Here is a 114,785-nt window from a genome sequence, read left to right on the forward strand (position 1 = left end):
GATCGATCCGGCGGCCGAAGATCGCGGCGAACGCGCCCGCAAGCTGTTTGCGGGTCCGATCGCCTTTCTGAAATCGGCGCCCGCACTCCAGCATCTGCCTGCGCCGAGCGTCCCGGAGATTGCCTTTGCCGGCCGCTCGAACGTCGGCAAATCGTCGCTGCTCAACGCGCTGACCAATCGCAACGGGCTTGCACGCACCTCGGTCACGCCCGGGCGCACGCAGGAACTCAACTATTTCGACGTCGGCAATCCGCTGGTGTTCCGCCTTGTCGACATGCCGGGCTACGGTTTTGCGAAGGCGCCCAAGGACGTCGTCAAGAAGTGGCGTTTTCTGGTCAACGACTATCTGCGTGGGCGCCAGGTGCTCAAGCGGACGCTGGTGCTGATCGACAGCCGGCACGGCTTCAAGGATGTCGACCGCGAGGTGCTCGAAATGCTCGACACCGCTGCGGTCAGCTACCGTGTCGTGCTGACCAAGGCCGACAAGATCAAGGCGAGCGAACTCGCCGCGGTCCACGCCGCCACCGAGGCCGAGGCCCGCAAACATCCCGCCGCGCACCCCGAGGTGATCGTGACGAGCAGCGAAAAGGGCATGGGCATCGCCGAGCTGCGCACCGCGGTGCTGGAGGCGGTGGAGAGTTGACGAAATGTTTCCCCTCCCGCAAGCGGGAGGGGAATATGGAGACCGCATGAAACTCTTCATCGGGAACAAGGCCTATTCGAGTTGGAGCCTGCGCGGCTGGCTCGCCGCCCGGCACAGCGGTCTGCCGTTCGAGGAAGTCACCGTTCCGCTCTATGACGAGGACTGGAATCGCCGCCGCGAGGGCGATGAATTCGCGCCGTCGGGCGGCAAGGTGCCGATCCTGTGGGACGGTAATGATATCGTCGTCTGGGACAGTCTGGCGATCATCGACTATCTCAACGAAAAAACGGACGGCGCCCGCGGCTATTGGCCCGCCGACATGGCGGCGCGCGCAATGGCGCGGTCGATGGCGGCCGAAATGCATGCCAGCTTCTCGGCGCTGCGCCGCCACCACAGCATGAACATCCGCCGCATCTACCCCGCCGCGGAGCTGTTGCCCGAGGTGCAGGCCGACGTCGTCCGCATCCTCCAGATCTGGGCCGAGGCGCGCGCGCGGTTCGGGGGTGAGGGCGATTATCTGTTCGGCGACTGGTCGGCCGCCGACATGATGTTCGCGCCGGTCGTGACGCGCTTCATCACCTATTCGATCCCTTTGCCGCGCTTTGCCCTGCCTTATTGCCAGGCGGTCGTCAGCCATCCGCATATGCAGGAATGGATCGGCGGCGCGCAGGCCGAAGACTGGGTCATCGAACAGTTCGAAGGCGCGCAGCAGGACTGACGCACCGACACAGCAGCGCGCTCAGAAACTCTGCTCGTCGTAGATTTTCGACAGGTCGTGATGCCAGGCACCCTCGTACCGGTCGAGCAGGTCGTGGGCGGGCGATTTGCCGCTCTTGGCGATACGCCGCAGCGGTTCGAGGAAGCCGACCTCGTTATCGCCCATCGAATTGACCTCGCCCCGCGCCGCCAGGCCTGCCGCTGCGATGTCGAGGACGCGGTGCGCGAGTTCGCCGAGCGTCCCGCCGCCGGGTGCCGGCGCGTCGAGGCCCTCGCTGGGCACCGCATCGCGCAGCGCCTGCTGTTCTTCGATGCTCCAGCCCTTGACCAGATCCCATGCGGCATCGAGCGCCTGGCTGTCGTAGAGCAGCCCGACCCAGAGTGCAGGCAAGGCGCAGATTCGGTTCCACGGGCCGCCGTCGGCGCCGCGCATTTCGAGGAAACTCTTCAAACGCACTTCGGGGAAGGCGGTCGAGAGATGGTCGTTCCAGTCGGAAAGCCGCGGCAGTTCGCCCGGCAGGACCGACAGCTCACCCTTCATGAAATCGCGGAAGCTGAGACCCGCGGCGTCGATATATTGGCCGTCGCGGAAGACGAAATACATCGGCACGTCGAGCATGTAATCGACATAGCGCTCATAGCCGAAGCCATCCTCGAACACGAAGGGCAGCATACCGGTGCGCGCCGGATCGGTGTCGGTCCAGATATGGCTTCGGTACGACATGAAGCCGTTGGGGCGGCCCTCGGTAAAGGGCGAGGAAGCAAAGAGTGCGGTCGCGAGCGGCTGAAGCGCCAGGCTCACCCGGAACTTCTGCACCATGTCGGCCTCGCTCGCATAGTCGAGGTTGGTCTGGATGGTGCAGGTGCGCAGCATCATGTCGAGCCCCATGCTGCCGACGCGCGGCATATGGTTCAGCATGATCTTGTAGCGGCCCTTGGGCATGATGGGCAGTTCGGCGCGCGTCTTGTCGGGCCACATGCCAACGCCGAGGAACCCGAGCCCGAGCTCGGCGCCGACTTCCTTGACCTGCTTCAAGTGCCGGCCGGTCTCGGCGCAGGTCTGGTGCAGATTTTCGAGCGGCGCGCCCGACAGTTCAAGCTGGCCCGCGGGTTCCAGGCTGACGGTGCCGTCGCTGCCCGCGAGTGCGATGACATGGCCGCCCTCGATCACCGGCTCCCAGCCGAAACGCGTGAGCGCCATCAGAAGGTCGCGGATGCCGCCCGGTTCGTCGTAGCTTGGCGCCCGGTGATCGCTGGTACGATAGACGAATTTCTCGTGCTCGGTGCCGATCCGCCACCGCTCCTTGGGCTTTTCGCCCTTGATCATGGGGGCCGCGAGCTGGTCGCGGCTTTCGATGATGGGATCGTTTTGATCTGAAACCTGCCGCGTGCTCATGGCAGCGCATGTAAGCGGCCTCGCGGCATCTTGGAAGGGGTCAGTTGACGGTTACGTCGAAGACCGTTGCAAAGGCGCTGCCGGGGCCAAGTGCCGCGGTCGAGGCCGACACCGTTGTCCCCGCGATCGCGGCGCCGAACGGGTCGCTTTCGTCTGCCCCCGTGGCATTGTCGTCTTCCACGGTCGTCGCTCCCGCGCAGCTCGTGCCGCTGCGCAGCGAACCGGGAACGAAGCTGGTCGTCGCGGGCAGCGGGTCAGCGACGTAGATCGCCGTCGCAGTCGCGCTGCCGCCGTTGGTCACCAGCAGGCAATAGCGCATGGTGGCGCCGGGAATCGCCTTGGGATTGGTCGTGCCGTTGACCGGGTCGCTGACGATGCTGCTCGTCTTCGCGATCAGCAGATTGGCGATCGGACGGCAGAAATTGATGTCGTGAATCGCCATGCCCTGCTGCCCCGGGTTCGCCGGGGCAAGGCTGTGGCTGCCATATTCGACGGTGATGGTGTCGACCGGCGCGGCAAAGGTGACGACGACATTGCCGTTGGCGCTGCCGTCGGCGGAGGTCGCGTCGCCATAGGCGCTGTTGCCGACGACATAATTGGCGACGCCGTTGGTCAGCGTTGGATAGACGGTGGTGCCGTTGAAGCTGCCGGTGACGGTCACGCGGTCGGCGAACTGGCCCGAGGCATAATCGATGTCGAACAGCGTGAACTGCGCGCCCGGCACCGCGGTCGGCAGGCTGATCGTCGACGTGACGGCGCCCGCCTGGCTTGTGAAGTCGACGATCTCGAAGATCGAATTTTGCGCAGGCGACAGCCCGCCGGTGACGACATTCTGCCGCGTCGGCGACTGGCCGCCATAGGTGGCGTTGCTCAGAAAGCTGCCGCCGCTGATCGCGATGTTGAAGTTCATCGTCCCGATGGCGGTCAGCGCATAGCTGCCGCTCGTCGTGCCGGCAGACCAGCTCACGCTGTCCCAATCGTGCAGCGTCGATCCGGCCGGGCAGATCAGCACCGGCGCCACGCCCGCGACGCGGCTGCCCGAGACGGTGAAACTGGCTGCGGCATAATCATCTTCGCCGGTCGCGCCATTGCCCGGCGTCGAATCGATGTCGGGCGCCGAGGAGGCGGTGATTTCGGCGCTGTTGAGGATCGTCGCACCCGATGTCGCGTTGACCGTGCCGCTGATCGTCAGCGTGCGGGTCGCACCCGGCGGGACGCTGCCGACCGTCCAGACGCCGGTCGTACTGTTATAGCTGCCGAATCCGGCCGCGCTCGTGAAGCTGAAGCCTGCGGGCAGCGTGTCGAGCACGGTGACGCCCGTCGCGGTCGCCGGCGATCCGCTCGCATTGGTGACAGCCAGCGTATAGCTGATGCTCGATCCCGTCGCCGGAGCCGCGCTGCTGACGCTCTTGGTCAGTGACAGATCGGCATAGTTGGCGGGCAGGCTGGTCAGATACAGGTCGGCGCGGACGAAATTGCCATTGTCCGCCTGCGGATATTGATCGCAAATCTCGAGCCGCCATGTACCTTGCGCATTTTCGCCGTTGAATGCCGACAGCGGCGAATTGGGGCTGAAGTCATTCTGGTAAGGCGGCGCGCTGGTCGAATGGGTTACGGTATTGCCGTCGGTGTTGACCGTTTGCGCGCCGCCGTCGTTCAGCCGCACGTTGAAATTGTCGCCCGAAATATTGTTGGGGTCGCCGTTGACAAGCTGGACCCGCGTGCCTGCCGGCGATTGCAATGTGATCCTGAGGTCGCCGCGCCACGTATGGGTTGCGAGGACGCCAAGATCGACGTCACCGACGATATAGCTTGTCGATACCGTGAAATTGCGGACGAGCGGCGACGAACAGGGGGTGCCGCTGTTGATCACGCCGCCCGTCGTGTTGCTGTATGTCGTGGTGGTCTGCGCATGGGCAGCGGGTGCAACGACGAGCGCCATCGCCAGCCACAGGAACATGGTCCATGCCCTGATTGGCAGCGTCCGCTGGCCCCCACGCCAGCGTCCTCGGCTTTGGTCCCGCCGTTGCATGGCGACCCTCTGCCCGCGACATCCCTAATTTGCAGTTAATAACTGCCAGTTTGGCAGCATTCTTGTTTCAGTATGAAACAGCTTTTAACCGCCGCGCCAGTCGCCATGCTGTGCCATCCATAGCGCCGTTGCTGCAATCGCGGCGGTTTCGGCCCGCAAAATACGCGGTCCAAGTGCGATACGCTTCACGGCATCATGGTCGATCAGCATCGCGCGTTCGCGGTCGGTGAAACCGCCTTCGGGGCCGGTCAGAATGGCAGCGGGGGCGGGCGCCGCGACCGCAGCGAGCGGAACCCCGCCGGCTTCGTCGGCGAAGAGTAGCGTGCGACCCACCGGCCAGTCTTTCAACAGCTGCGGCAATTTGGCCGGATCGGCGAGGTCGGGGAGCGCGGTCCGGCCGCATTGTTCGCAGGCCTCGACAATCTGTGCAGCGAGCCGCTCCTGCTTCACGCGCTCGACGATCGTGCGTTCGGTGATGACGGGCTGGAGCCGCGCGACGCCGAGCTCGGTTGCCTTTTCGATGATCCAGTCGAGCCGCGCTTTTTTCACTGGCGCGAAGCAGAGCCAAAGATCGGGCACGCGTTCGATCGGGCGCATCTGGTGTTCGATGCGGATCGAAAGCGTCCGCCTCGACGCTTCGGCGACCGCGCCGAGCCACTCGCCGCTGCGATTGTCGAACAGTAGCAGCGGATCGCCCGGTTTCGCGCGCATGACGTTAAGCAGATAATGGGCCGCCGCTCCGTCGAGCGCCACCATCGCGCCGGCGGCAAGCGGCGTGTCGGTATAGAGTCGGGGCGTGCTGGCGGGCGGCCATGCAGGTGTCGCGGGCATGGCTGGGCGATAGCAGAGGCACAATCTTCGCGCATCTTTTGCTTTGTACGGTGCCGATTGTTCCGTTTCGGGCCAGAATCCCCGAAAAACCGCCATTCCCGGTCAGGCCGATTAGCGATTTGGTAAGCAGTTTCCCCCTAGGTGCAAGGCTACCAGCCGCGCATCTGGTGGGTCGCGCGGCCGGGCCAAGAGGGGTTTTAGACCATGCGAGGGACCGTTTTCAGCCGCCTGCGGGCCGGCATCTCGACCATCTGCCGCGATACGCGCGGCAACACGATGATGCTGACGGCGGGCGCGCTCGTTCCGATCGTCGCGCTCGTGGGGTCGGGCGTCGATATCGGCCGCGCCTATATGGCCGAGCTTCGCCTGCAACAGGCGTGCGACGCGGGCGTGCTCGCGGGACGCCGCGCGATGCAGGGCGGCGACTATGATTCGAACGCCGAAGGCGAAGCGAACAAGATGTTCGCCTTCAACTTCCCGTCGGGCATGTACGCGAGCAGCGGCGTCGATTTCAAATCGAAGGCGCAGGGGACGTCGAACGTCGTCGGCGAAGCCAAGGTTACGCTGCCCACCGATATCATGAAGATATTCGGGACCAAGCAATTCGACCTTGCGGTCAACTGCACGGCGAAGCTCGAAATCTCGAACGCCGACATCATGATGGTGCTCGACGTTACCGGATCGATGGCGACGACCAATTCGGGCGACACGGTTAATCGCATCAGCGCGCTCAAGACCGCGACGATGAACTTCTTCGACACGCTGACCACCGCCGATATCGGCGATGGCCGCCTGCGTTTTGGCGTCGTGCCCTACAGCTCGAGCGCCAATGTCGGCCAGATTCTCTATGCAAAGAATCCCGACTGGCTTTCGAACAATGTGCTGCTGCCTTCGCGCACGCCGATCTTCAAGATCACCTACGGCAATGGCCAGACCGTCGAAAATGGCTCGTCGACCGGCAATGTCAGCTATGGCAGCTGGTCGAACGTCAGCACGGTGAGCGGTCAGAACAGCAGCAGCTGCGGCAATCTGGAGCCGCCGGCCGATACGACGCCGTCGCCAAGCGGGTCGCCGACCGTCAACCAGACCGGGCAGACCTTTGACAGCAACGGCAACCGCGTCACGACCAACAACAGCTCGCAGACCTATACCTATTATAATTACCAGTACACCTGGTCGAGCAACAGGTGCCGCCTGCAGCGCCGCGTGGCGACCTATACGCGCACCTCGACGACGACGACCACCGAAGAGCCGATCCAGACTTTCGATAATAAATATCGGTACGAAGATCGCGTTTTCGATGTCACGCAGGCGAAGGCGGGCTCGGCGATCGTCACCGACACGGGCGACAGCGGCACCAACTATTCGGCCACCTGGGGCGGATGCGTCATGGAGCGCGAAACCGTCGCCTTCGGTCCGACGCAGACCGCGCCGGCCGGCGCCCGCGACATGGATGTCGACAGCGCGCCGACGAGCGACGACGGGACCAAGTGGAAAGTGCTGATTCCCGAAATCGCCTTCCCGCGCGCCAAAAATCCGTCGACGTCGGGCACGACGAGTTCGCTCAACGTCAGCAGCAGCAGCGTGTCGAGCGACAGCACGTCGGGCGGCAGCTGGCAGCGTTACTCCAAATATTGGAGCAGCGGCTGGGGCGTCTGCCCCGCGCCGTCGATGAAGCTGACGACGATGACAGCGAGCGACCGTTCCAGCTTCAACACCTACATCAACGCCTTGCAGCCCGTCGGCGGCACCTATCATGATTCGGGCATGGTCTGGGGCATCCGCCTCCTGTCGCCCGACGGCATGTTCGCCGACGAAAATGCCGAAGCGCCGAACAAGCGCCCGATCAGCCGCCATATCGTCTTCATGACCGACGGCGACATGTCGGCGAATATGGGGAATCTGACCTTCCAGGGCTATGAATGGACGATGCAGCGTGTCGGCGGGACCAGCGACAGCAATCTGACCGACCGGCACAACAACCGCTTCCTCCAGCTCTGCGAAAAGGCAAAGGCGAAGAATATCACCATCTGGGTGGTCGGCTTCGGCACCTCGCTGAACTCGCAGCTCACGACCTGTGCGACGCCGGGCAAGGCCTATGAAGCCTCCAACGCTTCGCAGCTCAACGACAATTTCCAGGCGATCGCACGCCAGATTTCGAAGCTGAGGCTCTCGCAATGATCCGGATACCGTCGCTCCTCCGCCGCCTTCGCCGCCACCAGCGCGGCACCGCGATCCTGGAATTTGCGCTGATCGCGCCGGTCTTCATCCTGCTGTTGATGGGCCTGTTCGATTATACGTGGCAGATGTACGCCAAGCAGGTGCTGCAGGGCGCCGTCAGCAACGCGGCGCGGGCCTCGACGCTTGAATCGGCGGCATCCAACCAGACGCTCATCGACGCGGCGGTGCGCGATCAGGTTCAGAATGTCTTTCCCGGCGCCCCGGTGACCTTCACCCGCAAATCCTATGAAAGCTTCAACGACGTCGGCAAGCCCGAACCCTTCACCGATGCCAACAACAACAACCGCTATGATTCGGGCGAATGTTTCGAAGATCGCAACGGCAACAATAGTTGGGATGCCGATCAGGGCGCGAACGGCAACGGCGGCGCCGAGGATGTCGTGCTCTATACCGCGAAGATGAAATTCGAACGCATTTTGCCGGTGTGGCGCATGCTCGGCCAGCCCCCGGAAACCTATCTCTACGCGACGACCGTGCTCCGCAACCAGCCGTATAACGTCAACACCGTGACGAGTAAGGTGATATGCAACTGAACCGCATCCTTGCCCACGCCCGGCGCCGCACCGCCCGGCTGGTGCGCTTCGCGCGCGACGACAAGGCCGTCGTGCTCATCGAAACCGCCTTCACGATGCCGCTGCTCGTGTTTCTGGGCTTCGGGGGGCTGGAGATCGCCAATCTGACGCTGGCGAACACGCGCATCAGCCAGGTGGCGCTGAGCGCCGCCGATAACGCATCGCGTATCGCCTATGGCAGTGACCTGTCGCTGCCGCGGGTGCGCGAAGTCGATATCAACGAGGTTTTCGCAGGCGTCGAGGAGCAGTCGCGCGGGCTGGACTTCAAGGCCCACGGCCGCATCATCCTGTCGAGCCTTGAGCGCAATTCGAGCGGCGGCCAGTGGATCCACTGGCAACGCTGCTATGGGAATTATCCGGTGAATTCGGCCTATGGTCTGCAAGGGACCGGCAAGACGGGCACCGCCTTTAAAGGGATGGGGAAACCGGGCGCGGAAGTCACTGCGGCTACCGGGACCGCCGTGATGTTCGTCGAAGTCACTTACCAATATCAGCCGCTTGCCTTCGCCGCCTGGCTTGGGCCGCGCGTCATCCGCACGACCGCGGCCTTCAATATCCGCGAAGGTCGCGATCTGCAGGGTCCGGTGGGCGGCGACGGCGTCTATAATCCGTCCCCCGCGGCCACGAAAATGACCTGCACCTGATCGACCGGGGCGCGGCCGGACGCCGATGCCCCATTTATTGTCGCCGCGCCCCCTGCTATCGCGCGGGCGGCGATGACAGCGACGCATACCCCCGACAGCCAGCATCAGGGCTTTCTGGCGATCCTGCCCGCAGGCATGCGCCCCTATGCGCTGCTTGCGCGCTTCGACCGGCCGATCGGCTGGTGGCTGCTCTACTGGCCCTGCGCATGGGCGCTGGCGCTGGCGGGCGGGGCCTGGTCGCATTGGCCGCTGCTGCTGTGGATGCTGCTCGGCGCGATCGTGATGCGCGGCGCGGGCTGCGTCTATAACGACATCGTCGACCGCGATCTCGACGCGAAGGTGGCGCGCACCGCGGTGCGCCCGGTCGCGAGCGGCGAAGTGTCGGTGCGCAATGCCCTGATGTGGACATTGCTGCTGTCGATGATCGGGCTCGTCGTGCTGCTGCGTCTGCCCCTGCCGGCGCAGATCGTCGCGGTGGCCAGCCTCGCGCTGGTCGCCGCCTATCCTTTCATGAAGCGGATTACCTGGTGGCCGCAGGCATGGCTCGGTCTTGTCTTCAGTTGGGGGGCGCTCGTCGGCTGGATCGCGGTCGGCGGCGGCGCGAACGATCAAGGCGGGCTGGCGCTGCCCTTCCTCTATGCGGGAACGATCGCCTGGGTGATCGGCTATGATACCATCTATGCGCTTCAGGATATCGAGGATGACGCGCTCGTCGGCGTGAAATCGAGCGCGCGCGCGATGGGGCGGCATGTGAAGGTCGGCGTCGCGCTCTGCTACGTTGTGGCGCTCGGCGGCTGGGCGGGCGCGCTGTTGAATGTTCGTCCCGATGCCCTTGTGCTTGTCGCCCTGATCCCCGCCGCGCTGCATCTGACGGGGCAGGTCGTCACGCTCGATCCCGACAATGGCGCCGACGCGCTCGCCAAATTCCGCAGCAATCGTTTTGCGGGGCTGCTGGTCTTCGCGGCGATGCTGGTGGTCGGCAGCGCCCCCTGACGCGGGCGCCTATTCGGCCGCAAGCAGTTCTTCGGCGCCGCCGAGGTCGACTGAGACGAGGCGGCTGACGCCCTTCTCTACCATCGTCACTCCGAACAGGCGATGCATGCGCGCCATCGTCACCGCATTGTGGGTGACGATCAGATAGCGGGTCTTCGTCTCGCGCGTCATTCGGTCGAGCAGGTCGCAGAAGCGTTCGATATTGGCGTCATCGAGCGGCGCATCGACTTCGTCGAGGACGCAGATCGGCGCCGGATTGGTCAGGAAAAGGCCGAAGATCAGCGCGACGGCGGTCAGCGCCTGTTCGCCGCCCGAGAGCAAAGTCAGCGTGCCGAGGCGCTTGCCCGGCGGCTGCGCCATGATCTCCAGCCCGGCCTCGAGCGGATCGTCCGAATCGACGAGTTCGAGATGCGCCTGCCCGCCGTTGAACAGCGTGGTGAACAGGCGCTGGAAATGTTCGTTCACCGTCTCGAAGGCGGCGAGCAGGCGAACACGGCCCTCGCGGTTGAGGTTGCCGATCGAGCCGCGCAACCGGTTGACCGCTTGTTGCAGCTCCTCGATCTCGGCGGCGCTTCGTTCGCGTTCGACGTCGAGTTCGGCAAGCTCGTCGGCGGCGACGAGGTTGACCGGGCCCAACCGCTCGCGTTCGCCGATCAGCCGGTCGTGCGCGGCCGACTCGGCATTTGCATCGTCGACGCCATCACCCTCGAACCCGACCTTCTGCGGTAGCAAGGGGGGCGGACATTCGAAGCGCTCGCCCGACAGGCGCCCCATCTCGATGCGGCGCAGCTCGGCATTTTCGGAGCGTGCCACCGCGCCGGCGCGTGTCTCGCGCGCCGCGGCGACGCGCTCGCGGATCGTCGTTAGCGCCGCTTCGGCCTCGCGCAGCGCCGCTTCGGCTTCGCGCTCCTGCGCCTCGGCGGCGCCCAATTTACCCCGCACCTCCGTCTGCCGGGCCGCAGCAGCTTCGCTATCGGCGGCGAGCTTTTCGGGCAGGCCCGCAAGCTTCGCGGCTTCGGCTGTCAGCGCGTCGGCGCGCTTGTCCATGTCGGTCACGCGCCGTGCCGCTTCGCCCGCGCGCGCCTTCCAGCTCTTGATCTCGGCGCCGACGACCGCGTGCCGCTCGCTGAGGCCGGCAAGGGCGCGCTCATGATCGGCGAGCGCGTCGCGTGCGCCATTGGCGTCGCTGCGCGCGCGGTCGGTTGCACTTTCTTCACCCTCAAGCGCCGCGCGGGCGAGACTGTCGTCGGGGAGCGCGGCGAGCGCCGCCTCCTTCGCGGTGAGGTCCGCAGCGGCGTCGCTCCCGGCCGCCGCAATTTCGGCGAGCCGACGGTCGAACAGCGCGGCGGCGTCGCGGTGACGGTCGAGCGCGGCCTGCGCCTGATCGGCGGCACGCAGCGCAGTGCGGCGTGCCTCGTCGGCGCTCGCGAGCGCCTTGCGCGCCGCGGCGGCGGCGTCGGTTCGCTCGGCAAGCTGCGTTGCCGCAACATGGCGCCGATCCTGCAATTCCTGAACCCCGAGTTCGACTTGAGGACGCTGTGCGGCGAGCGCGTCGAGGCGATTCTGCCGTTGCAGCCGCTCGGTCGCCGTCGCGCCGTCGCCGCGCGTGACGAAGCCATCCCAGCGGCGCATCACGCCGTCCAGGGTGACGAGCCGCTGCCCGACCGCGAGCGGCTGGCCGGTGTCGCGATCGGCAACCGCGATCTGGGCGAGCCGCCGCACGAGCGCCGGGGGCGCCTGGACGAACGCCGCGAGCGGTTGCGTGCCTTCCGGCAGCGCCGGGTCGTTCTTGTCGGCATCGGCGGCGCCCCAACTGCGCGCGGCGGCGCGGTCGGTCCCGGCGTCGAGATCGTCGCCGAGCGCGGCGGCGAGCGCCGCCTCGTGGCCCGGCGTCACGCGCAGCCGGTCTAGGATGCGGTCGTCGTCGGTGCGGGCGGCGGCGAGCGCGCGTTCGAGCGTTGCCGCCTCGCCGTCGAGCGCGGCGAGCGCGGCGCGTGCTTCGGCAAGACCGGCATCGATTGCGCCAAGATCGGCCGCGATCGCTTCGCGGTCGGCCTCGGCCTCGTGCAGCGCGCTTTCCGCGGCAGCTATCGCCGCTTCGGCCTGTTGGGCGCTGCGGGCGCTTTCGGCCTGGGTTGCGGCGAGTGCGGCGCTGTCGCCCAGCGCGGCGATTTCGGCTTCGACCCGCTGACGGTCGCCGGCGATACGCTGGACGGCGGCTTCGGCCGTGTCGCGCGCCGACACCGCGATGCGGCGATCGGCGGCTTCGCTCGCCGCCTTCGCCCGTGCCTGCGCGAGTGCGACCTCTGCATCGCGGAGGCGTGCCTGGGCCGCCTGATGCGCCTCGACCAGCGCCGCCTTTCCCGCGTCGTGCGCGGCAATATCTTGCGTCAGGCGCTTCACTTCGGCGTCGAGCGCGGTCAGGGCGGCATGGGCGTCGCGCGCCAATTCGCCCTCGCGCGCCCGGTCCTCGGCGAGCCGCGCCTGCTGCGCCGCCAGATCGTCGAGCCGTTGCCGCGCGGCACGTTCCTCGCCCTGCAGTCGGACAAGCGTCGCGGTCGCCTCGGCGAGCGCATCGCGCTGTGCCTGCGCCTCGGCGCGCGCGCTACCGACGCGCGTCGCCACTTCGACCTGCGCGGCGGAAACGGTTTCGAGTTCGGTCTGCGCGGCCTTCACGGCGGCTTCGGCGGCATCGGCTTCGCGGCGCGCCTGATCGGCGGCGGCGGCGGCATCGCGCCAGCGCGCGTAGATCAGCCGGCCTTCGGCGATACGGATATCCTCGCTGAGCTTGCGATATTTTTCCGCTGCCCGCGCCTGACGGCGCAGCGCATTTGCGCGCACTTCCATGTCGGCGACGATTTCGGACAGGCGATTGAGGTTGGTTTCGGTCGCGCGCAGCTTTTGCTCGGCATCCTTGCGGCGGACGTGCAAACCAGCGATGCCCGCCGCTTCCTCCAGCATCGCGCGGCGGTCGGTCGGCTTGGCGGCTATGACGTTCGCGATCTTGCCCTGACTGACGAGGGCGGGGCTGTGCGCGCCGGTCGCGGCGTCGGCAAAGATCAGCGCGACATCCTTGGCGCGGACGTCGCGCCCGTTGGCGCGATAGGCGCTGCCCGCGCCGCGTTCGATACGGCGGATGATCTCGAGTTCATGCCCTTCGCTCGCGTCGGACAGGCCCGCGACGACATTGCCTTCGGTATCGCAATGGATGGCCACCTCGGCAAAATCGCGGGGCGGGCGCTGCGATGTGCCGGCGAAGATCACATCCTCCATCCCGCCGCCGCGCATGGATTTGGGGCTCGATTCGCCCATCACCCAGCGGATCGCTTCGAGCAGGTTCGATTTGCCGCAGCCGTTCGGACCGACGACGCCGGTCAGCCCGGGTTCGATCCGCAATTCGGTTGGCTCGACGAAGCTTTTGAAACCGGTCAGGCGCAGGCGTCTTATCTGCACGAGGCCACCTCGTGCAGGTCAGCGAATCGGAGCCGGTGCAACCTTGCTGTCACATATCCCCCTGGCACCGTCATGGCGCGTGGGCGGTCGAGTCGCAAGGGGTGCCGCCCTCCCCGCCGCGACGGGGAGGGCTATTGTCTTCAGCGGGCGCCCATGGTGCGCAGGCGGTCGCGCAGCGGGCCCCAGGTGGTGATGCCCTCGGCGACCTGGCCATTGATGACGAAGGTCGGCGTGCCCTGGATCTTGAACTGTTCGATGCCCTTGTTGGTCATCTGCTCAAGCTTGCTGATATTGTCGACGTTCGACAGGCAGGCATTGATCTGGTCGGCGGTTACGCCGCGCGACTGGAAGAATTCTTCGAGCTTCCAGGCTTTGGCGAGCGCGGGAAAGCGCTGCGCGGGGGGCAGCGCCATCGCGGCTTCGCCGCCCTTGGGATTGGCCTGCGCGCCGGCGAACAGTTCGGCTTGCGAGGCAAAGACATTTTCCTGCAGCGGGAAATAGCGATCGACCGGGCCGCAATGCACGACTGCCGCGGCCATCGCGTCGAGCGGGTCGCGGATGAAGTTGCGCACTTCCAGGCTGACACGGCCGCTGTCGATGAAGTCGCGCTTGATCTCTTCGTGGCTTTCCTTCGAGAAATCGGCGCAGTGCGAGCAGGTCAGCGACGCATATTCGATGATCTTGATCGGCGCGTCGGGGTTGCCCATCAGATAGCCGCCCTCGGCGGTCTTGGTGACCGTTGTCGACCATTGCTTGCCCGCGGGCGCCGCGACCTTGGCGACGACCGCCTGTTCCTTCGACTGGTCGGTAGTGCCCTTGCCGCAACCGGCGAGCGCAAGGGCGCCGATCGAAGCGAGAAGGATGGGGCGAAGGGGCAATCTGGTCATTGGGGATAGTCTCCGGATAATTCGCGTGAACGGGCTTTTACGAGGCCTTCAGCGCCGCGTCGAGTTGCGTTTTGATCGCGGACCAGACGGTCACGTCGGTGTGGCGTCCATTGATGAAAAAGGCCGGCGTGCCGCGCACATGGTCGGCACCCAGGCCGATATTGGTCATGCCTTCGAGTTCGGCGCGCGTGACCTCGCTATCGAAACAGGCGTTCATCTGCGCCTGGGTGTAGCCGCGTTTCGCCATCAGCGCGCCGAGGCCGGTGTCGGCCGCGATCTTGCGCGCGCGTTCGCTCTCGGTGCCGACATACCAGCTCTTGACCATGGCTTCGGGCGCCTTTTGCACCTTCGTCAGCCAGACCGGCTGCGCCATGAAGATGGCGTGGTGGTTGGCCGCGAAGGCCTTGGCGCCGCCGCAGCGCGCCAGCAGCGCTGCGGTCAGGTCGACCGGGTCGCGGACGAGGTTGCGATATTCGAAGACCACCAGCCCCTTGTCGATATATTGGGCCTTGAGCGGGACGTCGCCGTCGCGCGCAAATTCGCCGCAGTGGGTGCACGTATAGCTGAAATATTCGACCAGACGCACCTTGGCGGCGGGATTTCCCACGATATAGGCACCGATCGCGCTGGTGCTGATCTTCGACGACCAGGCCGGCGCCGGAGCGGCGGGCGCGGCGGCGACCAGCGACAGCGCGGCGATCGACAGGGCGCCGATGGCGGTGCGGCGGGACAGGGTGCGACCGGATATCTTGGGCATGGACGTGCCGTCTTCCTTCAACTGATGCGCGGGAGTTTCGGCGCGCTGGCAAGCCCGGCGGCCATGCGTTCGAGCACGGTCCTGAGTTCCGGATCGCCGATGTCACGCAGGCTATCCCCCAGTTCGGCGGGTACCGGCTTCAGCATTGCCGGCTGCTGAACGGGGGCGGGGGCGGGCGCGACCTGACCATGCGTCATGCGCACGCTCGCAATCGCGGCATAGCCGAAGAAGCGATTGACCGCCGCGACGATATCGGGGGCGACATGCTGCAGCATAGGTGCATGCGCGCCGCTGATCGTCAGATGCAGCGTTCCGCCCGCCTTTTGTCCGGGGGGAAAGCGGATCATCGCAGGCTGGGTGACATCGGCGAGCCGGTCGCCGACGATTTCTCGCCAGCGGCTGACGACCGACGACTGGATGAAGCCGAATTTGCGAAAGGCGGTCCGCCCGATTTCGGGAACCATATCGGCGATCGCGCGCGCCTCGCCGCCGCGCGGCCGCTCATAGCTGCGCGCCGGCGGCTTTTTGGCAGCCTTCTTCGTGCGCGCTTTAGGGGACTTGTCGCCGTCGCTGGAGCCTGCTTTCGCCATCGCCGCCGCCATGCCATAGGCGGGGGGTGAGCGTCCAGATGCCAGACCCCGATATCGCGGCCGACGCGGATTTCGCGCCGCGGCTGCTCGCCTGGTACGACCATGCGGCGCGCATCCTACCCTGGCGTATCGCGCCAGGGAGCGTGGTGACGCCCGATCCCTACCGCATCTGGCTCGCCGAAGTGATGCTGCAACAAACGACCGTTGCCGCCGTCGCAGGCTATTTCGCCCGCTTTACCGAGAGTTGGCCGAGCGTCGCCGATCTCGCGGCGGCCGACGACGCGGACGTCATGGCGGCGTGGGCGGGCCTTGGATATTATGCCCGTGCGCGGAACCTGCTCGCCTGCGCGCGGGCGGTGGTCGCCGATCATGACGGCCTTTTTCCGGCTAGCGAGGCGGGCTTGCGCGCCTTGCCGGGCGTTGGCGATTACACCGCGGCGGCGGTCGCGGCGATCGCCTTCGGCCGCCCCGCGGTCGTCGTCGACGCCAATATCGAGCGGGTGATTGCGCGCCACCGGCTGATCACCACGCCGCTGCCGACCGCAAAGCGCGCGATCCGTGCCGCGCTGGCGCCGCTCGTTCCGCGCGATCGCCCCGGCGACTTCGCGCAGGCTCTCATGGATCTGGGCGCAACGATCTGCACGCCGCGCAGCCCCGCCTGCACCCGCTGTCCTGTCGCCGCCGACTGCGCCGCATTTGCGGCCGGCACCGCCGAATCCCTGCCGGTCAAGCCGCCCAAAAGGGCGAAGCCGCAACGCCACGGAAGCGCCTGGTGGATCGAATCGGATGCGCGGCTGTGGCTGGTACGGCGCCCCGACAAGGGAATGCTCGGCGGGATGCGGGCATTGCCCGGCAGTACGTGGGACGAGCCGCCCGCATCCGATGACGGAGCCGTCTCCGTGCGGCACGGCTTCACCCATTTCGACCTCACATTGACGCTCGTCCGGCGCGGAGTTGAGGATGCCGCAGGGGAAGGTGAGTGGTGGCCGATTTCGGCGCTTGACGCGGCGGGTCTGCCGACGCTGTATCGCAAACTGGTCGACAAGATGCGGGAGAGTGACCGATGACGATGATGATTTCGCGCCGCGCGCTGCTAGGCAGCCTGGCGCTGGGGGGCAGCGCGACGCTGTTGCCGCGCGCCGCCTTCGCCTGGACCAATGCCGAGGCGCTCTATCCGGCGACCTACGCCTTCATCAAGGGATTCGTGGACCGCCGCGAACTCGCCGGCGCTATCGCTGCGATAGGCAAGGATCAGGCGCCGCCCGACTATCTGGGCGCAGGCAAGCAGGCGATGGATTCGCAGCGCGCTGTGGCTCCGGACACGATCTGGCGCCTCTATTCGATGACCAAGCCGGTCACTGGCATGGCGGCCATGCTGCTGATCGAGGACGGCAAGATGACGCTGGATCAGCCGATCGCCGATTTCCTGCCGGCCTTTGCGGCGATGAAGGTGCAGAACACTCCAGACGGATCGATCACCGACGTGCACCCCGCGAGGGGGCCGATCACGGTCCGCCAGCTTCTCACCCACACCGCCGGGCTCGGCTATAATATTGTCCAGAAGGGGCCGCTCCGCGACGCCTATAACGAGGCGGGGATATTGGGCGGGCAGGTCAGCCGTCTGCCGATTCCAGGCTTCCCGCCGACCACCCCCGCGCCGAGCCTGGAGGTTTTCGCCGACCGGCTCGCGACGCTGCCGCTCGTCTATGAGCCCGGCACTCGCTGGAGCTATTCGGTCGGGCTCGACCTGATGGGCCGCGTGATCGAGGTCGTCTCGGGTCAGCCCTTCGACGTCTTTCTGAAGGCGCGCATTTTCGATCCGCTCGGGATGGCGAGCACCGGTTTTCGCGTTACCGGCGACGAAGAAGCGCGGTTGTCGACCAACTATGCGCCGCTGGGCGGCGTGCTGCTGCCGATCGACCCCGCGACGAGCTCGATCTACCTCGACCCGCCGCCGATGCCCTATGGCGGCGGCGGTCTCGTTTCGACAGCGCGCGATTACGACCGGTTCCTCGCCATGCTGCTCGGCGAAGGTGAAACCGGCGGCGTGCGGATCATGAAGCCCGAAACCGCGCGGCTCGGAATGTCGAACCTGCTCGCCGATTCGGTTGATCGCAAGAATACGTTCATCGACGGTGAGGGCTTTGGCGCCGGCGGCCGCGTGTCGCTCGCCGGATCGCCGACCGGTGAGGGCGTTTATGGGTGGGGCGGTGCGGCCGGCACCATCGCCTTTGTCGATCGCCGCCGCGGCTATCGCGTCGGCGGCTATACCCAATATATGCCGTCGGAGGCGCTGCCCTTCCAACGCGACTTCGGCAAGGCCTTTTACAAGGATGTGATGGCCTGATGCCGCTGCCGCTCGGCTTTACCGGGGCGCGGCTCGACCGCGCCGACCGGCTCCGCACCGATCCCGATGCTTTCGCGGCGGCGATCGCCGATCCGCGCGCGACCTGCCTGCTGCTTGACGGCATCGATCCGGTGCCGGGCAGCGGCGGCGGGCTGATATGGGAAGCGCTTGATCCGGCCGACGAGCGTGCGCTGTTGCTGCTCGGGATCGACGATAGCGGCGCCCCCCGCTTCGTGCGCGAGGCACATGCCGGAGGGCGCGTCGATGCGCGTTCGCGCACCGTGATGCGGCTGCTCCCGATGCTGTCGCCCGAAGAAGCGGCGCTCTATGGCGGCGCGCGCAGCCTCGTCGACTGGCACGCGCGGCACCGGTTCTGCGCCGTTTGCGGTTCACCGACCGAATTGTTCCGGGGCGGCTGGGGTCGCCGCTGCGCCTCTTGCGGGGCGGAACATTTCCCACGCGTCGACCCCGTTGTCATCATGCTCGCCGAATATGATGGCCGCGTGCTGCTCGGCCGCCAGCCCGGCTTCCCGCCGGGCTTCTTTTCGGCTCTCGCGGGCTTCGTCGAGCCGGGTGAATCGCTTGAGGAAGCGGTGGCGCGCGAATTGTTCGAGGAAGCGGGCATCGCCGTGTCCGATGTATCTTATGTGGCGAGCCAGCCCTGGCCCTTCCCCTCGTCGCTGATGATCGGGTGCCGCGCGGTCGCGCGCGACGCCGCGTTGACGATCGACACCACCGAACTTGAAGCGGCGATGTGGGTCGACCGTGCGGAGGTGCGCGCGGCGCTCGCCGGCGACATGGGCGCGAGCTTCATGGCACCGCCGCCGCTGGCGATCGCGCGCTATCTGCTGGAGGATTGGGCGGCCTGAGCCTTAGAGGCGCTTGCCGGTGATGCGGCTGATTTCGCGCGCCACCATCGATTCGACCATCGCCGGCAGATTGGCGTCGAGCCATTGCTTGAGCATCGGCCGCATCGCGTCGACGACGACATCCTCGAGGCTGCGTCCCCCTGCGGGCACCGTCGCGGCGGCCGCGGCCGCGGCTGGCGCCATCGCGGCGGTGAGCGCTTCGAGCGACTGACGCGCGGCATCGGCGCTGGCAACCGACACCAGCTCTTCCTGCGCGGTCGCGGCGCCGCTGTCGTCAAGGGCTGATTCGGCGACGGCGTCTTCTTCCTCTTCGTTGAGGTCGAGAATATCCTCGCTCGGCACCGCCGCACGCTGCGCGCGCGCCCCAGGGGCCTCGTCACGCGCGATGACGCGCCGGATCGACGACAAAATGTCTTCCATCGATGGCTCCCGCGACATGTCGCCCATGCTTGCCCCCTAAGTTCCACCGGAAATACCGGTTAACCATGTTCATACCGGCGCGCGGGCGGGCTTGCCAAGTCTTATTGTTGGGGAAGCGGCTCCACGGCAGGCACGCTGGCATCGGCGGCGGGAACGCTGCGCGTATCGGTGGCCTGCTGCTGCGGCTTCGGATCGTCGGCCCAATCCCAGATCTGACCGCGAACACGGCGATAATTTACCGCCGGATCATAGAGCGCGCCGCCCTCGATCCCCAGGTCGCGCGCTTCGGCCTTGCCCATCGCGGCGAGGACCGAGAAAGCCGCGACATAGCTGTTGCGCTTCGCCGAGACGAGCTGGACCTGCGCGTTCAGATATTCTTGTTCGGCATTCAATATGTCGAGGATCGAGCGCGTGCCGACGCTGTTTTCGGCGCGCACCCCCTCGAGCGACAGGGCATTGGCGCCCACCGCCTGCTCGGTCGCGGCGATGACGCGCTCGTTCGCCTGCCACGCGGCATAGGCCCCGCGCGTCTGCGCGATCACGTCGCGTTCGGTGGCAACATAGGTTTCAATCGCCTGGCTGCTGCGCGATTGCGCCTGGCGCACCTGGGCCGACGGGCGGCCGCCCTGAAAGATCGGCAGCGTCAGCGACAGGCCGGCGGCGGCGCTCTTCGTCGTATTCTCGGCCACGGTGTTGCCGGCAGGAATCGAATGGAGATTATTGTTGTAGCCGCCCCCCAGCGTCGCCGACAGTTTGGGCATGCGGGCGGCCCGCGCAGCGCCGATGTCGGCGCGCGATGCGTTGATGCGCTGGTTTGCCGCTTCGATGTCGGGATTGTTGTTGAGCGCGATCGCGACCGCATCCTCAACCGATTGGGGGAGATTGGGTAGCGCCGGCGGCGGCTGGAGGTCGACCGGCGCATCGCCGACCAGCTTCACATAATTTTCGCGGCTGCGAATCAGATTGGCTTCGGCGCCGCGCAGGTCGCCCTCGGCCAGCGCAAGCCGGGCCTGCGACTGGGCGACGTCGGTGCGCGTCAGATCGCCGATCTCGAAGCGGTCACTCGATGCCTGCAAATTGGTCTTGAGGACCGCCACATTCTTCTGATTGAGCTGGACGATCGCCTGGTCGCGGATCACGTCCATATAGGCGCCCACGACCTGCGAGAAAATGCTCGCTTCGGTTGCGCGCAGATCGGACTGCCCGGCCTCGACGCGATATTCGGCCGCCTTCACCGCGTTGCGCACCGCGCCGCCCTGATAGATCGGCACGCTGAGCTGGCTGCCTGCGGACAGGACGCGGCCCGGCGAAACGAAGCTGTTGCCCGGGATGACCAGATTTTCCTGATAATCGACGCTGGCACCGACCGAGGGCAGGCCCGATGCCTTCTGGATCGGAACATTCTCGTCATTCGCGCGCTGTCCGGCGCGCGCCGCCGTCAGCGTCGGATTATTCTCATAGGCTTTGGCGAGCGCGCCCTGCAGCGTCTCGGCCTGCGCCTGCGACGACAGCGCCAGCGCGCCGAGCGCCATGCCCGCCAGCCAGCGGGCGCGTCGTCCGGTCATTTTTGTGTCGATGTCGTGCATGATATGGTTCAGCCTGAAGGGAGGGGGGGCTCTCAGAAGCGAAAACCCTTGGGGGCCTCGAAACCCGGAAGCGCCGCGACATCCATGTCGGCAAAGGCGCGCAGCGCAAGCGTGCCGGCGGTCTTGACGCCCTGGACAAGCCGAGTGACGCTGCCTTCGCGCCGCGCGCCGACCAGCTTGCCGCCTTCGGCGAGCTGCGCTGCCAACGCGTCGGGAAGCTGTTCGATCGCGCCGTCGATCAGGATGCGGTCGACGGGCGCTTCGCCGGGCGCGCCTGCGGCCAGCGGACCTTCGACCCAGCGAATCGCGGGATTGTCGGTTGCGGCGCGGGCGGCGGCGAGCAGGTCGGCCTGCTCCTCGACCGCGACGACCGACGCACCGAGCGCCGCGAGCAGCGCGGCGGTGTAGCCCGTCGCCGCACCGATCAGCAGCACGCGCTGGCCCGGCCGGATATCGGCGGCGACCAGCAGGCGGCCGGTGACGAGCGGCGCGTTGAGCGCGCGGCCGTGACCCAGCGCGATCGCGCGGTCCATATAGGCGACGCTCGCCAACGCCGCGGGAACATGCGCCTCGCGCGCCACGCTGCCCATCGCCGCGACGACCGCCGGGTCGATCACGTCATTGGTTCTCAGCTGGCTATCGATCATCGCAGCCCGCATGTCCGCAGCAGTCACTTCGTTCAATTTCGTCGCCATCAGCCTGTTTTCCGATTCTGGGGCCCTGAAGCTTGGGGCCGTTCTAGCCGAACCGATGCTGTGTTGCAATACTAATACAGCATCGCGCGGCGCTGCGTCGCGCATAGCTGGCCGCGTTGGTGGCGCCAACCCCGCATTGCGCGAAAATGCGTGCGAAATGGAGTGGGCCTTGGCGAATCCTTGACAAGCCCGCCAAAGCCCCGCACTAGCGGCGCCGTCCAACACCCGGCCCGGCCCGCGACACAGCGGCCGCGGCGTTCGGCGCGAGGCCCGATGGCGGAGTGGTGACGCAGCGGACTGCAAATCCGTATACGCCGGTTCGATTCCGGCTCGGGCCTCCAACCATATCTGATAAACCGACAGAAGCGCTATTGCCGCGCCCAAGGGGCGCAATTGCGCGCACGTCGTGCAAGCTCGAGCGTCGCTGCCTTCCCGCAGATTGACGATCGAGGCCGGCGAAGAAGAGGCATCGAAAGCCATCGAATTTGCGCTCGACCAGCACGCCGGCAGGATCCGGCATCACGCCAGCCCAGCGCCCGGCCAGCATGCAGAGCTCGGTCGGCCTGGCCTTGGCAAAAGATCGAGGCGCAAGCGCGCTCACAGGTCAGGCTAGCTTTGCGAGCAGCTTAAGCGCGGCGTCGGGGTCCGCGTCCACGATGCCGAGCAGCGCGCGGGCAGGACCTTCCGGGCTACGCCTGCCTTGCTCCCAATCACGCAGGGTTGCGGCGCTGATCCGCAGCCGCCCAGCGAACTCTGCCTGCGACAGCTTGGTCTTGCTGCGGATGGCCTTCACGTCTGGACCTGCCGCCACGCGGCCGCGCGCGACCTCGCCCTCAGCGAAGGCGATCGCGTCGTTTAGGCCAGCGGCGATCTTGTCGAATGCACCTTTTGCCATGTGAACCTCCTACAGCGTGCTCTTGAGCATTTTCGTGAGGGCAGCGAGAGCATTGCGCTCGCCCTTCGATAGCGAAACCTTCTCGCCCTTCCCGAAGACGGTGAGAAGAAAAGCAGGCACGTCCTCGCCTGCGAAATAGGTGATGACACGATAGCCGCCCGACTTTCCTTTGCCGGGCTTCGCAACGCGAAGTTTGCGGGCGCCGCCGCATCCCGGCATGATCTCTCCTACCTGAGGATCGGCGGCGATCAGATCGACAATCGCGTCGCGCTCATCTTCCCCCATGCCCGCATCCTTTGCTGCGGCAAGATAGGCATTGGTTTCGATGACCGTGTGCATGCCGAATATATACGGCAATGCCGTAAATCATTCAAGCGGAAAACATCCGGCAATGCCGTATAGCTCAGATCCAGCCGATTGCACGTTAAGCCACGGAATATATGCGGGAAAAATCGCGGGTCCTACCTGAGAGATTTCGAAAGGGAATGCGCTTGAAGACCCCTTTTTTGGCATCAGGGTCGGGTTTCGAAGCGTGGCTAAGTTTAAAGAGCCAGATTGTCTGTCAATGCAGCCCGGTGCGATTGGCGACGCGGCGCTTGCTGGGCTGGTGCTGGCTGGTGCGGAAAGCAATGGTATCGCGGTCGCTGCTCGTGCCTATTGGGGTGTCCTTCATTGTTGAAGGAGCTCAAAGTGAAACTCTCCCAGCCGTATTCTCGCCGCACGATCCGCATGCAGCTTTCGCGGCTGCCCACCGAATGCGAAGTGCCTATTGCCGATCAAACGCGAATTGCAAGCCGACGCCCTCGCATTCGAAAGCCTCGCAAAGCGCCGGCTGGCTGACGAGTATGACGCTGCACAGAAACGCGGCGAGGTCGCGACAGCCGGGGGCGACAAGAGCAAACTTCCGAACGAGAGTTTTGCTACCGTCGCTGACATGGGCCTGACCCACAAGGACGTTCACGAAGCCCCCGCCGTCCGCGATGCCGAGGCTGCGTACCCCGGCGCCGCTCGGCGTGCGCTCGACAGGTTCGCCAAGCAGCCGGGGAGAGATTTAGGCGCAAGCGTCCGCTGGGACGCGCCGAGCTGCAATCGGGGTTATTGCTGGCCCGACGAGCCGGCGGCGTCGGCTGCCAGGGCGGCCGGTGTGACGGTCGGAACCGTCATCGGCGCCGCTGCGGCCGGCAGCTGAAGCGGGGCAGGCGCAGCATTAGCGAATGCCAGCTCCACGTCCTCATCGATGAACCCGCCGACCGTGCCACCCTTTGGAAGCGTGGCGCTTGTCCCGGTCACGAAGAACCCAGCGATCGGCACCAATGCGACGGCGCCGACAACGCCAGCGGTCCCGGTCACGCCCTTGTCATCGAAGGTCCCGGTCAATCGGATCTGGCGACCATTGACGCGCAGATACAGGATGCGCGCGTCGAGCTTGCCCGACTTCCCCCACATGCCCTTGTTGCGAACATTGGTGATCTCGCCCCAGGCGGGCGTGCCTGCCGGAATCACGGTCACGCTATTGACGACGACCGGCTCTGCGACTTCCATCATGAAGCGCTGGCCGACGCGCGCGGCTTTCTTCTTCGTCGTGACTTCTTCCATCAGGCGTAGCGCAACCGGCGTCCCAGCGCGCAGGACGGCGTTATTCGTCGCAGCTGGCGTGATAACAGCTGCCGTAGGCGCGACGGTGGCCGCAGGCGCCGTAGCGGCGTCCTGAGCGCAAGCAACGGACGCGCAGACGGAAAGAGCCGCCGTAGCGGCAACAAATGCGTATTTCATAGACCCACTCCCCCAAAAGGTGGCGAGACTATATCGGGACGGATCAATAGGCGTTCAGAATTTGCCTCCAATTTGAACCTAATAGCACAAAAAGGCCGACCCCGATGTCGCAGCCGGCCAGTGTGCCTGCGTGAATGCCGCCCCTTCTGAGCGCGCAGGGGTAGGGAAAGGGGCAGCCGGTCGCATCGAAGAACGACCGACTGCCCGAGCGCCGCGGCGGGAAACCAGAAAACCACCGCGGCGGCGGACCCGGGAGAAGGTGCCCCGGGCGACGAACTTATCCAGGGCCGCGCCGATGAGCCGAGGCGCGACCCCGGACCGGACTGGCGCAAAAGGAAAAGCCAGCCGGGATTCTGTCAGGGCGCAGTGATTTCGGTCGGCTTCGTCACGCGGACCGCCGGGCCTTTGTCGGAAAGCGCCTCGATCATGGCGACGATTTCCGGGCGAACGGGCAGGGTGCGATTATACCGAAGAAGCGCGCCACCGTCTGTCAACCCATCGACCACTTTCCGCGCGGCGCTTGCCTCGGTCGCCCCGCAGCGCATACCGACGGCGACAGCCTCGATGCTGGCGAATGCGTCGACGATCAACTTTGCGTGTTCGGAGGCTTCGGCCATCAGGCTGTCGAGCACAGCCTGCGCATCGGCGCGGATGGTGTGGAGGGAGCCGTCGCGGGCCGGTTGCAGGTCAAGGCGCAGCTCGCGCGCCTGCGCGTTGAGCACACCGATAAAAGCAAGGCAGAAAAAGCCATGGCGAAATATTGCAAGGACGCAACGATGAGTGCGAGGCGGTGTCCTGGTCGTCCAACAGCAAGGTGGCACTATCGGTCGATGCGGGTGGTGGCCCGCATGTGACCTGGACGGCTTGGCCGAACGATCTCGAGAAGGCCGTCGCGAAGGACTGTGCTGCACAGTCCCTCGAATGCCGGATCGTGGCGAAAATCGATTCGCGCCTGCCGTCTACCGGGCGAACCGACGTGAAATAAGAAAGAGATCCTGGCCGGGATGCGGCAGCGGCGCAGACCGGCGGCTCAGCGCGCCGATTCGCAGATCGTTTCCATCGCGACGAAGGTCGAGGTGCTCGCGACATGCGGCAGGCTGGAGATTTTCTCGCCCAACACGATGCGATAGCGGCGGATGTCGAGGGTACGCACCTTCAGGAGATAGTCGAAGCTGCTCGCGATCATGTGGCATTCCTCGACCTCGGGAATCCGCCGCACCGCGTCGTTGAAGCGGCGTAGCGCCTCCTCGCGCGTGTCGGACAGCTTGACCTCGGTAAAGGCCACATGGTCGAGCCCCAGCTTGGCGGGGTCAACGATCGCGCGAAAGCCGGTGATCAGCCCGCAATCGACCAGTCGTTTGACGCGCTGCTGGCACGGCGTCTTCGACAGGCCGACGCGCTGCGCCAGTTCGGTGTAGGTCATCCGCCCGTCGCGGCCCAATATTGCGATGATCTTGCGATCAAATTCGTCCAGATCGACCATGATTTTCGAGTTTGCCATACTAATTGCCTAATATGACGCCGATAATAGGTCAAAAGATAAACGTAGGCGCGCGATTGAAGGCGGATTGCCTTTGCAGCGCATGCTATCATACGCCATGACCCAGCCGACCGACCGCGCCGCCATCCGCGCCCTCGCCCGCCGTTCCGAAGCCGACCTTGTCGCCGATCTGCGGACCCAGCTTGCCCGCTCGCCCGCCACCCTCGACGCGGTGACGCGGCGGGGGCTCGCGCTCATCCGCAAGGCGAAGGCCGAGGGTGAGCGCGAGACGCTCGTCGCGCAGCTCATGAATCGCTACCGCCTGTCGACCGAGGAAGGCGTCGTGCTGATGTGCCTTGCCGAAGCGCTGCTGCGCGTTCCCGACAGCGCGACCGCCAATGCGCTGATCCGCGACAAGATCGCCGGACGTCATTGGCGCGAGGGCGAGGATGAGGACAGCCCGCTGGTTGTCGCGTTGTCGGCGCGCGGCCTGTCGCTGGGCTCGGCGACGCTGATGCTCGGCGCGATGGGCAGCAAGGCGAACCCGCTCACCCTGCTCAAGTCGATGATCCGCCGCTCGGGCGAGCCGGTGATCCGCCAGGCGGCGCTCGCGGCGATGAAGCTGCTCGGCCAGCAGTTCGTGATGGGCGAAACGATCGACGCCGCGGTGCGGCGTGCCGACAAGGACAAGGGCGAACTCGCCAGCTTCGACATGCTCGGCGAAGCGGCGCGCACCGCAGAGGATGCGCGGCGCTATTATGACAGCTATGCCGCGGCGATCGCGCGCATCGGCCGCGATGCGAAGCCGGGCGACCCGTTTGCCAACCACGGCATTTCGATCAAGCTGTCGGCGCTCCACCCGCGTTACGAATATCTGCAGGCCGAGCGCGTTCGCGAAGAATTGATCCCCGATGTTATCGCGCTCGCCCGCGCCGCGCGCGGCGTCAACATTCCGCTGATGATCGATGCCGAGGAAAGCGACCGGCTCGAACCGCATCTCGACGTTTATGGCGCGCTGATCGACGCGGGGCTCGCCGACGGCTGGACCGGGCTCGGCATCGTGATCCAGGCCTATCAGAAGCGCGCGAGCGAGGCGATCCGCTGGGTTGCCGCCAAGGCGCGCGCGCGGGGCGTCATGCTGTCGATGCGGCTGGTCAAGGGCGCCTATTGGGATACCGAGATCAAGCGCGCGCAGACGATGGGGCTGGGCGATTTTCCGGTCTTCACCGCAAAGAACCACACCGACCTCAACTATATGGCGTGCGCGCAGATATTGCGCGAGCATCAGGATTGCATCTTCCCGGCCTTTGCGACGCATAATGCGATGACGCTGGCCTTCATCGCCGAACTGTTCGACGGCGCCGATTACGAACTGCAGCGGCTGCACGGCATGGGTGAAGGCGCGCATGATGCGATCGTTGCGCTGTCGCCGCCGCCGCGCCCGGTACGCGTCTATGCGCCCGTGGGCACCCACCGCGACCTGCTCGCCTATCTCGTCCGCCGCCTGCTCGAAAATGGCGCGAACAGCAGTTTCGTGCACCAGTTTTCGGACCCCGACGTGACCGCCGAAGAGCTGGCGGTCGACCCGCGCAGCATCGCGAGCGTGCCGTCGAAGCTCCCCACCGGGCTCCAGCTTTTCGATCCCGTCCGGCGCAATTCGCGCGGCTATGACCTTGGCGAACCCGGCGTGCCCGAGGCGCTGGCGGCCGCGATTGCCGGGGCGCGGGACAGCGGGCGCATCGCGGCGCCGATCGTCAGCGGCACGGCAGCGGCGGGCACCGCCGAAGCGGTGCGCAATCCCGCAACTGGCGCTGTCGTCGGTCATGTGATCGAGGCCGATGCCGATATGGTCGATGCGGCCGTCGCCGCCGCGCGCGCGGCGCAGGGCGACTGGAGTCTTGCCGGCGGCGCTTTCCGCGCCGAACGGCTCGAACGCGCGGCCGATCTGCTCGAGGAACGCGATGCTCTCTTTCTGGGGCTGGCGATCGACGAGGCGGGCAAGACGCTCGTCGATGCGGTGGCCGAAGTGCGCGAGGCGGTCGACTTCCTGCGCTATTATGCCGCCCAGGCACGCGCCGATTTCACCTACCCCGTCGCGCTGCCCGGCCCGACCGGCGAGCGCAACGAACTGATCCTCGAAGGCAAGGGCGTCTTCGTTGCCATCAGCCCGTGGAATTTCCCGCTGGCGATCTTTCTGGGGCAGGTCTCGGCGGCGCTCGCCGCGGGCAACGCGGTGCTGGCGAAGCCCGCCGAACAGACGCCGCTGATCGCGCATGCCGCGATAGAATTGCTGCTCGAGGCTGGGGTGCCCGCCGATGTGTTGGCATTTCTCCCCGGTCGCGGCGAAACGGTGGGCGCAGCGCTGACCGGTCATGACGATATCATCGGCGTCGCCTTCACCGGATCGACCGAGGTTGCGCGCGCGATCAACCGCAGCCTCGCGGGGCGTGACGGTCCGATCGCGACGCTGATCGCCGAAACCGGCGGTGCCAACGCGATGATCGTCGATTCGACCGCGCTTCCCGAACAGGTCGCCCGTGACGCCGTCGCCAGCGCTTTCCAATCGGCGGGCCAGCGCTGTTCGGCGCTTCGCCTGCTTTGCGTGCAAGAGGATGTCGCCGAGACGATGATCGACATGGTCGCGGGCGCGATGGCCGAACTCAACATCGGCGACCCCGCTATCCTCGCGACCGATGTCGGTCCGATCATCGATGCCGAGGCGCAAGCGAACATCGCGGCTTATGTCGCGGATGCACGCGCCGCGGGCCGCGTGATCGCAGAGGCGGCGCGCACCGATTGGCCGGCGGGCGGTACCTTCGTACCGCCGACGATGATCCGCCTCGATCATGTCACCGATCTCAGGCGCGAGATTTTCGGACCGGTGCTGCATGTCGCGACATGGAAAGGCGGCGAGCTCGACGCGCTGATCGACGCGATCAACGCCTCGGGCTATGGCCTGACGCTGGGCGTCCACACACGGATCGACGGCGTCGCGGCGCATGTCGCGGCGCGCGCGGCGGTCGGCAATGTCTATGTCAACCGCAACCAGATCGGCGCGATCGTTGGATCGCAGCCCTTCGGCGGCCGCGGTCTGTCAGGCACGGGGCCGAAGGCCGGTGGCCCGCATTATCTGCACCGTTTCGCCGAGGAAAAATCGATCTCGACCGACATCACCGCCGCAGGCGGCAATGCGGCGCTGATGGCGGGTTAGGGTAGCTTCGGGTCAGGGAGCGGCCTTCAACTGCATCGCTAAAGCGCGCGCGCGGCGCATCTGGACCGCCGCGTCGACGGGCGGCTTCGCCTCGTCATAGGCGTTAACCGACAGCAGCTTGCCTGCGACCGAGGTCAGGCAGGCCCCCGCGACTATGGGGAGCGTTTTTCCGTCGGTGGCCACGTTCAGCGAACCGCCAAGATAGGCGCAGCTCGTGTCGACGCCATGCGGGCGCAGGGCGCCGGATATCGCGATATCCGTCCCCAGCGCGCTGCTTACGTCCTTCGACGCATTTTTCAGCAACGCGTCCGAAGTTTCACCCGATCGCCATTCGGCCTTGCCAATCTAGGCCTCCATCAGCTTGAGGAATTCGGCGCGTTCCATAACGACGTCTATCGTCTCGCGCGCCGCCTTGATCAGGAAATAGTCGGCGCCGAATCCTTGCGGATGGTTTTGGCGATCGCACCGGATCAGCATGATCAAGGTGAAATTCTGCGTGTCACCCGTGGCAAGCAGATCGCTGGCTTCCTTGTTCCTGCCCTTGGGAACGCAATATCCTTCGGGCGCGAGTCCCGTCAGCTGTTCGCCGCCGATTTCCAGCACAAAGCTCTCGCGTGCGGCTGCGGTCGGTGCGGCGGCGGCCATGGCCATTATACCGGCCAATATCATCACGGATTTCACGACTATCTCCCCCTGCTAAAAAATCAGGTCCCCGGCACCCCGAGCATCTGCGCCTGCGCCTTCAGCCTTTGTGCCGCACCAGGATTGGCGGCGAGCGCGTCTTTCAGTGCCTGCGCCGCTTTTGCGGTTTCGCCGAGCGTCATCCGGCTGCGCATCAGCATGATCCAGCGGTCGACGTCCGCCGGATTTGCTTTCAGCTTGGCCTCCAGCCCGTCGACCATCCCCACGATCATCGCGTCCTGCTGCCCCTTGGGAAGCTGCGAGGCGGCTTCCATGTCGGCGCGGCTGGGGCCGGGGATTGCGCGCGCGGCGACGGGCATCTCGTCGGCCTTGAGCGCGCGCGGCTGCGTCGCGGCGAGGCGCGGGGCGACGTCGATCTTGTTGATCGCGCCGACCTGCTCGATCGTGCGGCGCAGGTCGGCCTCCCACGGAGCGCCCTGCGGCGTGTCGGCGAGCAGCGCGAACCATTCGTCGATCGCCCCCTTGTGATCGCCGGCGATATCCTTCTTCACTGCCATGAAATAGCGTGCGCGCGGATCTCTGGGATTGAGCGCGATCGCCTTGTCAAAGGCTTCGGCCGCGGCGGCGGGCATCGGATCGCGCGGACTTGCCATCACGCGCGCCTCGCCAAGCGCCGACCATAGCCCAGCCGACTCGGGCGCGATCGCGACCGATTTTTCATAAGCTGCGGCGGCGCCGGGATAATCGCCAAGGTCGAAACGCGCGGCACCGAGCGCCATCCACGCGTCGGCGCTTTGCGGTTCGCGCCGTGTCCGGTCCTCGATTGCGGCAAGCTGTGCATCGGGTGACGCTGCGGCCGTCGGCGCGGGCGCCGCGGCATAATTGGCGGAATCGCGCCAGATCGCGTAGCCGATCGCGCCGGCGAGCAGGAGGAAGGCGGCGATCAGGATCGCACGGTTCGTCGTCGACATGGCCTTGGTTTCGCTCATTCCATCCCCCGAATATTCGCCGCGGCGAAATCGCGCGCGACGGTGCCGCGCCATATTGCCTTTGGCGGGCAAAGGTGTAGCCTCTGTCGGGCGAGGTCGGTCAACGATAAAATCGTAAAACAGGGGGTCGCACCGGTTTTCCCAAGTCTTTGCGTGGGAGGGGTGCATGGCGGTAGCGGATCACGTCGATTTTCCGACGTTCATGGAAGGTGTGAAGCGGCGCAACCCGGGCCAGCCCGAGTTCGTCCAGGCGGTGCAGGAAGTCGCCGAGGATATTTTCGACTTCATCGCCGACAAGGAAGAATATCACGCGCAGCAGATATTGCGGCGCATTGCCGAACCCGACCGGGTCGTGTCCTTCCGCGTCTGCTGGGAGGACGACAACGGCAATATCCGCGTCCAGCGCGGCTGGCGGGTTCAGAACAACAATGCCATCGGCCCCTATAAGGGGGGCATCCGCTTTCACCCGAGCGTGACCGAAAGCGTCCTCAAATTCTTGGCGTTCGAACAAACGTTCAAAAATGCGCTCACCGGCCTGCCGATGGGCGGCGGCAAGGGCGGGTCGAACTTCAACCCGAAGGGCAAGAGCGTGCGCGAGATCATGCGCTTCTGCCAGAGCTTCATGACCGAGCTCTATCGCCACATCGGCGCCGACGTCGACGTGCCGGCGGGCGACATCGGCGTCGGCGGACGCGAAATCGGCTTCATGTTCGGCCAGTACAAGCGCATTACCAACGAGTTTACCGGGGTGCTCACCGGCAAAGGCCTTGAATGGGGCGGCTCGCTGATCCGGACCGAGGCGACGGGCTATGGCGCTGTCTATTTCCTCGCAAACATGCTTGCGGCGAAGGGGCAGGATCTCGTCGGCAAGAGCGCGGTGATTTCGGGATCGGGCAATGTCGCGACGCACGCGGCGGAAAAGATCGTGCAGCTGGGCGGCAAGGTGCTCACCCTGTCCGATTCGGGCGGCTTCATCCACGATCCCGACGGCATCACCCAGGAAAAGATCGACTGGGTTAAGGCGCACAAGACGCACCGGCGCGGCCGGATCGAGGATTATTGCGCCGAGTTCAAGAGCGCCACCTTTACCGCGGGCAAAACGCCGTGGGCGGTGCCGTGCGACGTCGCGCTGCCGTGCGCGACGCAGAACGAGCTGAATGGCGATGATGCGAAAATGCTGGTGGCGAACGGCTGCATCGCGGTGAGCGAGGGCGCGAACATGCCGACCGACCTTGCCGGTGTTCATGTCTTCAAGGACGCAAAGATCATGTTCGCGCCCGGCAAGGCGGCCAACGCCGGCGGGGTTGCGGTTTCGGGCCTCGAAATGAGCCAGAACAGCGGCCGGCGCAGCTGGAGCGAAGCCGAGCTGCAACAGATGCTCAAGGATATCATGGCGGGCATCCACGAACGCTGCCTGACCTATGGCGATCAGGGCGGCGGCTATATCGATTATGTGAAGGGCGCGAACATCGCCGGCTTCAAGAAAGTCGCCGACGCGATGCTGGCGTTCGGGGTCGTTTAGGGTAAAAGGCCCTCAGGGCAAAAGGGGACTCGTGGGAATGACGACGCACGCTGGCATCGGGCGCGGCGATCGGTCGTGGGCGGCGGTGGCGGCACTGGCGCTGCTGCTTGCCATGCTTGCGATCGCCGCGACGCTTTCGGCGCCTCCGGCGCGCTCGCAGGGCGAAAGCGGCGGGCGTTTTCTGGGTGTTGCGTCCTGCGCGGGATCGACCTGCCACGGCCGGATGGAGGGCGACGGCGTCATTGTCCGTCAGGACGAGTTGATGCGCTGGCAGGAACCCTCGACCCCCGGCGGCGCGCATAGCCGCGCCTGGGCCGTGCTCAACACCAGCCGAAGCCAGTTCATTGCCCGCAACCTCGGCATCGGCGATCCGGCGCGCGCCTCGGTGTGCCTTGGGTGCCACAGCGATGCGGCAACAAGCCGCGGTGCCGCGCCGGTCGAGGACGGCGTCACCTGCGAATCCTGCCACGGTCCTGCAGGCAGCTGGATCGCGAGCCATTATGCCGGGGTCGGCGCCAACCCCAGCCCCGGCGGCGAAATGCGCGAGAAGCATCTCGCCAATCTGCGCGCCGGCTTGCGCCGGCTCGAGGATCCGGTGGTGCGCGCGGGCGTGTGCGTCGACTGCCATTTCGGGGCCGCGGGCGAGGGGCAGTTCGTCACCCACCGCATCATGGCGGCGGGGCATCCGCGCATTTCATTCGAGCTCGACCTCTTCTCCTCGCTCCAGGCGCATCATCAGGAAGATGCCGATTATGGCTGGCGCAAGTTCGGCGCGGCGGGCGCGCGCACCGACCATGTGCAGATGTGGGCGGTGGGGCAGGCGACCGCGCTCGAACGCAGCCTCGCGCTGTTCCAGTCGAAACGCGGGACCGAGGGGATGTTCCCCGAGTTTTATTTCCTCGACTGCCACAGTTGCCACCGCCGGATCTACGATCAGGCGAAGCCGGTGAAGACCAGCGTCGACAATCCGGCGCGGCCGGGCATTCCCGAAGGCATGCCGCCCTATAATGACGAAAATCTGATCATGCTCTCGGCCGCCGCGCGCATGGCCTCGCCCGCGCTTGCCGAACAGCTCGGCGCGCGCAGCGCCGCCTTCCACCGCGCGATCGCGACCGATCGTCCGGCCGCGGTTCGCGCCGCCGCTGATCTGGCGCAGACGGTCGCGGCGCTCAAAAGCGCCTTCGCCGCGCGCGCCTTTTCGGGCACCGACGCCTTTGCGATGGTCGATGCGATTGCGGGCAAGGCGGTCAATGACCGCTTCACCGACTATGCGGGGTCGTCGCAGGCGGTGATGGGGGTCGACACGCTGCTTAACGCGATGGTTTCGTCGGGGCGGATCACCATCGGCGCTGCGGCGGGCATCCGCGCCGACATCGACCGCGCCTATGCCTCGGTCAAGGATCCCAACGCCTATAAGCCCAGCGACTTCCAGGCCTCCTTCGGCAGCGCGGTGCGCGCGATTCAGGCGCTGCGGTAAGCCGATGCGGACCCGATCGCGCCTCTTTCGCACCGCCGCCCTTGTCGCCGGCCCGGCACTGCTCCTCGCCTCGTGCGGCGGTGGAGGCGGCGGCACGCCGACCCCCTCGCCAACGCCCACGCCGACGCCGACTCCCACTCCGACCGGCGGCCTCTACACGCCGCCCGCGAGCCAGTCGCTCAGCGTCGCCGACGTCCAGACCGTACTCGCCGGCGCAATCGCCGAGGCGCAGGCGCGAGGCCTTCCGTCGGTAATCGCGGTCACCGACCGCGTCGGCAATGTCCTCGGTGTCTTCCGCATGAACGGCGCGCGCGCCACCGCGACGACCTCGGCGGCGCCCAACGGCGACAATATCGACGCGCAGAACGTCACCTTCCCTGCAGAAGCGGGTGCGATCGCGAAGGCGATCACCGGCGCCTATCTGTCGAGCGGCGGCAACGCCTTTTCGACGCGCACCGCGAGCCAGATCGTCCAGGAGCATTTCCCGCCCGCGCCGACGACTGCGGGGCTGGAAAGCGGGCCGCTGTTCGGGGTGCAGTTCAGCCAGCTTCCGTGCAGCGATCTTGCCGCGCGCTTCGGCGCCATGGGCGGCGGCGCGCTGATCGGGCCAAAGCGCTCGCCGCTCGGCCTCGCGGCCGACCCGGGCGGCCTGCCGCTTTACAAGAATGGCGTGCTCGTCGGCGGCATCGGGGTGATGGGCGACGGCGTCTATGGCAGCGATTCCAACATTCTCGACATCGACAATGATGCCGAGGAGTTCATTGCGCTCGCCGGGACGCGCGGGTTCGAGGCGCCGGCGGCGATCACCGCCGACAAGATCACCGTCGACGGGACGACGCTGCGCTTTTCGGACGCCACTTATGGCGGCTTGCAGACGAGCGGCGGCGCGAGCTTCGCCAGCCTGAACGGCACGGCCGGCAATCTGGTCGCGGTCATCGGCTATGCCGCCGCGGCGATCGTCGCGGGCACCGCCTATGGCAGTGAAGCGTCGGGAATCCGCGCCTCGACCGCGGCCGAATTTTCCAACCGCGACGCCTTTGTCCTGACCAATGGCAGCGGCACCAACCGCTTTCCGATCCGCGCCGGCACCGATGCATCGACCAACAGCGCGCCGCTGACCCAGGCCGAGGTGCGCGCCGTGCTCGAAGACGCCTTTGCCGTGATGAGCCGCGCGCGCGCGCAGATTCGCCGCCCGCTCGACAGCCGGGCGCAGGTGACGATCAGTCTCGTCGATACGCATGGCGCCGTGCTCGGCATCGTCCGCGCGCCCGACGCGCCGATTTTCGGCACCGACGTGTCGCTGCAAAAGGCGCGCACCGCGGCCTTTTTCTCGGGCGCCAACGCCGGGGCGGAGCTCAGCGCCAACGCCAGCGCCGACGTGCAGCATTTCGTCCCCGCGGTGCGCAGCTTTCTGAACGATCCCAGCGCGCTGACCGGTACCTTCGCCTTCGCCGACCGGTCGGGGGGCAATCTCTCCCGCCCCTATTTCCCCGACGGCGAGGTCGGGCGGCCCAATGGCCCGCTGTCGCGCCCGATCGCGCAGTTCAATCCCTTTTCGACCGGGCTGCAATCGGCGCTCGTCATCGGCAATATCGGCGCGCACCTCGGCTTCGTATCGGGCGCCAGCGCGACCGACACGCCGCAGCGCTGCACGACCTTGCCCGACGTCGCCGCGGGACAGAACCGATTGCAGAACGGTATCCAGATTTTCCCGGGTTCGGTGCCCATCTATCGCGGGGCGCAGCTTGTCGGCGCGATCGGCGTGTCGGGCGACGGCATCGACCAGGACGATATGATCAGCTTCCTCGGAGCGCATAACGGCGGCGCGCGTGTCGGCACGATCGGCAACGCCCCGATCGACAAGCGTGCCGACAATATCGTCGTCACCCTGTCCGATGGAAAGACGGTGCGTCTGCGCTACATCAGCTGCCCCTTCGCGCCCTTCCTCGACACCAGCCAGCAGAATGTCTGCCAGGGGCTATAGGCGATGAGCGCGCTTGGAAGCAGCCTGCTGCCGATCATCGCGACGCTCGCGGCGCAGGGTGCACCCGCGGCGGGGCAGGCGTTGCCGCCGCCCCCGCCGCCGCCCGAACCGCCCGCGCCCGATGGCGCTGCGCAGGGCGCGGCGCCGGCTGCGATCCCGGCGCCTGACGGCGAAGCGCTGATCCCGCCGCCGCCGCCGGTCGACTGGAAGGATGTGCTGAAAGACGATCTGGTCACCCAGATTATCGAAGGGCGCCGCCGTCCCGGCTACACGCCCGATCTGCCCGACCAGATGCGGCAGGACAATGTTGGCGCGCTGCGTCCGCCGCCGCCGCAGGCCTTTCCGGGGATCGAGGATCAACTGCCCGTGCCCGACCGCTGGCGCCTCATCGAATCGCTCGGCGTGGTCAAGGAACGCTGGTTCGATCCCTATCATCAGAATACGCTGAAGGGCGACCGGCCGATCGACCGGTCGAAGGTGCCGTGGCTCCCCATCAGGGGCGACGACTGGTTTTTCGTCGCCAGTGCGGTGTCAGATACCGTGTTCGAACCGCGCACCTTTCCGATTCCGGTCGGCGTCCAGACCACCGAGCGGCCGGGCAGCCTCGACGTGTTCGGCAAGAATCGCAGCTTCGTGTTGTCGCAGACGCTGATCGCGGGCGCCGCGCTCATCAAGGGGTCGACCGCCTTCAAGCCGCCCGACGTCGAATATCGCGTCACGCTGGCCTATAATTTCAATTATGTCGACGTGCCCGAACGGCGCGTGCTCGATGTGCGCCCGTCGCAGCCAAGCCATCGTTACGACAATTTCCTGGGGGTGCAGGAATTGTTCGTCGACAAGCATCTGGGCAACGACAGCGACCGTTACGACTTCCATTCGATCCGCATCGGCATCCAGCCGTTCCAGAGCGATTTTCGCGGTTTCCTGTTCAACGACAGCCAACTCGGCATCCGCCTGTTCGGCAACCGCGACAATAACCGCTTTCAATATAATGTCGCGGCCTTCTGGCGGCTCGAAAAGGACACCAACAGCGGGCTCAACGACATCACCCAAAGCCCGCGCAACGATTTCATCTTCACCGCGAACCTCTATCGCCAGGATTTCCCCTTCGTCGGGCTGACGAGCCAGCTCAGCGTCACCTACAATCGCAACCGCGAAAAGAACGACATCCAGATCGATCACAACGGCTTTCCGGTGCGCCCGGCCCTGCTCGGCGATCTGCGCGGCCGCGAATATGACGTGACCTATCTTGGTTACAGCGCCGACGGGCGTATCGGGCGGATCAATCTGACCGCCAGCTTTTATGCAGCACTGGGTGAGGACCGGAACAGTTTCTTCACCAGCAAGCCGGCAAAGATCCGCGCGGGCTTCGGCGCTGCCGAACTCAGCTACGATCACGACTGGATGCGCTTTCGCCTGTCGGGCCTTTACGCCACGGGCGACAGCGATCCCTATAACAATGTCGAGGGCGGTTTCGACGCTATCTTCGAAAATCCGATCTTCGGCGGCGCCGACACCAGCTACTGGATTCGTCAGACGATTCCCTTTGCGGGCGGCGGGCGCGTCATTTCGTTGAGCGGTCGCAACGGCATTCTCAATTCGCTGCGCTCTTCGAAGGAAGAGGGGCAGTCGAATTTCAACAACCCCGGCACCGTGTTCGTCGGCGCCGGTGCCGATTTCGACTTGTCGCCCGAAACGCGCGTCAGCGTGAACGCCAATCATCTGTGGTTCGACAATACAGCGGGTTTGCAGGTGCTGCGCAGCGAAGGGTCGATCCCCAAGGATATCGGCTGGGATCTGTCGGTGGCAGGCATCTGGCGGCCCAAGGCGACGCAGAATATCGTCGGCCGCCTCAGCGCCGCGGTGCTGCTGCCCGGCGACGGTTTCAAGGATCTGTTCGAGAATCGCGAGCGCGACCGGGCTTATGTCTCGGTCCTCGCCAATCTGATCGTGAGTTTCTAGACGATGATGCGCAGGCTCCTCGCCCTCCTGATCTTCCTGTTGATGGCGATGACCGCCGGTATGCAGGGCGCGCGCGCGTCGGAAGGCGAAAAGCCGGTCGCCGTCACCTATCGCTTCACCCCGCCCGCACCGCGCGAACAGAGCGAGGCCGACGTCGAGGCAAAGTCGAAGGGCTGTTACAGCTGCCATACCCAGACCGACCGGCCGTCGATGCACGCGACGCCTGCGGTGCGGCTCGGCTGTACCGACTGCCACGGCGGCGATTCGCAATCGCCCGCGGCGTTCGGGCGCCCCGAACTTGGCTACGACAATCCCTATAATCTGGCGGCGATGAAGCTTGCGCACCCCCAGCCGACGCTGCCCGGCGCGTGGGGCGGCACATCGGCGAACCCGAAACGCAGCTACACGCTGCTCAACAAGGAGGCGCCCGAATATATCCGCTTCGTCAACCCGAGCGACTACCGCGTGGCGCGCGAGGCTTGCGGGTCGTGCCATCTCGAGATCATCGAGGCGACCGAGCGGTCGCTGATGTCGACCGGCGCGATGCTGTGGGGTGGGGCCGCGTACAACAACGGCATCGTTCCCTACAAGAATTACATCTTCGGCGAGGCCTATACGCGCGACGGCAAGGCCGCCTGCATCCTGTCGCCCTCGTCGCGGCTGACGAAAGAGGAATATGCCGAGGCGTGCAAGCCGGAGTTCGGCTTCGACAAGATTTTGACCGACGCCGAAAAGAAACGCGGCGCGCTTGCCAAAATGTACCCGCTGCCGCGCTGGAGCGTGATCCCGCCCGGCGACGTCTTCCGCGTCTTCGAACGCGGTGGCCGCAACATCAACACCCAGTTCGCCGAAATCGGCCTGCCGAACCCGACCGGCAGCATCCAGCGGCTCGAGGAACCCGGACGCCCCGACCTCAAACAGTCGAACCGCGGCCCCGGCACCGGGCTGCGTGTCGCGATTCCGGTGCTCAACATCCACAAGACGCGCCTCAACGATCCTTTCATGTGGTTCATGGGCACCAACGACCAGCCGGGCGATTATCGCCAGTCGGGCTGCGCCGGCTGCCATGTCATCTATGCCAACGACCGCGAACCGCGGCACAGTCTGACCTATGCGCAATATGGCCGCGATGGCGAAAGCGCGACGATCGATCCGACGATCGCGGAGAAGAAAAGGAAACCCGATGATGATGGGCACGGCGGCGGACATGACGGCGGACATGGTGGGAGCGCTGGCGACGCACTTGGCGATGCGGCGAAGCATGCGCCGTCGCCCGACGGCCATGGCGCGCTGATCGATCCCGAAGCCGCGAAAGCCGGACCGCAGGCGGTTCCCGCGAAGGAACGGCGCGAATCGGGGCATCCGATCACCCACACCTTCACCCGCGCGATCCCGACGGCGCAGTGCATGAATTGCCACATGCACCAGCCCAATATCTTCCTGAACTCCTACCTCGGCTACACGATGTGGGATTATGAATCGGATGCGCCGCAGCTATGGCCCGGCCCCGACAACACCGCGCCGCGGCCGCCGGGGATGAGCGACGAGGAATATCAGAAGAAATACAAGCAACAACGCTATCCGACCGCCGCCGAAGTCCACAAGGTTCTCGAACGCAATCCCGAAGGCGCGAGCCCGCGCGGCCTTTGGGCCGACGTCGAGTTTCTGCGCGACGTCTATGACGTGAACGACAGTAACAAGGACACCCAGTTCGCCGACTATCACGGCCATGGCTGGAACTTCCGCGGCATCTTCAAACGCGACCGCAGCGGCAATCTGCTCGACGCCGACGGCAATATGTCGACCTATGGCACCGACAAGGCGCATATCGTCGATCCCAAAGATCCCGAAAAATGGCGCAAGAGCTGCGCCAGCTACAGCGACCCGGCGCAGCGCGACCTGTGCCTCGCCAGCGCCGATCCCGCCAAACCCGGTGTCGAGGGCAAATTCGTGCCGCCCGGCATCAACCCCGGCAAGGCGGTCCATATGATGGACATTCACGCCGAAAAGGGGATGCAGTGCGCCGACTGTCACTTCGCGCAGGATGCGCACGGCAATGGCTATATCCAGGGCGAGGTCGCGAACGCGGTCGAGATCGGGTGCAAGGATTGCCATGGCACCGCCGACGCCTATCCCAATCTGCTCACCTCGAACGTCGCGGCACGGCCGCAGGGAACCAATCTTGCGCTGCTCCGCAATTCGGACGGCCGGCGCCGGTTCGAATTCCAGTATGACGACAATGGCGAAATCACCGGGCTGATCCAGCGGTCGATCGTCGATCCGAAACTCCAGTGGCAGGTCAGCCTCGTCAAGCAGGCGGTGACTCCGGGACCGCATTTCAACGCGAAGGCGGCGCGCGCCAAACTGATGTCGCGCAGCGGCGCCGACGATGGCAGCTTTGCGTGGGGGCCGGGCGTGGCAAGGGAAGATCGCGCGCACGGCGACGACAAGATGGCCTGCTTCACCTGCCACCTGTCGTGGACGACGAGCTGCGGGGGTTGCCATTTGCCGATCGAGGCGAACTGGAAGACCAGCATGCACCATTTCGAAGGCGAGGAGACGCGCAACTTCGCAACCTACAACCCGCAGGTCGCGCGCGACGAAATGTTCCAGCTCGGCCGGCACATGCTGACCAAGCCCGGCGAGCCCGACGCCGACGGCAATCCGCGCGGGATCATCGCGCCGATCCGGTCGACATCGGCGCTGGTCTTGTCCTCGACGAACCTCAACCGCGAACGCATCTATATCCAGCAACCGCCGATCTCTGCTGCGGGCTTCTCGAGCCAGGCCTTCGCGCCGCATTTCCCGCATACGGTCCGGCGTCAGGAAACGAAGCAGTGCACCGACTGCCATCTGTCGCAGGCGGATGACAATAATGCGATCATGTCGCAGCTGCTCCTGATGGGGACCAATTTTGTCAATTTCGTCGGGCTCAATGTCTGGTCGGGGCTGGAGGACGGCTTCCAGGCGACCCGCGTCACCGAATGGGACGAACCGCAGGCGGTGATCGGCAGCTATCTCCAGAAATATGCCTATCCCGACTATTGGCGCCTGCACGTCGATCAGAACCATCGCGAGCTTAAAAATTGGGTGCGCGGCAAGACCTTCGACAAGAAAGGGTCGGGCGAAAGCCATGCGCTCGAGGAATTCGCGAATATCGTCCAGGGGACGAGCGGCCGGGTCAACTGCCTGCAACTGCGCGGCGAATATATGTATGTCGCCGAAGGCAGGGGCGGCTTTCGCGTCTATGACGTCGCATCGATCGGCAACAAGGGCTTCTCCGAACGCATCACCCGCGCGCCTTTTTCGCCGCTCGGGCACGATACGCATGTCAAAACGACGAACGCGACCTGCATGGCGATCGGCACGAACCAGCCGATCAGCATGGCCCGCAACGAGCATATCCGTAAGGATTTCCCCGAAAATCACGAACAGGCACTGCACCCGCTCTACCGCTATGCCGTCATCACCGACAGCGTCGAAGGCCTGATTCTGGTCGACATTGACACGATGGCGGACGGCGAATTCCGCAATAACAAGCTGAGCCGCGCGCTGACGTGGAATCCAGACAATGTGCTTGCCGGGGCCCGCCACGTGACGCTTGCGGGCGACTATGCCTATGTCACCACCGATGCCGGGCTCGTCGTGCTCGACCTGTCGACGCCGCTCGAACCGAAGGTGACGGCGCAGCTGCCGATGACCGATGCGCGCGCGAGTGCCGTGCAGTTCCGGTACCTGTGGGTCACTGACGCGGAGGGCGTGAAGCTGTTCGACATCACGCATATGGACCGGCCGGAACCGGTTCCGGCGGGAACGGTGCGGCTCGCCAACGCGCGCAAGATCTATCTCGCGCGCACCTTCATGTATGTCGCGGCCAAGCAGGATGGTCTGGTGATCGTCGACGTCACGCGGCCGATGGCGCCGGCCGCCTGGCCCGCGATGACCTTCGGGGGGGCGCTCAACGATGCCGAGGATGTAATCGTCGCATCGACCAACGCGTCGCTCTTCGCCTATGTCGCCGACGGACGGAACGGCATCAAGGTGCTTCAGCTTACCAGTCCGGACAATCCCGGCCTCTATGGCTTCTCGCCCGCGCCGACGCCCGAACTGATCGCCTGGGCCAAAACTCCTTCGCCGGCGCTCGCGCTGTCGAAGGGGCTCGACCGCGACCGGGCGGTCGACGAAACGGGGGGGCAGATGGCGGTGTTCGGCCGCGTCGGTTCGCGCCCCTTCACCCGGCCCGAAATGGAGAAGCTGTTCCTGAACAGCAAGGGGCTGGTCTACAAGGTCAGCGACACCGTCGATCAGGCGGCATGGCGACCGCCCCTGGCATACCCGAACTGACGTTTCGCTAGAGCCGCTCGGCCTGCACGACGCTGTCCGATGCGCGAAGGGCGGACAGGATACGCATGACATGCTGAACGTCGCGCACCTCGACGACGACGTCATAGGTGTGGAAATCGCCCTCCCGGTTCGACAGCCGCAGATTGGTGATATTCGCCGAATTGGCGGCGAGGATGCCCGACATTTCGGCGAGCGTGCCGGTTTCGTTGAGGATTACGACGCACAGCCGGGCATTGCCGCCCTCGCTGTCCTCCTGCCACCTCAGGTCGATCCAGTCGGCGTCGATTCCGTCGGCCAGGCTGGGGCAATCGATCACATGAACCTCGATCCCCTCGCCGGGCCGTGCGAGGCCCACGATGCGGTCGCCGGGAACGGGGTGGCAGCAGTCGGCAAGCTTGTAGGCGACGCCGGGGGTCAGCCCCTCGATCGACACCGCAGCGCCCTGGCGCAGCTTGCCCGGCTTCGATTTCATCTCGGCGGTGATGCCGGGGACGAGCGCTTCGAGAATCTGGTCGTCGGACAATCGCCGCCGTGCGATCGCGACATAGAGCGCGCTGTCATCCTCTAGCTTCAGCCGCTCGCGCGCGGCGGCGCGCGCCTTGTCGCCGACCTTGTTGGGCAGGCGGCGGGCGATCTCGTCGTACATCTTGCGGCCAAGGGCGGCGAGTTCGACCTTTTCCTTCGACCGGACGTGGCGGCGGATCGCGGCGCGCGCCTTGCCCGTCACCGCAAAGCCCAGCCACGCGGGCTGCGGCGTCTGCTTTTCCGACGACAATATCTCGACGGTATCGCCGTTGACGAGCTGGGTGCGCAGCGGCACGAGCCGGCCGTTGACCTTGGCACCGACGGTGCGGTCGCCGAGCCCGGTGTGGATGGCATAAGCAAAATCAACCGGCGTCGCGCCCTTGGGAAGCTGGAACAGGCTGCCCTTCGGCGTGAAGGCGAAGATGCGGTCCTGATACATCGCAATGCGCGTATTCTCGAGCAGTTCGTCGGGATCGTGCGTCTGGTCCAGGATTTCGAGCAGGTCGCGAATCCACCCCGCCTGTCCGTCGGGTGAGCCGCCGCCCTGCTTGTAGGCCCAGTGCGCGGCAAAGCCGAATTCGGACTGCTGGTGCATCGCTTCGCTGCGGATCTGGATTTCGATCCGCATATTTTCATTGTGCATGATCGTCGTGTGCAGCGATTTGTAGCCGTTGCGCTTGGGGGTCGAGATATAATCCTTGAAGCGGCCGGGAACCATTTTCCACTTGCGGTGAAAGACGCCAAGCGCGGCATAGCAGTCGGCATCGCTGCGCGTGATGACGCGAAAGGCGATGATGTCGGTGACCTGTTCGAAGCTGACGTGGCGTTCCTGCATCTTGCGCCATATCGAATAGGGATGCTTTTCGCGCCCCGACACGTCCGCCTCGATCCCGCTTTTCGCGAGCAGTTCCTTGAACTCGCGGCTGATCCCGGCGACCTTGTCCTTGCCGCCCGCGGTCAGTTTGGCGAGCCGGCCGGTGATCGTCGCATAGGCCTCGGGCTCGAGCTCGCGAAAGGCCAGAAGCTGCATTTCGCGCATATATTCATACATGCCGATCCGCTCGGCGAGCGGGGCATAGATGTCCATCGTCTCCTTGGCGATGCGGCGCCTTTTGTCCGGATTCTTGATGAAATGCAGCGTGCGCATATTGTGCAGCCGGTCGGCGAGCTTGACGAGCAGCACGCGGATATCGTCGGACATGGCGAGGAGGAATTTGCGCAGATTTTCGGCGGCGCGCTCATTCTCGGTCTGCGCCTCGATCTTGCTGAGCTTGGTGACGCCATCGACCAGTCGCCCGACGTCGGCGCCGAACAGCCGCTCGATCTCTTCGGGCGTGGTCAGCGTGTCTTCCAGCGTGTCGTGGAGCAGCGCGGTGACGATCGTCTCGCTGTCGAGATGCAGGTCGGTCAGAATGCCCGCGACCTCGACCGGATGGCTGAAATAAGGGTCGCCCGACGCGCGCTTCTGGCTCCCGTGCTTCTGTACGGTGAAGACATAGGCGCGGTTCAGCAGCGCCTCGTCGACGTCGGGATCATAAGCGCGCACGCGCTCGACAAGTTCATACTGCCTCAGCATCGCATCCAATGTCGTTCATGCGAGGCCAATTGCAATATATTTGTATCGGTGGAGCAGCGAAGCCACGAGGCTTCGCCAGCGCAAGAAAAGGGCCGCGCGGTGCAGGGGGGAGAGCCGGCGCGGCCCTTCTTGCGGGCGGAGGGTCAGCCTTCGCCGTTGCAGCGCGCGAGGTCGGCGTCCTCGAGCGGCTTGCCATCGACGGTGAAGCTCGTAACCCGGCCGGCCTTCTTGGCGAGTGCGGCGCACATCATCAGCGGACGGCTGGTGCCGCGGCCTGCCGTGCAGGTCGTGCCCTCACAGACCCAGACGACATCGCGGGCGACGAAGCGCGCGGTCTTCGCCGCGTCGGCCAGTTCGGCGCGATAGAAAGGGCCGCCAGCGGCGGCGGCAGGAACAGCGGGGAGCACCGCGGCGCCGATCGACAGCGCGCCCGCCAGGGCGAGCATCGGGGTGCCGGGGGAAAGCCGGAAATGGAACATGGGAGCCTCCTTTTTTTGACAACCGGAAGATTGCGCTTCGCGATCTGGTGCGTCCGTTGCGAAATGCAACCGAGGCCCTATATTTTTTTGGCACGGCGGCGATTTTACGTTAGGGCATGGCCTATGGGAAAATTACGCGAAAAACTGAACGATCTTGATGGGGGCAATTGCGCCCTGCCGCTCGCGCTCGAGGCGATGGGCGAACGATGGTCCTTCATGATCCTTCGCGCCGCCTTCAACGGTGTCCATCATTTCGAAGAGTTCCAGCAGGAGCTCAATATCGCGCGCAACATCCTGTCGAACCGGCTGTCGAAGCTGGTCGATCATGGCATTATGGCGCGCGAAGTGATGGCCGAGGATCGTCGCAAGGTTCTGTATCAGCTTACCCAGAAGGGCGTCGAACTGCTGCCCGCGATGATCGCGCTGCGCCAGTGGGGTGAAAAATGGGGGGCGGGGGTCCCCTCGACCCCGGTGCTCGTCGATTCGCATGACGAACAGCCGATCGGCCCGGTGACGATCACCGCGCACGATGGCCGGCCGCTGGAATATGGCGAGCTTGTCTGGAAACATCGTTCGGAACTCCAGCCGCTCGGCCAGGCGCGCGTGCGGATGGCACCGGTCGCGGCCGAATGATCCCCACTTTGCGGACGACGCGCTCGTCCCCTGATTTCGGCGGCTGACATGGCAAGCCAGACTTCCCCGATTCCGTTGTTCGGCTTTTCCTCGCCCGGGCCGTTTTTCGGGAACAAGATCCGCGCCTTCTGGAATCTCCAGATCCTCGGCTGGCTCGGCTGGTTCGGGCTGCGCGTCGTGTCGGGGCTGGCGGGCGGCCAATCCTTCGATTTCCTTGTCCTCGTCGTCGTTTCCGCGGTTACGGGCTTTTCGCTGACACTGCTGCTTTCGGTTTGCTATCGCGCGCTGATCAACCGCCGCACGATCCTGATGTGGGGGGCAAGCTTCGGCCTCCTGGCCTTCGCCACCGCGGTCTGGGCCTTCATCGACGCCTGGCTGTTCCAGATATTGAAGCCCGACAGCGAGACGAGCTTTACTGGCCTGCTGCTGGTATCGATCTATATCGACGCGACGACGCTCGCCGCCTGGTCGGCGCTCTATTTCGCGATCAACTATTTCCTGCAGCTCGAGGAACAGAATGACCGCGTGCTGCGGCTCGAGGCGCAGGCCGCGTCGGCGCAGCTCGCGATGCTGCGCTACCAGCTCAACCCGCACTTCCTTTTCAACACGCTCAACAGCATCTCGACCCTTGTCCTTCTGAAACAGACCGAGCCCGCCAATGCGATGCTGTCGCGCCTGTCGGCCTTTCTGCGCTACACGCTCGCCAACGAACCGACCGCGCAGGTGACGCTGGCGCAGGAGGTCGAGACGCTGAAGCTCTACCTCGACATCGAGAAGATGCGTTTCGAGGACCGGCTGCGGCCGCATTTCCAGATTGATCCGGCGGCGCAGCGCGCCCGCCTGCCTTCGTTGCTGCTCCAGCCGCTGATCGAAAATGCGATCAAATATGCGGTGACACCGCAGGAAGAAGGAGCCGACATTACCCTGACGGCTCAGCTTGCCGGTCAAAATGTTCGGATTACCGTGTCCGACACCGGCACGGGATTGTCAGCCGATGGCGTCGACCCCACCACCGGGATTGCAACGGAATCGACCGGTGTGGGTTTAGCCAACATCAGGGACCGGCTGGCCCAGGCCTATGGCGACCAGCAACGGTTCGAGGTGCAATCGGGCACCGATGGCGGATTCACAGTGATTATCGAGATTCCGTTTCAGCCCGATGGACAAGCGACGATTGGAACCGAACGCACATGACGATCAGAACCATCCTGGTGGATGACGAGAAATTGGCGACCCAGGGCCTGCAACTGCGGCTTGAAGCGCATAGCGATGTCGAAGTCGTGGACACCGCGCAGAACGGCCGCGAGGCCATTCGCAAGATCAAGACGCACAAGCCCGACCTCGTCTTCCTCGATATCCAGATGCCCGGATTCGACGGTTTTTCGGTGATCCAGGGGCTGATGGAAGTCGAGCCGCCGCTCGTCGTCTTCGTCACCGCCTATTCGGATCATGCGATCCGCGCCTTCGAGGCGCAGGCGGTCGATTATCTGGTGAAGCCCGTCGAACCCGAGCGGCTCGCCGATGCGCTCGACCGCGTGCGCCAGCGCCTCACTGAAAAGCGTGGCGCGGCCGAGGTTGAGCGGCTGAAGACGGTGCTTGCCGAAGTCGCGCCCGACGCGGTCGAGGAATATGATGCCGAAACGGCGGCCGATGCGCCTGCCGCTGACCGCTACGAAAAGATGATCAACATCAAGGATCGCGGGCAGATTTTCCGCGTCGATGTCGACAGCATCGAACGCATCGACGCTGCCGGCGACTATATGTGCATCTACACCGCCGACAATTCGCTGATCCTGCGCGAAACGATGAAGGATCTCGAAAAGCGGCTCGACCCGCGCAATTTCCAGCGCGTGCATCGCTCGACCATCGTCAACCTCAGCCAGGTGAAGCAGGTCAAGCCGCACACCAACGGCGAGTGTTTCCTCGTGCTCGGCTCGGGCGCGCAGGTGAAGGTCAGCCGCAGCTACCGCGACGTGGTCGCGCGGTTTGTGCACTAAGCGCCAACACATATCGTCATTGCGAGGAGCGAAGCGACGCTGCAATCCAGAGCAGGCGTAAGCCGCTTTGGACTGCTTCGCTGCGCTCGCAATGGCGAGGCTCTACAATTGATGCCCCGTGCGGTCGCGCTTCGTCGCGAGATATTGCGCATTATATTTGTTCGTCGGCAGCGCGAGCGGGATGCGTTCAACGACGTCGACGCCCTCCTTTTCCAGTCGCGCGACCTTTTCGGGATTGTTGGTCATCAGGCGGATGCGCGGGATGTTGAGCAGCGCGAGCATCTGGCCGGCGATCGCAAAATCGCGCGCCTCGACGGGGAAACCCAGCCGCAGATTGGCGTCGACTGTATCATAGCCCTGATCCTGCAGCGCATAGGCGCGCAGCTTATTGACGAGGCCGATGCCGCGGCCTTCCTGGCGCAGATAGAGCAACACCCCCCATGGCGCGTCGGCCATCGCGTGCAGCGCCGCATGCAGCTGCGGTCCGCAATCGCATTTGAGACTGCCGAGCACGTCGCCGGTCAGGCATTCGCTGTGCAGACGCACCACGGGCGGATTGCCGTCGCGCTTGCCGATAATCAGCGCGACATGGTCCGACGCTTCCTCGGGGCTGCGAAAAGCGACGATCTCGGCGGTTTCGCTCGCCGCGACAGGCAGGCGCGCGCGCGCCGCGATTTCGAGCCGCGCCGGGTCGAGCAGGGCGGAGACGTCGGCGGCGGAACAGACGGTTTCGGCTTCACCTCCGGCCGCGTGCACGAAAAAGGCGGGGAGCAGGCCCGCGTGGCGCGCCATTGTCATCGCAGTCGCCGCCGCCGCCTCGCCGCCGTTTGCGATCGTGCGAAACGGTCCTTTGAGCGGATTGGCAAGGTCGAGCGCCGGGTCGGCGATCGCCAGCGCCGCGGCGATGCTCGCGGCGCCATCCGCGAGCCGCACGGGCCCCGGCGTTGCGGCGGCGCGCTGGTTGGTAAGCTTCAGCGTGACCGCGCGCTCGCCCGAGATCAGCAGGTCGGCGCTGCCGAATTCGGCCAGCGCCGCATCGCGCGCGCTTTCGACGGCGAGCAGATCAAGAGCCCCGTCGGCGCCTTCGATCCGAAAGGGCCACCCGCGGCGCAGCGCGTCGATTGCGCGCGCGGCGCGGCGGGCGCCGCGGTCGCTACCCGCCGCGTCGCTCAAAATGCGAACTCCGTGACGAGGGGGATATGGTCGGACGGGCGTTCCCAGCTCCGCGCCGGCTGGACGACGCGGTGGCTCTGCGCCGCGTTCCGGATGTCGGGGGTAACCCACATATGGTCGAGCCGCCGACCGCGGTTCGACGCTTCCCAGTCCTTCGCGCGGTAACTCCACCAGGTGTAGAGCGGCGTCGGCGGCGCCACGAACTGGCGGCCGAGATCGATCCAGCCAGCCGCGGCCTGCAGGCGGGCGAGCGTATCGACCTCAACCGGCGTATGACTGACGACGTCGAGCAGCGCTTTATGGTTCCATACGTCGCTTTCGAGCGGCGCGACGTTGAAGTCGCCGGTCAGCACTGTGGGCGTATCGGCGAGCGCGCCCGCCCATTCGGTCATGCGCTCCAGAAAGTCGAGCTTCTGACCGAATTTGGGGCTTAGCGCGCGGTCGGGGATATCGCCGCCGGCGGGGATATAGACATTGTCCAGTCGCACGCCCGACGGCAGCGTCACGCCGACATGGCGTGCCTCGCCATTGGCCTGCCAATCATATTTGCGCACATCGGTGAGCGGCAGCTTGCTGACGATCGCGACCCCATGGTGCATCCGCTGGCCGTTGGTGACGATGTGACGATAGCCCAGATCCTCAAACATCTGCTTCGGAAACAGTCCGCATTCGACCTTCGTTTCCTGAAGGCAGAGGACGTCAGGCGCCTCTTCGCGCAGGAATTTCTCGACGATGCCAATGCGCGCACGCACGCTGTTGATGTTCCAGGAAGCAATGCTCGTTTGGGTCATGGGGTCCGGCTCTATCGGTGCGAAGCCTTCACTGCAATCGTTGCGGGCTGGTGCCGCCTGCAGCGACGCGCCGGACACGCCGCGCATAAACATAAACCCCCGTTCCAGGGGCGGTGGAACGGGGGTTCAAGGTCAGCGTTCGTCACGCTCTTGAATGAAGACACCTGGCAATCCGGTTGGGGCAACAGGGGGAAACCCAAAATCCGGAGGCCGTGTCGGCGCCTTCGAGAGTTGAAATAGCCCCTCTTCCCTGTCCCCAAGCTGAACGAAAATCGGCGGCTGTCGGCGACATTTGCAGTTCGTCGATGCCGAACGTCGGTTGGGCGGAAAAAGGGCGCCGAATCCCATTGGGGAGACGGCGCCCTGTTCATAAAAGTCGTGCTGGCGTCAGACGCGGCCGCGCTGTTTGGGGCGGGGATCGGTCCAGCGGAAGGCCGAATCGGCGACCGGCACGTTGAAACGCTGGTTCGACAGATCGATCCGCGTCCGGTTGTTCTGCGAATCGAGCGCCACCCAGCCGCGCAGCCGCAATCCGCCCGGCGCCCCCGCATCGCGGATGAACACCATGGTGATCGTCCCATATTCGGGGCGCTTGGGATCCTTGACCTCGACGCTCAGCACATCGCTGTTTCCGGTCGGAACGACCTTCGCATATTTGGCGAGATCGCGATCGGGATCGAGCAGCGCGCCGAGCGGCGAATTTTTCACCGGCCAGCTCTGGACCTGCTTGACCTCATAATCGATCATCGTCAGGCGGCTGCCGTCGCCGACGATCAGCAGCGGGACGCCCTTCTGATACTGGAAGCGGATCTTGCCCGGACGCTTCAGCGTCAGCTGTCCGCTCAGCCGCTGACCGTTGCGATCGGTCTGCACGAAGTCGGCGGTCATCGAACTGGTCGACTTGAGGTGCGATTGCACCGCGGCGAGCGCGCTCGCCGATTGCGCGATGGCGGGCGCGGTCAGCGTCAGGCCGAGGGCGGCGGCGGGCGCGAGCGTCAGCGCGGCGGCGCGGGTCAGGAAATGGCGGTCGATCGTCAGGGTCATCGGGCTCTCTTTGTTTCGGTCGATACCGGCTTGTTGCAGGGCGGCATTGAACCCGCCCTGAACCCGGCCTTTAGCCGCTGTTCAAGTCGTTGGCGTGGCGAAAGGTTCCCTATCGCGGCTGCCCATATTGGTCGGTCAGCACGTCGCGGCGGCCGACATGGTTCGGCGGGCTGACCAGCCCTTCGTCCTCCATCCGCTCGATCAGCCGCGCCGCGCTATTATAGCCGATGCGCAGCTGGCGTTGCAGCCAGCTGGTCGATGCCTTCTGGCTTTCGACCACGATCTGGCAGGCCTTGGCATACATGCGGTCCTCGGCACTGTCGCCGCCCGCAGGCGCGCCTTCCATGGCGAAACCGCCGTCCTCGGGATCTTCTGTGACGCTCTCGACATAGTCGGGGCGTCCCTGGCCGCGCCAATGGTCGGCGACCGCGCGGACTTCGTCGTCGGAAACGAAGGGGCCGTGGATGCGCGTGATCTGCTTGCCGCCGGGAACGTAAAGCATGTCGCCCTTGCCCAGCAGTTGTTCGGCGCCGGCCTCGCCCAAAATGGTGCGGCTGTCGATTTTCGACGTAACGTTGAAGCTGATGCGGGTCGGCAGGTTCGCCTTGATGACGCCGGTGATGACGTCGACCGACGGACGCTGCGTCGCAAGGATCAGATGGATGCCCGCCGCGCGCGCCTTTTGCGCGAGGCGCTGGATGAGGAATTCGACTTCCTTGCCCGCGGTCATCATCAGGTCGGCCAGCTCGTCGACGACGACGACGATCTGCGGCAGGGGCTGATAATCAAGCGTTTCTTCCTCATAGACCGGCTGGCCGGTCTCGGGATCATAGCCGGTCTGGACACGCCGCCCGAGCGACTTGCCCTTGGCGAGCGCGCCGCGCACCTTGTCATTGTAGGACGCGAGGTTGCGCACCGAGAGCGACGACATCATCCGGTAGCGATCCTCCATCTGCTCGACCGCCCATTTGAGCGCGCGCACCGCCTTCTTGGGTTCGGTCACCACCGGGGCAAGCAGGTGCGGGATGTCGTCATAGACGCTGAGTTCCAGCATCTTGGGATCGATCATGATCATCTTCACCTGATCGGGACCGAGGCGATAGAGCAGCGACAGGATCATCGCATTGAGGCCGACCGATTTACCCGACCCGGTGGTGCCGGCGATCAGCAGGTGCGGCATGGGCGCAAGATCGGCGATCACCGCGTCGCCGCTGATATTCTTGCCGAGGATGATGGGCAGGGCGCCGCTATGTTCCTGAAACAGCCCGCTGCCGATGATCTCGTGCAGCACGACGGCCTCGCGGTGCGCGTTGGGCAATTCGATGCCGATGACGGTGCGCCCCGGAATCGGCGCGATGCGCGCCGACAGCGCCGACATGTTGCGCGCGATGTCGTCCGCGAGGTTCGACACGCGGCTCGCCTTGGTTCCGGGCGCGGGCTCAAGCTCGTACATGGTGACGACCGGACCGGGGCGGACCGCAGTGATCACGCCCTTGACCTGGAAATCCTCGAGCACCGATTCGAGCAAGCGCGCATTGCGTTCGAGCGCCGCCTTGTCGATCTGTCCCGCCGGCGTGTCGGGGGCCGGGGAAAGCAGGTCGATCGAGGGAAGCCGGTAATTGGTGAACAGCTCGGTCTGCGGCTTGGCGCGCGGCTTCGATGGCGCCGAGCGCTGCGCCGGGTCGGCAATCTCGGGCGGGGCGCGATCGCTCGGTTCGGCGCGCGGGCGCGGCCGGATCACGCGCTCGACCAGATTGGCGGGGCGCGGCGCATCGGCCGGGGCCGCGCGCGCCGGTTCGACGACCCGGCTTCCTTCGGCCGCCGGCAGTGTGAGCCGCCCGAGCCAGCCCTTTTCAAGCCGCAGCGAGCGCATCGCGAGCCAGAGGCCGACAAGGATGAGGAGCAGGATCGTGCCGAAGCGGATCAGCGCCGCGGCGGGGTCGCCTGCCAGCGCAAACAGCGGGGTGACCGCGCTCCCCGCGAGCAGAGCGAGCAGGCCGCCCCAACCCGCGGGCATCGGTGATCCCGACGCCGGCGACCAAAGCTCGGCGCCCATGCCGACGAGCAGGATGCCGGCAAAGCAATAGGCGAGCTGACGCAGCCAATAGGGCTGCGGCTCGGCCGCCCACAGCCGCCAGGCCATGATGCCGAACAGCGGGACGAGCAGCGCGACCGGCGCGCCGCCGACCGACAGGCCAAGGTCGGCGAACCAGGCCCCCGCATGGCCCATCCAGTTGGCGGCGCTGCCGCCCGCAGCGGTGTTGAGCGCTGCGTCGGTGCTGTCGTATGTGAGCAGGGCGAGCGCGAAAAACAGCGTGAAGGCGGCGAGCGCCAGTGCCGCGGCAATCACCAGCGATCGCGCGATGCTTTGTCTGAAAACGGTGCGCCAGTCGGCCTTCGCCGATGCGGCCTTGCGGCTTGCCATGCGGAATGCGGTCCTCGATCGATTAACCACGGCGATATGCGCATGGGGCGGACTCGTCGTCAAGCGGCGCCCGGCGCGCCGGCGATCCGGGTGCGCCTGCCCGCTTCCCAAGCGCGCCGGGCCGGAGTAGAGCGGCGGCATGAGCGAAATATTGCGCAGCGATGTCCTGATCTCCGGCGGCGGACTTGTCGGCCAGGCTCTGGCGATCGCGCTTTCCCATCATGGTCTGTCGTCGCAGATCGTCGACCCCGCCGATCCGGTTGCGACGATCGCGCCAGGCTTCGATGGCCGCGCCTCGGCGATCGCCAGCGCGGTATGGCAGATGTTCGGCGTGCTCGGCCTTGCCGACCGGCTCGCACCCCACGGCTGCCCGATCCGCGCGATCAAGGTCAGCGACGGGGGACAGGCGGGCGAGCTCGATTTCGTCGCCGATGCGGACGCCCCCGCGCTCGGAACGATGGTCGAAAACCGCCAGCTTCGCCTCGCGCTCGCGGCGGCGCTTGCCGAGGCGCCGCTGGTGCGCCTGTTCATGCCGGCGAAGGTGGTCGCGCGCGATATCGACGCGCATGGCGTCACGCTGACCCTCGCCGACGGCACGCGGCTCGCGGCGCCACTGCTCATCGTCGCCGAAGGGCGCCGTTCGCCGACCCGCGATGCGGCGGGCTTCACGATCGCCAACTGGTCCTATCATCATCACGCGATGATCGGCGCGGTGGCGCATTCGCGTCCGCATGATCAGATCGCGCACGAAATCTTTTTCCCCTCGGGACCCTTCGCGCTGCTTCCGCTTGTCGATGATGCCGAGGGGCGGCATCGCTCGGCCTTCGTGTGGACCGTATCCGAACAGGACGGGCCGGGGTTCGCCAAGCTTGGCGACCGGGGCTTTCTTGCCGAACTCGGCAAGCGCGCGGGCGACATTCTCGGCACGATGGAGCTCGTCGCGCCGCGCATGACCTATCCGCTCGGCTTCCATCACAGCGCGCAGATCGTCGGCGACCGCATCGTCCTGGTCGGCGACGCTGCGCACGGCATCCATCCGATCGCGGGGCAGGGTCTCAACCTGGGGCTGCGCGATGCCGCGGCGCTGGCCGAGGTCCTCGTCGACGGCGCGCGGATCGGACTCGATCTTGGCGATGCGGCGCTGCTCGCGCGCTATCAGCGCTGGCGCGGGCTCGACAATCTGATGGTCAGCCTCGCGACCGACGGACTGACGCGGCTGTTCGGCATTCCGGGGCGCACCGCCTCCCTCGTCCGCCGTACCGGGCTCGGCGCGGTGCAGCGCATGCCGGCGCTCAAGCGCTTCTTCATGGACGAAGCGCGCGGCGAAGCGGGCGATCTGCCGCGGCTGCTCGCTGGCACCGAAATATAGCTAGTCCTGCTTGGGCGTCCCGTGCGACCGCGCTAACCATTGCGGCATAGCCTGATCCTGCGCGGCCATTTTGCCGCGGGGAACAGGGGACATAAGATGTCGGACAGGATCAAGGCACGGCGCACACCGCGGCAGAGGTGACGCCGGGTCCGCGGGCGCGGATCGATCGTGCCTTTGCGCGTCGCTGGCGCTCGCCGCACTAACGCTCTACTGCAGCGTCGCGCGTCCGTCGTCGCCGTCGAAGCGGCCGAAAAACTGCATCAACTGGATCACCAGTTCGGCGCGCGTTTCGAGCGGAGAGGTTTCAAGCAGCGCCTGCTTGGCCGCAGCGTCGAACGGTGCGACCTGCGCGATGCCGTTCACCAGTGTTTCGTCGTCGAGCTGACCGACCGAAGCCCAGTCGACGACATAGCCCTGCCGCTGGGCAAAGCGTTTCGCCTCGCGCTCAAGGCTCGCGCGCTCGATGCTCGACAGCGCTGCTTCATCCTCGACCTCGGCCTCTATTTCGGCCTCAACCTGGCGAAAGGGTGTCGTGACGTCGAGCTCGCGGCGGACGCGAAAGCGCGCGACGCCTTCCAGGACGATGTTGAACCGACCCTCGGCGAGCGCCTCGACGTCGATGATGCGCCCGACGCAGCCGACATCGTAAAGCGCGGGGGGCTCGCGATCCTCCTCGCCCGGGATCTGGCGCGGCTGGATCATCCCGATCTGGCGGTCGCGCGCCAGCACTTCCTGCACCATCGCCTTGTAGCGCGGCTCGAAAATGTGGAGCGGCAGGTGCAGTCCCGGAAACAGCACCGCCCCGGGCAGCGGAAAAATCGCGATCCGCTGAATGGTCAGGGGCGCGTCGGTCGACATCAGCCGAACAGGATCAGTGACAGGCGGCGGCGCTGGGCGGCGACCCACGGATCTTCCAGCCCCACCGCTTCGAACAGCGACAGCAGCTTCGCGCGCGCTGCCCCGTCGTTCCATTCGCGGTCGGCGGCGACGATGTGGAGCAGATTGTCGGCGGCGGCATCGCGCTGTCCCGCGCCGATTTGCGCCACGGCAAGATCAAAGCGCGCCTGATGGTCGTCGGGATGGGCGGCGGTCGCGGCTTCCAGCGCCGCGAGTTCGCCGGCGTCGGGCGCATCTGCGGCGAGTTCGAGCGCGCTTTTCGCCTGCGCGATCGCGGGATCGCCCGCAATGTCGGCGGGGACGGCGGCCAGCGCCAGCGCCGCACCTTCGCTATCGCCTGCGGCGAGCAGCGCGCGAATCAGCCCGCCGTGCGCGGCGGCGCTGTCGGGCGCCATTTCGGCGACCTGCGAAAAAATGCCGACCGCGCGCGGGCCGTCGCCTTCGGCCAGAACCGATTCGCCCATTTCGAGCAGCGGGGCGATCTCGACCGCGCGTGCTCCGGCGTCGCTTTCGACCGGCAATTGAGCGAGCAGCTGGTCGAGCATCGACTTGAGCTGGCTTTCGCTGCGCGCGTTTGTCAGATTGGCGACCGGCTGGCCTTGGAAGATCGCATAAACGGTCGGGATCGACTGGACCTGAAACTGGCTCGCGATGAAACCGTTCGTATCGACGTCGACCTTCGCCAGCACCACGCCCTTGTCGGCGTAATCGGCGGCGACCTTTTCGAGCACGGGGGCGAGCTGCTTGCACGGCCCGCACCATTCGGCCCAGAAATCGAGGATGACGAGCTTCGTCATCGACGGTTCGACGACGTCGCGGCGGAAGGCTTCGACGGCTTCCTTTTCCTGTGGGTTCAGCCCCAATGTCGCCACGCTCATGCTCCTTGCCGGTTGTTTCGCGCCATGGTGGCGGGCTGCAATGGCCCCGTGCCGACGCGAAAAGAATCTCCTCGCCGCGTTATGTGGGAATTATACGCCGGATGCCAACCCTTCGCCCGGCCCCTCTAAGAAAAGTACAAAGGGGGGCTTGCCGACTCCAAAAGCCGGTGCTAATCGCCCGCCTCACCCGCTGGCACCCACCGGTCGCCAGCCGCCAGAGCGGGCGTAGCTCAGGGGTAGAGCACAACCTTGCCAAGGTTGGGGTCGAGGGTTCGAATCCCTTCGCCCGCTCCAGTTTTCTCATTAAACACCTAGATGTTGTGGCCAATCATCGACGCAGTTGGTTGCTTACAAAGCCTTCGGCTTCGCTGGTTGTAAGCAGAGCGTAAGCGCGGCAAAGCTTTTGTTTTCTGCGAAAAGCGCTCCTGACCTTGTTCACTCTCCAGGAGTGGCACAACCTCGCTGTCGAAGATATCCGCCAGCGGATCGGGGCGACGGCGACCGCGCGGCGCCTTCTTCCGCGACGGTAACTGCGCATCCTGCTCCAGCCGATAGGCCGTCGCCTTGCTGAACGCCGCGCACGCCTCCGCTGAACGCGGCGACACTGTCTGTCTCATCTTCATATATAATCTCACCTGATGATCGTTGATATGGCTCCCAGGCACCGCTTCTCCCCTTCAGAAGGAGGCGCCACCTGACAGGTCACGATCACCAAAAGCGCCCTTCCAGAAGAAAAGACGCTCGCGGCGGTGTGTCTGTCGCTCCTCGGGGCTTCTCCCCTCGTCTCGACAGACACACCGCCGCCTTTCTCATCCAGATTGTCGCGCTGTTCTCACCTTGATTGTTGCGCAGCACCTGCGGACTTCATCAGGGCCAGCAGCCATGCGGCGCTGCGCGAACAGGCCGAACACATGGATGCACCCGACCGGTGCTCATCATTAGACAAAAGCTCTTGCGCCGCAGGGGTCGTCCACACATGGCGCCCCGGTTTTTCAATGAGAAGGCCGAGCCTTACGTTCCCTTTCATCCATAAGCTGTTTGATCTGCTTGGGCCGGGGGAGACGGTTTTCGTCACTACCCCGTCCGAAATCCGTCTACATTTTTCGGACAATAGCGATTTTGATAATGTCCGAAGTTGTGCTACTTATTTCGGACATGGACAAAATCCCGACCGGACTGAAAGCGCAAATCCTCGATCGTGTAAGCCGAGCGACGGCGAACACTGTCTGGACACCGGCCGACTTCCTCGACCTTGCCGGTCGCGATGCGGTCGACAAGACCCTCCAGCGTTTGGTCAAATGGGGCGAGCTGCGCCGGATCGATCGCGGCCTCTATGACAAACCGCAGTTCAACAGCCTGACCCGGCAGGACAATGCTCCCGATCCGCGAGCGGTCATCGACGCCGTCGCGCGGCGCGATCAGATCCGTGTCCTGGTCGACGGAATGACGGCCGCCAACGATCTCGGCTTTACCAATGCCGTACCGGCGAAAATCGTCGTGCACAGCGAAGCGCGGCCCAAGTCGATCAAGCTCGGCAACCTAACCATCGAATTCAAAACGACCGCGGCAAGCAAACTCTATTGGGCGGGACGCCCGGCCATGAGGATCGTCCAGGCGCTGCACTGGCTGCGCGATACAATGTCGACGGACGACGACACGAGACAATGGCGTGAGCGACTTGCCGCCCTTCTCGGCAACCCCACCCACGGCGCAGCTTTGCGCGCTGATCTTGCCGAGGGGCTGCCAACGCTCCCGGCCTGGATGCAGGACCTGCTCCGTCCGCTCGTCTCTGAAGTGCCCAGCGCATGAACTCCGCCTTCGATGAAGTGCTGCGCGCTAACACGGCCACCCGCACGGGGCTCTATACGGCGACTGCGCAACGCCTCGGCACGACCCCGCAAAACGTCGAAAAGGATTTCTGGGTCTGCTGGACCCTTGATGCGTTGTTCAACGGAATCGAGGACGGACCCCGCCTGCTGTTCAAGGGCGGAACCTCCCTGTCGAAGGGGTTTGGGCTGATCGAGCGGTTCTCCGAAGACATCGACGTAACGGTCTTCCGCGATGATCTCGGCGTGCCCGCGACCATCGCGGGATTGGCTGCACTGAGCCGCAAGAAGCGGGAAGCCGCGCTCGATGAAATCAAGGACGCCTGCGAAACCCATATCAACGGACTAATGAAGGCGCGCCTCGCGCAAATCTGCGCCGAAACCTGCGCGCGCGCAGGCCTTGAAGTGCAGTCAATTCGGGTCGAGGCCGACGCCCGGGATGGCCAGACCTTGCTCCTGGTATATCCCAGCATCACTCCCGAGGATGCCTACATCGCCAAGTCGGTGAAGATCGAATCAGGCGCAAAGTCGGCGCTCGATCCTAATTCGGTCCGAACTATTGTGCCCTATGTCAACGCTGACGCCGTCGACCTCGACCTCGCCGTACCGGGCGTGACTGTGGTCGATGCCGAGCGAACCTTCTGGGACAAGGTCGTCATCCTTCATGGCCTGAGGCGATGGTTCGAAATCCGAGGGCAGCTGCGGGGCGACGGCCAGCGCATCTCTCGCCACTATTACGACCTGTTCCGCCTGGTCCAATCGGAGATCGGCCAAGCCGCCCTTGCAAACCGCGCGCTTGGCGAGGACTGCGTTGCCCATGCCCGCATGTTCTTCAATCGCCCGGACTTCGATCTCGCCGCCGCGCAGGCCCCGACATTTGCCTTGTGCCCGGAGGGAGGGATGACGGATGCCTTGCGCCAGGACTATCGCGCCATGAACACGATGATCTTCGGCGCGCCGCCGCCCTTTGATGCGGTCGTCGAGGCGATTGCAGAATTGCAGAATTCCTTGAACGCGGCCGCATGAAGGGGTTCTTCCAGCGCTTGTTCGGCGGCGATGGCTCGAGCGACAAGTCGCCCGCGCAGCCAGAGTTCGCCAGCCCGCTGGAAGTCAAACCCTTCTCCCATGGCTTGGTTAAAATCCCGGCGCTCGACTTTTTTGGTCCTCACACCGCATCGCCGAATGCGATCAGCTCGCGAGCCCAATGGTGCGCGGATGCGCACGCTTCCATGCCGACCACGCAGCCTGGAAGGTCGGTGAAGAAGCCGATCACCTCCGCGCGCCTCAACTTCCGCCGCACCAGGACGGCGCCGTCGCTACCGATCGCATGTACCTGAAAAACGTTCTTCGCCAGATCTAATCCGACGGTGGCAACCTCCTGCTTCATATGACGACTCCTAGGCGTGGACCTACAACGGCCGCATCATTGCACAGCTACGCGGGTGCAGGGGCCGTCCACGCCATCACGTCAGTAGTTATAAAAGAGATGAATATTGCCAAGGTTGGGGTCGAGGGTTCGAATCCCTTCGCCCGCTCCATTCTTCGCTGACATCGGAATTTCAACGGCGGGCCGGTCAGGCCCACGCTTCGCGGTACAGCGCCTCGATGGTCGCGGTGTCGGGGATGCGGGGATTGTTGCCCGGCGATCCCGATGCGAGCGCTTGTTCGGCCATCAGGGGCAGCAATTCGCTCCAGCGCGCTTCGTCGATGCCATAGCTTTTGGGGGTGGGGACCGCGAGGTCGCGGTTGACGTCTCGTAGCGCTTCGACCAGCCGCGCCACGGCCGCCTGGTCGCCTTCGCCCTCTGCCGCGAGCCCCATCGCGCGCGCGCAGTCGGCATAGCGCGGCAGCGCCGCCGGTGCCGACCAGGCGGTGACGGCGGGGAGCAACATCGCGTTCGACAGGCCGTGCGCGACATGGAAATGCGCGCCGATCGGGCGACTCATGCCATGGACCAAGGCGACCGAGGCGTTCGAAAAGGCGATTCCGGCCTGCAGCGACCCCGCCATCATCGCCTCGCGCGCGGCGCGATTGCCGGGTTCGGCGCAGGCGGTACGCAAATTGGGCCAGATCGCACGCATCGCGGCGAGCGCCATGCCGTCCGAGAAAGGATTGGCGAGCCGCGACACGTAAGCCTCGATAGCGTGCGTCAGCGCGTCGATCCCGGTGTCGGCGGTGAGGCGCAGCGGCTTGGTCAGGGTGAGCTCATAGTCGACGATCGCGATGGTCGGCAGATAGGCGAGGCCCGCGCACAGCATCTTTTCGTCATTGGTCTCGTCGGTGATGACCGTCACGCGGGTCGCTTCGGATCCGGTGCCGGCGGTGGTCGGGATCGCGACGATGGGCAGGGCGGGGGCATCTTCCTGATGCGGCACCTTGCGCGCGCGCATCGTGCCGCCGCGTACGGCGAGCACAGCCACCGCCTTCGCTGTATCGATGGGACTGCCGCCGCCGAGCGCGATCACACAGTCATGCGCGCCTTCGGCGACAAAGCCGTGCGCCGCCTCGACCGATGCGACCGTGGGGTCGGAGATGACGTCGCAATAGGCGCGCGACGCAATCCCTGCGTCGTCAAGGATCGCGAGCAGCCGCTCGAGCGTGCCGTTTTGCGCCAGGAAGGGGTCGGTCAGGATCGCCGGAGCGGCGAGGCCGAACTGGGCGAGCGCCGCCGGCAGCTCGGCGATCGTGCCGCCGCCGATGCGGATCGACCGCGGCAGGAAGATCGAGGCCATGGTCATGCTCCTTCGCGCCGCAGCGTCAAAACAGGCCCGGCAATTCGCGCTGCGCGGCGCGGGGGTCGGCCGGCATCAGCATCTCCGGCGCGGCCGGTGCGGCGGCGAAGCTGCGCGCGGCGATGCCGGCGGATGCGCTTGCGATGTGCGCCGCGCAGCTTTGTCCCGACAGGAAATCGATTGCGGCGCGTACCGATGCCTCGCGCACGTCGCCGAGCGGATAATCGAGATCGTCCGCGGCCGCACAGCTGTTCGCTATCTTGGGCGCCAACCCGGTAAAATAGTCGCTCGGCCCGCTCGCATTGCCCGTCGAAAAGGCGATCACGCGCATCCGCTCGTCGCATTCACTTTTGTCGAGCGCGATCTGGCCCACCGGCTTGCCATAGGTGTTGCTGCCGACGAGCGTCATATTGGTGCCGAGCCAGGGCAGCATGCCGTTGATGACGAGTTCGCTCGCCGACGCAGTCGATCCGGTGCCGATGAAGGCGATGCGCGTCGGCGCGATCGACTGCGTGGTCGGCGTGAAATTGTGGGTCTCATCGTTCGCGGATTTCGACGCGCGAAAGCTGGTCCGCGAAAAGACGTCGCTTGCCGCGCGGTTGCGGCCGAGCAGGTCCCCGAACAACTCTGCGGTCGCCACAAGGCCGCCGCCATTGTAGCGCAGATCGACCACGACATTGGTGATCCCTTGGCTGCGGAAATTCAGAAAAGCGTCCTTCAACTGATCATTGGCCGAGCTGATGAAGGTCCGCAGATTGATATAGCCATAGCTCTGGCCGCCTTCGGTGATCACCTTGGCGCCATAGCGGTCGGACACGGGGTCGATATTATAGTCGGCCTTGGTGACGCTGACATCGCGGGTGCCGCCTGCATCGCTGATCCGCAGCAAGCGCGTAACGCCCGGATCGCTTGGCCCCAGGGCATTGGTGATGCCCGCGGTCCCTTCGCTCGCGACGATGTCGGCGACGCTGCGCAGATTGGCGGCGCTGGTCCCGATCGCCAATATCTGCGTGCCGCGATCGATCCCGGCGGCGAGGGCGGGGGCGCCTTCATAGGCTTCGGCGATAATCACGCGCTGGGTCGAGGGATCGTAAGTCAGGCGGACGCCCAAACCGGCGCTCGACCCGCTGTTATAATAGGCCTCTTCTTCGGCGATCGAGGTGACGTAAGTGAAATAGCGATCCTTGCTCTGCGCTCGCGCAGGCGCCACCAGCGCGTCGATATAATCCTGCACCGTCGAATAGCTGGCCGGATTGACGTTCGTCGCGACATCGTTCGGGAAGAGATACCATTCGTCGATCACCGACTTGGCAAAGGACTGCTGTGCCGACAGACCGCAGCTTGCGGGCGTGGGGGTCGGGCTGGGTGTCGGGGTGACCGTTACCGGCCCGCTCCCCGCCGTGCTGCTACCTCCTCCTCCGCCGCACGAGGCAAGCATCAGCGCCGCCATCGTCAATGCGGTCAGCGGCACCCTCGGTTTCGCCATGTCCCTACTCCCCTTCGTCATGCTCCGGCGCGCTATCGCCGCGTCCTTTGAACCCTTGCGCGATCACATATAGCTCGGGCGACCCCTTGCGGCTTGCAGGCGGCTTGGCATGTTTCACGCTCGCGAAATTCTGCTTGAGCAGCATCAGCAATTCGCGGTCGGCGCCTCCGGCGAACACCTTGGCGACGAAGGCACCGCCGGGCAACAGCGTCTGGACCGCAAAATCGGCGGCCGTCTCGGCGAGAGCGATAGTACGCAGATGGTCGGTCTGCGGGTGGCCGACGGTGTTGGCCGCCATGTCCGATATCACGAGGTCGGGCGCACTGCCGAGCGCCTCGATCAGCGCGTCGGGGGCAGCATCGTCCATGAAATCCATCTCGAGGATCACAACGCCTTCGATCGGTTCGCAGGCGAGCAGGTCGATACCGGCGACGCGCGCGCGGGGGTTGGCCTTGCGTACCACCTGCGACCAGCCGCCAGGCGTGATGCCCAGATCGACAACCGCACGCGCCTTCTTGAGAAAGCCGAATTTGTCGTCGAGCTCGATCAGCTTGTACGCGGCGCGCGACCGATAGCCTTCGGCCTGCGCGCGCCGCACATAAGGGTCGTTGAGCTGACGCTGCAGCCAGCGCGTCGAGGATGCGGTGCGCCGACGCGCGGTCTTGACGCGCTCGTGCAGTCCGCCGCGCCCGCTTCCGCCCCCGCCTCCGCCCTTGCGTCCGCTCATTTGCGATACTCGCGCCGGGTGACTGGAATGTCGCGCCCCTGCATCGCCAGCGTGCGCAATATCCCTTCGCGAATACCGCGATCGGCAACGCCGACGCGCAATGCGGGCCACAGATCGATGATGCTTTCAAGGATCGCGCAGCCCGCGACGACCAGATCGGCGCGTTCGCGGCCGATGCACGCGATTTCGGCACGGTCGTCGAGGCTCGCCTCGGCGAGCCGGCGGCTGATGTCGCGCATTGCGTCGGTGGGAACGACCAGCCCGTCGACCGCGCGCCGATCGTACCGAGGCAGATCAAGAAAGACGCTCGCCAGGGTCGTTACCGTGCCGCTCGTGCCGAGCAAACGCAGCGGCTGGCCTTCGTAGCACTTCACCCGTTCGGCGAAACCGGCGAAGGCCTCGCGCGTCACCGCGCGCATATGGGCATAGCTCGCCTGCCGGGCCGAGAGATTATCCTCAGCTGGCGGCGCATGTTCGGTCAGCGAGACGACGCCCCACGGCACGCTGATCCAGTCGCGGATCGCAACATCATGGTCGGATATATCGACGTGCATCAGCTCGGTCGAACCGCCCCCGATGTCGAAGATCAGCGCCGGACCGTCGCCGGGTTCCATCAGATTGTGGCAACCCAGCGCGGCAAGTCGCGCTTCCTCGGCGGCGGAGATGATGTCGAGTACGATACCGGTTTCGCGGCGCACCCGGTCGGCGAGCTCGACCCCGTTGGCGGCGCGGCGGCACGCCTCGGTCGCCACCGCGCGCGATAGGGTGACATGGCGGCGGCGCAGCTTGTCGGCACAGATGGCGAGCGCGGCGACGGTGCGGTCCATCGCGGCTTCGCTGATCCGGCCGGTGCTGTGCAGCCCTTCGCCGAGGCGCACGATACGCGAAAAAGCGTCGATGACGACCAGTTCGCCCTCCTGCGGGCGCGCGATCAGCAAACGGCAATTATTGGTGCCAAGGTCGATGGCGGCATAGCTGCGCGGCCGTACGACCGGCACGGGCCGCGGGGGCGGTGCCGTCTTGTTTCGTCCTTTTGCCGCCTGTCCTGACCGCGGCGGTCGGCCCGATGGCGCTGCCATTTGCCGCATGATTTAAATGACCTGTCTCAACTCACCCACCCGCGATCAGCCGCGGGTGTGCACTTGGGACCGAACCTAGGCGCGCCCCGCCGCGATGGCAAGGCGCATGGCGCAGCAAAACCCCGCCCGGCGCGGGGCCGGACGGGGCAAGGGAGACTGTTTTTTGTTGGGGCTCGGGCCTGCCTTAGCGACGGCAGCCGTCATTGCCCTTGTCGATGGCGCGGCCGGCGATGGCGCCGACGGCGCCGCCGATGATCGTGCCGACGGTGCGGTCGCCACGGCCGGCGATTTCATGGCCTGCGAGGCCGCCCGCGATCGCGCCGATGATGGTGCCGCCGGTGCCATTGTCGCACTGGCGATAATTGCGGCGGTCGTAGCGACGATCGTAGCGGCGGTCGGCTCGATAGTCGCGGCGGTCATAGCGGCGCTCGTAACGGTCGTGGCGACGGTCGTCGCGACCATAGCCGCTGTAATAGGTGCCATAGCTGCCGTCGTAATAGCCCTGCTGGGCGGCGGCCGGCGTCGCCACGCCCAGCGTCGCGGTCGACATCAGGGCGGCGAGGGAGAGCGTCATCATCTTTTTCATCGTCTTTCTCCTTCAATCTCTTGCGTCTGCCCGGTGCGGGCGGTGGGTCGATGAAAGGGTTTTGCCCGATTCGTCTTGAGGGAAGCCTGAACGCCATTGTTGGCATTTGTTCAGCTTCGCGCGCCGGACACCGGGCTTGCCTGCGAGGAAGGTTCGGGCCTATCGCCGCGGCGATGCGCCGCCTTCTCTCCGCCGCCGCCATCTTCCTTTTGCTTGGCCCGCTGCCCGGAACCGAGCAGCGGCTGCGTGTCATGGACCGCACCTCGCAACGGATCGAGGCGCGGCCCCTGGTCTATCCGGCGGGGCAGACCGGAACGCTGCGCTTCGTGCGCGGCTGGCAGCTCGTCAGCCCCAATGCCATGTTCGGCGGCTTTTCCGCGCTGGCGCTGACCGGCCCCGACCGGTTTCAGTTAGCCGGGGATAACGGCGTCCTGGTCCGCATGACCCTGACCGAAGACGGCCGGCCGCGCGCCGCGCACATCGGCACGATTCCGTCACCGGCCGGGCCGTCCCCGACCGGCGGCGAGCGCAACAAATCGCAGCGCGACGTCGAATCGATGCTGGTCGACCCGCTAAGCGGCCGGACCTGGCTGGCGCTAGAAGGGCTCAATCAGGTCTGGCGGCTCGATCCGGCGCTGACGAAGATCGAATCGCGCCGCGCCTTGCCCGAACCGGCCTGGCCGTCGAACAGCGGGCCGGAGGCGATGGCACGGTTGGCCGACGGCCGGACCCTGATCTTTTCCGAAGACGCGCACCGCGATCCGCGGGGACGAGAGGCGCTGCTCTACACGGGCGACCCGGCCGCACCGGGGCCGGCGCCGCTGCGCTTCTTCTATGAGGCAGAAGGAAAGGGGCTGGTCAGCGATGCCGCGCCGCTACCCGACGGCCGCGTTCTGCTCGTTCACCGGCGGCTGGGCCTCTCCCCGATCTTCACGACGATCCTCGCGATCGTCGACCCCGCCGATATTGCGAAGGACGCTGTCGTCCGGTCGATGGCGATCGGTCAGGTTCCGGCGCCGCTCGCCGACAATTATGAAGGGGCGGCCGTTATGCGGAGGGATGGCCGCACGTTCGTCTGGCTCGTCGCGGACAATAATTTCAACGCCTGGCAGCGCAGCCTGCTCGTCGAATTCGAACTCGTCGACCTGCCGGGCAGCAAAAAGGCCGCGCGGTAAACCGGCGGCCTTTTGTCGCAGCACGTCGAAGGACGAATCAGGCGGCCTTTTCGGCCAGCTTCTTCGCGACTTCCTTCTTGATCTTGCGGGCGTTGTCCGAAAGCAGATTGTCGCCGGTCTTCATCAGCCAGTTGTCGAGGCCGCCATTATGTTCAACCGAACGCAGGCCGTGGGTCGACACGCGCAGCTTCACGCCCTTGCCGAGCGCGTCCGACAGCAGCGTCACATTCTGCAGGTTGGGCAGGAAGGTACGCTTGGTCTTGTTGTTGGCGTGGCTGACATTGTGGCCAACCTGGCGGCCCTTGCCGGTCAGTTCGCAAATGCGCGACATCGTCTTCTTCCTCACAAAATCTGGGCGGCGTGCCGGTTGGCGCGAAAGGCGCCGAAGGGACCGGGTGGGCCGGGAAAGGCGCGCGCTTATCGGCTTGCCGGAGATTCGTCAAGCGATTAGCGGTAGGAAATGCCCTCTTTCCCCCTTCCCGAACCCATGCGCCGCGCGCTCGACCTTGCCCGGATCGCCGCAGATTGGGGCGAAGTGCCGGTCGGTGCGGTCGTCGTCAAGGACGGTGCGATCGTGGCCGAAGGCCATAACCGCCCGCGCGAATCGCACGATCCCACCGCGCATGCGGAGATTGTGGCGATTCGGGCGGCCGCGGCGAAGCTCGGCAACGAGCGGATCGACGGCTGCGACCTCTATGTCACGCTGGAACCCTGCGCGATGTGCGCGGGTGCCATCGCCCATGCTCGCATCGCGCGCCTCTATTATGGCGCCGACGATCCGAAGGGCGGGGCGGTCGCGCATGGTCCGCGCGTCTTCGCGCAGCCGACGATCCATCATCGCCCCGAAATCTACGACGGGATCGGTGCCGGTGAAGCGGCGATGTTGCTCCGCGATTTCTTCGCGGCGCGTCGCTGACCGTCAGAGCCCCAGCAATTGATCGACCCATTGCGGTACCAGCTGCGTTGCCGGTCCCTGCCGCGCCTCGTCGAACCAATAGCTGCCCTGGCTCGGCTCCATATTGAGCTCGAGCGTGCGGGCACCCGCCTGCCGCGCCTCGCGCACGAAACCCGCGGCGGGATAGACCGCGCCGGAGGTGCCGATCGAAACGAACAGGTCGGCGCGGTTGATGGCGCGATATATGTCGTCCATCCTATAGGGCATCTCGCCGAACCACACGACGTCGGGGCGCAGATAGCCGACCAGGCCGCACGCCGGGCAGGCGGGCCGGTCGATCAACGTGCCGGACCATGGGCTGCGTCGGTCGCACGCGGTGCACCACGCGTTCAGATGTTCGCCGTGCATGTGAATCAACCGCTTCGCGCCCGCGCGCTCGTGCAGATCGTCGACATTTTGCGTGACGATCAGCAACTCGCCGGGCCAATGCGCGTCGAGCCGTGCCAGCGCAGCATGGGCGGCGTTGGGCTGTTTGGTCTGGATCGCGGCGCGGCGCGCATCGTAAAAGCGGTGGACCAGATCGGGATCGCGGACGAAAGCTTCGGGCGTCGCCACATCCTCGACCCGATGCTGTTCCCAAAGCCCGCCGCCGTCACGGAAGGTGTCGATACCACTTTCGGCCGACACGCCCGCGCCGGTCAGGATCACGATGTTATGGACGCCGCTCATGCGGCCTCTCTATCGAGACGCAGTGGCGGCTTCATCCTTTTTCATCAATCCGGCCCGTGCCGGGCGAGCCGCGCCTCGACTTTGCGCGATCGGAAGCGCTAAGGGGGATGGGGTAAGGGGACGCGTCATGACGAGCATCGGCATCATCGGCAGTCAGGGACGGATGGGCGTCGCGCTCGCCGCCGCGATTTCGGAGGCGGGGCAGCGCAGCTGCGGCGTCGACAAGGGCGGCGATGTCGCACGGCTCGTTGCCGCCGCCGATGTGCTCGTCGATTTCTCGTCGCCGGGGGCGCTGGAGGCGACGCTCGACGCCTGCATTACCGCAAGGAAGCCCATCGTCATCGGCACGACGGGGCTTGAGGAGCGTCACCATTATCTGATCGACGATGCCGCGAAGGATATCGCGGTGCTCCAGACGGGCAATACTTCGCTTGGCGTCACGCTGCTTGCGCATCTGGTGCGCGAGGCGGCGGCGCGGCTCGACGCCGATTGGGATATCGAGGTGTTGGAAATGCATCACCGGATGAAGGTCGATTCGCCGAGCGGCACCGCCCTGCTGCTTGGTCAGGCAGCCGCCGAGGGGCGCGGCATCAGCCTCGACCGCTGCTCCGAACGTGGCCGCGATGGCGTCACCGGGGCGCGTGGCCATGGCAAGATCGGCTTCGCATCGCTGCGCGGCGGGACCATCGCCGGCGACCATGATGTCATCTTCGCCGGGCCGGAGGAAATGATCACTCTGTCGCATCGCGCCGAAAACCGCATGATCTTCGCGCGCGGCGCGGTGCGGGCGGCGCTGTGGCTGATCCACCAGCCGCCGGGTCGCTACACGATGCCGCAGGTGCTCGGCCTCTGAACGGGCTTGCGGCGCGCCGATTTCGGCGCATTGCTCTCCTAATACGGCATCGCTGCCAAAGTTGAGGGGAGATATCGCGATGAACCCAGCCGCAGAAACCGCGGGCTACATCGACAGCCTCGGGCCGCAGGCGCTGGCGAAGGCGGCCGCCTATACGCACGGCAATCACTGGCTGCTCTTGTGGGGCTTGCTCGTCGCGGCGGCCGTGACCCTGCTTTTCGTGCGGCTGCGGGTTCTCGATCGCATCGATACGCGTCTGGCGCGGCGCGGCTGGGCACTGCGGACCTGGGTGCTGTGCGCGGTCTTCTTCCTGCTTTCGGCGCTCGTCACTCTGCCGTGGGACATTTACACCGGCTGGATTCGCGAGACCGCCTATGATCGCACCAGCCAGCCGCTCGGCGACTGGCTCGGTCAGGCGGCGATCTCGACCGTCATCACCGCGCTGCTCGGCGGGCTCTTCTTCCTCGGCGTCTATGCGCTGATCCGGCGCACGGGCAAGCGCTGGTGGATCTGGTCGGGCGGGCTGGCGGCGATCGCCATTTCGGCGTTTCTGCTCGTCGCGCCGATCGCGATCGAGCCTTTGTTCAACAAATATACACCGGTTCCCGATGGGCCGGTGCGCGATGCGCTCGTCGAGATGGCGGCAAAGGCCGACATACCCGCTGACCGTATCTATATGTTCGATGGATCGCGCCAATCGAACAATTTCACCGCCAATGTCTCGGGCATCGGTCATTCGGCGCGCATCGCGATCTCGGACGTTGCGATCGGCAAGGCCTCGCTCGACGAGGTGCGCGCGGTGACGGGGCACGAGATCGGCCATTATGTGCTCGGCCATATCTGGCGCATGGTTTTCGTCTTTGCGGCGCTCGCGGTGCTGCTTTTCTTTTTGGCCGACCGGCTCTTTCCGCGCCTCGCACGGCTGTTCGGCAGCGATGCCGAGATCGGCGATCCGCGCGGCTTTCCTGTCCTGATTTTCTTCCTGTCGCTGTTCGGCCTCGTCACCCTGCCGATCACTAACACGCTGATCCGCATCGACGAGAGCGAGGCCGACCTTTATTCGCTCAAGACCGAAAACCGGCCCGATGCGCTTGCCACCGCGCTCGTCAAGACCGCCGAATATCGCAACCCGCGCCCCGGCGCGGTCGAGGAGACGATCTTTTACGACCATCCTTCGGTCGAACGGCGCGTGCGCGTCGCGATGGACTGGAAGGCGGCGCACCCGCCCGCGGCCGAATGAAGAAGGCCGACATCTTCGAATTCTATCGCCGCCTTGCCGAACTCAACCCGAGTCCGGAAACCGAACTGGAATTTGGCAACACGTACCAGCTGCTCGTCGCGGTGGTGCTGTCGGCGCAGGCGACCGATGTCGGGGTGAACAAGGCGACGCGGCGACTGTTTCAGGACGTGAAGACCCCGCAGCAGATGGTCGACCTTGGCGAAGACGGCCTCAAACAGCACATCAAGACGATGGGGCTGTTCAACGCGAAGGCGAAGAATGTCATCGCGCTCAGCGAAATTCTCGTCCGCGACCATGGCGGCGAAGTGCCCGCCGACCGCGATACGCTGGTCGAATTGCCCGGCGTGGGGCGCAAGACCGCCAATGTCGTCATGAACTGCGCCTTCGGGGCGGAAACCTTTGCGGTCGACACGCACATTTTCCGCGTCGGCAACCGCACCGGCCTTGCGCCCGGCAAGACGCCTCTCGCGGTCGAAAAAAAGCTCGACAAGGAAACGCCGCAGCCCTTTCGCGTCGGCGCGCACCACTGGCTGATCCTGCACGGTCGTTATATCTGCAAGGCGCGCACCCCCGAATGCTGGCGCTGCCCCGTTGCCGATCTGTGCCGTTACAAGCCCAAGACGCCCGCCCCGAAGGGCTGGCAGGCTCCCTGATAGCGCGTCCGCCGGGCGGTCAGGCGACCGGCCCGACGCGCGGATCGGGATCGAGCCGTATCCGCGGCAATGCGCGGCCACTCAGCTTCGCGAACAGGCGCGGGACGAGGGCGTGGCGCTGCGCCCAGGCCCAATAGGCCTGATAGGCGGGATCGCCGAGCAGATGCTTTTCCTCGGTCTTGGCGCGCCAGTAATAGACGCCGCTGACCGCCGCGAGCAGGATGGTGTTGCGCACCGCGTCGGCGGCGCTGCCAGATGTGACGAGGAAGGGCAGCGAGCCGATCCACCAGCTCAGATTCTTCGACACATAGGCGGGGTGCCGCGTGAAGGCATAGGGGCCGTGGGTGATGACGCCGCGGTGGGTCAGGTTCGAAAAGCGGATGCCGAACGCCATCGTCGCCCAGGCGTAGATGCCGACCAGAAATACCAGCGCCACGCCCCACAATGTCATCAGCGTGTCGTGCCCCTGAAGCCAATAGCCCCAGTCGGACCCGTTCACCGTATAATCGAGCGGCCCGCCGTTCATCAGAATGAAGGGCGGGTAGCAGACGAGCGCCGCGACCCACGCCATGCCATAGGGATTGGCGGTGCGGATATGCGCGTCGAGCGGCTTGAGGGTCAGGATATAGCCGACGGTCGCGACATGGACATCGACCAGATAGAGCAGGTTGATCGTCCAGATGCCGGTCATATAGGGATTGGCGAGGACGTCGCGCATCGGCACGCTGGCCAGTGACGAGAAATTGCCCGGCACGATCGACAGCATGAAGGCGGTGAAGAACCCCTTCACCGCCCAGGCGCGCAGATGATGCGCGATCGCGCGCCCATCGACGGGCTGGGCGCGGCCCGACTGGCGCGGCGCGATCAGCCAGCGTCCGAACTGGTAACAGCCGTCGCGCGGTTCGACCATGCGGCGGTCGAGCCACAGCATATAGGGCACCGATACGAGCAGCAGCCACGGCACCACCCGTTCGAGCAGGTCCATCGAGAAGGCGTAATTGCCCTCCCAATAATAGCGCATCACGGCATAGAATCCGGCGATCAGCGCCCAGGTCGTCCACAGCCCGGCGATCTTGGTCAGGCTGATGTCGACCGTCTCGCGCCACGGGCGGCGCAGCGACCAGTCGATGCCGGTCGACGGATTGCGGTGCACCTTGTCGACGAACAGCGACCACAGCACCATCGGAACGCCGCAGGCAAGGACGCTGGCGATCGCCGAATTGGGGCCGTTCATCGGCCCGCGCTGTCCCCAGTCGACGCCCAGATAGGCCGCGATTTCGGGCGCGTAGCGCGCGATCAGCAGATAGGAAAACAGGCCCAGGATACCGACGATCCCGACCCCGGCGCTGACCGCCGATCGGGGGCGCGAAGCGGGCGCTTCGATGGCGTCAGCCGCCGTCTCGGCGGCCGCCGGAACGGCAAGATCGGGCATATGGGTCACCCCCTCGTCCTAGGCCGAAATGGTAAGCAAGCCGTCAACGATAATCCCCGATTCGCGGCGAAAATGCCGCCCGATCGATCATAGTTGCGACGGTTTGACACCGTTCACCGCGAGTCAGGTTCGATTCAACCCGACTCGGCCGCTGAAGAGTCGCGATGCCCCGCCGGCGCTGGTAAAGGCCCCACCAAGTCGGGGCGGAGGGCTCCATCAGAACAACAAGACGGGGTCGTAGCTTGTCTTCCCAATCGACGGGTCTGCGCCATTGGCGCCAGCGTTTTAATGCGCTGTTCCAGGACCATGAAATCTTCATTCGCACGCACGGCCATGTCCGGTTTCTGCGTATCAGCGCCGTTTGGCAAAAGCGCGTTGCGCTGATCGCTGGCGCGGTGCTGCTCGCTTGGGCTGCGATTACGCTCGCCGTGTTCGTCAACCAGCTGCTCACCGCCGACGAGCGCGCCGAAGTCGCGCAGAAGCAGGCGGCTGCCGCGGCTGCCGAGCAGCGCATCGCGCGCTATCGCGACCGCGTCGGCGAAATCGCCGCCGACCTCGACGAGCGGCAAAAGCAGCTCGAACAGTGGCAGCAGGATTATTTCGGCAACGAAGCGCTGCCCGCGCCGGCGAAGGCGGCCGATGGTGCAAAAGCCGACGGCGACGCCGCGACGCCGCTCAAGACCAGCGCCATCGATCCGCGCCTGCCCCCCGAAGCACAGGCGCTCGCGCGCATCGAGGCGCGGCAGGAGGCCTTTTCGTCGCGCCTGCTCGCCGCGGTCAACGCCCGCGCCGCCAAGGCCGAAAGCGCGGTCGCCAAGCTCGGGCTCGATCCGCGCGCGCTCGTTCGCGACGCCTCGTCGGGTCGTGGTGGTCCGCTCATCCCCTTCCAGCGCCGCGGCGGCAATGCGGGCGCGCTCGGCACCAGCTTCGCCGCGCTCGAAGGCGCGCTGTTCCGTATGGAAGTGTTCGAACGCACCCTCGTCGCGATTCCTTCGGGTCAGCCGGCGCATGTGCTGATGCTCTCATCGAGCTATGGCTATCGCAGCGATCCCTTCACCGGCGCCGGTGCGATGCACGCGGGGCTCGATTTCCCGGGGCCGATCGGCGCGCCGATCCTCGCCGCCGCGCCCGGGCGTGTCAGCTTCGTCGGCCAGAAGTCGGGCTATGGCAATGTCGTCGAGGTCGATCATGGTCAGGGTATCCTGACCCGCTATGCCCATTTGTCGGGTTTCAACGCCAAAGTGGGCGACCGCGTCACCGCGGGGCAGCAGATCGCCCGCATGGGCAGCACCGGCCGCTCGACCGGCAGCCATTTGCATTTCGAAGTCCGTTTGAACGGGGTCGCGGTCAATCCGCGGCGTTTTCTGGAGGCCAAAGCCGATGTTCTCAAAGTCAAAGACGACGCCCGACAGCGGGTCGGCGCCCTCGCTTCCGCCGGTGCCCGCTAAGATGGCGACCGGCGCCCGTCATACCACTTTCTCGATCATCGGGTCGGATGTGGTCATCACCGGCAATGTGTCGGCCAGTGTCGACCTGCACGTCGACGGCAAGATCGAGGGCGACTTGAAATGCGCCAACCTCGTCCAGGGCGAGGCGAGCGAGATCAAGGGCGGTGTCGTCGCCGAGACCGCTAAGCTTGCGGGTCTGGTCGACGGGTCGATCGAGGCCAAGACGCTGATCATCCACGCCAGCGCGCGGATCACCGGCGACGTGACCTACGAAACGATCACGATCGAAAATGGCGGCAAGGTCGACGGCAAGCTGTCGCACCGCCGCGCGGGTGCGGCCAAGGCGCCTCCGGCGCTCGAAGTCGTCGGCGAAAAGCCGGCCTCGTTCGGCGCCTGACCGACCGCGATTTTCCGGTCGGCACGATGGTGTGCTGGCAATGGGGCCGCGGCGAAGGTCGCGGCGTGATCGCCGAGCGCTTCGACCGCCGCGTCGAACGCACGATCAAGGGTAGCCGGATCGTGCGCAACGGGAGCGCGGGGAATCCCGCCTATCTGATCGAAATGCTCGACGGGCGCTGCGTGCTCAAGCTTGCGAGTGAACTCGCGCCGGCTTGACCGCGGGCGGCGATTGGGGGGCAGGGGGGATCTGCCCAACTTCGGGTCTTGCGCGCCCCCGCGCAGACGCCATAGTCGCGAACCATGCGCACCCTTACCGCTCCGCTCGCCCTCGCCGCCGCCTTGCTGGCCGCCGCGCCCGTCCATGCCAAACCCGCCGATGCGGGTACCGCGAAAAAGATCCTGATCGACAGCGTCGCGATCCCGACCGTCGCGGGACGCGGCAAGGTGCCCGAACTTGCGGCCTATTATGCCGAGGTGCTGAAGGCGGCGGGCTATGCCGACAGCGACATCGTCATCACCCCGATGGGCGAAACCGCGACCTTCGCCGCCACGCTGCAGGGAACGACGAAGGAAAAGCCGATCCTGCTGCTCGGCCATATGGATGTCGTCGAGGCCGACGCGAAGGACTGGACGCGCGATCCGTTCGTGCCGGTCGAGGAGAATGGCTATATTTTCGGGCGCGGGTCGGAGGACAATAAATTCGACGTCGCGATGATGGTCGCCACCATGGCGCAGCTCAGGAAGGACGGCTTCAAGCCCAAGCGCTCGATCATCCTGCTGCTGTCGGGCGACGAGGAAACGTCGATGATGACGACGCGTGCGCTCGCCGCCAAATATAAGGGCGCCGAACTCGCGCTCAACGGCGACGGCGGCGGCGGCCTGATCGGTGAAGACGGCAAGGCGCAATATTACGCTCTGCAGGCCGGCGAAAAAACCTATGCCGACTTCACGCTGGAGGTCACGAACCCCGGCGGTCACAGCTCGCGCCCGTCGCCGACCAATGCCATCGTTCAATTGTCGAATGCACTCGCCAAGGTGGGCGCCCATCATTTCAAGCCGCAGCAGAACGAACTGACCAAGGTCGGTATGCCGATTGTTGCCGATCAGGTCGGCGGTGCGATCGGCGCAGCGCTCAAGACCTTTGCCGCAAACCCCGCCGACGCGGCGGCGATCGCGACGATTACCGCCGATCCTGAATATGTCGGCCAGATCGGCACCACCTGCGTCCCGACGCTGGTCAACGGCGGTCACGCCGAAAACGCCCTGCCGCAGCGGGCGACCGCCAATATCAACTGCCGCATCTTCCCTGGCGTGCCTGTCGAGGCGGTGCGCGCCGAACTCGAACGCGTGATCGCCGACCCCGCGGTGGCGGTGAAGCCCGATCCCGACGCGAGCGCGAGCGACGCCTCGCCGCTGCGCCCCGATGTCATGGCGGCGGTGACGAAGGCCGTCCATGGGCGCTTCCCGGGCCTGCCGATCATACCGTCGATGAGCGCAGGGGCGACCGACAGCTATCATTTCCGTATGCTGGGCGTTCCGAGCTATGGCGTCGCGGGTCTGTTTTCGAAGGCGAGCGACAGCTACGCGCACGGGCTCAACGAGAGGGTGCCGGTCAACGCCATTCCCGGCGCGCTTGCGCATTGGGACAGCCTGCTGCGCGACCTGGCGAAATAATCGTCCGAACCTATGCCGTCGCCCCCGCCCGCGCGGGGGCGACGATTATATGAGCGCCGCCACCGCCCGCTCGACCATCGCCGCCGCCGCATCGGCGCCGAAGCTGCTCGCGTCGAGCGACAGTTCGAGCCACAGCCCGTCGACCATGGCGGTAAGCAGGATCGCGAGCTGGTCGGGGTCGCGCGCGCCGCACGGCGCGAGCAGGTCGCGCAGCCGGGCGCGATAACCGGCATAGCTATCGGCATGGATGGCCGCCATGCGCGCATCGCTGCGCGCGAGCGCCCAGAAAGCGGTCCACGCGCCGAGCAATTGCGGGTCGGTCACCGGCGGGCGGAAGCTGGCAGTCAGATAGGCGGTCAGCCGCGTGTGCGGATCGGGGCCCGCCGCGTCGGTGGCGGCGGCGAAGACCGCATCCATCCGGTCGCTCGTCGCCTGATAGGCTGCGGCGATCAGATCGTCGATGCCGCCGAAATAATGGCGCAGCAACCCGGGCGACACGCCCGCCTTCGCGCAGATCGCGCGGACGCTCGTTCCCGCCAGCCCAAGCTCGGCAAGACATGCCGCGGTCGCGTCGATCAGGTCGGCCCGGCGGGCGTCGGCACTTTCGCGCGTAAAGGCTTGGCGAGCGGCGGTCATATTGTTATACATGTGTATAACAAGGAACGAGCCATGGCAACTGCACCCCTTCGCGATTCGCATCCCGATCCGCTCGACGGCTGGTCGCTCCCGGCCTGGACCTATAGCGACCCCGATTTCTACGCCGCCGAAATGGCGCGCATCTTCCGCCCGAGCTGGCAGGTCGTCTGTCATGACAGCGACATTCCCGCGGCGGGCGACTGGCACAGCATCGATTATTGCGGCGAAAGCGTGATCGTCGTGCGCGGCGCCGACCGCGTCGTGCGCGCCTTCACCAACGTCTGCCGCCACCGCGGGTCGCGGCTGGTCGACGGCGCGGCGGGCTGCGCGAAGAAGCTCGTTTGCCCCTATCACGCCTGGACCTACGAACTCGACGGGCGACTCTCGGGCGTTCCCGATTCGGCGAGCTATCCGACGCTCGACAAGGAAAAGGCGGGGCTCGCGCCCGTCGGCCTCGAACAATGGCGCGGCTTCTGGTTCGTGCGGCTGGAGGAGGACGGCGGCCCGTCGGTCGCCGCGATGATGGCGCCCTATGAAGCGATGGTCGAACCCTATCGTTTCGCGGAACTCGGCGCATTGGGGCGCGTCACGCTGCGCCCGCGCGATGTGAACTGGAAGAATGTCGGCGACAATTATTCGGACGGCCTGCACATTCCCGTCGCCCACCCCGGCCTGACGCGATTGTTCGGAAAAAGCTATGGCGTCGAAGCCGAAGATCGCGTCGATCGCATGTGGGGCGACCTCGCCGACCGACCGTCGGCGAACTGGTCCGAGCGGCTCTATCAGCGGTTGCTGCCGCCGGTCCCGCACCTGCCGCAAGCGAACCAGCGGCACTGGCTCTATTTCAAGCTGTGGCCCAATGTCGCCTTCGACATCTACCCCGATCAGGTCGATTTCATGCAGTGGCTGCCGACCGGCCCGACGAGCTGCCTGATCCGCGAAATCAGTTACGTGCTTCCCGATGCCCGCCGCGAGATGAAGGCCGCGCGCTATTTGAACTGGCGCATCAATCGTCAGGTCAATGCCGAAGATACGGCGCTGATCACCCGCGTCCAGCAGGGCATGCAATCGCAAAGTTTCCAGATGGGACCGCTCAGCGACAAGGAAGTCTGCCTCAAGCATTTCTGTGCCCGGATGCGCGCGATCATCCCCGAAGCGCGGCTGGAGCAGGCGCCGGCGGCGGGGTGGAGCCGCGCTTGACCGGCACGGCGCCCGTGGTGATCGTCGGCGGCGGTCCCGCCGGGATGGTCGCGGGGCTGCTCTTCGCGCGCGCCGGGGTGGCGGTGACGGTGCTCGAAAAGCACGCCGACTTTTTTCGCGATTTTCGCGGCGACACGGTGCACCCCTCGACGCTCGATCTGTTCGACGACATCGGCCTGCTTGGCGCGCTGCTCGCGCTTCCGCATGCCGCGATCGACACGATGACGCTCGACCTGCTCGGGCGCCGCTACACGATCGCGACGCTCAAGCATCTGCCCGTTGCCGCACCCTTTGTCGCGATGATGCCGCAATGGGATCTGCTCGACTTCATCGCGCGCGAAGGCCGCAAATATCCCACCTTCGACCTGCGCATGTCGACCGAAGCGACGGGATTGCGCCACGATGCCGCCGGCCGCGTCGACGGCGTCACCCTGGCGAGCGGTGAAACGCTGCCCGCGCGCCTTGTCATCGCCGCGGACGGGCGCCGCTCGGTGCTGCGCGATGCCGCCAGGCTGCCGCTCGACGATCTTGGCGCACCGATGGATGTGCTATGGTTCCGGGTGCCGATGCCGGCGGATCTGGACATGACCGAAGCCCCGCTCGGTACGATCGACAAAGGCGGCATGGTCGTCGCGATACCGCGCGGCGATTATTGGCAGTGCGCGCAGATCATCGAAAAGGGCGGCTTCGCGGCGGTCGAGGCGCGCGGTATCGCGGCCTTTCGTGAGACAATCGTTTCGATAGCGCCGGGCCTCGCCGCCGGGATCGACGCGATCGGCGGCTTCGAAGACGTCAAGCTGCTGTCGGTCGCGCTCGATCGGCTGACCCGCTGGTGGCAGCCCGGATTGCTCGCGATCGGCGATGCCGCGCACGCCATGTCGCCCGTCGGCGGCGTCGGGATCAACCTTGCGGTGCAGGATGCAGTGGCCGCCGCGAACATCCTTGCGGTGCCGCTCGTCGCCGGCGCCGACCCCGATCCCTTGCTCGCGCGGGTGCAGGACCGCCGATGGAAGCCCACGACAAAGATGCAGGCGCTGCAGCGTTTTGCGCACCGGCGCGTCGTCGAACCTGTGCTGCGCGGCAAGATCGATCATGTACCGCTCGCGATCCGCCTGCTCGACCATATCCCGCTGCTGCGCCGGATTCCCGGCCGCATACTCGGCCTCGGCTTCGGGCGGCAGCATGTTCAGTCCCCACTTGCGAAAGATTTTTCATGACCAAAGCCTATGACGCGCTGATCATCGGCGCCGGCCACAACGGCCTTGTCTGCGCCTTTTATCTTGCCAAGGCGGGGCTGAAGGTCCGTATCGTGGAGGCGCGCGACGTCGTCGGCGGCGCCGCTGTGACCGAGGAATTCGCGCCGGGCTTCCGCAATTCGGTCGCGAGCTATACGGTCAGCCTACTGCAGCCGAAGGTGATCGCCGACATGAAGCTCGCCGATCATGGCTATCGCGTGATCGAACGGCCGATCAGCAATTTCCTGCCGCAGGAGGATGGGGGCTATCTCAAACTCGGCGCCGGGCTCGAACGCACGCAGGCCGAGTTCCGCAAGTTCAGCGCCCGCGATGCCGAGGTGCTGCCGCAATATTATGACGCGCTCGAAAATGTCGCCGAACTGCTCCGCGATCTTGCGCTGCGCGTCCCGCCCAATGTCGGCGAAGGCATGCGCACGCTGCTCGACGGCGCGCGGCAGGGGCGGCGCTTCGCGACGCTCAGCCTCGAACAGCAGCGCGATGTGCTCGACCTGTTCACCAAGTCGGCGCGTACAATGCTCGACAGCTGGTTCGAGAGCGAGGCGGTCAAGGCCGCCTTCGGCTTCGATGCCGTCGTCGGCAACTATGCCAGCCCCGACACGCCGGGCAGCGCCTATGTCCTCCTCCACCATGTCTTCGGCGAGGTGAACGGCAAGAAGGGGGCGTGGGGCCACAGCGTCGGCGGCATGGGCAAGATCACCGAGATCATGGCCAAGGTCTGCCGCGATCATGGCGTCGAAATCAGCCTCGAAAGCCCGGTAGCGAAAGTGCTCGTCGACGGCGGCAAGGCCGTGGGGGTCAAGCTCGTCGGCGGCGAGGAGATTGCGGCGGCGCGGGTGATCGCCAATGTCGGACCCAAGCTGCTTTACGAACGGATGGTGGACGCGGGCGACCTGCCTGCCGATTTCGAACGCCGGATCAAGGGTTTCAAGGCAGGCAGCGGCACCTTCCGGATGAATGTCGCGCTGTCCGAACTCCCCAGATTCACCTGCCTCCCCGAACCGGGCGAGCATCACCAGTCGGGGATCATCCTCGCGCCGACGCTCGACTATATGGACCGCGCCTTTCTGGATGCGAAGCGCGACGGCTGGTCGAAGGAACCGATCGTTGAGATGCTCATCCCCTCGACCGTCGATGACAGCCTTGCCCCTGAAGGCTGCCATGTCGCCAGCCTCTTCTGCCAGCAGTTCGCACCCGAATTGCCGGAGGGGCGCGACTGGGACGATGAGGAGGAAGCCGCGGCCGATTGCATCATCGACACGGTCGAAAAGCATGCGCCGGGCTTCCGCGCCAGCATCGTCGGGCAGACGCGCCTCAGCCCCAAGGGTCTCGAACGCAAGTTCGGGCTGGTCGGCGGCGACATCATGCACGGCAATATGAGCCTCGATCAACTCTGGTCGGCGCGGCCGGTGCTTGGCAATGGCGGCTATCGCGGGCCGGTGAAGGGGCTCTACATGTGCGGGGCGGGAACGCACCCGGGGGGCGGCGTCACCGGCGCGCCGGGGCATAATGCGGCGCAGGTGATCCTGCGCGACCGCGGTCTATTCGCGCCCCGCTGGCGCTGAGGCCGCGCCCCCGCGGCGCCGCATCAGCAGATAGATGGGTAGCCCCGCCGCGGTCATCGCGACGCTCCACAGGCTCGCCTCGATCCCGGCGCCGTAGAAGGCCCAGCAGCTGTAGCCGAAGCCGACGAGGGTCAGCGCTGCAAAGCCCGGCGAGACGCGCAGGCTGCCCGCCTGTTCGAGCCGCAGCGCCGACAGGCTGCCGACGACATAAAGAATGATCGCGGTCGAAGTGGTGATGAGCACCATGAAGGTGAAAAGTTCGGCGAGGCCACGCGAATAATTGGCATAGACGACGATGCTCGCGAGCAGGCTCGACGCGATCTGCGCCATTTGCGGCGACCCGAAACGATTGTCGCGCCCGAAAAGGGAAGGGAGCAGGCCGCGATGGGCGAGGTCGCGCGGAATCTCGCCCTGCAGCATCACGAATCCGTTGAGCGCGCCGAGCGCGGCGATCGCGGCAAAGACCGCGACGATATCACCCGCCAGCGGGCTGACCAGCGTTCCGAAAAAGGTCGCATAGGCGGCGTTCGACTGTTGCAGCGTTTCGACGGGCAGCAGCATGGTGACCGCGGTGCAGGACAGGAGATAGAGGAGGCCGGTCGCCGCGGCACCGATCAGTGTGGCGCGCGGGATCATCCGCTCGGGATCGCGCACCCGGTCGCCAACGACGGCGGCGCTTTCGAAGCCGAGCAGCGCGAACAGCGTCAGCGTCGCCGCGCCGCTCACTGCCGACAGGCTGACCGGCTGGGTATGCGCCATCCCTGCGGCATGGCTTTCGCCGGTACCGAGCAGCCAAGCCGCGACCAGCACCGCGCCGATCACCGGCACCAGCTTCAACAGCAGTGTGATGATCTGCGTCTCGCCCGCGCGGCGGATGCCCGACAGGTTGATGAGCGTGAACAGCCACAGGAAGCCGATCGCGACCAGCGCGGGCAGCTGCCCCTTGTCGCCCAGCCTGGGGATGACGATCGAAAGATTGCTGACCGCCGCGACGGCGAGCGTCGCATTCGCCGTCCAGCAACTGATCCAGTAGCTCCAGGCGACGGTGAATCCCGTGCCGGGGCCGAAGGCTGCATTGGCATAGGTGAACGTCGCGCTGCCGCCGGGCAATCGCCGCGCAAGCCGCGCAAAGACGATGGCGAGGCACAGGGTGCCGGTGATCGTCACGCCCCAGCCGATGACCGCGTTCAAGCCGAGCGGCGCCAGGTCCCGGGGCAGGAGGAACACCCCCGACCCGATCATATTGCCCATGACGAGCGCGACGCACATGGCGAGACCGAGCTTCTGCCCGGCCTCGCCCTGTTGCTGTGCGGGGTTCGTCACCCGGTCAGAATTCCTTGCTGACCTTGATCCCGATCAGTCGCGGCCTGATCGGCGTGTCGTAGAATACCCCGCCGGTGCCGGTCAGCCCGTCGGGATCGCCGCAGGTGGTTTCGAGGCACTGGACACCCGTATTGATGATGCCGTTGCTGTCGAACAAATTGGTCGCGAACAGTTCGGCCTTCCAATCCTCTCCCTTCACGCCGATGCTGATATCGGCGGTGGTATAGGATTTAAGCGTTCCCTTGAGCGCATTTTCAAAGATGCGAAGGTCGCTGCGCCGCTTGCCGATATGGTTGAGCGCGAACTGGACATGCCCGCCCAGGCCGCCGATCGGAAATTCGTAGCGCGTGACCAGATTGCCCTTGAACTTCGGCGTCACCGGAAGCTGCGTTCCCGACGGGGCGAGCAGCGCATTGGTCGCGCCGTCACTGCCGGGCAGGGTGCAGTCGAAACTGCTGTTTGCGATCAGGCAGAAATCCCGGCGAATCTGTGCATCATTGTAGCTCATCCCGGCGTTGATCGAGAAGCCGCCCTCGCGATAGCCGAGGTCGAGTTCGATGCCGCGAATGCGCGCTACGCCCGCGTTGCGGATTTCGGTCAGACCGTTGAGCCCGAGGAAGGAAAGCTGAATGTCTTTCCAGTCCTCCTGATAGATGGCGCCGTTGAAGCGCACCGGACCCCAGTTGGTCTTCCAGCCGAACTCATAATTGTCGAGCGTGTCCGGACCATAGGGCGGCAGGGTGCCGCGGCGGTTGATCCCGCCGGGACGGAAGCCGCGCGACCAGGTGCCATAGATCAAGGCATTGTCGCTGAGCTTGTACGTCAGGTTCAGCTTGTGAATGAAGCCGGTGTCCTTGGTCCGTTTGTCGAGGTTGGTACAGGGCGATCCGGCAACGATCGCCGGACCGAAGCAGGCGGCGACGCCGGTTCGGCTCGATACGCCCGCCGAATAGCCGAAGAAGCCGACCAGGCTGTTGTCGAACTTGTACAGACGGCCGCCGCCGGTCAGCGTCAGCTTGTCGGTGATGTCGTAGCTGAGCTCGCCGAACGCGGCATAGTCGCGGTCGACGCGGAACTGCTTAGTCAGCCAGATGTCGCTGGCCGTGCCGGGCACCTTCAGATCGTCGGCCAGATTGTCGATGATATAATTCTGTTCGATATTATGGCTCTGGCGCTGCCAGAACACGCCGCCGATAAAGCGGATCGGTGCGTCGGCTGGCGATGCGATGCGCGCCTCGACAAAGCTCTTCTTATAACGGTCGATGCCGTTGATATATTGGTTGGGGCTGATCAGATTGTTCGCATTGTCGCGCAGATAATAGCCCGAACCGTAGAGCGCGTCATAGAAATAGGAATAATCCGAATAGTCGCTCGCGACGTCGGTGCGGCGGCGCAGGTGACCGCCGGTGACGGTCAGATCCCAATTGCCGAGCTTGCCCTCGATCGTCAGGGCCGCCTGCAGCCATTTGTCCTTGCTCCATTCGGGATTGTACTGGACGGTCTGCAGCTGGCCGGTAACGGCGCTCGACCGTTCCTGCGAATAGCTACCGTTCGTCTTCTGAATCTGGCCCATGATCGTCGGACGCAGCGTCCAATTGTCGTCGAGCTCGATCCCGAGCGCGAGGCGCGCGCCATAGGTGTCGGCGTCGTTGTAGTTGTTTTCGACATAGGCCGAATTATTCTGGACGATGCCGCTGGTCGGATAGGTGCGGCTGCCCGGAATATTGTCGATATAGCCAGCATCGTGCCGGTACCAGCCGACGAGGCGCAGCGCCGCGCGCTCGCCGAGCGGCGCGTTGATGAAGCCTTCGGCGACACCGCCGAAATTGCCGTGCGCGACCGAATTGATCTCGGCCCCGATCTCGCCATAGGTGCCGCTGGCGTCGGGCTTGTTGGTGACAAGCTTGATCGTGCCCGCCATCGAACTTGCGCCATACAGCGTGCCCTGCGGCCCGGCGAGTGCCTCGACGCGCGAAAGGTCATAGGCATGGATGTCCAGCGCGCCCTGAATCGTCGTCACCGGCATTTCGTCGAGATAGGTGCCGACGGTCGGCAGTGAGGCCGAATGGTTTGCATTCTCGCCCGACGACACGCCGCGGAAATAGACCTGGGCAAAACCCGGGGCGGCCGTCTGGATCGTTACCGACGGCAGGAATTTGACGACGTCCTGAAATTCCTTGACCTGCAACTCGGCCAGTCTTTCGGTGCCGATCGCGGTGATCGCCATCGGCACGTCCTGCAGATTCTGCTCGCGCTTCGAAGCCGTGACGACGATGTCGTCGCCATTGGCCGGCGTCGTTTGCTGTGCGAGCGCCGTTCCCGACGTGCACAGGATCGTGCTGCCGAGCAGCAGCGCGCTGCCTTTCGCCAACACTGCTGAAACATTCCGCATAGAGACCCCCCTCGATGACAACAATGTGACGGAGAATGACGCGGTGCAGCGCAAGCGCAAGCATTGTCATCGCAACGGCGCGCGCGTTAGTCGAAAATGTCGGCTGCTGTTGCTCAAAGGCAACGAATTTGCGCGCGGCGGGCTAGTCGGCGAGCGGTGGAACCCCTGGATAAGCCTCCAGCACCGGACCGAGCGCCGACTTTAGCGGGTCGAGCCATGCGTCATAGGGGCGCCATTGATCGACGCCGTCGCGGTTGATGGGGCGGCGCACCTGTTCGCTGGATGCGGTACGCACGGCGCGATCATTGGTGTAAAAGGCCAGGCAGGCCTCCTCGAACGGGACGTTCAGATAGGCAAGCATCGCGCGAACCTCGCCCTCCGGATCGTCGAGCAGCGCCTCGTGAATCACGCGGTGAACCCGGCCCGGCTGGACCGCGTCGATATGCGCCATCAGGCGGACATAGTCGCGATAATAGGCGCCGATATCCGCCAGCCCATAGCTGAACGCCTGACCCTTGGCGAAATGCTGGCGAAAGTTCGACCAGCAGCAATCGAGCGGGTGGCGCCGAGCATCGATGACCTTTGCGCCGGGCAGGGTCAGGCGAATGAAGGGCAGGTAAAGCCAGTTGTTCGGAAGCTTGTCGATATAGAAGGGTTTGTCCGTCTTGCGCTGGACTGCAGTGCGCGCCAGAAATTGCCGGCCGAGGTCGGCCAGCGCATCGGAGCGCAGATCGGCCAGTGCTTCGACCCAGCGACGCGGGTCGCCCTTCGCATCGCGCCCGAGGCTAAGCGCCAGCGCCGGAATATCGGGCAATTCCATCGTGCCTTCGATCGCACTATGACTTGCCAGAATTTGCTCGATCAGCGTTGAACCCGCGCGCGGCAGGCCGAGGACGAAAATCGGATCGGGATCGGGCGCGCCCGCACCGGCCATTGCCGCAAAGCGTTCGGCCGGAAAATGGGCGATGATGGCATCGACCGTGGCGCGCGTATCTGCCGGATCATAGCCGAGTTGCGCCGACCGGATCGCATTGCCTGCTGCGTAGTGACGAAAGGCTGCGGCATGATCGCCGGCATCGTCATAGGCCTTGCCAAGCGCGAAGTGCAGATGGAGCCGGTCATCCGCGCGCGCCTCGTCCGTTGGCGCCGCATCGGCGAGCGCAGCTTCCATGGCGGATCGGTCGGCGGCGTCGAACCGAATGGTCTTCAGATTGGCGAGGCTCCACCAGATTTCGCCCAGCCCGGGATCGGTAGCGAGCGCATGGCGGTAGGCCGCGATGCTGTCGTCCTGCCGCCCGACCGTCTTGAGCATATGACCATAGCTCATCCACAATTTGGCGTGGCCGGGAAAGCGGCGGGTCAATTCTTCGTACAGCGCGATCGCTTCGTCATAGCCGCCGATACGGCCGAGGGCGGCGGCCTTCAGATTGGCGTGGGCCGGATTGTCGGGATCGTCGCCGAGCACGGAATCGAGCGCCGCGACGGCTTCCGCAAAGCGATTCTGCTTGTAATAGACCGTCGCCAGATTGGCGCGGGCGGCGCCGAACCCCGGCGCGAGTTCGACCGCCCGCATCAGCAGCTTTTCGGCATCGCCATAACGGCCGATACGCCCGGCGACCTCGGCCAACATGCGGATCGCTGCGACATCGGTGGCGTCGTCGCGCAGGCGCCCGCGTAGCGCGACCTCGGCATCGGGCAGCCGATCTTCGGCAAGGGCGAGCGCCGCTGCGATCATTTCGGGATCGTGGATCGCCGCGCCGACGGCGTCGAGCGATGCCGCCTGCGCCTCATCCTCTCGTCCGAGCGCGCGCAGCGCGTGCGCGGCAAGGCGGTGGGCGGCGGCCGATGTCGGAACAACCTCGATAATCGCCCGAGCCTGCGCCAGCGCCGCGGCAGGCTGACCCGCCAGCAGATGCCGGGCGTTGGCGAGCGCCTGATCGTGCGTGACGGTCGCCAAACCCGCGCGCCTCAGCTCTTGGACCGGGCCTTGGCGATGGCGCGCTTCAGCGTGTCATAGCCGACCTGGCCTTGGAGCAGTTGGTTGCCTATAACCCAGGTCGGAGTCGCGTTGAGTTGGAGCTGGGTCGCGATCGCCAGATTCGCGTCGAGTTCACGCTGGAACAACGCCTCGTTCGCGGTCGCGTCGGCGCTGCCGTCGGTAACGACGCCCGCGCGCTGTGCCGCTGCGGCGATCGCCGAGGGGTCGAGCGAACTCGCTGCGAACATCGCGTGGTGGAAGGCGTCATACTTACCCTGCCGCGCGGCGGCGAGCGCCATCAGCGCGGCATCGCGGCTTTGCGGCGAGATGATCGGCAATTCGCGGAACACGACCTTCAGCCTTTTGTCCTCGCGGACCAGCCGGTCGACATCGGGCACGCTCGCCCGGCAGAAGCCGCAGGCATAATCGGTGAAGACGACCAGCGTGACGTCGCCGTCGGCATTGCCCGCCCAGGCGCCGGCATAGGGCTTTTCGAGCGCGGGGCGGATCGCGTCGATCGCCTTCGCCATTTCGCGGTCGCGCTGCGCCTCCAGCGCCTCGGGGATGATTTCGGGATTGGCGCGAATATAGTCGCCGACGATCGTCTCGACCTCGCTCTTGCTCATGCCGCCGCCGAAGCGGCCGCCAAGCCAGAAGGTCGCGCCGAGCAGCGCGAGCGCGGCGATGCCGCCGATCAGCAGGGTTCGCGTCGATACGCCGTCCATCATTCCTCCCTGGCGCTGCGGCAGGCGGCCCGCGGTCATCGCCTTGGTCCGCGCGGGCTTGGGCTTGGCCGGGGGCGTGACATGCGGGGTGCGATCATCGTCCGACGCGATTGCTGTTGCCGCTGCCTTGGCCGGCGTTTCCGCCAGCGTCGCGGGGATCGCTTCGCCGGCGAAGAGCGGCAGGTCGCCCGCGTTCCCGGCGTCGGCGGCGCGCGCCTCTGCCTCTTCGCGCGCGAGCAATTGTTCGAGCCCCGAGGGCGGCGGCGCAAGCTCTTCGGCGGCGGGACGCAGCTTGTTCGCGGCGTCGCCGATGCCGTCCTTGCCGGCGCGCGCAACCTGACCTGCGACCTGGCCGATTCCGGCCTTCGTCTTGCCCGCGACTTCGCCGATCCCGCGTCCGGCTTCGCTGGAAATTTTCGCGACCTTGTCGCCCAGCGCCATCTTGCCCCACGCCTCGCCGCTCGCGCTTGCTGCGCTGCGCGCCGCCTTCGCCGATCCGCGTCCGATGGCGCGCGCGGCGCGCGCGGCGCCGCGGCCCGAACGCTGCGCAAGGTCGCGCGTCCGCCGCGGTATCTCCATTGCCTCGACGCGGGCGGGAATATCGGCGCGTTCGCCGACATCGATCGTCCAGTCGGCAAAGGCCGCAGCGCCGTGCCGGATCGCACTCCATAGCCGCGCCGCACCCGCCTTCAGCTGCTCGCCCGTGACGCGCGGATCGCGCGCCGGAGCGGGCTGCGGCGTATAGCGGCCGACGTCGATGCCGACGGGGGGCGCGTCCTTCGGCTTCGCCAGCCCCTCGTCGGCGCGCGGCAGGGGATCGGGCGCCGGCGTGGGGTCGCGCAACCACGGCTGGTAATATTCGTCTTTCTTGTCTGTCACTTGTCGCCCTTGTGCATTCGCGAAATTGCGATGCATCCCCGAATTTCGTCGTGAATCTAGCGCCGTTTGCGCGTCCGTTCTACCTCGGCGCGCGCAACCATCGAAATATCCTGTGCACGAATCCAGTCGGGCGACCCTTGCGGCAGGCCCTGCATCGCCATTTCGGCATTACGCAGCGCGAGCATCGGCTGTCCACCCTCGAGACTGTAGCGTTCCGCCGAGGCGAGCGCGGCGCGCGCCTGATCGCCGCGGTTCGCATAGACAATTCCAAGCTGATACCAGGCAAACGGATTCTCGTTATCGAGCGCGACGGCGGTCTTCAGCACCTTCTCGGCCTCTGGAAAATTGGCCGGATCCTCGGTCGCGATCAACGCATGGCCGAGGGTCGAGGCGATCAGCGGCTGCGATTTCGAGTTGGCGACCGCTTTGCGCAGCGGCGGGATCGCTTCCTTGGGCCGACCGGATTCGAGCAGAACCTGGCCTTCGAGTTCGAGGAAATAAGGGTCTTCGGGATTGGTGGCGATCAGGGCATCGACCTCGTCCAGCGCCTTTTGCGGATAGGCGCTCTTGTGCCAGGCGTAAGCGCGGGCGTAGCGCGCGGGCACGCTCCTGTCGCTTTCGGGATATTTGCGCAGCGTCCGCTCGGGCTCTTCCATATAGCCGAGCAGCTTGGCCTTCACGCGCTGGAAGCGGGCCTCGAGCTGGGGGTCGCTCGGCTTGTCCCACGCCGGATCGACGACATAGACTTCGCGAAGCGCCTGGATGCGATCGCCAGACAGCGGGTGCGTGCGGCTGTAGGCCTGATCATCATCCTGTTTGACGGCATAGCGAAATTCGAGGTTCTGCAGCTTCTTGAAGAAATCGAGGCTGCCCCTGCCGCTGATCCCCGCCTTCGACAGATATTGGGCGCCGGCGGCATCGGCGGTCGCTTCCTGGACCCGGCTGAACGCCAGATATTTGCCGAGTGCGGCCTGCTGCCCTGCCATCATGATGCCCATTCCAGCGTCGCCGCCGCCCGCCGCGATCGCCGCGGCGCCGAGCAGCATACTGAGCAGCGAGATGCCCGTTGCGGTCTTGGCGCCGTCGCTGGCGCGGATTGCGTGGCCGCCCATGATATGGCCGAGCTCGTGGGCGAGTACGCCCTGCACTTCGTTGGCGCTGTCGGCGGTCTCGATCAGGCCGCTAAAGACATAGATGTCCTGACTGCCCGCCACGAACGCGTTGATGCTGCGGTCGCCGAGCAGGTGGACGCGCACCTGTCCGGGACGCAGCCCCGCCGCGACGAGCAGCGGGTCGACCATGTCCTGGAACAGCGCCTCGGTTTCGGCGTCGCGCAGCATCGACTGCGCCATCACCGGCCGCGCGGCAACGGCCACCATGGCGAGGAGCGTCATCAACAGGCGCAGCGCGGCGCGCCAGGCGCCCAGCCGGGCCACGATGTGGGACGGGGACGGGGCGATCATCGCCGCCTGTCTTGCGCCGCGCGTCTGAACCTCGACTGAAGCCATGGAGACTTATTGGGGCGCCAGCCGCGCGGGCGCAAGGCGAGAGATGGTCGCCGCCGCGGTGACAGTCCAAAAAAAGGGCCCCCGCTTGCACGGGGGCCCATCTTTTTACGCGATGCAGGCGCGTCAGTTGCCGAAGGTGCGCTGCCACCAGCCTCGGCGGGGTTCGCCCGCTGGGGCGCCGCCGTCGGCATCGGCCTCGGCGGGGACGGAGACGGCTTCGTCCGCCGCATCGCCCTGCGGTGCGCTTGCCGTCGCTTCGGCGGGCTGCGCCTCGGCGGCGGCCGCCTTCTTGCTGCGGCTGGCGCGCTTCTTCGGCGCAGGCTTGGCAGGTTCCGCCTCCTCTACCGGCACTTCGGCGACAGGAGCGTCGGGCGCTTCGCTGCTCGCTTCGGCAGCGGCCGCTTCGGCAGCGATCGCCGCCTTGGTCTTGCGCGGCGCGCGCTTGCGCTTCGGCTTTTCGTCAGCCGGCGGCATTTCGGGGGCGGGAGCTTCGACGGCTTCCGGTTCGGGCGCGGTCGTGTCCGCGTCGCCTGCTTCGGCTTCGGCCTCGACCTTCTTGCGACCGCGGCCACCGCGGCGACGACGCGGCTTGGCTTCGCCTTCCTCGCTCGCTTCGGCGGCTACGGTTTCGACCGCACCATCGGCGCCGGCTTCGTCGTCGCCGTCCTCGGCCTCTTCGGAAGCCGTTTCGCCCTCGGCGGTTTCGTTGCCCTCGTCATCGCGGCGACCGCGACGACCGCGGCGGCGACGCCGGCGGCGCTTGTTGCGTCCGCCTTCGCCATCGGCATCGCCCTCTTCACGCTCGCGTTCGCGGCGCGCGGGGCGTTCGGCTTCTTCTTCCTCTTCTTCGATATCCTCTTCGTCGACGATATCGTCGTCATCATCATCCTCGATCGGCGCGATCGGGGCGAAGCTGCGGCGCTGAACGGGCGGTGGGCCGCCGACCTCGATCGCCATGCGCGCGCCTTCGGTTTCGCCGTCGGGCAGGATTTCGACGCTGACGCCGTACAGATCCTCGATATCGCGCAGTTCGCGGCGCTTTTCGTTGAGTAGATAGAAGGTTGCTTCCTGGCTCGCGCGCAGGATTATCTTGCTGCCCTTGCCACGTGCGGCTTCCTCTTCGATCAGGCGCAGCGCGCTGAGACCCGCCGACGATGCGGTGCGGACGAGGCCGGTGCCTTCGCAATGCGGGCAGGGTCGCGTCGACGCTTCGAGCACGCCGGTGCGCAGCCGCTGGCGGCTCATTTCCATCAGGCCGAAGCCCGAGATGCGGCCGACCTGGATGCGCGCGCGGTCATTCTTGAGCGCATCCTTCATCGCGCGCTCGACCTTGCGGACGTTCGAGCCATGATCCATGTCGATGAAGTCGATGACGATCAGGCCCGCCATGTCGCGCAGGCGGAGCTGGCGGGCGATTTCGTGCGCTGCCTCGAGGTTGGTGCTGAGTGCGGTCTGCTCGATATTATGCTCGCGCGTCGAGCGCCCCGAGTTGATGTCGATCGACACCAGCGCCTCGGTCGGGTTGATGACCAGATAGCCGCCCGATTTCAACTGGACGACGGGATTGAGCATCCCCGCAAGCTGATCCTCGACGCCATAGCGCTGATACAGCGAAACGGGGTCGGCATATTGCTTCACGCGCCGGGCGTGGCTGGGCATCAGCAGCTTCATGAACTGCTTCGCCGCCTTATAGCCCTCTTCGCCCTCGACGAGCACTTCCTCGATGTCGCGGTGATAGATGTCGCGGATCGCACGCTTCACAAGGTCGCTGTCCGAATGGATCAGCGCCGGCGCGCTCGACCCCAGCGTCTTTTCGCGGATCTCGTCCCAAAGCCGGGCGAGATAGTCGAAGTCGCGCTTGATCTCGGTCTTGGTGCGGCTCATCCCCGCGGTGCGGACGATGCAGCCCATCGACGGCGGCAGGTTGAGCTCGTCGATCATCGCCTTCAATTTGCGGCGATCGGCGCCATTCGAAATCTTGCGGCTGATCCCGCCGCCGTGCATCGTGTTGGGCATCAGCACGCAGTAGCGGCCGGCCAGCGACAGATAGGTGGTCAGCGCCGCACCCTTGTTGCCGCGCTCTTCCTTGACGACCTGCACCAGCATCACCTGGCGGCGACGGATGACGTCCTGAATCTTGTACTTGCGGCGCAGCGACATGCGGCTTTCGCCATTTTCGTCCTCGTCGCGGCGTCCGCGTCCGCGGCCGCCCTTGCGCCCCCGGCCACGCCCGCGGCCCCGGCGACCCTTGTCGTCGCGATCGTCGCGCGATTCTTCGCCATCTTCGCCGTCGGCGTCGTCCGCGGAATCTTCGCGGCCATCATCGTCGCTGTCCTCGCCGATGGTTTGGGGGGCGGCAACGGCGGCGTCATCGTCGCCGGGCTCGTCGACATCGGCCACATCGCCTTCCAGCTCGTCGAGATCTTCCTCGGCGCGCATCGCGGCTTCGGCGGCATGCTCCGCCTCTTCGCGCAGCAACGCTTCGCGGTCTTCCTTCGGGATCTGGTAATAGTCGGGGTGGATTTCGCTGAAGGCCAGGAAGCCGTGGCGATTGCCACCATATTCGACGAACGCCGCCTGCAGCGACGGTTCGACGCGGGTTACCTTGGCCAGATAGATATTGCCCTTGAGCTGCTTGTGCTCGGCGGACTCGAAATCAAACTCCTCGATGCGGTTTCCCTTGGTGACGGCGACCCGGGTTTCTTCCCGGTGCCGCGCGTCGATCAACATGCGCGTGGTCATTATTATTACTCCAGGCGCGCCGCAGCGCGCCAAACAAAAAGGCCGCCGCCGCCCGTGGAGGGCGGCTGCGGTCGATAGGGTTCAAACGGAAAAAGACGTTATTGCCGCGCGTGGCCCGCGTCCGGTCCTGGACGCGCATGCGGTCTTCCGTCACGTCGACGCGCGGCGCAAATGCGACTGCGTCGGCATGGGAAGAGGGCATGGCAAGCCTCATACGGCATCAACCTGTTACGGGGTGACCGTTATGGCAGGCGACGCTGGAATGGGGTCGGCCGCCGCCCGGTCATCCGGGTGGACTGACGGATATGCCTTTCCCCGCATGTCCGGCGCCAGGGAGGCCATGAACCGCGAATCGCGCGGGTCAGCCTTTCCCCTCAAAAGGCCGGACGGGATCGGGTCGGACACCGTCAGTGTGTCGGGTGCTAGCATCGGCACGGACCAACGGCAACCCAAAGCACGGCAGTCACATGGGAATGTTCGCGCGCGCCGACAAGGCGTTTCGCGTAATTCATACTGAATAGCCTGTTAACCGTGCCGGTTGACCGCGATTTGACGGGCGATGGCTAATGGCTGGTTCATCCTTTTTTGCGGCCGGAGCGCTCATGTTTTCGAATAAGCGCTGGACCATCGCGCGCCGGGGGCGGCATAACCGGGTGATGGGCCTGATCCTTGTCCTGATCGTGACGATCCTGTCGATACCGGCGGCGATCGCGGGCGATATTCGCGCGGTCGAAATCGGTGACCGCGAGGTGACGCTGCGCTTTGCCGACGTCGTCGCGGGCGCGTCGGCCTTCGTCCTCGCCGGACCCGACCGCATCGCGCTCGACATTCTGGGTGCCGATCCTGGCCGTTCGCCGCAGGGCAGCGGGCTTGTCAGCGCGGTGCGCCAGGGGCGGCCGGCCGCCGACACGGCGCGCGTCGTGCTCGATCTGGCGCGGCCCGCGGTGGTCACCGACGCGCGCTTCGCCGCCGACGGGCGCAGCCTTTCGCTGCGCCTGCGTCCCGTCTCGGCCGACGAGTTCGAACGCGCCGCCAAGACGCCGCGCACCGAATGGCAGCCGCCGCTCAACTTTCGCGCCAAGCCGCCCGAAAAGCGCTACAGCGTCACCGTGCCGATCGGCGCGCCCAAGCCGGCGCCGGCGCTGCCCAAGATCGAAGGGCCGAATAATCCGCGCCTGCCGCTTGTCGTCATCGACGCCGGCCATGGCGGGCACGATCCGGGCGCGATTTCGCCGCACAGCGGCAAGCGCGAAAAGGATATCACGCTGGGGATCGCGCGCGCGATTCGCGACGATCTGGTCGCCAGCGGCCGCGTCCGCGTTGCGCTCACGCGCTCGGACGACCGCTTTCTGGTGCTCGAGGAACGCTATGGCATCGCGCGGCGGCTGAAGGCCGATCTGTTCATTTCGATCCATGCCGACGCGGCCGAGAATGAAGAGGCGCATGGCGCGTCGGTCTATACGCTGTCCGAAGTCGCCTCCGACCGCGAGGCGGCTCGGCTTGCGGCGCGCGAGAACAAGGCGAATATCATCAACGGCGTCGACCTGGGCGCGCACAGCGGCGAAGTCTCGTCGATCCTGCTCGACCTGACGCAGCGCGAGACGATGAATGTCGCGTCGGACTTCGCCCGTCTGCTCGAGCGTGAGGCGGCGGACGATGTCACCTTCCGCACCACCGCGCACCGTTTTGCATCCTTCGTCGTGCTGAAGGCCCCCGATACGCCGTCGATCCTGTTCGAAACCGGCTTCATCTCGAATAAGGAGGATGCGGAATTTCTCGCCTCGGCGGCGGGGCAGAAGAAGGTTGCGCGGGGCGTCCGCGATGCCATCCAGCTTCATTTTGCGCGGCAGATCGCCGCAGTCGGCCGCTGAACCAGAAAGTTAGTCTTGACTAACTTTTGACGTGCGCGCAGCTTTCGCCCGGTTCGCGGCGGGAGAGCGACATGGCGACGGCGGAGGCAGGATGGAGCAACTGGTCGGGTAGCGTCCGTGCCCCGGCAACGGTGGCGCGACCGACGGACGAGGCGGCGCTTTCCGCGCTGGTGCGCGAGGCCGCCAAGGTGCGCGCGGTCGGCGCCGGGCACAGCTTCATGCCGCTATGCCAGTCGGACGAACTGATCGTGAGCCTCGACGCGATGGCGGGCGAGCTCAGTATCGCCCCTGATCGTCAGACCGCGCGCATCCCGGCAGGATGGAGCATCAAGCGGCTGACCGAGGCGTTGTGGCAGCACGGCCTTGCGCTCGCCAACCAGGGCGATGTCAATCCGCAGGCGCTGGCGGGCGCGATGGCGACGGGCACGCACGGGACCGGCGTCGATCTCGGCTCGCTGTCAACCTTTGCACGCGGCTTCCGGCTAATCGGCGCCGACGGCGCGGCGCGCTGGTGCGACGCGCAGGAAAACTCCGATCTATTCGCGGCCCAGCGGCTGTCGCTCGGGCTGTTCGGCATCGCGACCGAGATCGAGGTCGCCGTCGTCCCCGCCTTTCATCTGGTCGAACAGATCGAGAAAAGGCGCTGGGACGAAATCCGCGAAAGCTACGACGAGCTTGCCGAGCAGCACCGCCACATCGAATTCTGGATTTTTCCGCACGCCGAACATGTGATCCTGAAGACGTTGACGCCGTGCGACCCGTGCGATCCGCCCCGCTCGACGAGCGATGTCGACGAAAGCGCTTTCCGCCGCGCGCTCGACGTCGCGGCCTTCGCGCCTTTTCTGACCCCGCTGCTCCAGCGCGCGATGATGAAGACGCGCTTCGATGGCGAGCGTCGCGGGCCCGCGCACAGCATCTTTCCGTCCGACCGCACGATCCGCTTCGAGGAAATGGAATATGAACTGCCGCGCGCCGTCGGCCTCGCCGCGCTCGACGCGGTGATCGGCTGGATTCGCGCCCGGCGTTTGCCCGTGACCTTTCCCTTTGAATATCGCACCGTCGCCGCCGACGATATCTGGATGAGCCCGATGAACGCGGGGCCGGTCGCTGCGATCTCGATGCATCAATATGCAAAAATGCCATGGGCTGATCATTTTGCTGGCGCCGAAGCGATTTTTCGGGCGCATGGGGGGCGGCCGCATTGGGCGAAGCGCCACACATTGACGCGCGCCGATGTCGATGCGCTTTATCCGATGGCCGAGCGCTATCGCGCGGTCCGCCGTGCTGCCGATCCCCACGGCAAATTTCTGAACCCGCATCTGGAGGCGCTGTTTTCATGAGCGACGATCTGACCCTGCACGCCCATCTTGTCGGTCGGCAGGGGTCGCGCGCCGACCTCAATACGCCGGTACTCGTCCTCGATATCGAGGCGCTCGACCGCAATATTGCGGCGATGGCCGGGCTGGCCGCCGCGCGCGGTATTGGTCTGAGGCCCCATGCCAAGACCCACAAGAGCGTCGATATCGCGAAGCGCCAGCTTGCAGCGGGCGCCGCCGGGGTCTGCTGCGCGAAGATCGGCGAAGCGGAGGCACTCGCCGACGGCGGCATCACCGGCATCCTCATCACCTCGCCGGTCGCCGCGCCGCGCGCGATCGAGCGGCTTGCGGCGCTGGCCACGCGCGCGGACCTGCTGATGGCGACGGTCGATCATCCCGATGTTGCGGAGCGGATCGATGCCGCGCTTGCGGTCCAAGGCGCGACGCTCGACGTGCTGATCGACATCGATCCCGGTATCGCGCGCACCGGGGTCGCCTCGCCCGAAAAGGCCGTCGACCTTGCCCGCGCCATCGCCGCGCTGCCGACGCTGCGCTGGCGCGGCGTCCAATATTATTGCGGGTCGCAGCAACATATCGAGGATTATGCCGAGCGCCGCGCCGCGATCGCCGAGCGCACCGATTATCTGAAGACGGCCCTCGCCGCGCTTGCCGACGCGGGCTTCGCGGCGGAAATCGTCAGCGGCTCGGGGACCGGAACGCACCATATCGACCTCGACCTCGGCGTCTTTACCGAGCTGCAGGCGGGCTCCTACGTCTTCATGGACAAGCAATATTGCGACTGCGATCTGACCGGCGACGGCGCGCCGCCGTTCGAGGTTGCGCTCGGTGTCGATGCGCGCGTCGTCAGCGCCAATCATAGCGGCCTTGTCACCATCGACGCGGGGTTCAAATCGCTGTCGACCGACGGCGGGGTCGCCGTGGTGCGGCGCGGCGCGCCCACGGACAGCTTCTTCGCCTTCATGGGCGACGAACATGCGGCGCTGGTCGCGCCCGGCATCGGCGAACGGATGGCGCCGGGCGATCCGGTGACGCTGACCGTCCCGCACTGCGACCCGACCGTCAATCTCTATGACCATTATCATGTCGTCGCAGGCGACACGCTCGTCGCCATCTGGCCGGTCAGTGCGCGCGGGCGCGCGCGATGAGCGTCGCGGCGAAGGCGCCGCCGAAGCAGGACCGCGCGCGCGCCACCTATGACAGGCTGCTCGATGTCGCGGGCCTGCTCCTCGCCGAAGAGGGCATCGAACGCATTTCGACCAACCGGATCGCCGCCGAGGCAGGGCTGAGCCCGCCCGCACTCTATCGCTATTTCGGCGACAAATATGCGGTTCTCGAAGCGTTGGGCCGCCGGCTGATGGAGCGGCAGAATGCAGTGCTGGAGGCGTGGATCGAGCGGCACCGGAGCGGCGGCATCGCGGCAATGGCCGATCATATCGGCGAACTGCTCGCCAAAACCGCCACGGTAACGCGCGCCGAGCCGGGCGCGGTGTGGACCTTGCGCGCGCTCCACGCGACCCCGCGACTCGTCCATGTCCGGCTCGAATCGCATCGCCACGTCACCGACCGGCTGACCGATGCATGTCTGCCCTGGCTCGTCGGCGTGCCGCGCGAGACTTGTTGGCGGCGGCTGCGCCTCGCGGTCGAGATCGGCTTCGCCGCCGACGAGATGCTCTATGAGGAAGATCGGGTCGCCGCCGATGCGGTGCTCGCCGACGCTGCGCGTCTGCTAAAGGCGTCGCTCCAGGATCTCGCGACGGACGGCTGACCGTCCGGGCGCAAGCCGCTTCCCTTTCGGCGAAGCAGGCTTTAGAGGCAAGCCAATCATGGTCGCCGACAGCACGTCCCACTTCCGTTACCGCCTGCGTCGCGACAGCAACGCCGTCATTGGCTGGTTCCGGCAGATGTGGACGCGGCGCTGGTTCCGCTGGCTCGGCTATCTGGCGCTGGCGGGCGTGGCCGCACTGGCGCTGCTGTGGACGATTTTCGCCCGTAACCTGCCTTCGGTCGACCAGCTTCGCGACTATCAGCCGCCGCTGCCGACGATGGTGCGCGACGGCGAGGGCAAGCCCGTCCACAGCTATGCACGCGAGCGCCGCGTCCAGCTGGAATATGCCGAATATCCCCAGCTTCTCGTCCGCGCCTTTCTCGCGGCCGAGGATCGCACCTTTTTCGAACATGGCGGGATCGACTATCCCGGCATCGCGACCGCGATCCTGACCAATCTGAAGCGCGACGGCCGCCCGGTCGGTGCCTCGACGATCACGCAGCAGGTGGCGAAGAATCTGCTGCTGACGGGCGAGGTCAGCTATACCCGCAAGATTCGCGAGGCGATCCTCGCCAAGCGGATCGAGGCGGCGCTTACGAAGCAGCAGATCCTCGAACTGTATCTGAACGAAATTCCGCTCGGCCGCCGCAGCTTCGGCGTCCAAGCGGCCGCGCGCGTCTACTTCGACAAGGATGTCGACCAGCTCGCGCTTCACGAAATGGCCTTCCTCGCCATTTTGCCCAAGGCACCCGAAACCTATGGCCGCGCGCGCAATACCGACAAGGCGATCGCGCGGCGCAATTTCGTGCTCTCCGAAATGTTCCGCAACGGCTGGATCACCGCGGCGCAGCGCGACGCCGCGCAGGCGATGCCGCTCGGCCTCTCTGAAACGGGCAACAAGGCGGTCGCGCAGGTCGGCGGCTATTATATGGAAGAGGTGCGCCGCCAGCTGATCGACCAGTTCGGCGAGACCCCCGAGGACGGCCCGCTCAGCGTTTATGGCGGCGGGCTTTGGGTGCGCACCCCTTATGACGACAAGATGCAGCAGGCCGCGACCGGCGCGCTGCGCCGCGGCCTCGTCCGCTACGACACCGGCAAGGGCTGGTCGGGACCGATCGCGCGGATCGAGGCCGACGACAAATGGCGCAGCCGCCTCGCGTCGAGCTTCATCGGCATCGACTACGACAATTGGCGCGTTGCCGCGGTGCTCGCCAAAACGGCCGGCGAGGCGCGCATCGGCTTTGCCGACGGCGAAGAGGGGCGCCTGCCCGCCGGTGCCGCGAGCATGGGCTATCGCAAGACGGGCGGCAGCGCCTTTTCGGCGATGCGTCCGGGTGACCTGATCGCGGTCAAGGCGACCGGGCCCGGCGTCTATACGCTGAAGAACATCCCCGAAGTGTCGGGCGGCATGGTCGTCGAAAGCCCCCATTCGGGCCGCATCTATGCGATGCAGGGCGGGTTCGACGTTCGCCTGTCGCCGTTCAATCGGGCGACCCAGGCCGAACGCCAGCCGGGGTCGACGATCAAGCCCTTCGTCTATGCGACGGCACTCGACAATGGCATGACCCCCGCGACGCTGATCGTCGACGGCCCCTTCTGCGTCTATCAGGGCGCGCGCTTCGGCAACAAATGCTTCCGCAACTTCGGCGGCGCGAGCGGCAGCGGCGAACATACGATGCGCTGGGGCCTTGAGCAGTCGCGCAATCTGATGACGGTCAGGACGGCGAGCCAGATCGGGATGGAACCGATCGTCGAAACGATCAAGACGATGGGGATCGGGACGCACGAACCCTATCTGTCGACCGCGCTCGGCGCCGGGTCGACGACGGTCGAAAAGATGGTCAACGCCTTTTCGATGCTCGCCAACCACGGCCGCGAGCTCAAGCCGCGACTGATCGACTATGTCCAGGATCGCCGCGGCAAGGTGATCTTTCCCAAGAACTGGAGGCCCTGCGAGGGGTGCAACAGCGACGATTGGGATGGCAAGCCGATGCCGCGCTTCACGCCGTCGGGCAAGCAGCTGATGGACCCGATGACCGCCTATCAGGTCGTCCATATGCTCGAAGGCGTCGTTCAGCGCGGGACCGCGCAGGTGCTGCGCGATCTGAACGTGCCGCTGTTCGGCAAGACGGGGACGACCACCGGCCCGACCGACGTCTGGTTCGTCGGCGGCACCCCCGACGTCGTCGCCGGCCTCTACATGGGCTATGACCAGCCGCGCAGCATGGGCGGCTATGCGCAGGGCGGCAGCCTCGCCGCGCCGGTATTCAAGCAATTCTTCCTCGAATCGCTGACCGACCGGCCGCCGGTGCCGTTCATTGCGCCGAAGAATATCCGCATGGTGCGCATCGACCGCCAGTCGGGCCGCCGCGTCTATGGCGCGTGGCCGGGGACCGATCCCAAGGCGGCGATCATCTGGGAAGCCTTTAAGCCCGAAAGCGAACCGCGCCGGACGATCCGCGAAGAAGAGATCAAGCCTGCCGCCTCCGCCAAGCGACCCGATGCCCCGGTGCAGGAAGGCAATGGCCGGCGCAGCGACGCCGACTTCCTCGACGACCGCGGCGGTATCATCTGACGGCTTGCCTCGCGCGGCGGAGCCACTATGGCCGTCGCCTACAGTTTCAGGAGCAAAGACCATGCGCGCCGAAGCGCAGGATCATGTCGATACCATCAACGCCGCGCTGGCGCTCTTGCGCCGTTTCCTCGACTGGGACCGCGCGGTGCGCCGCCTCGACGAACTTAATGCGAAGGTCGAGGACCCGACGCTTTGGGACAATCCCAAGGCGGCGCAGGATGTCATGCGCGAGCGCCGCCGTCTCGACGAGGCGATCACCGCGACGCGGTCGATCGAAAAGGAGATGGGCGATACGGTCGAACTGATCGAACTTGCCGAGATGGAGGGCGACGAGGCGCTGGTCGATGACGCGGTGCAGTCGCTCGCCACGCTGGCGGCGCGCGCCGAAGAGGACAAGATCAAGGCGCTGCTCGCGGGCGAAGCCGACAGCTATGACTGCTATATCGAGGTTCACGCCGGCGCGGGCGGCACCGAAAGCCAGGACTGGGCCGAAATGTTGCAGCGTATGTATATGCGCTGGGCCGAAAAGCGCGGCATGAAGGTCGAACTGATCGAATATCAGGCGGGCGAACAGGCGGGCATCAAATCGGCGACGATGCTGGTCAAGGGCGAGAATGCCTATGGCTATGCCAAGACCGAGAGCGGCGTTCACCGCCTCGTCCGCATTTCGCCCTACGACAGCTCGGCGCGCCGCCACACCAGCTTTTCCAGCGTCTGGGTCTATCCGGTGATCGACGACAATATCGAGATCGAGATCAACGAAGGCGACCTCAAGATCGACACCTATCGTGCGTCGGGCGCGGGCGGGCAGCACGTCAACACGACCGATTCGGCGGTGCGTATCACGCACATCCCGACCGGCATCGTCGTCGCCAGCCAGAACGACCGGTCGCAGCACAAGAACCGCGCGACCGCGATGGGGATGCTGAAGGCGCGAATGTACGAGGCGGAGCTCCAGAAGCGCGAAGCCGCGGCTTCGGGCGAATATCAGGCCAAGACCGAAATCGGCTGGGGTCACCAGATCCGCTCCTATGTCCTCCAGCCCTATCAGCTGGTGAAGGATTTGCGCACCGGCGTGACCTCGACTGCGCCCTCCGACGTGCTCGACGGCGCGCTCGACCCCTTCATGGCAGCGGCGCTGTCGCAGAAGGTGACAGGCGAAAAGGTCGAGGTGGAGGATATCGACTGATGCGCCGCCGCGCGGCCCGGCCTGCGGCGCTGCCGCTGTTCGCCGCGCTGGCCGCGCTGTCGCTGCTCGGGGGATGCAAGGCGCCGTGGAGCGAGAATAGCGACCGCCCCGAAACCGCGCGCGACTTTCCGCCTGCTGACCGTCCGGTCGCGCCGATCACCTCGACCAAATGGTCGACCGAAGAGGCGCGGGACCGCGTCAACGAAGCTGACGACATCATGGATTCGGCCGACGTGCGCCCCGGCATGACGGTGGCCGATATCGGCGCCGGCGACGGCTATTATACCGTGCGGCTCGCGCCGCGGGTCGGCCAGTCGGGCCGCGTGCTGGCGCAGGATATCCAGCCCGAAGTGATCGAGCGGCTCGCCGACCGTGTCGCGCGCGAACGGCTCGACAATGTCTCGCTCAAACTTGGTGCGGTCGACGATCCGCGCCTGCCCGCGGCCAGCTTCGACCGCGTGTTCATGGTCCATATGTATCACGAGATCGGCGAGCCCTATGCCTTTCTGTGGCGCCTGCGCCCGGCGCTGCGCCAGGACGGGCAGGTGATCGTCGTCGACGGCGATCGTCCGATCGCCCAGCATGGGACACCCTTTCGCCTGCTCGTCTGCGAATTCGAGGCGGTGGGTTTCAAGCTTCTGTCCTATGACGACAAGGCACATGCGGGCGGCTATCTCGCGCGCTTTGTACCCGACGGTCAGCGCCCAGCGCCTACAGCCATCAAGGTCTGCAAGAACCCCTAATAGACCAGCAGCCTGTCGTCGGCGCGCGCGTCGGCAAGGAAGCTGACGAGGCCGGCGGAGCGCACCTGCGGCACCAGGTCGTTCGCCGTCATGCCCGCGAGCGCGATACCCGACTGACAGACGAACAGGTCAACATCCATCGCCATCGCCTCGGCGATCAATGCGGCAAGCCCCGGCTGACCAACCGCCTCGCGCGCACCGTCGCCGGCAAAGGTGACGGGCGTGCGCAGCAGCGCCGCCGCCTCGCCCTGCAGGAACAGCCGGGCCGGGCGGCCGAGCGCCGCGGCAGCAATCCCTGTCTCCAGCGCGGCATAGAAGCGCGCACCGTCACAGCTCGCGACGATGATGCTCAGGCGCTGCATATCGGACATGTCGGCTCCTTTGCGACACCGACCTCGCGCCAGCGGCGATCGAGCATGTCGAGGATGGCGAGGCGGCCGGTCAGCGGCTGGCCCCAGCCGGTCAGCGCGCGCACCGCTTCGAGCGCGGCCATCGTTCCGACCATTCCGGCGAGCGCGCCCATCACGCCCGCTTCGGCACAGTTGATGCCGGGTCGGTCGGGATCGTCCCCGACCAGACAGGCGTAGCAGGGGCTGTCGCCGCGCCAGCCTTCATAGAGCGCGATCTGTCCCTCGAACGCGCCGATGGCGGCGCTGAGCAGCGGAATCTCGCGCGCGACCGCCGCGCGGTTGACCGCGAGGCGGGTGGCGAAATTGTCGCAACCGTCTAGGATCAGCCTCGCATCGGTCAGCAGCGCTTCGGCATTGCCCGTATCGAGCCGCGCCTCGACCGCCACCGCTTCGACATGGGGGTTGATGCGCCGCGCGGCGTCTGCCGCGACGACCGCCTTGGGACGGCCGATGTCGGCATCGGTAAACAGCGGCTGACGCTGCAGATTGGAAAGTTCGACGCGATCATCGTCGATGATCGTCAGCCTGCCGACCCCCGCTGCCGCCAGATAGGTGATCGCCGGACAGCCGATCCCGCCCGCGCCGATCAGCGCGACATGCGCCGCGTTGAGCTTCGTCTGCCCCGCGCCGCCGAACTGCGGCAGGATGATCTGGCGCGCATAGCGGTCGAGTTCGGCGGCGCTGAGCAAGATCTATTCGCCCGGCCGCCGCATCTTCATCGCCGTGAGCGACCCGACATTGGCGGGCGCATCCTGATCGCCTTCGCTCTGTTCGTCGGCCGTGCCGCTCGCGACCCCGGTCGATCCGAAGCCGCCCGCGCCGCGCGCCGTTTCGTCGAGCGTCTCCACCTCGGCAAAGGTCGCGCGCTGGACGGGCGCGGGCACGATCTGCGCGATGCGGTCGCCGCGTTTGATTTCGAACACCTCGTCGCCGAGATTGGCGAGGATCACCTTCACCTCGCCGCGATAGTCGCTGTCGATCGTCCCCGGCGTGTTGAGGCAGGTGATGCCGTGCTTGAGTGCGAGGCCCGAGCGGGGGCGCACCTGCACCTCATAGCCTGCGGGAATCGCCATCGCGAAGCCGGTCGCAACCGCGTGGCGCGCGCCGGGGCGCAGCGTCAGCGTCTCGGCCGCGACGATGTCCATCCCCGCGGCGCCGTCGCTCGCATAGGCCGGAACCGGCAGGCCGCCGCCGTTGGGCAGGCGCTGGAGGCGGATCTCAATCATCGGCAAGCGGGACGCGGGTATCGAGTTCATCGGCGATTTTTTCCATCAATTTGCGGGCGACGGCTTCCTTGGGCAGCCGGTCCCAACTCTCGACGCCAGCCTTGCTGACGATATGAACGCGGTTCGTCTCGCCGCCCATCGGGTCCGCCGACACATCGTTGGCGACGATCAGGTCGCAGCCCTTGCGGGCGAGCTTTGCCTGAGCATGGGTGATCACGTCGTTGGTTTCGGCGGCGAAGCCGACGAGCAGCGGCGGGCGCTTGGCGCTCTTCGCGACGCTCGCCAGAATGTCGGGATTTTCTGCCAGGGCGAGCGGTGGCACCTCGCCGCTGCCGTCCTTCTTGATCTTCTGCGCCGATGTGTCGGCGGCGCGCCAGTCGGCAACTGCGGCGACCATGATCGCGGCGTCGACGGGCAGTCCCGCCTCGACCTCGGCCGCCATTTCGCGCGCGGTTTCGACATCGACGCGAATCACGCCCGGCGGCGTCGGCAGCGGTACCGGTCCCGCGACCAGCAGCACCTCCGCGCCCGCTTCGGCGGCGGCTGCGGCGATCGCGAAGCCCTGCTTGCCGCTCGACCGGTTGGCGATGTAGCGGACGGGATCGATCGGTTCGTGGGTCGGTCCCGCGGTGACGAGGATGTGTCGGCCAAAGAGCGGGCGGTGGCGCGACGGCGCGAAATCGGGCTGGCCGCCGAGCGGTCGGACAACCGTGCCTTGCACCAGCGCCGCCTCGACCGCCGCCTTGATTGCTTCGGGCTCGGGCAAGCGGCCGGGGCCATATTCGCCGCACGCCATTTCGCCCGCGTCGGGCTCCATCACCGTCACCCCGTCGCCGCGCAGCGTCGCGACATTGCGCTGCGTCGCGGGGTGCAGCCACATGCGTACGTTCATAGCGGGCGCCGCGAGCACTGGCTTGTCGGTCGCGAGCAGCAAGGTTGTCGCCAGATCGTCGGCGATGCCCCCCGCCATCTTTGCCAGCAGGTCAGCGGTCGCGGGGGCAACGACGACCAGGTCGGCTTCGCGTGAAAGCTGGATATGCCCCATCTCGACCTCGTCCTTCAGGTCGAAAAGATATGTATATACTTTATTTTCAGAGAGGGCCGCGAGCGTCAGCGGCGTGACGAACTGCTCGCCCGCGCGCGTCAGCACGCAGCGTACGCTATGGCCGGCCTTGCGGAGCAGGCGCACCAGCTCGATGGCCTTGTAGGCGGCGATGCCGCCGCCGATGATCAGAAGGATACGCCGATGGGTCATGACCCTATCCTATAGGATGTCCGCGCCCGCGATCCACGCAGATTCTGACCGCTCAGACCGCGGGTACGGAAACTGGGGACGGCACCGCCCGGATCGACCGGTACAGAGCAAGGAGTGCGGCGGGCGCGAAGATCAGCCCCACGAACAATGTCGGTTCGATCAGCATCGCCCAGTAAAAATTGTTGGGGCGGGCGAACAGCATCAGCATCGCCGCATAGCCGAGCTGGACGATCAGCATCGTCGTGCCCAGCCGCGATCGCCATGCGGCCCAGCCGAGCAATGCCAGCGGCACCACCGGCACCATCGTCCAAGCCGGAAGAAAGCGGAAAACCGATGATACATGGACGAAGGACAGATAGGCGGGCCATCCCCCCATCCCGCTCCAGCCTGGGGTGGTCATATCGCCGGGACGGACGAAGGCGGTCAGCGTCGTCGCATGCCATGCCATCAAGGCCAGGAAGCCCAGTCCGATACCAAGCCAGCCGGTGGCGGCGCGCCAATCGCGGTCGATCAGCGCGAACAGGCCCAGCAACATCGCCACGGGCAGGACCGTTTCCCGCATCGCCAGCGCGAGCGCGATCACCGCCATCGCCGGCCAGGGGCGGGCAGGGCGATAGAGGGCGAGCGCCAGCGCGATCAGCACGCCCGCCACCACTTCGTGCATCAGTACCCATTGGCGCGATACGATCTGCGACATGTTGACCGCCATGAGGAACGCACCGAAGCGCGCATAAGGCGGCAGATCACCGGCCATCAACCGCTTTCGCCACAGAAGAAACGCCGCAAGACCGGTCAACGTCAGCAGCGCGACCGACCCGCGCAGGCCGATTACCGCCATGATTTCGGCCTGGGTGGGCAGGCGTACGGTGAAGAAGGGATGCAGCGGATAGCGATGCGCGCGCTGCGTTTCCGTCGCGGCGGGATAATAGGATTGGCCCGCCTCCATCTTGCGCAGGATGTTGAGGTACAGCGCATGATCGCCGACCATGCCTTCGAACTTCATCGATGTGGGCTTGGCGGGCTGTACCCGCTTGCCGCCCACGCCGCCGCTCCATCCGGCCACCATCAGCGCGGCGAGCAGGACCAGCACGGCCGCGGCCCAAAGCCGCGGGATGGCCGAAAAGCGGTTCCAGCCGGTGGCGGCCGTCGGCGCTATTTGCGCCACGTCAGCGCCGAAGACATGGCGAAATTCCAGATCGCGCCTACCAAGACCCCGGCGACGCCCGCGACCCACCAACGCTCATTCTGCCCGGCGAGCCAGGTGCCGATGCCGATATTGGCGAGCGCGCCGACCGCCGAGATCGCATAGAAGCTCGCCAGTCCGCCCAGCACCGCCCAGCCCTTGAGCTTGCGGTCGGCGTAGGTGAAGCTGTTGTTGAGGAAGAAATTGAACGCGATCGCGGTCACGACCGCTCCGGTCTGCGCCATCATGAAACTGTTGCCGGCGGTCAGCAGCCCCCACAGCACCGACAGGTGGACGATGACGCCCAGTCCGCCGACCATCAGGAATTTGAGCAGCCGGACCGGCACGAAGCGGCCGATCGTCTTTTCGGCGAGCAGTTCGGCATATTCGGCGATGACGCGCGCGCCGATCTTGCTCTCGCCCGCTTCGCGGGTGCGGAATTGATAGGGAATTTCGGCGACGCGCAGCGGCGTCGGCGACGACGCCAATATGTCGGCCAGTATCTTGAAGCCGATCGCCGACAGGCGTGGCAGCGCCGCGTCGAAGGCTTCGCGGCGCATCGCGAAAAAGCCGCTCATCGGATCGCTCACCTTGGTGCGCAGCGCGATCTGGCCGATTTTTGTCGCAAACTGGCTCATCGACACGCGCAGCGCGCTCCATTCGCCGACGCCGCCGCCATCGACGTAGCGGGTGCCGACGGCGATGTCGGCGTCGTTCGAGGCCACCGCGTCGATCAGGCGCGGCAGCGCGTCTTCGTTGTGCTGAAGATCGCCGTCCATCACCGCGATCACCGGAGCGGCCGTCGCCAGCACCCCTTCGATCACCGCTGACGACAGGCCGCGGCGGCCGACGCGCTGAACGATGCGGACGTGGCGCGAGTTGCGGGCAATGCGGCGCACGACGTCGCTGGTACCGTCGGGCGAATTATCGTCGACGAACAGCACTTCCCAGCCGCGACCGGCAAGGACGTTCGTCAGCTTCTCGACCAGCCGCTCGACATTGGCGGCCTCGTTGAGCGTCGGGACGACGACCGCGACTTCGAGCGGGAGGGTGTCAACCGACACGATCGGGTCGGCAAGGGCGGTTTCGTGGTGCATATCGGGTGAAGATGCCTCGGTTCGATCGAGCGGTACCGCCCTGTTGGTCCTCAAAAACGCTAGCGAATTAAGGTAAATCTTTGGTAATCACAATCGGCCTTGGCGGCGGCGATCAACCGCCCAGCGCAAGGAGGATCGCAGCGCCTGCGGCCGCCCCGGCGAGCGCGGTCAGCGCATAGCGCCATGCTGTCCGCTTTTCGCCCTTTTCCCACATCAGCCGGACATCGGGGAGCGGCGGCGCGGGCGGAGCAGCGCCCGGCTTCGGCAATTGCGCGTCGAGGCGGCGGATGATGTCGGGGATCAGCGCCAGCGTCCGCCCCTGTTCGCGCAGCCCATCGGCCAGCGCGGCTTCGGGGCCCAGTTCGTCACGAATCCATCCTTGCACGAACGGTCCCGATACATCCCACATGTTGATCCGCGGGTTGAGCATCGTGGCCACGCCCTCGACCATCACCATCGTCTTTTGCAGCAGCAGCAGATGCGGCTGGGTCTGCATGTCGAAGTCGCGGGTGATCGCGAACAGTCCGTCGAGCATCTGCCCGACCGACAGCTCGCTCACCGGTTTGCCGCGCATCGGCTCGCCGACCGCGCGCAGCGCCGTCGCGAATTCCTCGACGCTGTGATAGTCGGGGACATATTGCGCCTCGAAATGAATCTCGGCGACGCGGCGGTAATTGCCGGTGGTCAGCCCATAGAGGATCTCGGCGAGCCAGTAGCGCGCCTGTCGGTTGATCCGCCCCATGATGCCGAAATCGACCGCCGCGATCGTCCCGTCGGCCTTCACGAACAAATTGCCCTGGTGCATGTCGGCGTGGAAGAACCCCTCGGCGATCGCCTGGCGCAGAAAGGCCTGGACCAGATTGGTCGCCAGCTTTTCCATGTCGTGCCCCGCCGCGACCAGCGCTTCGCGGTGCGAAATCTTGATCCCGTCGATCCAGTCGAGCGTCATGACGCGCGACGCGGTGCGGTCCCAGTCGATCGCGGGCACTTCGTAGGTTGGCTCGGCCGCCATTGCCTCGCGCAGTTCGGATGCCGACGCGGCTTCGCGGCGCAGGTCGAGCTCGCGCAGCGTCCAGCGGCGGAAATTGGCGATCACCTGCCGCGGCCGCAGCCGTGCGGCTTCGCCGCCCAGTGCCTCGAGGTGCGCGGCGGCCCATTCATAGGTTTCGATGTCGCGCGCGAACTGCTTGTCGATGCCGGGTCGGCGAACCTTGACCGCGACCTGCCGGCCCTCGGTGGTCACCGCGCGGTGAACCTGCGCGATCGAGGCCGAACCGACAGGTTCGGGATCAAATTCGCTGTACAGGCTTTCGAGCGGTGCCTCGAACGTCGCCTCGATCTCGGCACGGATGCGGGCAAAGGTCACGGGCGCGAGCGCGTCCTGCAGGGTCAGCAGGTTGCGCGCCGCCTCTTCGCCGACGAGATCGGGACGCGTCGCGAGCGTCTGTCCCAGCTTGACCGCCGCCGGTCCGATCGCCTGGAAGGCGGCGGCATAATCGGGCACCTTGGGCTGGACCGTGCCGAGCCGCGCGATGCGGCACAGCCGCTTGACCCCTGGCGGCGTCTGCGGCGCGGTCTCGATCCCGCGCAGCGCACCGTGGCGCGCCAGGATGCGGCCCCACTTCAGCAGGCGGGCAATATGGGTGACGGGTCGGGTCAAGCCTTCCACCCGCTATGGATCGCGACCAGTCCGCCCAAAATCGGTTCGACCTTCACCGCGGTAAAGCCCGCATCGCGAATCATCTGCGCAAAGCGCGGCATCGGCGGGAAGCGGCGGATCGATTCGATCAGATAGCGATAGCTGTCTTCATCGTCGGCGATCAGCTTGCCGAGCTTGGGCACCAGATGGTGCGAATAGGCGTCATAGACCTGCGCAAAGCCGGGCCATTCGTTGGTCGAAAATTCGAGGCAGAAGAAGCGCCCGCCATAGCGCAGAACGCGGTGCGCCTCTTTCAGCGCGGCGGGAATGTCGGTCACGTTGCGGATGCCGAAGGCGATCGTATAGGCGTCGAAAAACTGGTCGGGAAAGCTCAGCTTTTCGGCATTTTGTTCGGACCATACCAGCGTGTCGATGCCGCGCTCCGCCGCGCGTTCCATGCCGACGCCCAGCATGTCGGGATTGATATCGGCGACCGTGATGCTCGCGCCCGACGGCTCCATGCGAAAGGCGATGTCGCCGGTGCCGCCCGCCATGTCGAGGATCGCCTCGCCTGCGCGCGGCTTGACGCGCCGGACAAAACGGTCCTTCCACAGCCGGTGCATCCCGCCCGACATCGCGTCGTTCATGATGTCATATTTGCGCGCAACGCGGCTGAACACCTCGCCGACCATCGCGGTCTTCGCGGTCGCGGGGACCTGTTCATAGCCGAAGCTGACGGTGTCGGGGGTGGTCATCGGGTGCGCGCCTTTGCGGGGAAAGCCTCTTTCAGCAGCGCCTTTAGCCGGGCCTTGCCGCGCGCGCAAATGCCAGATACCGCTGGCGCGAAATGCCCGAGCTTCCCGAAGTCGAAACCACCGTGCGCGGCCTCGCGCCCTTTCTCGAGGGGCAGCGGCTCGTCACGGTCAGCACCTTCCGCCCCGATCTGCGGCGTCCCTTTCCCGCTGACCTTGCGCAGCGGCTGACCGGGGCGACGGTCACCCATCTCGCGCGGCGCGCCAAATATGGCATCGTCTCGACCGACCGCGACGACCATATGATCTTCCATCTCGGCATGTCGGGGCGGTGGCGCACCGAGGGCGGCGAGGCGGGCAAGCACGATCATCTGCTGCTCGAAACCGGCGCCGGACACCGCCTGTTTCTCCATGATCCGCGGCGGTTCGGGTCGGTCGATCTTGTGAATGGCGATCCGCTCGCGATCTTTCCCGCGTTCGTAACGCTGGGACCGGAGCCGCTGTCGGACAATTTCGACGCCGCCTATCTCGTGCGCGCGCTCGCCGGCCGCCGCGCGCCGATCAAGGCGATGCTGCTTGACCAGACGATCGTCGCGGGACTCGGCAACATCTATGTTTGCGAGGCGCTCAACATGGCGCGAATCGCGCCGACCCGCCCTGCGGCCGACGTCTCGCGGGCAAAGCTCGGCACGCTGGTACCGGCGATCAAGGCAGTGCTGGCGGCGGCGATTGCTGCGGGCGGTTCGACCTTGCGCGATTTCCTCAGTCCCGAAGGCGACCTCGGCTATTTTGCCAAGGATTGGCGCGTCTATGGCCGCGAGGGCGAGCGCTGCGAATGCGGCGGCACGATCGTGCGGATCGTCCAGTCGGGGCGGTCCACCTTCTATTGCCCCAAATGCCAGCGGTGAGCGTGATCGGATGCCGCTTTTCCAGCGAAAAGCGTTGACCTTCGGAGGCATGCTGGCTATGGGCCCACCCTTCGAGCAGGGTCCGGTCAACCGGAACCGGCCGCATCCGGACATTGATTCGCCGTCCACGCGCGATTCGGCTGCTCCGCTGCTGCTGTGCTCCGACCGTTGAACCGATTGGATATTTTGAGGAACTTATGGCCAATACGCCGCAGGCAAAAAAGCGCATCCGTCGCAACAGCGCGCGCACGCTGATCAACAAGAATCGCGTGTCGCGCATCCGCACGCTCGTGAAGAAGGTCGAAAACGCGGTTGCCGCCGGCGACAAGGCCGCCGCGACTGCAGCGCTCGCAGCGGCGCAGCCCGAAATGGCGCGCGGCGTTGCCAAGGGCGTCCTCCACAAGAACACGGTTGCGCGCAAATATTCGCGCCTGACCAAGAGCGTGAACGCGATCGCCTGATCCGCGCACGCCGCACCGTCCCGAAAGGGCACAAAAAAGGACCCGTCGGCCAAGCGCCCGCGGGTCCTTTTTTGTTACAGCGCGATGGCAAAGCTGTTGCAGCGCGGTAAGTGACGGATTTATCGCGATTCGTTTACCATGACGTTTTTACGCTGCACTAAATATCTGAAAAATATAAGAAATTTTGCCCTGCAACGCGTTTCCGCGTCCCCTTGCGAGTCAAGAATTTTATTTCAGATTTTTTACGCTCCGCACCCTTGATCGACTCGTCTCCCCCTGCCTAGAAAAAGGCGTCGTTGGCCTTCGCCGGCGGCCGCCACATCGACATGATTCGGAAAGCTTCGGGCTGCGCGCCCGGGACAGGATGCTTGCGCCCCGGCGTGGGCGCCCGGATCGGCATGTGGTGGGCTGCGGGGCGATCGGGCCGCCGTGGGGGCATATTGGGGGCATGGATTGTGGTGCAAAGCGGGGACAGGCGTGACGACAAGGCAGGCATGGAAACGATGAACGCCGATGCCGCGACGCTTTGGCCGCGCGTGGCCGAAGGGCTGCGCCGCGATCTGGGTGCGCGCACCTTCGATCATTGGCTGAAGCCCGTCCGTTTCGCCGAATATTGCACCCTGTCGGGCGTCGTGACGCTGGAAACCGCGAGCCGCTTTTCGGCCAACTGGATCAACGAACGATTCGGCGAGCGCCTCGAACTGGCGTGGCGCCAGCTGCTGCCCGCGGTGCGCAGCGTGTCGGTGCGCGGCGGAGTTGCCGCTGCCGAGCGGGCGAGCGTGCTCGCCTCGGCGCCGCTGCCGAGCTTCGAGGCGTCAGCGCCTGCTGCTGTGCCCGCCGCCAATCCCGCGCTGCTCGGCTTCGATCCGCGGCTCTGTTTCGATCGCTTCGTCGTCGCGCGCTCGAACATCCTCGCTGCCAATGCGGCGCGCCGCATGGCGATGGTGGAAACGCCGCAGTTCAACCCGCTCTATCTCTGCTCGGGCACCGGGCAGGGCAAGACGCATCTCCTGCAGGCAATCGCGCAGGACTATGCTGCCGCGCACCCGACCGCGACCATCATCCTGATGTCGGCGGAAAAATTCATGCTCGAATTCGTCGGCGCGATGCGCGGCGGCGACATGATGGCGTTCAAGGCGCGGCTCCGCGCCGCCGACCTCTTGCTCCTCGACGATCTGCAGTTCGTGATCGGCAAGAACTCGACGCAGGAAGAGCTGCTCCATACGATCGACGACCTGATGACCGCGGGCAAGCGGCTCGTCGTCACCGCCGACCGGCCGCCCGCGATGCTCGACGGGGTCGAGGCGCGGCTGCTGTCGCGCCTGTCGGGCGGGCTTGTCGCCGATATCGAGGCGCCCGAGGACGATCTGCGCGAACGCATCATCCGCCAGCGCCTTGCCGCCATGCCGATGGTCGAAGTGCCCGACGACGTCGTCGCCTATCTCGTCCGCCATTTCACGCGCAACATCCGCGAACTCGAAGGCGCGCTCAACAAGCTGCTCGCCTATGCAGCGCTGACCGGCGCCAAGGTCGATCTGGCGCTCGCCGAAGATCGGCTTGCCGAAAATGTCCGCAGCGCGCGCCCGCGGATCACGATCGAGGAAATCCAGCGTGCGGTCTGTGCCCATTACCGGCTCGACAAGGCCGAAATGGCGTCGAAACGCCGCGTCCGCGCGGTTGCGCGCCCGCGCCAGGTCGCGATGTATCTCGCCAAGGAACTGACGCCGCGCTCCTATCCCGAGATCGGCCGCCGCTTTGGCGGGCGCGACCATTCGACGGTGATCCACGCGGTCCGCACGGTCGAGGCGCTGCGCGTGACCGACAGCGAACTCGACGGCGAAATCGCCGCGATCCGGCGCAGCCTCAACAACTGATCCACAGACTTATACCGGGCTTATCCCCGGACTTTTGCCGGGATCGGCGGGCGCTTCGGCCGTAGCGAAACTGCGCCCATTTTGACATCGGCATATCCTAGGGTCTTCACCCTACGGCGGCTTGACCGAAAGTTTCAGCTTGCTACTGATCGCGGGACATAAAGAAACCAAAAGTCTCTTGGAGAAGATGCCCGATGCACCCGTCTGTTCATGCTGCCAGCTCGCCCGACAAACCCGCAGTAATCGTCGCCGAAACCGGTGAGACGATCAGCTATGCCGAACTCGACGCAGCGTCGAACCGCGCCGCGCAGCTGTTTCGCAGCCACGGGCTGAAGCATGACGATGTCGTTGCTTTCATGCTGGAAAACACGCCGCATTATTATGGGCTGACTTGGGGGGCACAGCGCGCGGGGCTGCGCTATGTCTGCATTTCGTCGCGGCTGACGCAGGACGAGACCGACTATATCCTTGAAAATTCGGGCGCGAAGATGCTCGTCGTCTCGGCCAGCCTCGCATCCGCGGCACTCCAGCTCGAAACTCGGATCGAACGCTATTCGATGGGTGGCGCGATTGACGGATGGCCCCGAATCGAGGACGCGCTGGCCGCGATGCCCGCGACGCGTATCGCCGACGAACGCGCCGGGGTCGACATGCTCTATTCGTCGGGGACGACCGGCCGGCCCAAGGGGGTCAAGGTGCCGCTCCCCGAAGAGGAGGAGATCGACGCGCCGAACAGTCTGGTGATGCTCGCTTCGGCGGCGTTCGGCATCAACGCCGACAGCATCTATCTTTCGCCCGCGCCGCTCTATCACGCGGCGCCACTCCGCTGGTCGATGACGATCCACCGGCTTGGCGGCACCGTCGTGCTGATGAAGAAATTCGACCCCGAAGCCGCGCTGGCGGCGATCCAGCATTATCGCTGCAATGCGGCGCAGTTCGTGCCCACCCATTTCGTCCGCATGCTCAAATTGCCCGCGGAGGTGCGCGCGCAATATGATGTGTCGTCGATGAAGAGCGCGATCCACGCTGCGGCGCCGTGCCCGGTTCCGGTCAAGCAGGCGATGATCGACTGGTGGGGGCCGGTGCTGCTCGAATATTATGCGGGGTCGGAGGGCAATGGCATGACCTTTGCGACCAGCCAGGACTGGCTGGCGCACAAGGGCACCGTCGGCCGCGCGATCCTGGGGACCGTCCACATCGTCGGCGAGGATAATGAAACCGAAGTGCCGGTCGGCGAGGAGGGCGCGGTCTTTTTCGAAAGCGACAATGTCTTCGAATATCACGACGACCCCGAAAAGACCGCGTCGAGCCGCAATTCGAAGGGCTGGTCGACACTCGGCGACGTCGGCAAGCTCGATGCCGACGGCTTCCTTTATCTCACCGACCGCAAGAGCTTCATGATCATTTCGGGTGGGGTAAACATCTATCCGCAGGAGATCGAAAACCATCTCGTCACCCATCCCAGGGTTGCCGATGTCGCGGTCGTCGGCGGCCCGCACGAGGAAATGGGCGAGGAGGTGATCGCGGTGATTCAGCCCGCCGACATGGCCGACGCGACCGATGAATTCCGCGACGAGCTCGGCGCCTATGCGCGCCAGAAACTGTCGGGCGTGAAGGTGCCGCGCCGGATCGATTTCATGGAGGCGCTGCCGCGCCACGATACGGGCAAACTCTACAAGCGGCTGCTGCGCGACCAATATTGGGAAAAGAAGGCGTGAGCGCACCCCGCGTCAAGACGCGCGACCGCATTCTCGCTGCCGCGCTGCGCCTGTTCAACGAACAGCGCTTCGGCAGCGTATCCACCGCGGCTATCGCCGCCGATGTCGGCATCGCCGAGGGCAATCTCTGGTATCATTTCCGCAGCAAGCGCGCACTCCTCGACGCGATCAGCGCCGATTTCGCCGAGGCGATCGAAGAGCGGCTACAACTGCAGCCGTCCGACGACGGCGATCTGATCGAAGAATATGTCGCACTGCTCGCCTGCATGCAGCGCGAACTCCATACCTTCCGGTTTCTCTATCGCGACCGCGCCGATTATGGCGAATCGAGCCCGATCATTCTCGACCACATCGACGGCTGGTACGAACGCGTGCACGGCCAGCTGATGCTCTATCTCGGCGCGATGATCGATCGCGGCTACCTCGACTGGTCGCGCGCGCGGCTCGGCGATCTTTGCACCAATGCGCTGGTGATCCTGCGCTTCGGCCTCGAATATCAGCGCGAGATGGACCCGGCGGCGGTCGGCGACCTCGATAGCGCGCGCTGGACGGTCGAACGGCATCTGACCTTGTTCGAGGACCGGCTCGATCCCGCTGCGGCGCGCCGCTTCCACCGCGCGATCGAACAGGCCGACCTGCAGGCCTGACGCGCCCCTCCATTTCCGAAGGACCGATCATGCCGCGCCAGCTGGAATTCTTTTTCGACCTATCGTCGCCCTGGACTTATCTGGCGTTCACCAACGTCCAGCCGCTGATCGCGCGCACCGGCGCCAGCGCGACCTTTCGGCCGATCCTGGTCGGCGGGGTGTTCAACGCTGTGAACCAATCGGTCTACGCGGCGCGCGAACAGAGCGGCAATCGCAAGCTGCAACATAGCTGGAAGGTGCTGGGGGACTGGGCGCGGCTTGCGGGGGTGGAGATGAATTTCCCCTCCCGCTGGCATCCGGCAAAGAGCGTCGCGGCGATGCGCTTCGCCACCGCGCTCGAGCCCGATCAGCCGGCGCTGATCGCCTTCGCCCGGGCGGCGTTCGAATCCTATTTCGGCGCGCAGGACAATCTCGACGACCCCGCGGTGCTCGAAGCGGCAGCAACGCGTGCGGGCCTCGACGGCGCGGCGATCCGCGACGCGGCGGCGAGCGATGCGGTCAAGGCGCGGCTGCGCGCCAATACCGACGAGGTGATCGCGCGCGGCGGCTATGGTTCGCCGTCGATGTTCGTCGACGGCGATGATATGTATTTCGGCAACGACCAACTGCCGCTCGTCGAAGCGGCGCTTTTGAAAGCCTGAGAGGACTCTCCATGCAGGACCGTATTTCGATCACCATGCTCGACGACGGCATCGCCGACGTCCGCCTGATCCGCACCGACAAGATGAACGCGCTCGACGGCGCGATGTGGGAGGCGCTTGCAGCGGCGGTCGACCAGCTCAAGGCGACCGCGGGGCTGCGCGTCGTCGTCCTGTCGGGCGAGGGGCGCGCCTTTTGCGCCGGGCTCGATCTCTCCAGCCTCGGCGGCGAGCGCGATCCGGGCGCGAGCAGCGCCGGCGGCGGGCTCGCCGAACGGACGCGCGGCCTTGCCAACAACGCGCAATATGCCGCCTGGGGCTGGCGCGAACTGCCGGTGCCGGTGATCGCGGCGGTGCACGGCGTCGCCTTTGGCGCGGGCAGCCAGATCATGGCCGCAGCCGATATCCGCATCGTTCATCCCGATACGCGGATCGCGATCATGGAAATGCGCTGGGGCCTTGTCCCCGATGTCGCCGGCATGGCGCTGTGGCGCACCCAGGTCGCCGACGACGTGCTGCGCGAGATGATCTACACCAACCGCGAATTCAACGGCGTCGAGGCAAAGGCGCTGGGCTTTGCGACGCATGTCGCCGAAGAACCGCTCGCCAAGGCGATGGAACTT

The 114,785-nt window shown here is 65.8% G+C and carries 95 protein-coding genes, 2 tRNA genes and 3 pseudogenes (2 of these 100 cut by a window edge); 49 read left to right on the forward strand and 51 right to left on the reverse strand.

Annotation, left to right across the window (positions count from 1 at the left end; genetic code table 11):
* Together yihA and ACT17R_RS09315 are read left to right on the forward strand one after the other, a co-directional pair.
* Positions 1-643: the 3' portion of a ribosome biogenesis GTP-binding protein YihA/YsxC gene (gene yihA / locus ACT17R_RS09310; RefSeq protein ID WP_003046680.1), read on the forward strand. Its footprint begins 8 nt before the window's first position; 643 of the gene's 651 nt are visible here — the last part of the coding sequence; the start codon falls outside the window, past its left edge; the stop codon is at positions 641-643.
* Positions 644-689: 46 nt separating this feature from the next.
* On the forward strand, positions 690-1,361 hold the full coding sequence (locus tag ACT17R_RS09315; RefSeq protein ID WP_062901238.1) for a glutathione S-transferase family protein: 672 nt from the start codon (positions 690-692) through the stop codon (positions 1,359-1,361).
* Between the two features lie 21 nt (positions 1,362-1,382).
* Here ACT17R_RS09315 and ACT17R_RS09320 read toward each other — a convergent pair whose 3' ends face one another.
* From ACT17R_RS09320 to ACT17R_RS09330, 3 genes are all read right to left on the reverse strand, one after another.
* Positions 1,383-2,756: a glutamate--cysteine ligase gene (locus ACT17R_RS09320; protein ID WP_062901237.1), complete on the reverse strand. Its 1,374-nt coding sequence runs from the start codon at positions 2,754-2,756 to the stop codon at positions 1,383-1,385.
* A gap of 40 nt (positions 2,757-2,796) precedes the next feature.
* A complete protein-coding gene (locus tag ACT17R_RS09325) occupies positions 2,797-4,716 on the reverse strand; it encodes a proprotein convertase P-domain-containing protein (protein ID WP_062901236.1) in 1,920 nt (639 codons plus the stop codon).
* Between the two features lie 156 nt (positions 4,717-4,872).
* Complete coding sequence (locus tag ACT17R_RS09330; RefSeq protein WP_062901235.1) at positions 4,873-5,619, reverse strand: 16S rRNA (uracil(1498)-N(3))-methyltransferase; 747 nt, start codon at positions 5,617-5,619, stop codon at positions 4,873-4,875.
* 204 nt (positions 5,620-5,823) lie between these two features.
* On the opposite strand from ACT17R_RS09330, the gene ACT17R_RS09335 reads away from it, so the two are divergent.
* The 4 genes from ACT17R_RS09335 (at position 5,824) to ubiA (ending at position 10,069) form a co-directional block, all read left to right on the forward strand.
* On the forward strand, positions 5,824-7,800 hold the full coding sequence (locus ACT17R_RS09335) for a pilus assembly protein (protein ID WP_062901234.1): 1,977 nt from the start codon (positions 5,824-5,826) through the stop codon (positions 7,798-7,800).
* Positions 7,797-8,393, forward strand: a complete 597-nt coding sequence (locus ACT17R_RS09340) for a TadE/TadG family type IV pilus assembly protein (RefSeq protein ID WP_062901233.1) — start codon at positions 7,797-7,799, stop codon at positions 8,391-8,393. The genes ACT17R_RS09335 and ACT17R_RS09340 overlap by 4 nt, the downstream gene beginning before the upstream one ends.
* A complete protein-coding gene (locus tag ACT17R_RS09345; RefSeq protein WP_444809318.1) occupies positions 8,384-9,076 on the forward strand; it encodes a TadE/TadG family type IV pilus assembly protein in 693 nt (230 codons plus the stop codon). Before ACT17R_RS09340 ends, ACT17R_RS09345 begins: the two co-directional genes overlap by 10 nt.
* A gap of 72 nt (positions 9,077-9,148) precedes the next feature.
* Positions 9,149-10,069 (forward strand): 4-hydroxybenzoate octaprenyltransferase, encoded by a 921-nt coding sequence (ubiA, locus tag ACT17R_RS09350; RefSeq protein ID WP_263588131.1) that lies wholly within the window; start codon positions 9,149-9,151, stop codon positions 10,067-10,069.
* A gap of 9 nt (positions 10,070-10,078) precedes the next feature.
* Here ubiA and smc read toward each other — a convergent pair whose 3' ends face one another.
* The 4 genes from smc to ACT17R_RS09370 form a co-directional block, all read right to left on the reverse strand.
* Entirely contained in the window at positions 10,079-13,522 is a 3,444-nt protein-coding gene (gene smc / locus ACT17R_RS09355) for a chromosome segregation protein SMC (RefSeq protein ID WP_444809319.1), read from the reverse strand.
* 140 nt (positions 13,523-13,662) lie between these two features.
* The gene (locus ACT17R_RS09360) at positions 13,663-14,409 is read right to left on the reverse strand and encodes a thioredoxin domain-containing protein (RefSeq protein WP_062901229.1); all 747 of its coding nucleotides are present in this window, start codon (positions 14,407-14,409) and stop codon (positions 13,663-13,665) included.
* Between the two features lie 37 nt (positions 14,410-14,446).
* Positions 14,447-15,166, reverse strand: a complete 720-nt coding sequence (locus ACT17R_RS09365) for a DsbA family protein (RefSeq protein WP_062901228.1) — start codon at positions 15,164-15,166, stop codon at positions 14,447-14,449.
* A gap of 17 nt (positions 15,167-15,183) precedes the next feature.
* Positions 15,184-15,756, reverse strand: coding sequence for a DUF721 domain-containing protein (locus ACT17R_RS09370; RefSeq protein WP_444809320.1), 573 nt, complete (start codon positions 15,754-15,756; stop codon positions 15,184-15,186).
* Between the two features lie 38 nt (positions 15,757-15,794).
* Between ACT17R_RS09370 and ACT17R_RS09375 the strand changes: the two genes are divergently transcribed.
* The 3 genes from ACT17R_RS09375 to nudC are packed head-to-tail and all read left to right on the forward strand — an operon-like array spanning position 15,795 to position 18,972.
* A complete protein-coding gene (locus ACT17R_RS09375; protein ID WP_444809321.1) occupies positions 15,795-16,823 on the forward strand; it encodes an A/G-specific adenine glycosylase in 1,029 nt (342 codons plus the stop codon).
* Complete coding sequence (locus ACT17R_RS09380) at positions 16,820-18,103, forward strand: serine hydrolase domain-containing protein (RefSeq protein ID WP_444809322.1); 1,284 nt, start codon at positions 16,820-16,822, stop codon at positions 18,101-18,103. The genes ACT17R_RS09375 and ACT17R_RS09380 overlap by 4 nt, the downstream gene beginning before the upstream one ends.
* On the forward strand, positions 18,103-18,972 hold the full coding sequence (nudC, locus tag ACT17R_RS09385; RefSeq protein ID WP_062901226.1) for an NAD(+) diphosphatase: 870 nt from the start codon (positions 18,103-18,105) through the stop codon (positions 18,970-18,972). The genes ACT17R_RS09380 and nudC overlap by 1 nt, the downstream gene beginning before the upstream one ends.
* A gap of 3 nt (positions 18,973-18,975) precedes the next feature.
* Here nudC and ACT17R_RS09390 read toward each other — a convergent pair whose 3' ends face one another.
* The 3 genes from ACT17R_RS09390 to ACT17R_RS09400 all read right to left on the reverse strand — a co-directional run bounded on the left by ACT17R_RS09390 (position 18,976) and on the right by ACT17R_RS09400 (position 21,673).
* Positions 18,976-19,419, reverse strand: a complete 444-nt coding sequence (locus tag ACT17R_RS09390; protein WP_062901225.1) for a DUF2497 domain-containing protein — start codon at positions 19,417-19,419, stop codon at positions 18,976-18,978.
* Between the two features lie 74 nt (positions 19,420-19,493).
* Positions 19,494-20,978, reverse strand: a complete 1,485-nt coding sequence (locus ACT17R_RS09395) for a TolC family outer membrane protein (protein ID WP_186401359.1) — start codon at positions 20,976-20,978, stop codon at positions 19,494-19,496.
* A gap of 32 nt (positions 20,979-21,010) precedes the next feature.
* A complete protein-coding gene (locus ACT17R_RS09400) occupies positions 21,011-21,673 on the reverse strand; it encodes a protein-L-isoaspartate O-methyltransferase family protein (protein WP_444809323.1) in 663 nt (220 codons plus the stop codon).
* A gap of 267 nt (positions 21,674-21,940) precedes the next feature.
* Between ACT17R_RS09400 and ACT17R_RS09405 the strand changes: the two genes are divergently transcribed.
* Positions 21,941-22,014, forward strand: a tRNA-Cys gene (locus ACT17R_RS09405).
* A 263-nt stretch (positions 22,015-22,277) separates the two neighbouring features.
* Here ACT17R_RS09405 and ACT17R_RS09410 read toward each other — a convergent pair.
* The 5 genes from ACT17R_RS09410 to ACT17R_RS09430 form a co-directional block, all read right to left on the reverse strand.
* The gene (locus ACT17R_RS09410) at positions 22,278-22,568 is read right to left on the reverse strand and encodes a helix-turn-helix domain-containing protein (protein ID WP_444809324.1); all 291 of its coding nucleotides are present in this window, start codon (positions 22,566-22,568) and stop codon (positions 22,278-22,280) included.
* Between the two features lie 9 nt (positions 22,569-22,577).
* The gene (locus tag ACT17R_RS09415) at positions 22,578-22,907 is read right to left on the reverse strand and encodes a type II toxin-antitoxin system RelE/ParE family toxin (protein WP_444809325.1); all 330 of its coding nucleotides are present in this window, start codon (positions 22,905-22,907) and stop codon (positions 22,578-22,580) included.
* A 756-nt stretch (positions 22,908-23,663) separates the two neighbouring features.
* The gene (locus tag ACT17R_RS09420; RefSeq protein ID WP_263588136.1) at positions 23,664-24,341 is read right to left on the reverse strand and encodes a hypothetical protein; all 678 of its coding nucleotides are present in this window, start codon (positions 24,339-24,341) and stop codon (positions 23,664-23,666) included.
* Positions 24,342-24,697: 356 nt separating this feature from the next.
* Positions 24,698-25,063, reverse strand: coding sequence for a hypothetical protein (locus tag ACT17R_RS09425; protein WP_444809326.1), 366 nt, complete (start codon positions 25,061-25,063; stop codon positions 24,698-24,700).
* Between the two features lie 308 nt (positions 25,064-25,371).
* Positions 25,372-25,842: an Lrp/AsnC family transcriptional regulator gene (locus ACT17R_RS09430; protein ID WP_234179318.1), complete on the reverse strand. Its 471-nt coding sequence runs from the start codon at positions 25,840-25,842 to the stop codon at positions 25,372-25,374.
* Positions 25,843-25,939: 97 nt separating this feature from the next.
* On the opposite strand from ACT17R_RS09430, the gene putA reads away from it, so the two are divergent.
* Positions 25,940-29,032, forward strand: a complete 3,093-nt coding sequence (gene putA / locus ACT17R_RS09435) for a bifunctional proline dehydrogenase/L-glutamate gamma-semialdehyde dehydrogenase PutA (RefSeq protein WP_444809327.1) — start codon at positions 25,940-25,942, stop codon at positions 29,030-29,032.
* 12 nt (positions 29,033-29,044) lie between these two features.
* Here putA and ACT17R_RS09440 read toward each other — a convergent pair whose 3' ends face one another.
* The 3 genes from ACT17R_RS09440 to ACT17R_RS09450 are packed head-to-tail and all read right to left on the reverse strand — an operon-like array spanning position 29,045 to position 30,663.
* On the reverse strand, positions 29,045-29,335 hold the full coding sequence (locus tag ACT17R_RS09440; protein WP_263588140.1) for a hypothetical protein: 291 nt from the start codon (positions 29,333-29,335) through the stop codon (positions 29,045-29,047).
* A 42-nt stretch (positions 29,336-29,377) separates the two neighbouring features.
* A complete protein-coding gene (locus tag ACT17R_RS09445; RefSeq protein WP_444809328.1) occupies positions 29,378-29,713 on the reverse strand; it encodes a hypothetical protein in 336 nt (111 codons plus the stop codon).
* Between the two features lie 23 nt (positions 29,714-29,736).
* A complete protein-coding gene (locus tag ACT17R_RS09450) occupies positions 29,737-30,663 on the reverse strand; it encodes a tetratricopeptide repeat protein (RefSeq protein WP_234179314.1) in 927 nt (308 codons plus the stop codon).
* Between the two features lie 166 nt (positions 30,664-30,829).
* Between ACT17R_RS09450 and gdhA the strand changes: the two genes are divergently transcribed.
* The 5 genes from gdhA to ACT17R_RS09475 are packed head-to-tail and all read left to right on the forward strand — an operon-like array spanning position 30,830 to position 41,952.
* Positions 30,830-32,185 carry an NADP-specific glutamate dehydrogenase gene (gdhA, locus tag ACT17R_RS09455; protein WP_003046570.1) on the forward strand — a complete coding sequence of 452 codons (1,356 nt, stop codon included), beginning with the start codon at positions 30,830-30,832 and terminating at the stop codon, positions 32,183-32,185.
* A gap of 37 nt (positions 32,186-32,222) precedes the next feature.
* Complete coding sequence (locus ACT17R_RS09460) at positions 32,223-33,662, forward strand: multiheme c-type cytochrome (protein ID WP_444809329.1); 1,440 nt, start codon at positions 32,223-32,225, stop codon at positions 33,660-33,662.
* A 4-nt stretch (positions 33,663-33,666) separates the two neighbouring features.
* On the forward strand, positions 33,667-35,646 hold the full coding sequence (locus ACT17R_RS09465) for a heme-binding protein (RefSeq protein WP_186401330.1): 1,980 nt from the start codon (positions 33,667-33,669) through the stop codon (positions 35,644-35,646).
* A 3-nt stretch (positions 35,647-35,649) separates the two neighbouring features.
* Positions 35,650-37,608 carry a hypothetical protein gene (locus ACT17R_RS09470; RefSeq protein WP_444809330.1) on the forward strand — a complete coding sequence of 653 codons (1,959 nt, stop codon included), beginning with the start codon at positions 35,650-35,652 and terminating at the stop codon, positions 37,606-37,608.
* A gap of 3 nt (positions 37,609-37,611) precedes the next feature.
* Positions 37,612-41,952, forward strand: a complete 4,341-nt coding sequence (locus tag ACT17R_RS09475; RefSeq protein WP_444809331.1) for a hypothetical protein — start codon at positions 37,612-37,614, stop codon at positions 41,950-41,952.
* 7 nt (positions 41,953-41,959) lie between these two features.
* Here the strand turns inward: ACT17R_RS09475 and ACT17R_RS09480 are convergent, their stop codons facing one another.
* Both ACT17R_RS09480 and ACT17R_RS09485 read right to left on the reverse strand, forming a co-directional pair.
* Positions 41,960-44,053 (reverse strand): RelA/SpoT family protein, encoded by a 2,094-nt coding sequence (locus tag ACT17R_RS09480; protein WP_444809332.1) that lies wholly within the window; start codon positions 44,051-44,053, stop codon positions 41,960-41,962.
* A gap of 143 nt (positions 44,054-44,196) precedes the next feature.
* Positions 44,197-44,532 carry a CC_3452 family protein gene (locus ACT17R_RS09485; RefSeq protein WP_062901216.1) on the reverse strand — a complete coding sequence of 112 codons (336 nt, stop codon included), beginning with the start codon at positions 44,530-44,532 and terminating at the stop codon, positions 44,197-44,199.
* A 123-nt stretch (positions 44,533-44,655) separates the two neighbouring features.
* On the opposite strand from ACT17R_RS09485, the gene ACT17R_RS09490 reads away from it, so the two are divergent.
* Genes ACT17R_RS09490 through ACT17R_RS09500 form a run of 3 tightly spaced genes read left to right on the forward strand, consistent with a single transcriptional unit; the run spans position 44,656 to position 47,162 of the window.
* Positions 44,656-45,165: a winged helix-turn-helix transcriptional regulator gene (locus tag ACT17R_RS09490; protein WP_003046553.1), complete on the forward strand. Its 510-nt coding sequence runs from the start codon at positions 44,656-44,658 to the stop codon at positions 45,163-45,165.
* A 48-nt stretch (positions 45,166-45,213) separates the two neighbouring features.
* The gene (locus ACT17R_RS09495) at positions 45,214-46,359 is read left to right on the forward strand and encodes a sensor histidine kinase (protein WP_062901215.1); all 1,146 of its coding nucleotides are present in this window, start codon (positions 45,214-45,216) and stop codon (positions 46,357-46,359) included.
* Positions 46,356-47,162: a LytR/AlgR family response regulator transcription factor gene (locus ACT17R_RS09500; protein ID WP_186401327.1), complete on the forward strand. Its 807-nt coding sequence runs from the start codon at positions 46,356-46,358 to the stop codon at positions 47,160-47,162. Before ACT17R_RS09495 ends, ACT17R_RS09500 begins: the two co-directional genes overlap by 4 nt.
* A 102-nt stretch (positions 47,163-47,264) precedes the next feature.
* Here ACT17R_RS09500 and ribA read toward each other — a convergent pair whose 3' ends face one another.
* The 4 genes from ribA to ACT17R_RS09520 form a co-directional block, all read right to left on the reverse strand.
* A complete protein-coding gene (ribA, locus tag ACT17R_RS09505) occupies positions 47,265-48,335 on the reverse strand; it encodes a GTP cyclohydrolase II (protein WP_444809333.1) in 1,071 nt (356 codons plus the stop codon).
* On the reverse strand, positions 48,332-49,126 hold the full coding sequence (locus tag ACT17R_RS09510; RefSeq protein WP_444809334.1) for an exodeoxyribonuclease III: 795 nt from the start codon (positions 49,124-49,126) through the stop codon (positions 48,332-48,334). Before ACT17R_RS09510 ends, ribA begins: the two co-directional genes overlap by 4 nt.
* A gap of 387 nt (positions 49,127-49,513) precedes the next feature.
* Positions 49,514-50,170: a LolA family protein gene (locus ACT17R_RS09515; protein ID WP_234179308.1), complete on the reverse strand. Its 657-nt coding sequence runs from the start codon at positions 50,168-50,170 to the stop codon at positions 49,514-49,516.
* Positions 50,171-50,279: 109 nt separating this feature from the next.
* A complete protein-coding gene (locus ACT17R_RS09520; protein WP_444809335.1) occupies positions 50,280-52,595 on the reverse strand; it encodes a DNA translocase FtsK 4TM domain-containing protein in 2,316 nt (771 codons plus the stop codon).
* 139 nt (positions 52,596-52,734) lie between these two features.
* On the opposite strand from ACT17R_RS09520, the gene ACT17R_RS09525 reads away from it, so the two are divergent.
* A complete protein-coding gene (locus ACT17R_RS09525) occupies positions 52,735-53,964 on the forward strand; it encodes an FAD-dependent monooxygenase (RefSeq protein WP_444809336.1) in 1,230 nt (409 codons plus the stop codon).
* A 207-nt stretch (positions 53,965-54,171) separates the two neighbouring features.
* Here the strand turns inward: ACT17R_RS09525 and ACT17R_RS09530 are convergent, their stop codons facing one another.
* Positions 54,172-54,822, reverse strand: coding sequence for an LON peptidase substrate-binding domain-containing protein (locus ACT17R_RS09530; protein ID WP_186401323.1), 651 nt, complete (start codon positions 54,820-54,822; stop codon positions 54,172-54,174).
* The gene (locus ACT17R_RS09535) at positions 54,822-55,733 is read right to left on the reverse strand and encodes a tetratricopeptide repeat protein (protein ID WP_234179305.1); all 912 of its coding nucleotides are present in this window, start codon (positions 55,731-55,733) and stop codon (positions 54,822-54,824) included. Before ACT17R_RS09535 ends, ACT17R_RS09530 begins: the two co-directional genes overlap by 1 nt.
* 225 nt (positions 55,734-55,958) lie before the next feature.
* On the opposite strand from ACT17R_RS09535, the gene ACT17R_RS09540 reads away from it, so the two are divergent.
* Positions 55,959-56,033 (forward strand) — tRNA-Gly (locus tag ACT17R_RS09540).
* Between the two features lie 134 nt (positions 56,034-56,167).
* On the opposite strand, the pseudogene ACT17R_RS09545 reads toward ACT17R_RS09540, so the two are convergent.
* A pseudogene (locus ACT17R_RS09545) lies at positions 56,168-56,404 on the reverse strand (IS21 family transposase); the annotation flags it as partial.
* 490 nt (positions 56,405-56,894) lie between these two features.
* Between ACT17R_RS09545 and ACT17R_RS09550 the strand changes: the two are divergent.
* Positions 56,895-57,548, forward strand: a complete 654-nt coding sequence (locus tag ACT17R_RS09550) for a DUF6088 family protein (RefSeq protein WP_444809337.1) — start codon at positions 56,895-56,897, stop codon at positions 57,546-57,548.
* Positions 57,545-58,591 carry a nucleotidyl transferase AbiEii/AbiGii toxin family protein gene (locus tag ACT17R_RS09555; RefSeq protein WP_444809338.1) on the forward strand — a complete coding sequence of 349 codons (1,047 nt, stop codon included), beginning with the start codon at positions 57,545-57,547 and terminating at the stop codon, positions 58,589-58,591. The genes ACT17R_RS09550 and ACT17R_RS09555 overlap by 4 nt, the downstream gene beginning before the upstream one ends.
* Positions 58,592-58,733: 142 nt before the next feature.
* On the opposite strand, the pseudogene ACT17R_RS09560 reads toward ACT17R_RS09555, so the two are convergent.
* From ACT17R_RS09560 to ACT17R_RS09585, 6 genes and pseudogenes are all read right to left on the reverse strand, one after another.
* Positions 58,734-58,952: pseudogene (locus ACT17R_RS09560) on the reverse strand (IS110 family transposase); the annotation flags it as partial.
* A 187-nt stretch (positions 58,953-59,139) separates the two neighbouring features.
* Positions 59,140-60,303: an iron-containing alcohol dehydrogenase gene (locus tag ACT17R_RS09565; protein ID WP_444809339.1), complete on the reverse strand. Its 1,164-nt coding sequence runs from the start codon at positions 60,301-60,303 to the stop codon at positions 59,140-59,142.
* Positions 60,304-60,322: 19 nt separating this feature from the next.
* Complete coding sequence (locus ACT17R_RS09570; protein WP_263588148.1) at positions 60,323-61,783, reverse strand: S41 family peptidase; 1,461 nt, start codon at positions 61,781-61,783, stop codon at positions 60,323-60,325.
* Between the two features lie 4 nt (positions 61,784-61,787).
* Positions 61,788-62,510, reverse strand: a complete 723-nt coding sequence (locus tag ACT17R_RS09575) for an RlmE family RNA methyltransferase (protein ID WP_062901190.1) — start codon at positions 62,508-62,510, stop codon at positions 61,788-61,790.
* Positions 62,507-63,598 (reverse strand): Ppx/GppA phosphatase family protein, encoded by a 1,092-nt coding sequence (locus tag ACT17R_RS09580; protein ID WP_082819843.1) that lies wholly within the window; start codon positions 63,596-63,598, stop codon positions 62,507-62,509. The genes ACT17R_RS09575 and ACT17R_RS09580 overlap by 4 nt, the downstream gene beginning before the upstream one ends.
* A 175-nt stretch (positions 63,599-63,773) precedes the next feature.
* Positions 63,774-64,175, reverse strand: coding sequence for a glycine zipper 2TM domain-containing protein (locus ACT17R_RS09585; RefSeq protein WP_062901188.1), 402 nt, complete (start codon positions 64,173-64,175; stop codon positions 63,774-63,776).
* A gap of 173 nt (positions 64,176-64,348) precedes the next feature.
* Between ACT17R_RS09585 and ACT17R_RS09590 the strand changes: the two genes are divergently transcribed.
* Complete coding sequence (locus ACT17R_RS09590; protein WP_186401278.1) at positions 64,349-65,350, forward strand: esterase-like activity of phytase family protein; 1,002 nt, start codon at positions 64,349-64,351, stop codon at positions 65,348-65,350.
* 37 nt (positions 65,351-65,387) lie between these two features.
* Here the strand turns inward: ACT17R_RS09590 and rpmB are convergent, their stop codons facing one another.
* Positions 65,388-65,681, reverse strand: coding sequence for a 50S ribosomal protein L28 (gene rpmB / locus ACT17R_RS09595; protein ID WP_003050690.1), 294 nt, complete (start codon positions 65,679-65,681; stop codon positions 65,388-65,390).
* A gap of 129 nt (positions 65,682-65,810) precedes the next feature.
* On the opposite strand from rpmB, the gene tadA reads away from it, so the two are divergent.
* Complete coding sequence (tadA, locus tag ACT17R_RS09600; RefSeq protein WP_444809340.1) at positions 65,811-66,266, forward strand: tRNA adenosine(34) deaminase TadA; 456 nt, start codon at positions 65,811-65,813, stop codon at positions 66,264-66,266.
* Positions 66,267-66,269: 3 nt separating this feature from the next.
* Here tadA and ACT17R_RS09605 read toward each other — a convergent pair whose 3' ends face one another.
* On the reverse strand, positions 66,270-66,974 hold the full coding sequence (locus ACT17R_RS09605) for an NAD-dependent deacylase (RefSeq protein ID WP_234179268.1): 705 nt from the start codon (positions 66,972-66,974) through the stop codon (positions 66,270-66,272).
* Positions 66,975-67,101: 127 nt separating this feature from the next.
* On the opposite strand from ACT17R_RS09605, the gene dapB reads away from it, so the two are divergent.
* The 3 genes from dapB (at position 67,102) to nth (ending at position 69,720) form a co-directional block, all read left to right on the forward strand.
* A complete protein-coding gene (gene dapB, locus ACT17R_RS09610; RefSeq protein WP_062901184.1) occupies positions 67,102-67,827 on the forward strand; it encodes a 4-hydroxy-tetrahydrodipicolinate reductase in 726 nt (241 codons plus the stop codon).
* 79 nt (positions 67,828-67,906) lie between these two features.
* On the forward strand, positions 67,907-69,067 hold the full coding sequence (locus ACT17R_RS09615; protein ID WP_062901183.1) for a M48 family metallopeptidase: 1,161 nt from the start codon (positions 67,907-67,909) through the stop codon (positions 69,065-69,067).
* Positions 69,064-69,720, forward strand: a complete 657-nt coding sequence (nth, locus tag ACT17R_RS09620; RefSeq protein ID WP_444809341.1) for an endonuclease III — start codon at positions 69,064-69,066, stop codon at positions 69,718-69,720. The genes ACT17R_RS09615 and nth overlap by 4 nt, the downstream gene beginning before the upstream one ends.
* A 19-nt stretch (positions 69,721-69,739) precedes the next feature.
* Here nth and ACT17R_RS09625 read toward each other — a convergent pair whose 3' ends face one another.
* Positions 69,740-71,152: a methyltransferase family protein gene (locus tag ACT17R_RS09625; protein ID WP_234179265.1), complete on the reverse strand. Its 1,413-nt coding sequence runs from the start codon at positions 71,150-71,152 to the stop codon at positions 69,740-69,742.
* Positions 71,153-71,394: 242 nt separating this feature from the next.
* Here ACT17R_RS09625 and ACT17R_RS09630 point away from each other — a divergent pair, with 242 nt between their 5' ends.
* The 4 genes from ACT17R_RS09630 to ACT17R_RS09645 all read left to right on the forward strand — a co-directional run bounded on the left by ACT17R_RS09630 (position 71,395) and on the right by ACT17R_RS09645 (position 74,673).
* A complete protein-coding gene (locus ACT17R_RS09630) occupies positions 71,395-72,600 on the forward strand; it encodes a M23 family metallopeptidase (protein WP_062901181.1) in 1,206 nt (401 codons plus the stop codon).
* Position 72,601: 1 nt separating this feature from the next.
* Positions 72,602-72,997: a bactofilin family protein gene (locus tag ACT17R_RS09635; RefSeq protein WP_086457467.1), complete on the forward strand. Its 396-nt coding sequence runs from the start codon at positions 72,602-72,604 to the stop codon at positions 72,995-72,997.
* Positions 72,998-73,023: 26 nt separating this feature from the next.
* Positions 73,024-73,215 carry a hypervirulence associated TUDOR domain-containing protein gene (locus tag ACT17R_RS09640; RefSeq protein ID WP_062901179.1) on the forward strand — a complete coding sequence of 64 codons (192 nt, stop codon included), beginning with the start codon at positions 73,024-73,026 and terminating at the stop codon, positions 73,213-73,215.
* An 84-nt stretch (positions 73,216-73,299) separates the two neighbouring features.
* Positions 73,300-74,673 carry a M20/M25/M40 family metallo-hydrolase gene (locus ACT17R_RS09645; RefSeq protein ID WP_263588149.1) on the forward strand — a complete coding sequence of 458 codons (1,374 nt, stop codon included), beginning with the start codon at positions 73,300-73,302 and terminating at the stop codon, positions 74,671-74,673.
* A 45-nt stretch (positions 74,674-74,718) separates the two neighbouring features.
* Here ACT17R_RS09645 and ACT17R_RS09650 read toward each other — a convergent pair whose 3' ends face one another.
* A complete protein-coding gene (locus ACT17R_RS09650) occupies positions 74,719-75,321 on the reverse strand; it encodes a TetR/AcrR family transcriptional regulator (protein ID WP_186401275.1) in 603 nt (200 codons plus the stop codon).
* 21 nt (positions 75,322-75,342) lie between these two features.
* Between ACT17R_RS09650 and ACT17R_RS09655 the strand changes: the two genes are divergently transcribed.
* The 3 genes from ACT17R_RS09655 to ACT17R_RS09665 are packed head-to-tail and all read left to right on the forward strand — an operon-like array spanning position 75,343 to position 79,327.
* Entirely contained in the window at positions 75,343-76,509 is a 1,167-nt protein-coding gene (locus ACT17R_RS09655; RefSeq protein ID WP_444809342.1) for an aromatic ring-hydroxylating oxygenase subunit alpha, read from the forward strand.
* Complete coding sequence (locus ACT17R_RS09660) at positions 76,506-77,726, forward strand: FAD-dependent oxidoreductase (protein WP_267960593.1); 1,221 nt, start codon at positions 76,506-76,508, stop codon at positions 77,724-77,726. Before ACT17R_RS09655 ends, ACT17R_RS09660 begins: the two co-directional genes overlap by 4 nt.
* Positions 77,723-79,327: a phytoene desaturase family protein gene (locus ACT17R_RS09665; RefSeq protein ID WP_444809343.1), complete on the forward strand. Its 1,605-nt coding sequence runs from the start codon at positions 77,723-77,725 to the stop codon at positions 79,325-79,327. The genes ACT17R_RS09660 and ACT17R_RS09665 overlap by 4 nt, the downstream gene beginning before the upstream one ends.
* On the opposite strand, the gene ACT17R_RS09670 is transcribed toward ACT17R_RS09665, so the two are convergent.
* The 6 genes from ACT17R_RS09670 to ACT17R_RS09695 all read right to left on the reverse strand — a co-directional run bounded on the left by ACT17R_RS09670 (position 79,304) and on the right by ACT17R_RS09695 (position 90,874).
* Positions 79,304-80,650 carry an amino acid permease gene (locus ACT17R_RS09670; protein WP_062901174.1) on the reverse strand — a complete coding sequence of 449 codons (1,347 nt, stop codon included), beginning with the start codon at positions 80,648-80,650 and terminating at the stop codon, positions 79,304-79,306. The two genes, ACT17R_RS09665 and ACT17R_RS09670, sit on opposite strands and share 24 nt — an antisense overlap.
* 4 nt (positions 80,651-80,654) lie before the next feature.
* Entirely contained in the window at positions 80,655-83,042 is a 2,388-nt protein-coding gene (locus tag ACT17R_RS09675) for a TonB-dependent receptor (RefSeq protein WP_186401271.1), read from the reverse strand.
* Between the two features lie 142 nt (positions 83,043-83,184).
* Positions 83,185-84,999 carry a tetratricopeptide repeat-containing sulfotransferase family protein gene (locus ACT17R_RS09680; RefSeq protein WP_186401270.1) on the reverse strand — a complete coding sequence of 605 codons (1,815 nt, stop codon included), beginning with the start codon at positions 84,997-84,999 and terminating at the stop codon, positions 83,185-83,187.
* Between the two features lie 11 nt (positions 85,000-85,010).
* The gene (locus ACT17R_RS09685) at positions 85,011-86,624 is read right to left on the reverse strand and encodes a DsbA family protein (RefSeq protein ID WP_234179258.1); all 1,614 of its coding nucleotides are present in this window, start codon (positions 86,622-86,624) and stop codon (positions 85,011-85,013) included.
* Between the two features lie 56 nt (positions 86,625-86,680).
* Positions 86,681-88,018, reverse strand: coding sequence for a M48 family metalloprotease (locus ACT17R_RS09690; protein ID WP_234179368.1), 1,338 nt, complete (start codon positions 88,016-88,018; stop codon positions 86,681-86,683).
* A 237-nt stretch (positions 88,019-88,255) separates the two neighbouring features.
* Complete coding sequence (locus ACT17R_RS09695) at positions 88,256-90,874, reverse strand: Rne/Rng family ribonuclease (protein ID WP_234179256.1); 2,619 nt, start codon at positions 90,872-90,874, stop codon at positions 88,256-88,258.
* A gap of 602 nt (positions 90,875-91,476) precedes the next feature.
* Here ACT17R_RS09695 and ACT17R_RS09700 point away from each other — a divergent pair.
* From ACT17R_RS09700 to ACT17R_RS09730, 7 genes are all read left to right on the forward strand, one after another.
* Positions 91,477-92,745: an N-acetylmuramoyl-L-alanine amidase gene (locus tag ACT17R_RS09700; protein WP_234179255.1), complete on the forward strand. Its 1,269-nt coding sequence runs from the start codon at positions 91,477-91,479 to the stop codon at positions 92,743-92,745.
* A 71-nt stretch (positions 92,746-92,816) separates the two neighbouring features.
* Positions 92,817-94,085, forward strand: a complete 1,269-nt coding sequence (locus ACT17R_RS09705; RefSeq protein ID WP_062901168.1) for a D-arabinono-1,4-lactone oxidase — start codon at positions 92,817-92,819, stop codon at positions 94,083-94,085.
* Positions 94,082-95,227 carry a DSD1 family PLP-dependent enzyme gene (locus tag ACT17R_RS09710; protein ID WP_062901167.1) on the forward strand — a complete coding sequence of 382 codons (1,146 nt, stop codon included), beginning with the start codon at positions 94,082-94,084 and terminating at the stop codon, positions 95,225-95,227. The genes ACT17R_RS09705 and ACT17R_RS09710 overlap by 4 nt, the downstream gene beginning before the upstream one ends.
* Complete coding sequence (locus tag ACT17R_RS09715) at positions 95,224-95,847, forward strand: TetR/AcrR family transcriptional regulator (RefSeq protein WP_186401266.1); 624 nt, start codon at positions 95,224-95,226, stop codon at positions 95,845-95,847. Before ACT17R_RS09710 ends, ACT17R_RS09715 begins: the two co-directional genes overlap by 4 nt.
* A gap of 58 nt (positions 95,848-95,905) precedes the next feature.
* Complete coding sequence (locus tag ACT17R_RS09720) at positions 95,906-98,422, forward strand: penicillin-binding protein 1A (RefSeq protein WP_444809344.1); 2,517 nt, start codon at positions 95,906-95,908, stop codon at positions 98,420-98,422.
* A gap of 61 nt (positions 98,423-98,483) precedes the next feature.
* Complete coding sequence (prfB, locus tag ACT17R_RS09725) at positions 98,484-99,611, forward strand: peptide chain release factor 2 (RefSeq protein WP_040590389.1); 1,128 nt, start codon at positions 98,484-98,486, stop codon at positions 99,609-99,611.
* Positions 99,611-100,354 carry a class I SAM-dependent methyltransferase gene (locus ACT17R_RS09730; RefSeq protein ID WP_186401264.1) on the forward strand — a complete coding sequence of 248 codons (744 nt, stop codon included), beginning with the start codon at positions 99,611-99,613 and terminating at the stop codon, positions 100,352-100,354. Before prfB ends, ACT17R_RS09730 begins: the two co-directional genes overlap by 1 nt.
* Here ACT17R_RS09730 and ACT17R_RS09735 read toward each other — a convergent pair.
* The 8 genes and pseudogenes from ACT17R_RS09735 to ACT17R_RS09770 all read right to left on the reverse strand — a co-directional run bounded on the left by ACT17R_RS09735 (position 100,351) and on the right by ACT17R_RS09770 (position 107,919).
* A complete protein-coding gene (locus ACT17R_RS09735; protein ID WP_234179251.1) occupies positions 100,351-100,725 on the reverse strand; it encodes a DsrE family protein in 375 nt (124 codons plus the stop codon). The genes ACT17R_RS09730 and ACT17R_RS09735 overlap by 4 nt on opposite strands.
* Complete coding sequence (locus ACT17R_RS09740) at positions 100,704-101,456, reverse strand: HesA/MoeB/ThiF family protein (RefSeq protein ID WP_444809401.1); 753 nt, start codon at positions 101,454-101,456, stop codon at positions 100,704-100,706. Before ACT17R_RS09740 ends, ACT17R_RS09735 begins: the two co-directional genes overlap by 22 nt.
* Positions 101,457-101,558: 102 nt before the next feature.
* A pseudogene (gene dut, locus ACT17R_RS09745) lies at positions 101,559-102,020 on the reverse strand (dUTP diphosphatase); the annotation flags it as partial.
* Positions 101,983-103,245: a bifunctional phosphopantothenoylcysteine decarboxylase/phosphopantothenate--cysteine ligase CoaBC gene (coaBC, locus tag ACT17R_RS09750; protein ID WP_444809345.1), complete on the reverse strand. Its 1,263-nt coding sequence runs from the start codon at positions 103,243-103,245 to the stop codon at positions 101,983-101,985. The gene coaBC and the pseudogene dut, both read right to left, overlap by 38 nt.
* A 52-nt stretch (positions 103,246-103,297) precedes the next feature.
* Entirely contained in the window at positions 103,298-104,410 is a 1,113-nt protein-coding gene (locus ACT17R_RS09755) for a hypothetical protein (protein WP_062901159.1), read from the reverse strand.
* Positions 104,398-105,525 carry a glycosyltransferase gene (locus ACT17R_RS09760; protein ID WP_444809346.1) on the reverse strand — a complete coding sequence of 376 codons (1,128 nt, stop codon included), beginning with the start codon at positions 105,523-105,525 and terminating at the stop codon, positions 104,398-104,400. The genes ACT17R_RS09755 and ACT17R_RS09760 overlap by 13 nt, the downstream gene beginning before the upstream one ends.
* A gap of 112 nt (positions 105,526-105,637) precedes the next feature.
* Entirely contained in the window at positions 105,638-107,185 is a 1,548-nt protein-coding gene (gene ubiB / locus ACT17R_RS09765; RefSeq protein ID WP_186401260.1) for a 2-polyprenylphenol 6-hydroxylase, read from the reverse strand.
* Positions 107,182-107,919, reverse strand: a complete 738-nt coding sequence (locus ACT17R_RS09770; protein ID WP_062764412.1) for a class I SAM-dependent methyltransferase — start codon at positions 107,917-107,919, stop codon at positions 107,182-107,184. The genes ubiB and ACT17R_RS09770 overlap by 4 nt, the downstream gene beginning before the upstream one ends.
* Positions 107,920-108,011: 92 nt before the next feature.
* Between ACT17R_RS09770 and mutM the strand changes: the two genes are divergently transcribed.
* The 7 genes from mutM to ACT17R_RS09805 all read left to right on the forward strand — a co-directional run.
* Complete coding sequence (mutM, locus tag ACT17R_RS09775) at positions 108,012-108,824, forward strand: bifunctional DNA-formamidopyrimidine glycosylase/DNA-(apurinic or apyrimidinic site) lyase (protein WP_062901156.1); 813 nt, start codon at positions 108,012-108,014, stop codon at positions 108,822-108,824.
* Positions 108,825-109,021: 197 nt separating this feature from the next.
* Positions 109,022-109,285, forward strand: coding sequence for a 30S ribosomal protein S20 (gene rpsT, locus ACT17R_RS09780; RefSeq protein ID WP_003048739.1), 264 nt, complete (start codon positions 109,022-109,024; stop codon positions 109,283-109,285).
* Positions 109,286-109,788: 503 nt separating this feature from the next.
* Positions 109,789-111,159: a chromosomal replication initiator protein DnaA gene (dnaA, locus tag ACT17R_RS09785; protein ID WP_222102996.1), complete on the forward strand. Its 1,371-nt coding sequence runs from the start codon at positions 109,789-109,791 to the stop codon at positions 111,157-111,159.
* A gap of 194 nt (positions 111,160-111,353) precedes the next feature.
* On the forward strand, positions 111,354-112,877 hold the full coding sequence (locus ACT17R_RS09790) for an acyl-CoA synthetase (RefSeq protein ID WP_186401258.1): 1,524 nt from the start codon (positions 111,354-111,356) through the stop codon (positions 112,875-112,877).
* Positions 112,874-113,524: a TetR/AcrR family transcriptional regulator gene (locus tag ACT17R_RS09795; RefSeq protein WP_062901154.1), complete on the forward strand. Its 651-nt coding sequence runs from the start codon at positions 112,874-112,876 to the stop codon at positions 113,522-113,524. Before ACT17R_RS09790 ends, ACT17R_RS09795 begins: the two co-directional genes overlap by 4 nt.
* 29 nt (positions 113,525-113,553) lie before the next feature.
* Positions 113,554-114,165 carry a 2-hydroxychromene-2-carboxylate isomerase gene (locus ACT17R_RS09800; protein WP_217373039.1) on the forward strand — a complete coding sequence of 204 codons (612 nt, stop codon included), beginning with the start codon at positions 113,554-113,556 and terminating at the stop codon, positions 114,163-114,165.
* Positions 114,166-114,176: 11 nt separating this feature from the next.
* Positions 114,177-114,785, forward strand: the 5' portion of a protein-coding gene (locus ACT17R_RS09805) for a crotonase/enoyl-CoA hydratase family protein (protein WP_186401256.1). 195 nt of this gene lie beyond the right edge of the window; 609 of the gene's 804 nt are visible here — the first part of the coding sequence; its start codon is at positions 114,177-114,179; the stop codon falls past the right edge of the window.

It is taken from the genome of Sphingopyxis sp. Q841 (assembly GCF_052384365.1).
Lineage (GTDB): Bacteria > Pseudomonadota > Alphaproteobacteria > Sphingomonadales > Sphingomonadaceae > Sphingopyxis > Sphingopyxis terrae_A.

What these genes read in the sequence shown, in the direction of transcription:
- ACT17R_RS09410 (WP_444809324.1), bottom strand. Translation starts at nt 22,568, where the DNA reads ATGGCAAAAGGTGCATTCGACAAGATCGCCGCTGGCCTAAACGACGCG.
- ACT17R_RS09770 (WP_062764412.1), bottom strand. Translation starts at nt 107,919, where the DNA reads ATGACCACCCCCGACACCGTCAGCTTCGGCTATGAACAGGTCCCCGCG.
- ACT17R_RS09555 (WP_444809338.1), top strand. Translation starts at nt 57,545, where the DNA reads ATGAACTCCGCCTTCGATGAAGTGCTGCGCGCTAACACGGCCACCCGC.
- ACT17R_RS09395 (WP_186401359.1), bottom strand. Translation starts at nt 20,978, where the DNA reads ATGCACGACATCGACACAAAAATGACCGGACGACGCGCCCGCTGGCTG.
- ACT17R_RS09330 (WP_062901235.1), bottom strand. Translation starts at nt 5,619, where the DNA reads ATGCCCGCGACACCTGCATGGCCGCCCGCCAGCACGCCCCGACTCTAT.
- ACT17R_RS09640 (WP_062901179.1), top strand. Translation starts at nt 73,024, where the DNA reads ATGGTGTGCTGGCAATGGGGCCGCGGCGAAGGTCGCGGCGTGATCGCC.
- ACT17R_RS09320 (WP_062901237.1), bottom strand. Translation starts at nt 2,756, where the DNA reads ATGAGCACGCGGCAGGTTTCAGATCAAAACGATCCCATCATCGAAAGC.
- ACT17R_RS09675 (WP_186401271.1), bottom strand. Translation starts at nt 83,042, where the DNA reads ATGCGGAATGTTTCAGCAGTGTTGGCGAAAGGCAGCGCGCTGCTGCTC.
- rpmB (WP_003050690.1), bottom strand. Translation starts at nt 65,681, where the DNA reads ATGTCGCGCATTTGCGAACTGACCGGCAAGGGCCGCCAGGTTGGCCAC.
- ACT17R_RS09335 (WP_062901234.1), top strand. Translation starts at nt 5,824, where the DNA reads ATGCGAGGGACCGTTTTCAGCCGCCTGCGGGCCGGCATCTCGACCATC.
- ACT17R_RS09450 (WP_234179314.1), bottom strand. Translation starts at nt 30,663, where the DNA reads ATGAGCGAAACCAAGGCCATGTCGACGACGAACCGTGCGATCCTGATC.
- ACT17R_RS09475 (WP_444809331.1), top strand. Translation starts at nt 37,612, where the DNA reads ATGATGCGCAGGCTCCTCGCCCTCCTGATCTTCCTGTTGATGGCGATG.
- nudC (WP_062901226.1), top strand. Translation starts at nt 18,103, where the DNA reads ATGCCGCTGCCGCTCGGCTTTACCGGGGCGCGGCTCGACCGCGCCGAC.
- ACT17R_RS09460 (WP_444809329.1), top strand. Translation starts at nt 32,223, where the DNA reads ATGACGACGCACGCTGGCATCGGGCGCGGCGATCGGTCGTGGGCGGCG.
- ACT17R_RS09415 (WP_444809325.1), bottom strand. Translation starts at nt 22,907, where the DNA reads ATGCACACGGTCATCGAAACCAATGCCTATCTTGCCGCAGCAAAGGAT.
- ACT17R_RS09520 (WP_444809335.1), bottom strand. Translation starts at nt 52,595, where the DNA reads ATGGCAAGCCGCAAGGCCGCATCGGCGAAGGCCGACTGGCGCACCGTT.
- ACT17R_RS09465 (WP_186401330.1), top strand. Translation starts at nt 33,667, where the DNA reads ATGCGGACCCGATCGCGCCTCTTTCGCACCGCCGCCCTTGTCGCCGGC.
- coaBC (WP_444809345.1), bottom strand. Translation starts at nt 103,245, where the DNA reads ATGACCCATCGGCGTATCCTTCTGATCATCGGCGGCGGCATCGCCGCC.
- ACT17R_RS09420 (WP_263588136.1), bottom strand. Translation starts at nt 24,341, where the DNA reads ATGAAATACGCATTTGTTGCCGCTACGGCGGCTCTTTCCGTCTGCGCG.
- ACT17R_RS09645 (WP_263588149.1), top strand. Translation starts at nt 73,300, where the DNA reads ATGCGCACCCTTACCGCTCCGCTCGCCCTCGCCGCCGCCTTGCTGGCC.
- dnaA (WP_222102996.1), top strand. Translation starts at nt 109,789, where the DNA reads ATGAACGCCGATGCCGCGACGCTTTGGCCGCGCGTGGCCGAAGGGCTG.
- ACT17R_RS09365 (WP_062901228.1), bottom strand. Translation starts at nt 15,166, where the DNA reads ATGCCCAAGATATCCGGTCGCACCCTGTCCCGCCGCACCGCCATCGGC.
- ACT17R_RS09550 (WP_444809337.1), top strand. Translation starts at nt 56,895, where the DNA reads ATGGACAAAATCCCGACCGGACTGAAAGCGCAAATCCTCGATCGTGTA.
- ACT17R_RS09345 (WP_444809318.1), top strand. Translation starts at nt 8,384, where the DNA reads ATGCAACTGAACCGCATCCTTGCCCACGCCCGGCGCCGCACCGCCCGG.
- putA (WP_444809327.1), top strand. Translation starts at nt 25,940, where the DNA reads ATGACCCAGCCGACCGACCGCGCCGCCATCCGCGCCCTCGCCCGCCGT.
- tadA (WP_444809340.1), top strand. Translation starts at nt 65,811, where the DNA reads ATGCCCTCTTTCCCCCTTCCCGAACCCATGCGCCGCGCGCTCGACCTT.
- ACT17R_RS09315 (WP_062901238.1), top strand. Translation starts at nt 690, where the DNA reads ATGAAACTCTTCATCGGGAACAAGGCCTATTCGAGTTGGAGCCTGCGC.
- ACT17R_RS09380 (WP_444809322.1), top strand. Translation starts at nt 16,820, where the DNA reads ATGACGATGATGATTTCGCGCCGCGCGCTGCTAGGCAGCCTGGCGCTG.
- ACT17R_RS09650 (WP_186401275.1), bottom strand. Translation starts at nt 75,321, where the DNA reads ATGTATAACAATATGACCGCCGCTCGCCAAGCCTTTACGCGCGAAAGT.
- ACT17R_RS09325 (WP_062901236.1), bottom strand. Translation starts at nt 4,716, where the DNA reads ATGTTCCTGTGGCTGGCGATGGCGCTCGTCGTTGCACCCGCTGCCCAT.
- ACT17R_RS09430 (WP_234179318.1), bottom strand. Translation starts at nt 25,842, where the DNA reads ATGGCAAACTCGAAAATCATGGTCGATCTGGACGAATTTGATCGCAAG.
- dapB (WP_062901184.1), top strand. Translation starts at nt 67,102, where the DNA reads ATGACGAGCATCGGCATCATCGGCAGTCAGGGACGGATGGGCGTCGCG.
- nth (WP_444809341.1), top strand. Translation starts at nt 69,064, where the DNA reads ATGAAGAAGGCCGACATCTTCGAATTCTATCGCCGCCTTGCCGAACTC.
- ACT17R_RS09635 (WP_086457467.1), top strand. Translation starts at nt 72,602, where the DNA reads ATGGCGACCGGCGCCCGTCATACCACTTTCTCGATCATCGGGTCGGAT.
- ACT17R_RS09665 (WP_444809343.1), top strand. Translation starts at nt 77,723, where the DNA reads ATGACCAAAGCCTATGACGCGCTGATCATCGGCGCCGGCCACAACGGC.
- ACT17R_RS09580 (WP_082819843.1), bottom strand. Translation starts at nt 63,598, where the DNA reads ATGCGGCAAATGGCAGCGCCATCGGGCCGACCGCCGCGGTCAGGACAG.
- ACT17R_RS09735 (WP_234179251.1), bottom strand. Translation starts at nt 100,725, where the DNA reads ATGTCCGATATGCAGCGCCTGAGCATCATCGTCGCGAGCTGTGACGGT.
- ACT17R_RS09800 (WP_217373039.1), top strand. Translation starts at nt 113,554, where the DNA reads ATGCCGCGCCAGCTGGAATTCTTTTTCGACCTATCGTCGCCCTGGACT.
- ACT17R_RS09705 (WP_062901168.1), top strand. Translation starts at nt 92,817, where the DNA reads ATGGCGACGGCGGAGGCAGGATGGAGCAACTGGTCGGGTAGCGTCCGT.
- ACT17R_RS09510 (WP_444809334.1), bottom strand. Translation starts at nt 49,126, where the DNA reads ATGACCCAAACGAGCATTGCTTCCTGGAACATCAACAGCGTGCGTGCG.
- ACT17R_RS09655 (WP_444809342.1), top strand. Translation starts at nt 75,343, where the DNA reads ATGGCAACTGCACCCCTTCGCGATTCGCATCCCGATCCGCTCGACGGC.
- ACT17R_RS09575 (WP_062901190.1), bottom strand. Translation starts at nt 62,510, where the DNA reads ATGAGCGGACGCAAGGGCGGAGGCGGGGGCGGAAGCGGGCGCGGCGGA.
- ACT17R_RS09585 (WP_062901188.1), bottom strand. Translation starts at nt 64,175, where the DNA reads ATGAAAAAGATGATGACGCTCTCCCTCGCCGCCCTGATGTCGACCGCG.
- ACT17R_RS09570 (WP_263588148.1), bottom strand. Translation starts at nt 61,783, where the DNA reads ATGGCGAAACCGAGGGTGCCGCTGACCGCATTGACGATGGCGGCGCTG.
- ACT17R_RS09690 (WP_234179368.1), bottom strand. Translation starts at nt 88,018, where the DNA reads ATGACGCTCCTCGCCATGGTGGCCGTTGCCGCGCGGCCGGTGATGGCG.
- rpsT (WP_003048739.1), top strand. Translation starts at nt 109,022, where the DNA reads ATGGCCAATACGCCGCAGGCAAAAAAGCGCATCCGTCGCAACAGCGCG.
- ACT17R_RS09500 (WP_186401327.1), top strand. Translation starts at nt 46,356, where the DNA reads ATGACGATCAGAACCATCCTGGTGGATGACGAGAAATTGGCGACCCAG.
- ACT17R_RS09590 (WP_186401278.1), top strand. Translation starts at nt 64,349, where the DNA reads ATGCGCCGCCTTCTCTCCGCCGCCGCCATCTTCCTTTTGCTTGGCCCG.
- ACT17R_RS09375 (WP_444809321.1), top strand. Translation starts at nt 15,795, where the DNA reads ATGCCAGACCCCGATATCGCGGCCGACGCGGATTTCGCGCCGCGGCTG.
- ACT17R_RS09715 (WP_186401266.1), top strand. Translation starts at nt 95,224, where the DNA reads ATGAGCGTCGCGGCGAAGGCGCCGCCGAAGCAGGACCGCGCGCGCGCC.
- ACT17R_RS09360 (WP_062901229.1), bottom strand. Translation starts at nt 14,409, where the DNA reads ATGACCAGATTGCCCCTTCGCCCCATCCTTCTCGCTTCGATCGGCGCC.
- ACT17R_RS09495 (WP_062901215.1), top strand. Translation starts at nt 45,214, where the DNA reads ATGGCAAGCCAGACTTCCCCGATTCCGTTGTTCGGCTTTTCCTCGCCC.
- ACT17R_RS09525 (WP_444809336.1), top strand. Translation starts at nt 52,735, where the DNA reads ATGAGCGAAATATTGCGCAGCGATGTCCTGATCTCCGGCGGCGGACTT.
- ACT17R_RS09720 (WP_444809344.1), top strand. Translation starts at nt 95,906, where the DNA reads ATGGTCGCCGACAGCACGTCCCACTTCCGTTACCGCCTGCGTCGCGAC.
- ACT17R_RS09760 (WP_444809346.1), bottom strand. Translation starts at nt 105,525, where the DNA reads ATGCACCACGAAACCGCCCTTGCCGACCCGATCGTGTCGGTTGACACC.
- mutM (WP_062901156.1), top strand. Translation starts at nt 108,012, where the DNA reads ATGCCCGAGCTTCCCGAAGTCGAAACCACCGTGCGCGGCCTCGCGCCC.
- ACT17R_RS09605 (WP_234179268.1), bottom strand. Translation starts at nt 66,974, where the DNA reads ATGAGCGGCGTCCATAACATCGTGATCCTGACCGGCGCGGGCGTGTCG.
- ACT17R_RS09490 (WP_003046553.1), top strand. Translation starts at nt 44,656, where the DNA reads ATGGGAAAATTACGCGAAAAACTGAACGATCTTGATGGGGGCAATTGC.
- ACT17R_RS09470 (WP_444809330.1), top strand. Translation starts at nt 35,650, where the DNA reads ATGAGCGCGCTTGGAAGCAGCCTGCTGCCGATCATCGCGACGCTCGCG.
- ACT17R_RS09515 (WP_234179308.1), bottom strand. Translation starts at nt 50,170, where the DNA reads ATGACCCTGACGATCGACCGCCATTTCCTGACCCGCGCCGCCGCGCTG.
- prfB (WP_040590389.1), top strand. Translation starts at nt 98,484, where the DNA reads ATGCGCGCCGAAGCGCAGGATCATGTCGATACCATCAACGCCGCGCTG.
- ACT17R_RS09790 (WP_186401258.1), top strand. Translation starts at nt 111,354, where the DNA reads ATGCACCCGTCTGTTCATGCTGCCAGCTCGCCCGACAAACCCGCAGTA.
- gdhA (WP_003046570.1), top strand. Translation starts at nt 30,830, where the DNA reads ATGGCGGTAGCGGATCACGTCGATTTTCCGACGTTCATGGAAGGTGTG.
- ACT17R_RS09625 (WP_234179265.1), bottom strand. Translation starts at nt 71,152, where the DNA reads ATGCCCGATCTTGCCGTTCCGGCGGCCGCCGAGACGGCGGCTGACGCC.
- ACT17R_RS09615 (WP_062901183.1), top strand. Translation starts at nt 67,907, where the DNA reads ATGAACCCAGCCGCAGAAACCGCGGGCTACATCGACAGCCTCGGGCCG.
- ACT17R_RS09370 (WP_444809320.1), bottom strand. Translation starts at nt 15,756, where the DNA reads ATGGCGAAAGCAGGCTCCAGCGACGGCGACAAGTCCCCTAAAGCGCGC.
- ACT17R_RS09400 (WP_444809323.1), bottom strand. Translation starts at nt 21,673, where the DNA reads ATGGCGACGAAATTGAACGAAGTGACTGCTGCGGACATGCGGGCTGCG.
- ACT17R_RS09480 (WP_444809332.1), bottom strand. Translation starts at nt 44,053, where the DNA reads ATGCTGAGGCAGTATGAACTTGTCGAGCGCGTGCGCGCTTATGATCCC.
- ubiA (WP_263588131.1), top strand. Translation starts at nt 9,149, where the DNA reads ATGACAGCGACGCATACCCCCGACAGCCAGCATCAGGGCTTTCTGGCG.
- ACT17R_RS09565 (WP_444809339.1), bottom strand. Translation starts at nt 60,303, where the DNA reads ATGACCATGGCCTCGATCTTCCTGCCGCGGTCGATCCGCATCGGCGGC.
- ACT17R_RS09485 (WP_062901216.1), bottom strand. Translation starts at nt 44,532, where the DNA reads ATGTTCCATTTCCGGCTTTCCCCCGGCACCCCGATGCTCGCCCTGGCG.
- ACT17R_RS09695 (WP_234179256.1), bottom strand. Translation starts at nt 90,874, where the DNA reads ATGACCACGCGCATGTTGATCGACGCGCGGCACCGGGAAGAAACCCGG.
- ACT17R_RS09730 (WP_186401264.1), top strand. Translation starts at nt 99,611, where the DNA reads ATGCGCCGCCGCGCGGCCCGGCCTGCGGCGCTGCCGCTGTTCGCCGCG.
- ACT17R_RS09340 (WP_062901233.1), top strand. Translation starts at nt 7,797, where the DNA reads ATGATCCGGATACCGTCGCTCCTCCGCCGCCTTCGCCGCCACCAGCGC.
- ACT17R_RS09710 (WP_062901167.1), top strand. Translation starts at nt 94,082, where the DNA reads ATGAGCGACGATCTGACCCTGCACGCCCATCTTGTCGGTCGGCAGGGG.
- ACT17R_RS09390 (WP_062901225.1), bottom strand. Translation starts at nt 19,419, where the DNA reads ATGGGCGACATGTCGCGGGAGCCATCGATGGAAGACATTTTGTCGTCG.
- ACT17R_RS09530 (WP_186401323.1), bottom strand. Translation starts at nt 54,822, where the DNA reads ATGTCGACCGACGCGCCCCTGACCATTCAGCGGATCGCGATTTTTCCG.
- ACT17R_RS09700 (WP_234179255.1), top strand. Translation starts at nt 91,477, where the DNA reads ATGTTTTCGAATAAGCGCTGGACCATCGCGCGCCGGGGGCGGCATAAC.